Genomic DNA, 115,343 nt, shown 5'->3' on the forward strand with positions numbered 1-115,343 from the left:
TCGACGGCCTCATCCACGTCATCTGCCTGGCCCTGCTCGTGTTCACCCTGATCGAACGCGCCGTCCGCCAGGCGATCGCCCCCGCCGAGAAGCTGCCCGGCCTCTACGCCGGCCGCCCCGCCCGGCCCACCGGCCGACTCATCCTCGAAGCCCTCGCCCCCCTGCGCCTGGTCCCCACCGCCGCCGGCCAGCCCGCCTACATCCCCAGACCCGGACCACTCCAACAGCACCTGCTCGACCTCCTCGGCATCGACCCCACCTAACCCCCATGACCCGAAAACAAGATCACAGGGGCCGGTCGGCGCAGCAGAATCCGAAGTGCGAAACACGGGGCTAGCGGGCGTGCTGGGGGCCGGCGGCGCTGTCGACGCTGACCGGGGGCTGCTCGGCGAGGTCGCCGCCCCGGCCCAGCCCGCGCAGCAGCCGGTCGAGCACGATGCCGATCTCGATGCGGGCGGTGTCCGGGTCGGCCGCGCCCGCCGTGTAGATGCTCGCCTCCGACAGCAGGGCGGCGACCAGCCTGGTCAGCGGGCCCACCGGGAGCGGATCGATGCGCTCCTCGGCCATCGCCCGTTCCAGCCATTCGGACAGCAGCCGGTAGCCGTGCCGCTCGACGAGGGCGTCCCACGCTTGGTTGCCGAGGACGGCGGGACCGTCGATCAGCACGATGCGCTGGAAGTCACTGTCCGCGGTGGAGATGTCGAGCAGGGACTGGAACCCCTGGCGCAGTTGCGTCCAGGCATCGCTGGGCAGCTCCGCGTCGCGCGCGAGCTCGCCCGCGACGAGCTGCTCGGCCACCTCGGTGGCGACCTGTTCCATCACCGTGCGGAACAGTTCGGCCTTGTCGCGGAAGTGGTGGTACAGCGCGCCGCGGGTGACCTGGGCGTCGGCGACGATCTCCTCGGTCCCCGTGGCGGCGAAGCCCTGCTCGGCGAACCGGCGGCGGGCTGCCGAGATCAGGGCCTGACGGGTGTCAGCCGTCTGCTCGGTACGACGGCTTCTGGTCACCCCCTGATTATGGTGCAGTCGGCGCCTTCGGAGGTGGCTCTGCCGAGCCGGGATCGGGTGGGGCGGCCGGGGGCCGTTCGGTGGGGGTACACACAGGACGATGTGATGGCACCGTGGGATTAACCCCGCCCGTCGCGGGTGGTGCGGGGCGGGAGCGCCCGGATGGTCGACGGGTCGGGTCCGATTGCGTTCGCGCAGCGCCGGGTGCCCGTTCTCGATGGGGCATCGTCCCTGCTCAGCGGCCCCATCCCGCGGTGCGCCCGGAGGTCGGCACCGGCGGCGAGGCCACCGCGGCCGCGGCGGACCTATCGGGGACGGAAAGTTCTTAACACACAATTACCGCACTCGTCTGACGCCCGTACGACGCACGTGGCAGCATCACTCTCTGTGACTGTGCTGCAGTGGATAGCCCTCGCCTCATTGCTCGCCTGGTTGTATCTGGCCGTCGGTCATGGTTTCTTCTGGCGCACCGACCAGCGGCTCCCCGCGCGGCAGGCACCGCCATCGTGGCCCAGCGTAGCGATCATCATCCCGGCCCGGGACGAAGCCGACGTGTTGCCCGTAACGCTCCCGACCCTGCTCGCCCAGGACTATCCCGGGCCGGTTCGCCTGATCCTCGTCGACGACGGCTCCACCGACGGGACCACGGAGGTCGCCCGGGCCCTGGCCGAGGAGGCCGCCCGTAACGGGCACACGGGCGTCAGCGCCGCGGTCACCGCCTCCACAGAGCCCCCGCCCGGATGGACCGGCAAGCTGTGGGCCCTGCGCCGCGGCGTCGACTGCGCCGGCGACGCCGAGTTCCTGCTGCTCACCGACGCCGACATCGCGCACGACCCGGGTTCGCTGACCAGCCTGGTGGCCTCCGCGCGCACGCACGGGCTGGACATGGTCTCGCAGATGGCCGTGCTGCGAGCCGAGACCGCGTGGGAACGGGTCATCGTTCCGGCGTTCGTCTACTTCTTCGCGATGCTGTATCCGTTCCGCTGGTCGAATCGCCCGCGTTCGCGGGTGGCGGCGGCGGCGGGGGGTTGCTCGCTGGTCCGTCGGGAGGCCCTCCTGGCGGCCGGCGGGCTCGCCGAGGTCCGCGGGGCGGTCATCGACGACGTCGCGATCGCCCGGATCATCAAGCGCTCCGGTGGACGGACCTGGCTGGGGCTCGCCGAGCAGGTCCACAGCCGGCGCCCGTACCCGCGGCTGGCGGATCTGTGGAAGATGGTGTCCCGCAGCGCCTACGCCCAGCTCCGGCACTCGCCGCTGCTGCTGCTCGGCACCGTGCTCGGGATGTCCCTGGTCTTCGTCGTCCCGGTGGTCGCCACCGTCGCGGGCCTCGCGGCCGGCGACAGCACGACCGCGATCATCGGCGCCGTCGCCTGGGTGATCATGACTCTCTCCTACGTGCCGATGATCCGGTACTACCGCCAGCCGGTTCCCGCCGCCCTGCTACTCCCCGGCGTCGCTGTGCTCTACCTCGGGATGACGCTGGACTCGGCGCGGCTCAAGCGGGCCGGCCGCGGCGCCGCGTGGAAGGGGCGCACCTACGACGATCACGGGACGCCGTCCGCCGATCGGCTCTCCTCCGACGCGGCGACGCCAGCCACGGCGCCTTCCGTCCCGGCGCCCTCCGTCGCCGCGCAGTCCGTCGCCGCGCAGTCCACCGCGGTGCCGACCGCCACGGTGGCCCCGGCTGCCGCGCCGCCGGCCACGGCAGCCCCGGCCGAGGCGAGTCTGGCCGCCGCCGGTCCGGTGGCCGCCGTGGCATCCCCCGGCCCAGGGGCGACGATCCCGGCGGCTGCCGGTCCGGTCGAGCCGCCGCGTGACCCGTGGAACGACGGCTTCTCCCGTTCCAGCCCCAGGCCCGGGCGGACCGACGAGCCGCGCCGTGAGGACGCCGCACGCGCAGTGCCCGCACCCGGCGGGGCTCAGTCCCAAGCCCGGGCGGACGACCGCCCGCCCGGCGCCGGACGCTGACCCAGGCCCTGCGCCGGAGGCCAACGGCGGCTCATCCCGTGGGGTCGGCCAGTGCTGTCAGCCGGCGGCGCAGGGTGACGGCATCGTCGGCCAACGCCGACACCAGATAGCCCGGACCGGTCAGGGGCAGCCGGGCCACCCCCTCCGCGACGGCGGCGTCGGCTCCGGCTCCGGCTTCGGCCCATTCGGGCCCCACGACGAGCAAGGAGCCGACCGCGCGGGCACCGCCCAACTGGGCTGGACCCCGCAGCCCGGGCACCTGTGGCCCGAGCAGCAGCTCCTGACGCAGCAGAGGCACCCACCTGGACGACCCACCCGCCAGGTCGGTGCCCGAACCCTCGGCGCCGCCCGCCACGTCGACACGCAGCATGCTGAGGACGGACCCGCTGGGCTCGCCGAACCGTCCGAGCAGGATCTCCTCGCGCAGCCGCAGCCGAGCCGTCGCGGCCAACCGGACCTCCGTGACGATCCGATGGTCGGCACCGTCGGCAACCACGGTCGGTTCCGGACCGAGGTCGAGTTCGCCGCCGTCGGCCACCTCCGCGGTGACGGTCAGCCGGGATGGTCCGGGGCCGTGACCCGGCAGCGCGACGGTCGCGGCCACCGAGCGCAGGACCAGGCGCACCCCGCCCCCGACGGAGATGTCCAGCCGCAGGTCATCGCCCGCCAGCGGACCGGCGGCCCCGTTGACCAGATGGACCGTCATCGTCGGCAGCGGCTCCGCCCCGGGGCGCGCCCCGCCGCCCGTGCGCGCCCCGGTCCGAACGGGTGACACGCCGGTCAGGCGCAGGACGATCGGCACGTCCGAGCGCAGCTCGGCGAGTCGGGGAGCGCCCTGCGGTCCCCGCTCCACCCGCACCGCGGCATGCGCCCGGACAGCCGTACGGCCCGTCCGGGGCATGGCTGGCGACGCGGCGTCGGTGGTCGTGGGCATCGGGTGCACCTCCTCGCGGCCAGGGTGTCGGCCGGGCAACGGGCGTTCCGGCCGTGCGGGGCCGTGGGGCCGCGGGGCCGGGTCGGTGGGGCCGGGTCGGTGGGGCCGGGATTGTGGGGCCGGGATTGTGGGACGAGGCCGGGGTCGATGGAGCAAGCCGGTGAAGGCGGGGGAGCTGGGGCGGGGCCGGGGGAGGGAGTGCTCGCGGTCAGCCGGAGACGGCGCGCAGAGCGCCGGGGCGGCGACCGGTGAGTCGGTCGAGCGCGGCCGCGGTGGCCTCGTCGGCTGGCAGGAGGACGAGAAGACACTGTTCGTCGTCGGCCGGTAGATCGAGCCGTTCGAAGGCCAGCCGCAGTTCGCCGACGTCAGGGTGGACCAGGCGAGCGATTCCGTTCGCCGGCGGCAGGCCCGTCAGCCTCGTCACCCGCTCCGTGAACGCCGCCCCGGCGGTGCGGGTCAGCTCGTCGGCGAGGGCCGCAACGAAGGGATCCGCCCGGAACGGACCCTGTTTGAGTGCGGCCACCTGGGCGTCGGCCGCCTGGTCCCAGTCCGGCAGGGCGGCCCGGGCCCGGCTGTCGGTGAGGACAAAGCGGGCCAGGTTCGGTGGATGGCCGTCGAGTAGTCCGATCGGACCAGCGACCCGGACGTATCCCTCGGTGTGGGCCAGGATGTCGGTGAGCCGGTTGAGGAGCACGGCCGGACCCGGCTCGAGACCGTCCAGCAGCCGCTGCACGGTCGGCCGCACCGTCCGGCCGGGCGGTATCCCCCCCATGCAGGTAAAGCCCCCGTCAGCAGCCTTGACCAGGCGTTGCAGGTGGACCCGCTCGTTCGCGGTCAGCCGGAGGGCCTCGGCGAGGACGCCCAACACGGCCATGGACGGCCGGCGGTCGCGGCCCTGCTCCAACCGGGTCACGTACTCGACGCTCACCCCGGCGAGCGCGGCGACCTCCGATCGGCGCAGCCCACGGGCGCGGCGGCGGGGCCCACTGGGCAGCCCCACATCGGCGGGGGTGAGGGCCTCGCGACGGACCCGCAGGAACAGCCCCAGCTCGTTATCGCCCACCGGGGGACCGTAACAGTCCACGTAGCCCGGATCATGGCCCTGCGGCTACCACTCTCCGATCGCTCGGGCCCACTTCGCGGGTCGTAGCTGCGCGAGCGGCGGCCTTCCTACGAATAGGTGGNCACGCCCCGCCAACAAACTCCCGAACGATCAGCGGGTCAGAAGATCCCCGCGCGTGCGGGGACGACACTTGGCGAGCTGGGACTTGAGCAGCGAGGGACTGAAATCCATATCACTTGGCACGTGTCATCCTGCTCCGCCGAGCATGGTGATCCCCAAGGAACCGCGCCACGCCGCCCGATCCGGACTCGGCCCTGGCATGACTCGACCCATGATGATCATGATGTTTCGCGGAACTTGCGCCATGCTCAGGCGGTCTGAGAAGCCGCCGGCTTTAGCCGGCGGAGGAGTCACGACTACGAGGTGAACATCCGCAACGGCGCGAGCCGGTGCTGCTCGGCCAGCAGGTCCAGGCGCACGGCTGTGAGCGCCGGAAGCTCCCGTGGGGGCAGGGCGGCGGCCTCCTCGCCCGCACGGGCGATCGCCTCCACGTCGTCGGCGAGGCGGGCCAGCACCCCGGTGACGGCCAGGGGGTCCAGCCCGATCAGGCGGGTCGCGGCCGTCGCGGGCCCGGTGACCGTGGTGTGTGCCGCGGCGAGGGCTGCGTCCCCGGGCGTCAGCCCCGCGCCGGCGGCCACCATGCCCAGCGCGATCGGGTGATGCGGGGCGCGAGGGCCGGCCGGCACCGGCCAGGCGGCCCGGCCGGCTCGTAGCAGGGTGCGGCCCTGTGCCCGGCTGGCCGCGCGCTGCGCCGGGGCGGGCGTGCGGGCGTCGAGTTCGGCGTCGAGGTCGGCGACGCCGGTCCGGCCGGTCGCGATGGCGTGGCAGGTGGCGGCGGCGAAGGCAGCGGCGACCAGGCCGACGGTGTGCAGCCGGCCGAGCAGGAACGCCGCCAGGTCGGTGAGACTCGCCAGGCTGCCGTCGGTCACCGCGGCCTCGACCCCGCCCGAATGGGCATGGCCTCCGGTCGGCATGCGGCCATCCGCGAGAACCAGCAAGGTCGCCCGTCGCCCAGACCGCCCGATCGGACCATGCCCGTCCCCACCATCGGGGCCAGGTTGCACGGTGTGGCCAGGTTGCACAGTGTGGCCGGGTCGGTCGATGTGGCTGGGCTGGTCGGCGCCGAGGTGGGCGTCCGTCTCGTCACCTGATCTCACAGCGCCCCCTCCAGCGGGTTTCTTGCTCGTTGGTCGCCTTCGGCCAGATGGCACCCTCGGTCATTCGGGCGACAATCCGGTCACAACATCCGTCGTCCTGTGGAAGAGTTCGCGGCCGGTGGCCGCCGTCCGGCCTGGCCGGGCGGCACCGCGGCGCTCGGGCTGACCGGCCGTACGCCGCTCGGGCCCCGCCTGCCGGGCCATACGTGCCTCCGGTGGCGACGACCATCATGAAACCGGGACGAGGGACGACATGTCACGACGCGCGACAGGGGCCGAATCGCGAGTACGCCTGGCCGGGCTGCTGGTGGCGGCGGTGGCGCTGGCACCCGTGCTCACCTCCTGTGGCGACAACCGTCCGCCGAAACCCCGCTGCCAGGCGGGCTACCAGGCCGACTGGGACGGCGACGACCACGAGTGGGAATGCGAGCGCAAGGGCTCCCACTCGTCGCACAGCACCGGTCACCGCACCCGCACCCGCGCCCGACACTAGACGAGCAGGTCAGCAGGTCAGGAGGCCGGCCGGCAGTCTGAAGGCCCTGTCCCCATCGGCGGGTGGCCGGGGCGCGAGGTTCGCCGGACGCCGGATTGCTGCTGGTCAGCAACGGCGTCGAAACCCGTTCGCCGTAGCGTGATGAACCGACTGGTCCGGTCGGGGGCCACCCGGGCCGGCGGCGACGTCGAGGGTGGAGGAACGACCATGGGCAGCCCGACTTTCGTCCCGGCCCCGGCGGGCGTGACCCGCGGGGCGCCGTCCATGCCGGCGGTGGCCGAGGTCGGAGTGTTCGTCGTGGACACGACCCTGCCGGACCCGCTGGCCGCGCCGGCGCTGGCCGACCTCGACGACTTCTACCACCGTCACGGCTTCGTCGTGCTCCGCGGCCTGCACTCCACCGCGTTCCTCGACCGGGTCGAGCGGGAGTGCGGCGCGGCGCAGCAGGCGGTCCTCGCCGGGACGGTGTCCGAGCGCTATGGCTCCACGCAATACCTGGACGCCCGTTACCTGAATCGGACGGGCCTGGGCCGGGCGGATCTGGGTCGGGCGGATCTGGGTCGGGCGGGTCAGGCCGACGGCGTGACGGGCCCCTCCGGACGGGCCTCGAACGGAACGAAGCCTGCCGGCGCCGATACCGGGATCGAGGCCGATACCGGGATCGAGGCCGATGCCGAGGCGTACGTGAACTACGTCGAACACGTCGAGGAGCTCGCCCCGGCCGTGCGGGCGGCGGCGACCCATCCGCTCATGGTCGCCCTGCTGCGCCGCCTGCTCGGCGCGGACGTGTGGATGAGCCCCAGCGAGAACGCCGGCGTGGTCTTCCAGGACGCCCGGCCCGGCCGCGAGTCCGGCTACAGCCGGATCGGCTGGCACTCGGACTGGCAGGCGATGCCGAGTCTCGACGTCTGGCCCGGCTGCGCGTTCACCCTGCACGTGGACGCGACCAGCCCGGCCAACGGCTTCCTGCGGGTGGTGCCCGGATCCCACCGCTGGGCCACGCCGGCGCCCTACCGCAACATCAACAACGTCGCCGTGCCCGCGGACGCCCGCCCGAGCGGGGGACACACCGACGCCGAGCCGCCCTACGAGATGCCGCTCGGATTCGAGAAGATCCCGGGGGAGATCGCCGTCTACGCCGAGCGCGGCGATCTGCTGCTGCACGACGCCTACCTGTGGCACTCGGCGGCCCGCGCGACGGAGAACGCCACGACCCGCCGGCACGTGCGGGCCGGCTATTACAGCGGCGACCCGGCCTCCTATCGCGACCAGTTCATCAAGAACGCCGCTCGCTGACGCGCGCCCCGGCCGAGGCCGGGCGGATCGGGCCGCGACCGCGTGGCCCGCGTGATCCGCGCGGCCCGCGCGGTGACGCGGTCGGCTGCGGCGCCGTCAGAACAGGAAGTACCGCTGGGCCATCGGTAGCTCGCGCACCGGATCGGCCTCGACGGCGTCGCCGTCGATCGAGACCGTGAACGTGTCCGGGTCGACGCGGATGTCCGGCGTCGCGGTGTTCTCCGGCAGATCGGCCTTGCCGCGCCGGCGCACGTCCTCGACCGGGACCACGGGGGTGGCCAGGCCCAGCCGTTCGGGCAGCCCGTCGGAGATCGCCGCGGGCGCGACGAAGGTCAGCGACGAGGCGGCGGCCGGACCCCGCGCGGCCCCCCACATCGGGCGGGGCAGCACCGGCTGCGGGGTCGGGATGGAGGCGTTGGCGTCGCCCATGGCCGCCCAGGCGATGAACCCGCCCTTGAGGACCAGCGACGGCCGCACCCCGAAGAACGCGGGATCGTAGAGCACCAGGTCCGCGAGCTTGCCGGGCTCGACCGAGCCGATCTGCGCGTCCAGCCCGTGCGCCACCGCCGGGCAGATCGTGTACTTGGCGACGTACCGCCGGGCCCGCGCGTTGTCGGCCGGGCCGTCCCCCGGCAGGGCCCCGCGACGACGCTTCATCACGTGGGCCGTCTGCCAGGTGCGCAGCACGACCTCGCCGATCCGGCCCATCGCCTGCGAGTCCGAACCGATCATCGAGATGGCGCCGAGGTCGTGCAGGATGTCCTCTGCGGCGATCGTCGACGGCCGGATCCGNCTCTCGGCGAAGGCCAGATCCTCGGGCACACCGGGGTTGAGATGGTGGCAGACCATCAGCATGTCCAGGTGTTCGTCGAGGGTGTTGACGGTGTGCGGGCGGGTCGGGTTCGTCGACGACGGCAGCACGTTGGCGGCGGCGGCGACGGTGATGATGTCCGGGGCGTGGCCGCCGCCGGCGCCCTCGGTGTGGTAGGCGTGGATGGCCCGCCCGGCGATGGCGGCGAGGGTGTCCTCGACGAAGCCGGCCTCGTTGAGCGTGTCCGAGTGCAGCGCCACCTGGACTCCGGCGGCGTCGGCGACGCGCAGGCAGGCGTCGATCGCGGCGGGCGTCGTGCCCCAGTCCTCGTGCAGCTTGAACCCGGCCGCGCCGGCCCGGAGCTGTTCCCACATCGACGCGTCGCTGACCGTGTTTCCCTTGCCGAGCAGGACGACGTTCACCGGCCAGTCATCCATCGCCGAGAGCATCCGGCCGAGGTTCCACGAGCCCGGCGTCACGGTGGTCGCCTTCGTGCCCTCGGCCGGCCCGGTGCCGCCGCCGATGAGGGTCGTGATCCCGGCGCCGAGTGCCTCGGGGACCTGCTGCGGGCAGATCAGGTGCACGTGGCAGTCGACCGCGCCCGCGGTGAGGATCTTCCCGTTCCCGGCGATGATCTCGGTGCCGGGCCCGATGACCAGGTCGGGATGAACGCCGTCCATCGTGTCCGGGTTGCCGGCCTTGCCGAGCGCGACGATCCGCCCGTCGCGGATGCCGACGTCCGCCTTGATCACGCCCCAGTGGTCGAGCACGACGGCACCGGTGATGACGAGATCGGGGGCGCCCTCGGCGCGAGTTGCCCGCGACTGGCCCATGGACTCGCGGATGACCTTGCCGCCGCCGAAGACCGCCTCGTCGCCGCTGCCGCGGAGCGCCGGACCGCGGCTGCGGTCCTCGGTCACCTCGATGAGCAGGTCGGTGTCGGCGAGGCGGATGCGGTCGCCGACCGTCGGTCCGTACAACGAGGCGTAGCGGGAGCGGTCCAGCCGGCTCATGAGCCCTCTCCGAGGTAACCCGGCAGGTCGCCGACCGCCGCAGCCGGGCCCTCCCGGCCGTCGTGGCCCTCGCGCCCGTCGAGCGGGCCGGCCGACTCCGGACGCAGGCCGGGCACGATGCGGGCGCCGGCCAGCGGGACGAGGTCGACCTCGCGTTCCACCCCGGGCTCGAAGCGGACCGCGGTGCCGGCGGGCACCGCCAGCCGGTGCCCCCACGCGACGCCGCGGTCGAAGTCGAGCGCCGGGTTGGCCGCGGCGAAGTGGTAGTGCGACCCGACCTGCACCGGACGGTCGCCGGTGTTGCGGACCAGCACCGTCCGGACGGGCCGCCCCGGGTTGATCTCGACGGGGTCCTCGCCCGGCAGGACCTCACCGGGGATCACGCGATCGGCTGGTGCACGGTGACCAGCTTGGTGCCGTCCGGGAACGTCGCCTCGACCTGGACCTCGGCGAGCATCTCCGGCACCCCCTCCATGACGTCGTCCCGGGTGAGCACGCCGCGCCCGGCGGTCATCAGGTCAGCGACGCTGCGACCGTCGCGGGCGCCCTCCAGCAGGAACGAGGTGAGCAGGGCGGTTGCCTCGGGATGGTTCAGCCGCAGCCCGCGGGCGCGTCGTTCCCGGGCGAGTCCGGCCGCCACGTGGATGAGCAGCCGTTCCTGTTCATGGGGGCTCAGCAGCACGAACGCGAAGCCTAGCAGGCGCTGCCAATGATGCCGGCGTCGCCGCGGGCCGCCCGGATGGTCGGTGCACGGGTTCCGCGGCACTCCCGCCCGTTCGTCATTCGACCGCCGCCCGATGTCGGGCAGGTGAACGTTGAACCGCTTTCGGGGCATCCAGGTTTCGGTGACGTTTCGGTCGGCGGGAATCCCGGGGGCGGTGGTGGAGCCTGACCGGCCCGGCGGCGAGAATGGAGTTACTGGCAATTCACACAGGTGCGATGAGACGGATACGCCTCCTTCCTAGCGTCCGGGAGACCNCTCGGGCAGGTCGGATCGACCGGCCGATGGGGTGTGCCCGAGACGAGTGTGATGGGGGTTTGGTGACAACAGGTCTGGATCGGCGGGGTTTTCTCCGCCGGGGTGTGGGAGTGACCGCGGGAGCGACTCTGCTCACCGTCGGCGGGAGCGGCCTGCTCGCCGCCTGCGGCAGCGACGACAGCGGCGACTCGGGCTCGGGCGGTTCCGGCGCAGCCTCGTTCGGGACGCTCGGCGTCCGCCTGTCGTGGATCAAGAATGTGGAGTTTGCCGGGGAGTACCTCGCCGACCAGCGCGGCTACTACAAGGCGGCCGGTTTCTCCGGCGTCAACCTGATCGCGGGCGGCCCGTCGGCGACGCCGCAGGACACCGACGTCGCCACCGGTAAGGCCTTCATCGGAATCTCCTCGCCGGACATCACCGGGACCGCGATCGCCCAGGGCGCCCCCCTGAAGATCATCGGTGCGCAGTACCAGAAGAACCCGTTCGCCATCCTGTCCATGGCCAAGAGCCCCATCAGGACGCCGCAGGACCTGGTCGGCAAGAAGATCGGTGTGCAGGCGACCAACGAGTCTGTCTGGTCGGCGTTCCTGAAGGCGAACAAGCTCGACCCGTCGTCCATCACGAAGGTGCCGGTGGAGTTCGACCCGCTGCCGCTGACCACCGGAACGGTCGACGGCTGGTTCGCCTTCGTGACGAACGAGCCGAACCTGCTGCGGGTCAAGGGCTTCGACGTCACCACCTTCCTGCTCGCCGACCACAACTATCCGCTGGTTTCGGAGACCTTCATGGTCACCGACGAGTCGATCGCGAAGAACCGCGACAAGGTGAAGGCGGCGCTGACCGCCGAGATCCGCGGCTGGAAGGACGCCACCTCCGACGCCTCGCTCGGCGCCAAGCTCGCCGCCACCGTCTACGGCAAGGACCTCGGCCTGGACGAGAAGGAACAGGGCCTGGAAAGCGCCGACCAGAACAAGCTCATCCTCACCGAGGAGACGAAGAAGAACGGGCTGTTCACACTCACCGACACTCTGGTCGAGGAGAACATCGCCACCCTCAAGCTCGCCGGCGTCGACATCACCGCCGAAAAGCTGTTCGATCTGTCCATCATCCGAGAGCTGTACAAGGAGAAGCCGGAACTCGTATGAGTGCAGCCGCCACGCCCATGCCGGAGCCGACCTCGGGACCGTCGGCTCCCTCAGCTCCTGCCCCTGGTTCCGGCGTGAGTGTGGTGGGCCTGCGCAAGGAGTTCCGCCTCGGCCGCACGTCGATTCTGGCCCTCGACGACGTCAACCTCGCCACCGCGGAGGGCTCGTTCCTGACGCTCATCGGGCCGTCGGGCTGCGGGAAGTCGACGGTGCTGCGCATCCTCGCCGATCTCGACGCGCCCAGCGCCGGTGAGGTGCTGGTGCTCGGAGAGCATCCGGCGACCGCCCGTCGTGGCCACCACCTCGGCATCGCCTTCCAGGACTCGGCGCTGCTGCCGTGGCGCTCGGTCGAGGCCAACATCCGGCTGCCGCTGGAGGTCGCCGGCGTGAAGGCGAACCGGGCGGTGATCGCGGACCTGATTCGGCTGGTGGGGCTCACCGGCTTCGAGAAGGCCCGCCCGGCGCAGTTGTCCGGCGGGATGCGCCAGCGGGTCGCGATCGCGCGCGCCCTCGTCGTCGAGCCCCGCATCCTGCTGCTTGACGAACCGTTCGGCGCCCTCGACGACATGACCCGCCAGCGGCTGAACTTCGAGCTCCTGCGGATCTGGGGCGAACGGGCCACGACGACCCTGCTCGTCACCCACTCCATTCCCGAGGCGGTGATCCTCTCCGACACCGTCGCGGTGATGAGCGCCCGGCCGGGCCGCATCTCCTCGCTCGTCGACATTGACCTGCCCCGGCCGCGCACCCCGGAGATGCTGCGCTCGGCGCGGTTCCACGAGCTGCACGACGAGCTCTCGGCGCTGCTGTTCGCCGGCGGCGAGACGGCGGCGGACACGGTGGGGATACCGGCAGCCGACCCCGCCCGGAGCGGCGCATGACCACCCTGCAGGACGCCGCCTTCGGGGCCACCGGCGGCGGTCCGGGCGGGCCCGGGGGACCGGGAAGATCACCCGGACCGGGCGGGTCGGGCGGACCTGGCGGACCGGGCGGGTCGGGCGCGGGCCGTCGCCGCGACGGGGCCGGGCCGGGCGCCGATCGGCCGGCCTGGATCGGCGGCGCGGCCGGGATCGTCGGGCTGATCGCGCTGTGGTGGGTGCTCGCGGTCACCGTGCTCGACAACGGCGGGGTGGTGCCCACCCCGTGGGAGGTCGTGCGGGCGCTGTGGGATGACCACCGGCTCATGTGGACGTCGGCGAAGTCGACGGTCCAGATCGCGGCGAAGGGGTGGTTGATCGGCAACGGCCTGGCCATCGGCCTCGCCGTGGTGTTCTTCGGGGTGCCGGTGGTGGAGCGGGTGCTGCTGCAGATCGGCGTGGCGTCCTACTGCCTGCCGATCATTGCGATCGGCCCGATCCTGACCACCGTGTTCGACGGCAGCACCCCGCAGATCGCCCTGGCCGGCATCTCCGTGTTCTTCACGACGATGGTCGGCACCCTGCTCGGACTGCGGGCCGCGGACCCGGCGAGCCTCGACGTGGTGCGGGCCAGCGGTGGCGGCGCCTGGAAGCAGATGCGGTACATCCGGCTGCGGGCCGCCCTGCCGAGCACCTTCGCCGGGCTGCAGATCGCCGCGCCGGCGGCCGTCCTCGGCGCGATCATCGGTGAGTTCCTCGGCGCCGACCGGGGGCTCGGCGTGGCCATGGTCCACTCCCAGCAGGCCCTGGAGGTCCCGCGGACGTGGGCGCTGGCCGTGGTCGCCTCCGCGGTCGCCGGACTGGGCTACGCGCTGACCGCGCTCGTGGCCCGGCTGCTCACCCCATGGGCGCCGCGCGGTAACCCGGGAGGCGGGCAGTGACGGCCGGCTCCCCGGCGGCGACCGCCGCGGAACCGGCCACGGCCGGCTCCGCACCTCCGGTGGCGGCTGCGGGTCGCGGCACGCACGTGCTGCTCGCGGCGATCCTGCTGCGGGTCGGGCGCACCGTGCTGTCCGTCGTCGCGTCGGCCGCCGTGATCGTGGGTCTCTGGTACGCGTTCATCGCCGTGTTCGATCTCAACCCGCTGGTCGCCAAGGATCCGCAGGCGGTGTGGAAGTACCTGTTCACGGCCGACAAGGCCGCCGAGAGCCGCCGGGCGATCCTCGACGGGCTGTGGCACACCCTCGGCGACGCCGGGGTCGGGTACGCGGCGGGCACCGTGGCCGCGATCGTCGTCGCCGTGACCTTCGTGCTGTTCCGCTCGGTGGAACGGGCGCTGATGCCGGTGGCGATGATGCTGCGGTCGGTGCCGCTCGTGGCGATGATTCCGCTGCTCACCCTGATCTTCGGTCGGGGCCTGACCGCGGTCGGGGTCATCGCCGGGATCATCGTGTTCTTTCCGTCGCTGGTGAACCTGGTCTTCGGGCTGCGGTCCGGTCCGCCGGCCGCCGCCGACCTGGTCCTCGCCTATGGAGGCGGTCCCGCGACCGTGCTGCGCAAGGTCGCGCTGCCCAGCGCCCTACCGGCGCTGTTCGTCTCCGCGCGGATCGCCGTCCCGGGCGCGGTCATCGGTGCGCTGCTCGCCGAGTGGCTGGCGACCGGCGAAGGGCTCGGCTACTACATGCAGCGTGCACAGCAGACGTTCAACTACGGCGGGGTGTGGGCCTCGGTGGTAGTGATCACCGTGGCGAGCATCGCGCTGTACGCCGTCGTCGGCTTCGTCGAGGCGATCGTCCTGGCGCGGTACGGGCCGAACTCGGGTCGGAGCAGGTAGCGGTGATTGTGATGCCCGCAATGGTGTCGTCGATCGCACCCGCCGCCTCGTCCGGACGGGCCATCCTGGGGCGGTCGGTTCTCCGCCGTGCCCCTCGTCGCCCCCCGGCCTGCCCTCCCGCGGCGTATCTGGCAATTCCCCTGCGATATAACAAAAATCGGCGCGAATTACGCGATGTTCCCGGGCGGCCGCCTTCCCTGCCTGCCGTCTTCGGATGTAGATGCGCCGCCGGCGCCGGCCGGCGGACGAAGGGCTGCCTTTGAACGTCGAATGCACCAGCCTCGGACCCCGGCTGATGGCGGCGCCCGGCCGGGTGGTCCGGCCGACGCGGACGGTTTCCGCCGGTTCGGCCACATATCCGCGGGCGCCAGCCCGCACGGAGTCGCCCGTGGTGATCCCACGCCTGGACCGGCATGAACCCCCGCCGGATCCGGCCGGTCCGATCGGGCACCTCCCGGTGACCGGCGTGGGCCGGTTGTCCCCCTCGGCCGCCGAGCTGGCCCGCCTGCGCCGGGTCGCCGACGGCGAGGAGGAGGCCGACCTAGTCGTGCGCGGCGGCCTGGTCGTCGTCGTGCACGACGGCACGGTGGTCAACCGCGACATCCTCATCGTCGGGCGGTACATCGCCGCCGTGACCAGGCCCGGGGTGCTCAGCGGTCGGCGCTCCCTCGACGCCGCCGGTCGTTACGTCGTCCCCGCCTACGTCGACGCCGGGCTGCGGGTCGAGGAGACGCTGCTCAGCGCGGGCGAGCTGGCCCGTCTGCTCATCCCGCGCGGGACGGTGACGCTGCTGACCGACCCGGCGGCGCTGCTCGCGCTCGGCGGGGCCCAGGGCTCGGAGCTCGCCACCGGCTCCGCGACGCCACTGCGGGTACTGCTCCGTTCGGGCGGTGGCCTCGCTCCCGCCGCCGACCTGGCGCTCGCCGCGCCGGTCCCGCCCGTCGCACCGGCCTCCGGTCCCACGGTGATCCCGCCCACCTCACCGACCACCACCTCGGTCGTCGAGGTGAGCCCGGCGCCGCCGGGGGCCGGGGTGAGCGGCCTGTCCGCGCTGGGCGCGGGTCCGGTGGCGGACCCCGCCGGACTGCGCTGGGCGTTGGACTACCCCGGCCCGACCAGGACCAGGACGGTCACCGAACTCGCCACCCACGGCCATCTCGACCATGACGTGCGGCTCGCCGTCGGCCAGGGCATGGGCCCGATCGACGCCATCCGGCACGCCACCCTGCTCCCGGCCCGGTCGCACGGCCTGGACTCGGCGTTGGGCTCCATCGCCCCCGCCCGGCTGGCCGACCTGCAGGTGGTGACCACGCTCGCCGGCACCGCCCCCCCCGACGTGGTGGTGGCGGGCGGCCGGATCGCCGCCGAACACGGGCGCCCGCTGTTCGACAACCACGATGTGGCGCCGGCCTGGGCCGTCGGCCGGATCCGGCTGCCGGCGAACCTGCATGCCGGATCCTTCCTCGGCCCCGGCCTGAGCCGGGCGGGCAGGCAGGACGTCAGCGTCGCGGCGGTGAGCATCGACGTGCCCCGCGAGCCGGCCGCCCACCCGGTCGCGGGCGGTCCGGGACGCAGTCCCCTGGGCGGTGCGGGTCCCGAGCCGGCGACGGCGACGGCCCGCCGGCACGGCGTGCGCACGGTGCGGGTGCAGCCGACGGTGCACGACGGGTACGCGGTCGCCGATCCCACCCGCGACCTGCACAAGGTCGCGGTCTTCGAGCGGGACGGCGGCGGCGGCCCCATCGACGTCGGGCTGATCCGCGGCTGCGGGCTCAACCGCGGCGCGCTCGGGGTGTCGACGATGCACGCGCCCGGCCACGTGGTCGTGGTCGGAGCCCGCGACGACGACATGCTGACCGCCGCCCGGGCGGTCGAGGGCATGGGTGGCGGGTTCGTCGTCGTGGACCAGGGCTGGGTGCGGGCGGCCTGCCCGCTGCCGTTGCTGGGCCTGATGAGCGACGCCCCGTGGGAGGCGGTGCTCGGCGAGCTGGCCGCCGTCGACACCGCCGCGGCCGATCTCGGCTGCCGGCTGCCGTTTCCGCTGCGGACCCTGGCGACCCTCGGCCGGCTGCTCTACACCCGTCCCTGACGGCCCTGCCCCTTGATCGCCTGGTTACCGGCACCGATCCCGATCGATCCTCCCCCTGGATCGGCCGCCGGACGGGTGGGGCGCGTCAGCCCCCGTCGGCCGCCCGCGGCCGGTGGGGCAGGGCGGGCCCCCCACCGGGGATGGCCCATCCGGGCGATGCGGGCGATGCGGGCGGCGCGGGTGTTGCGGGTGTTGCCGGATGGTCGATGCCGGTCTGGGCTCGCACGTGCGCGGCGCACTCGCGCAGGTCGCGGTGCACCTGGTCGGTCAGGTGCCAGGTACGGCCCGCGCCGTCACCGCCCACCTGGACCAGGCCGGCGTGGAGCAGGCTGATGAGCTGGGCGCGTGCCTGCGACCGGTCCACGCCCAGCAGGGCGGCCGCCTGCGCGGTGCGCAGCCGGTGGGTCTGGCGCAGCGCGGTGACGAGCTGGAGGTCGGCCCGACCCAGCGGCCGGCCGAGCCGCTCGCGGGCCGCGACGTACCGGGCGAAGGCCAGGTCCGCAGGGGTGGCGGGCAGGGTGGCGACGATCGTCCGCTCGGTCGGATGCCCGAAGCGGGGAGCTGCCAGACCGTGGCGGAGCTGGTCGGCGACGGCCCGGCCGATCCCGTGCCCGGTGCGCTGGGCGATCCCGGCCCGCCGGAAGGCGTCGGCGAGCAGGGGGTTGCGCGGGCGGGGTGGCCCCGTGAGCGCGGTCCCCGGCGGCGGTCCGGCGGCCGGCGCCACGGGATTCGTGATCTCGATGCGGTCGTCGGCCCACCGCACGTGGACGGCGCCGGGAACGTCATAGTCCCGATGGGTCAGCGCGTTGGTAACCAGCTCCCGGAACGCCTCCTCCGAAAAGGCGGGAACGTGCACCCGGAGGAGCTCGAATCGGATCACCTGTTCGGTGTTGCGGGCGCGGAAGCGGGCGAGCAGCTCCTCGGCGAGCCGGAACAGCGGCCAGTGGAAGAAGTCGTTCACCACGGCCGTGTCGGCCCGCATGACCTGCATCGCCGCCTCGTGCCAGGGCAGGAACCAGCGGATCGCCTCCGGCCGGCCGAACAACAACAGAGCCTCGGGCAGCAGGACCGGCTCCGACCGGCCCCGCCCCGTGCCGCCCTNCCCCGTGCCGCCTGCCCCCGACTCCGCGTTCGGCTCTGACGCACCGTCCGGACGGGCTACACCGAGGGCGGCGGCCAGCTCACGGTCCGGCAGCCCGGCGAGACCGGTGTCGGCGCGCGACCCCGCGGCGCCCACCAGCCGACGGAACCGCTCGAACTCGCGAGGGTCGAGGTCCGTCCACCTCGCCTCGTCGACCGGCCGCCCCCAACCCCGCACCGTCATGAGTTCTGCGCCTCCCGGCCGAATCCGATCCCCATCGTAGGTCGCGGTGCAGGTCGTCGACCTGCGATGTCGCTCCCGCTGAGTGTCGGATATCCGCTGTTCCCACCGCGGTCGGGACACCCCCGAACGCTGGACCTACCCGCCTATCGGATCGTCGTTTGCCGGAACTCGGTGCGGCGGGCGGTGGTGCGCGGCCGGTCCCGGCCGTCGGACGGTTGCCCGGAGCCGCTCGTCGGCAGCCGGGTCGCCCGGTCGACGAGGGATGCCAGCACGCGGCGCAGCGCGACTCCCGCGGCGTCGGCCCGGATGCTCACCTCCTCGGCGGGGTCGGCATCATCGCCTCTCAGCGGGTCGCCCCGCGGCGGGTCGCCGATCAGGGGCAGGCCGTCGAGGTCGAACCGTTCCTGCAGCGCGAGGTCCTCGTCGAGCACCGCCTGCTCGAAGCGGGCGGCCTCGGCCATCCGCGCGGCGTCCCCGCCCAGGTCGTCGCGCAGCAGCCTGGTGTAGATCCGGGTGGATCCCTCGTCCTCCGGCTGAAGGCAGAACTGGATCGTGTTGATCATCCCGGCATCCGGGTAGTCCAGGCGCAGGCGCAGCATGAACGGCGGCCGGTACACGTAGGTCGACCAGCGGCGCTGCACGAGCGGATGCTCGCCGGTGGCGACCTTGGGGTCCTCCGGGTTGGCGACCCGCTGTTCCATCTGCACGACGAATCCGTCGTCGTCCTGCGTCACCCGGTAGGGCGCGACCACGGTGTCCTCGCCGGCGCCGATCGTGCCGGCGTGCACGAACGGGAAGTGCGCCGTGTCCAGGAAGTTGTCGGCGAGCAGGCCGGCGCAGGCGGAGGACCGCGACGGCTCGAGCCAGACCGAGTCGAAACCCGCCTCGTCCGCCTCGGGGACCTCGATCAGGTCGGCGAACGGTTCCTCCGGCGCGATCCAGATCAGGCCGTGCCGCTCCACCACGCCCCACGGTGGGGCGGCCCTGGCCCGTCTGGGGGCGGGCACCCCGGGGCCCAGGGCGGGAACCGCGGTGCACTCGCCGGAGACGACGAAACGCCAGCCGTGATAGCCGCAGACGAGCTCGTGCGCATCCACCCGGCCGGCCGACAGCGGTGCAAGCCGGTGCGGGCACCGATCGGCGAACGCCGCCAGGCCATCATCCAGACGGGCGAGGACCCACGGCTCGCCCAGCAGCCGCACCGCCACCGGTTCGTCGGCGACCTCACCGGACCGTGCCACCGGATGCCAACCGTGGCGCAATGCGGCGTTGGTGTTCGTCAGACGACGTGACATGCCCACCTCGCTCGGTCGCGTGCCGCCGGCGGCGATTGGCTCGCCGGCCCGGTGCGGTGTTCGGACCCCGCGATCTGGCCGGGCCCGTCCCCCGGGCGGACCATCCTCCCCAGGGGGCCATCCTCCCGGTCGGACCCTCATCCGGATGGAACTGCTCGCCCCGGCGCGCGCACCCGCATTCCGGTGGCGACGTGATCCCGGCGCCGGAACGGGGCGACTCCGTGTGGTGCATGGTCCCGGCGGGCCATGCCGTCGCGGTACTCATCGGTCCCGCTATGACACGCCAGGAATGACGGAGAACCGCGCGTTCTGGACACAGAGGGGACAAAGGTCCCATTTCCGGAGTGAAACGGCGCTGTCTTTCGACTTGACGTCGCGCATGTAACAATTGGTGACGGTCTACTGGGCGGTTGGTAATGGTTCGGGTCGGTCGGATGCGGCGACTGCCCCGGTGGTGCGGGGTGCAACGGCCTCGGCCCGATCGGGCGGCCTCACGGAGTGTCTGCGTGGTCGAACATCATCGTAACTTTCCGCCTCTAGGGTCGGTTGCCATGCACCGTTCGTCCGCCTGCCCCGCTGCCCCTCGGCTCGTCGGCCGGTCCCGCCGGTCGAACCCACCCGGATGTTCCGCCGCGGGTCCGATCGGGCGGGTGCGGTTCATGGCCCGGCGCACACGGTCCTGGCGGCCGTGCTCCCGCCAGCAGCGGTCCCGGTGGGCGTGGTCCCTGTGACGGCCGGCGGGACGACGTCCGCGATGTTCCGGCCCCGCACGGTCGGTGAGGCGGTGGAGATGCTCGCCGCCGCGCACGACTCCGGTGCCGCGGTGGCGCTGCTGGGCGGTGGCACCGATCTGGTTCCCGCGCTGCGGTCCGGGGAGCGTGCCGCGGAGGTGGTCGTCGCGCTGCGCCGGGTGCTCGAACTGCGGGTCCGCGGTGCCGGGGCGGACAGCCTGACCATCGGCGCGGGAGTGACCTACACGGACCTGGCGGGCTGGTCGCTCTCGCCCGGCCTGGCCCGGGCCGCCCGGGTGGTCGGCTCCGTCCAGATCCGCAACACCGGCACGGTCGGCGGTGCGCTGGGGTCGGCGCGACCCGCCGGCGACCTGCTGACCTTCCTGACCGCCGCCGACGCCGAGGTGCTCACCACCTCGCCCCGAGGATCGGACCGGCTGCCGTTGCCACGCTTCCTTGCCGAGGGGCTGGCCCCGGACGCACTCGTCACGGCGGTGCGGCTGGCCCGCCCGGGCGGTCCGCAGGTCTACCTCAAGATCGGTGAGCGGCAGGCCGCGTACCCCGCGGTCGTCTCGTGCGCGGTCCTGGTGGACCGGGTGCGCCACCGGCTGACGTGTGCGGTCGGGGGAGTGGGCCTGCTGCCGGCCCGGATGGAGGCGGCCGAGCGGTACGCCCGCGACGAGGTCGACTGGTCGACCGGGACGGTGTCCTCAGCGGCGGCCCGACGCTTCGGCGACCTGGTCGTCGAGGCGGCCACCCGGATCACTCCCGCGCTGCCCGCGGGCCCGCGGGGCTCCGCGGAGTACCGCTGGCACGCGGCGGGGGTGCTCGCCGGCCGGGCGTTCGCCCGCTGCCTCCACGTGACCGCGCCCCCGGCCAGCGGCCCTGTCGGGGACTTTGCCGCCGGCGGGCAGCCGTGACCGCGGTGCCCGCGGACGGCCTCGACGCCGGGGCGGAGGGTGCGGACAGGGCCGGCGGGGCGGCCGGGGCGGACGGCGGCGAGAGCTACCGGCTGAACGTCGACGGCTTCCTGCGCACGGTGAACGGCGCCTCGATCGGGGATTCGCTGCTCACCGTGTTGCGGGACACCCTTGGGGTGACGGCGGTGAAGGACGCATGCGAGCAGGGCCGGTGCGGGGCCTGCTCGGTGCTGCTGGACGGCCGGCTCGCGGCGTCCTGCACGGTGCTCGCCGCGGACGCCGACGGCACCCGGGTGGTCACCGTCGCCGGGTTGGGCGGTGCGGGGCTGGCCCGGGCGGTCCGGGCGATGTTCCTCGCCGAGGGGGCGGTGCAGTGTGGCTTCTGCACCCCGGGCTTCGTGGTCGCGGTGACGGATCTGCTCACCCGCCATCCGGACGCCGACGAGGAGGAGATCCGCGAGGCGCTGGCCGGCAACATCTGCCGGTGCACCGGCTATGGCCGCATCCTCGCCGCCGTGCGGGCGGTCCAGGCTGAGCGCGGCGCCCTCCGTTCGGGGGATGCTCACTCATCTGGGGAGACCCAGCGTCACGGGGAGACCCAGCGTCACTCGGACGGGGGTCCGGATGGGTGGTGAGGCCGTGAGCGGTGGGATCGGGCGGTCGGTGCGTCGCCCGGATGGACCAGACAAGGCGAGCGGAGTCTTCCGGTACGCCGGGGACCTGCGGGTGCCGGGGATGCTGCACGCGCGCACGCTGCGCTCGCCGCATCCACGGGCCCGCCTCGGGCGAATCGACGCCGCGGCGGCCCGCCGCCTGCCCGGGGTGGCCGCCGTGGTCACGGCCGCCGACGTGCCGGGCGTGGCCACCTACGGGCTGATCGTCGCCGACCAGCCGGTCTTCGCCGCCGCGGAGGTGCGCTACGCCGGGGAGCCGGTCGCCGCCGTGGCCGCGGTCGACGTCGCGACCGCCCGCCGCGCGCTCGCCGCGATCGAGGTGGACTACGAGCCGCTGCCTCCCTCGACCGACCCGGAGCGGGTGCTGGCCGCGGATGCGGAATCCCTGCACCCCGCCGGCAACCTGTTTCGCGAGATCGACATCCGGCACGGCGAGCCCGGGGTCGACGGTTCCGTCGTCGTCGAGGACCGTTACGTGGTCGGCATGCAGGACCAGGCGTTCCTGGCACCGGAGGCGGCCCTGGTCAGCCCGGCGGCCGACGGTGGAGTGGACCTGCTCGTCGCGACCCAGTGGCTGCACTCGGACCGCGAGCAGCTCGCCGCCTGCCTGGGCATCCCGGAGAACCTCGTCCGCCTCACCCTGGCGGGCGTGGGGGGTGCGTTCGGGGGGCGCGAGGACGTCACCCTCCAGATCCACGGCGCGCTGCTGGCCCGGGCGACGGGTGCGCCGGTGCGGATCGCCTACGACCGCGTCGAGTCCTTCCTCGGCCATCCGCACCGCCATCCCGCCCGGATGTGGTTCCGGCACACCGCGACCGCCGACGGCGAACTGGTCAGCGTCCAGGCCAACGTCGTCCTGGACGGCGGTGCCTACGCGTCGTCCTCCCCCGCGGTGCTCGCGAACGCGGTCACCCACGCCGCCGGCCCCTACCGGGTTCCCCACGCGCGGCTGCGCGGGGTGGCCGTGCGGACCAACAACCCGCCCTGCGGGGCCATGCGGGGTTTCGGCGTGCCGCAGGTGACCATCGGCCACGAGGCCCAGATGGACCGGTTGGCGGACGCGCTCGGCATGGACCCCGTCGAGCTGCGGATCCGCAACGCCGTCCGACCGGGGGATGTCCTGCCGACGGGGCAGGTACTCGGCGCCCCGCTGCCGGCGCGTGAGCTCATCCAGCTCGTCGCCGCCCGCCCGCTGCCCCCGCCGCCAACCGCGGACGTCACCGGCCTCGCCCTGCCCGGCGGGCTGCCCGCCGCGGCGGAGCCGGGCCGGGTGCGCCGCGGCGTCGGCTACGCCCTTGCCTACAAGAACCTCCTCTTCTCGGAAGGCATGGACGACTCCTCGGCCGCCCGCGTCCGGCTGGACCTGACCGACGACGGCACGCCGCGCGTCCGTGTGCACAGCGCCTGCGCCGAGGTCGGCCAGGGTTTCGTCACCATCGCCGGCCAGATCGCCCGCACCGAGCTCGGGGTCGAACAGGTCGTCCTCGCCCCCGCGGACACCGCGGTCGGCAGCGCCGGCTCCACCAGCGCCTCCCGCCAGACCTGGATGAGCGGCGGCGCCGTGCGCGGTGCCTGCGTCGCGGTCGCCGATCGGCTGCTTGCCCGGGTCGCGCGGGCCGCCGACCTGCCGGCCGAGGTCGTCGAGGCCCCCCGGCGCACCCTGCGGATCGCCGCCGGACACATCGTCGGCGCGGAGGCCGGGCTGCGCATCGGCATCGCCGACGCCCTGGCCGAAGGTCCGATCGAGGCCGACTACACGTTCCACCACCGGCGGACGACCGCGCTGGACGCCGAGGGTCAGGGCGATCCGCACGTGGCGTTCGCCGGCGCGGCCCACCGCGCGGTCGTCGACGTGGACATCGATCTCGGCCTGGTCCGGGTGGTGTCGATGGCGCTGGCCCAGGACTGCGGCACCGTGCTCAACCCCCTGTCCCTGCGCGGACAGGTCGAGGGGGGCACCGCCCAGGGGCTGGGTCTCGCGCTGATGGAGGAGCTGATCACCGTCGACGGGGTGGTGGTCAACCCTACCTTCCATGACTACCTGCTGCCGACCATCGCGGACGTCCCCGACCTGGACTTCGTCGCCGTCACCGAGCCGCAGCCCGACGCGCCCTACGGGGTCAAGGGCGTCGGCGAGGCGCCGACCTGCACCGCCACCCCCGCGATCGTCGCCGCCATCCGGGCGGCGGTCGGGCGGGACCTGCGGCGGGTCCCGGTGCGCCCGCAGGACCTCGTCGACCTCCCGACCCGCCCCGACCTCCCGACCGGCTCCGACGTTCCGGCTGGCGTCGACGTTCCGATCCGCGCCGGCGTCGACCCGGCTGGAGGTGCTTCGACGGCATGAGTGCGTACCTCCCGGACACGCCGGCACGCCTGCCGGAGCGGCCGCAGGTGCTGCGGTCCCGTCGGGTGGCCCTGCCCGACGGCGAGCGGCCGGCGGCGGTGCACCTCGCCGACGGTCGGATCACCGCGATCACCGAGCCCACCGAGGTGCCGGCGGACGCCCTGGTCACCGACCTCGGCGACCTGGCGTTGCTACCCGGTGTGGTCGACAGCCACGTGCACGTCAACGAGCCGGGTCGGACGGAGTGGGAGGGTTTCGCGACCGCGACCCGCGCCGCGGCGGCGGGCGGCGTCACCACGATCATCGACATGCCGTTGAACGCGATTCCGCCGACGACCTCCCTCACGGCGCTCGCGACCAAGCGGGCGGTGGCCGAAGGTCAGATCGCCGTCGACGTCGGGTTCTGGGGCGGCATCATCGGCGCCGACACCCGTAATCTCGCCGATCTGGCCGCCCTGCACGACGCCGGTGTCTTCGGTTTCAAGGCGTTCCTGGCTCCGTCGGGGGTCGAGGAGTTCCCGCACGTCTCGATGGAGGTGCTGGCCGCCGCCGCCCGGCACACCGCCCGGATGGGCGCCCTCACCGTTGTGCACGCAGAGTCGCCCGCCGTCCTCGCGGCAGCACCGCCGGTGGCCGGGCGGGCCTTCGCGAGCTGGCTGGCCTCCCGGCCCGCGGCGGCGGAGACGCAGGCGGTGGCGGGGCTGGCGGCGCTGTCCGCCGCGACGGGTGCGCGGCTGCACGTGCTGCACCTGTCCGCCGTCGAGGCGCTCGACGAGATTTTCGCCGCCCGTGAGGAGGGGCTGCCGCTGACCGCCGAGACCTGCCCGCACTACCTGACGTTCACCGCGGAGGAGGTCCCCGAAGGGGCCACGGTGTTCAAGTGCGCCCCGCCCATCCGTGGCAGGACGAACCTGGACCGGTTGTGGGACGCGATGCCGGCGGGGTTGCTTACCGGGATCGTCAGCGACCACTCGCCGTCGACTCCGGAGGTCAAGCACATCGACAGCGGCGACTTCGCGGCCGCCTGGGGCGGTATCGCGTCCGTGCAGATCGGGCTACCCGCGGTGTGGACCCAGGCCCGCGCCCGCGGGCACACCCTCGCCGACGTGGTCGGTTGGATGTGCGCGGGCCCCGCGGACCTCGCCGGGCTGCGCGGCAAGGGTCGGCTCGCCATCGGTGCGGACGCCGACCTCGTCGTCTTCGACCCGGAGGCGTCGTTCCTGGTTGAGCCGTCCATGCTGCGGCATCGCCACCCGCTCACCCCCTACGCTGGACGCAGCCTCGACGGAGTCGTCCGGGCAACCTATCTGCGGGGGGTGCGTGCGGACGGTGACCGCCCGCCGCGGGGACGCCTGCTGGCACGGTGAGGTGGCCACCTCCGCCGATCGGGCCGGAACCCCTCCCGCCGCCGTGGGCCGCGTCGCCGGCTGGCGCGGATGGGCCCCCACGTCCGGCCGTGCGACGCCGACTCGGACCAGCCGCAGGCGTCGACGGGACGTACCCTTTGCCTCCCGCAAACGTGCTGACCCAGCCTGCCCGCAGGGTTCGCCGCCACCGACGCCGGTGGCGACCCGGCGGCCGCCCGACCAGCCGCGCAGCGGCCGGTCGNCGCAGGTGACACCGCTCGACCCGAGAGAAGGATCCGATGAGTGACGAGCCCGACCTGACCAACCTCGTCGACCTGGCGGCAGCCCGTTCCGGCGGCACGGTCGTGGCCGTCAACGACGAGTTCTTCGCGTTCGCGGAGCGGATGTTGCTGCCCGAGCCGCCCATCGTGCGCCCTGGCGTGTTCACCGAACGGGGCCAGTGGACCGATGGCTGGGAGACCCGCCGCCGCCGCGACCTGCCGGGGGCCGACTGGGCCATCGTCCGTCTCGGTGCGCCCGGGATCGCCCACGCGATCACCGTCGACACCACCCACTTCACCGGCAACGCGCCGGAGGCCGTCGAGATCCACGGGGCGACGGTCGCCGGCTACCCGTCCGCCGCGGAGGTCGCCGACGACGCCGTCGACTGGGTGGAGCTGGTCCCGCACACGCCGATCGCCGCCGACGCGGTCAACGTGCTGCCCGTGGCGGAGGCAGGCCGGCTCCGCATCACCCATCTTCGGCTGACCATCCATCCGGACGGGGGAGTCGCCCGGCTGCGCGTGCATGGCACGGTCGTGCCAGATCCGCGCCTGCTCGACCGGGTCACCTCCGACCTTGCCGCCGCCTACCTGGGCGGGGTCGTGGTGGCCGCCAGCGACATGCACTACGGCGACCGGCACAATCTCAACGCCTCCGGCGACGCCCGGGCGATGGGGGAGGGCTGGGAGACCCGGCGGCGCCGCGGCACCGGGCACGACTGGGCGGCGGTTCGCCTGACGACACAGGGCCTGATCGTGCGGGCCGAGGTCGACACCCGCCACTTCCGCGGCAACGCCCCCCGGGCCGTCGAGCTGTGGGCGGCGGACCTCCCGGACCTGCTCGACCCCGATGACATCAGCGCCATCACCGAGTGGGTTCCACTGCTGCCGCGCACGCGGGTACAGCCCAACACCCGGCACCTGTTCGATCTGGAGGTGCCCATTCAGGCCACGCACGTCCGCGTCGACGCGATCCCCGACGGCGGCCTGGCCCGGCTGCGGCTGACCGGCGTGCCGACGGCCACTGGGCGCGAGGCGCTGGCCATGCGCTGGTTCGACGCACTCTCCCCGGACGCCGCCCGCGAGGAGCTGCTGGCCTGCTGCGAGTCCGAGGACTGGGCCGAGGCGGTGGTGGCCCGCCGTCCGTTCGGCGTCCTCGCCGCCCTGCTGCCCGCCGCCGAGCAGGAATGGTGGCGGTTGCCGGAGTCGGCGTGGTTCGAGGCGTTCACCGCGCATCCCCGGATCGGAGAGCGCCCGACCGGCATCCCCGCGCCGCCGACGACGGCGCGCGCGTCAGTGGTGTCCCTGGACGCCCCCCGGCGGGAGCAGGCGGCGATGGACGAGGCCTCCGAGGAGATCAAGGCGGCGTTCGCCACCGGTAACGCCGCCTACGAGGAGCGCTTCGGCTACATCTTCCTGGTCCGGGCGGCGGGACGCGGCGCCGAGGAGATGCTCGCCCTGCTCCAGGAACGGATGGCCCACGAGCCCGATGAGGAGCTGCGCATCGCCGCCGGCCAGCAGGCGGAGATCACCGCCCTGCGGATCCGGCACCTGATCACCGGCGCGTAGTCCGCTGGTAGCGACGAGGGACGCCGATCAGGGCCGGGGCGGGGGACGATCGGGACGGGGGCTGGTCGCAACGGGCCAGGGGACTGCACGGGAGGCGCGATGGGGCTGTCCACACACGTCCTGGACACGGCGCAGGGGCGGCCCGCCGCGGGGATGCCGGTTCGGCTCGAACGGGGCGCATCTCGCTCGAATAGCGCCCAGACCGGTACCGGCTGGACCGTGGTCACCGAGGCGGTCACCGATGCCGACGGGCGGATCGGCGGCCTGCCGCTGACCGCGCCCGGAGTCTGGCGGCTCGTCTTCGACACCAGCGGCCGCTCGGCGTTCTTCCCCGAGGTGAGCATCGTGTTCCACGTCGCGGACCCGGCGGATCACCACCACGTCCCGCTTCTGCTGGCGCCGTTCGGCTACTCGACCTATCGCGGAAGCTGACGCGGTGCGCCCCGCCCGCCCGTGGTGGCCCCGGGCCGCCTGGGTGGGGCCGCCGATCGTCAGGTCTCGGTGGCGGGCTGCGGGCAGGACGGGGAGGCCAGCGGCCATCCGCCGGCCGCCAGCCGGGCGCTGACCCGGGCGATGTCGCCCTCCAGCGGGGTGTCGTGGGTGACGTCGGCGATCGCCGTGCGGATCGCCAGGGCCGACGCGGAGTCACCACTTGCGGCCAGCGCGTCGACGACCGCGGCCACCTCGTCCCCGGTCAGCTTGCGTCGCAGCAGCGCGAACAACGGCAGATAGTCCCGCTCCGGGACACCGTCGGGATACCCGGCCCGCAGCCACTGGATGACCGATGCCAGCAGCGGAGGCAACGCCACGCCGCTCACCTTTCCTTCTCCATCGCGTCGATCTCCCTCACGTTCCTGGCGGCTCCCTCACGTTCCTGGCGGCTCCCTCACGTTCCTGGCGGCTCCCTCACGTTCCTGCGACGACGGAGTAGATACCCCAGCCGATCGCGGCCAGCACCAGGGCGAAGCACAGCGCTCCGGCGGCGATGCCCAGCGGGTTCGTCCCGATGATGCGGTCGTCGTCGGCCTCGCCAGCGGCGGGCGCGTCGCCGGCGCGACCCGGCAGGCTCACCGCGCGCAGCCCGACCGCGAACAGCGCGGGCAGCCCGGCCCCGGCGAGCAGGCCGATGACGACGATCTTCCACAGGGCGTCCAGGTCGATCCAGGAATCCATGCCCGCCTCTCCCTTCGTCACGTCCATCGGTCGTCACCCAGGATCCGTCCGACGGCCGAGCAGCCGTCCCGTCCGGGGCGCCGTACGCGCGCCTCAGGCCGCGGCCGGCTCCTTGGCGTTCGCGGGGGCCGTGGCGCCGTCCCACTCGTCGTTGACGTTGTGGTGGCTGACCGGCCTGCGGCGGGCTCGCAGGTACAGCAGAGCGGACCCGATCACCAGCAGCACGAAGACGATCACCACGCCGGGGGTGCCGCCGATGCCCTGGGCGATCCCGTAGCACCCGGCGCCGACGAGCCCGGCGGCCGGCAGGGTCAGCAGCCAGGCGGTCGCCATCCGGCCGGCGACGCTCCAGCGCACCTCGGCGCCCTTGCGGCCCAGGCCGGTGCCGAGAATCGAGCCCGTCGCCACGTGCGTCGTCGACAGCGAGTACCCGAAGTGGCTGGAGAGCAGGATCGTCGCGGCCGAGGACGACTCCGCGGCCATGCCCTGCGGGGAGTCGATCTCGACCAACCCCTTGCCGAGGGTCCGGATCACCCGCCAGCCACCGAGGTAGGTACCCAGACTGATCGCGATCGCGCAGCTCGTGATCACCCAGAACGGGGCCTCGGACCCGGCGTCCACCGTGCCGTTGGCGATGAGAGCCAGGGTGATGACGCCCATCGTCTTCTGCGCGTCGTTCGTGCCGTGCGCGAGCGAGACGAGCGACGCCGAACCGATCTGGCCGATCCGGAATCCGTGGCTGCGCGTCCGGTCCGGGACACCGCGGCTGAGCCGGTAGATCAGGTAAGTGCCCACGGTCGCGATGAGGGCGGCGATCAGCGGGGAGAGGGCGGCCGGAATGATTACCTTCGACACGACGCCGTGCCATTTGACGCCGTTCGTGCCGGCGGCGGCCATGGTCGCCCCGATGACCCCCCCGATGAGCGCGTGAGATGAACTGGAGGGAATTCCGAAGAACCAGGTCAGCAAATTCCAGGTAATGCCGCCCACCAGGCCGGCGAATACCACCGTCAGCGTCACGAGATGGGTGTTGACCAGGCCACTCGCGATCGTCGCGGCCACGCTGAGCGACAGGAAGGCGCCGACGAGATTCAGCACCCCGGACAGGGTGACGGCGGTCTTCGGGGGCAGTGCCCGTGTTGCGATCGAGGTTGCCATCGCGTTGGCGGTGTCATGGAACCCGTTTGTGAAGTCGAAGGCCAGCGCGGTCATGACCACCAGGACCAGGATGCCGTCGTTCACGGTGTCTGTTGTAGACCTGAACCGGGCTGATGTCGACTCGTCGGGAACATCCAGAACGGGATAGCGAATGATGTTCGTCGTAGTTCACCTAATATTAATGTGGAGTACGCCTGCCGTTTTGTTTATCGGGCGATTACGGGCTGCTGCTGCTGCTGGCTGCGTTGGGTTGTTGCCGTCCGCCCAGGCGGATGACCGTCGTCCGGTCGAGGCCCGCGGCGGCGAGGCGCGGGTCGTCCAGCAGGCCCGCGTCCAGCGCCCGCAGGATGTGCCCGGCCAGGGCCCGCCCGGTCGCCGGTTCGTCGGCGACCGCGCCGGACTGCCGGGCGGCGGCGTAGTCGGCCAGCCGGGAAAGCGCCCCGCCGAGCCCGGCCAGCAGGCAGCCGGCAACCGCCGCGTGCCGGCTCACCAACTGCCCGGGATGCAGGTCCCAGCCCTGGTAGAGGCCACGGTGCCAGGCGCGGCGGACCAGCTCGGCGTGCCGGTGCCAGGCGCGGCGCACATCGTCGCCGGAGGCACCCGGCCGCTCGTCGCCGTCGACGGGCAGCAGGTTCGACGAGCCGTCTGCGACGTCGAGGCCGGTGCCGGCCGCCGCGAGCTGCATCATCGTCGTGGCGAACTCCACCGCCGGATGGTCGCTGGCCTGGTGGGCGGCCGTGATCCCGAGCGCCGCCGAGTAGTCGTAGGTGCCGACGTGCAGCCCGACGAGGCGGCCGGGGCCCAGGCCGAGGCCGGTGCGCACCAGCTCGGGCAGGGCGAGCACCGCAGCCGGCGTCTCGACCTGCACCTCGAGGCCGACCGGGTCGAGCCCGAGCCGCCGCTCCAGCTCGCCGAGGACGTCGGCGAAGACCCGAAGCTGTCGCGGGTCGCTGACCTTGGGCAGGGTCAGCACGAGGCCGGGTGGCGGGGAGTCGTCGCCGACGAGCGCGGTGAGGAACAGGTCGAGGCTGCGCAGCCCGCGGTCGCGGACCAGCGGGTCGAGCGACTTGGGCCGCAGCCCGTAGCGGGCGGGTAGGACCCCGGCCGCGGATGCGGCGCGCAGCGCCGTGGCCGCGCGCACGGCGTCGGCGTCCTCGGCGTCGTCCGGCCGCAGGCCGTAGCCGTCCTCCAGGTCGACCCGCAGGTCCTGGATCGGCTCGGCGGCGAGCACGCGCCGGGTGTGAGCGTGGACGGCCGCGGCGACCTGCGGCCGCGGGTCGCCGCCGGTCGCCGCGGCGAGCGTCGCCGGGTCGGCGCCGTACGCCGCGAGCAGGGCGCGGGCGCGGGCGCCCCAGGCCGGCACGACGTCGGGAACCATCTGATCGGCCGGCAGGTAGCAGGTGTGGACGGGCTGGCGGGCGCGGGTGCCGCCCGGATGGCGGGCGGCGAGGTCCGCGTCGACGGGGTCGAGGGCGGCGGTCAGTCGGGCGACGACATCGGGCGGCAGCGTCGGCATGCCCCCCAGTCTCCGGGGGACGCGGGGGCGGCCGGGAATGAAGCCGCCGCCGGCGCTGGGCGCACCGATCGGGGGGGTCGATGCGCGGCGCCGGCGGCGGCGGTCTCGGTGGGGGACGTCCGGCTTCCCGCGCCCGAACCATCATCGCTCAGCTCGTCGGACCCGGGGGGCCAACACGGTAACCCGGTCCGAACTGCCCCATTGCGTTGTACCAAATGTCCCCTTGGGGGCGGCCAACCGGGGTCAGTGCGCCCCACCGCGGCCGGGCGGGTGTTCCTCTCGACGGCGCGCGCGGCTTCGTCGACCTCCTCGCCGCCCGCGACGTCGGCCTTGCCCGCCCCGCCGGCGCCGCCCCGACCTGACCGCTCCCTCCGGGCTGTTTTATGTGCCTAGTCTGGTGACATATATTCATGCCCTGGACAGTCGAGGATCTGGGCGGGAGGTCCGGCGGCGCCGTTCCGATCTGGTGCCGGTGGGGCCCGCCGGACCCGTGGGAGGGACGGACGTATGGCCGAAACGCAGACCACTCCGGTGACCGAGCTGCTCAACGAGCTGCTCGGCAGCTACTGGGCGGGCTACGCCCAGCACCGCACCCATCTCGTCCTGGTCGAGTCCTGGGGCCTGCACGGCCTGGCCGCGGGCATGGCTCAGCGGATCGCCGACGAGCCGGTCACCATCGCCGCGGTGCTCAACCGGCTGCTCGACCTCGGCGGCCGGCCGGACTTCGTGGTGGCCAAGCCGGCCATCGGGACGTCGCTGCGGGAGGTGCTGGAGAACGACCTGGCGGCCCAGCGCGGCGCCCGTCCCGGCCTGAACCAGGCTGCGGAGGTCGCCGCCGCCGAGCACGACGCGACCACCCGCATCCTGATCGAGACCGTCCTCGCCGACGAGGAGCGGCACCTGGCCTGGCTCGACACCGAGCTGTCGCTCTACCACCGGCTCGGCGAGCCGCTCTACACGGCGCAGCGCCTCGCCGTGGCCACCGCCGCCACTTCTCCGGCGCCGGCCTGAGTACTCCGGCGCCGGCCTGAGCACGTCCCCGCTTATCCGGAGGCTTCCGCGCCCGATCTTTCCCTCTGGACTGGATATGCAGTACCGGCGTCGTCGAAGGCGCGTTGGATGCCGGCGGCGAGCGTGCGGTGCCGGTCGAGCATCGCGGGCAGGTCGGGGTGCACCGGCCGGCCGTCCTCGACGACGAGCCGGCCGGCGACGACGGTGTGCCGGGCGGCGGTCGGCCCGCAGCGCAGCCAGGCGTCGATCGGGTCGGACAGCGCCCCGGCGAAGGCGACCCCGTCCAGGGGCCAGACGACCAGGTCGCCGACCGCCCCGACGGACAGCTCGCCGATTTCGCCGGCGCGGCCGAGGCAGCCCGCGCCGCCACGGGTGGCGATCTCCAGCGCGTCGCGGGCCGACATCGACGCGGAGCCGTGCCGCAGCCGGCCCAGCAGCATCGCCGTGCGGGCCTCCAGCCACAGCGACGCCGAGTCCGCCGACGACGAACCGTCGCAGCCGAGACCCACCGGGACACCGGCCGCCCGTAGCTCGGCGATCGGCGCGAGTCCGCCGCCGAGGATCATGTTGCTGCTCGGGCAGTGCGCCACCCCGGTGCCCCAGGCGCCCAGCCGGGCGACCTCCTCGGGATTCGGGCAGATGCAGTGCGCCACCCACGCCCGGTCCCCGGCCCAGCCGACCTCGGCGAACTGGTCGATGGGCCGGCGGCCGAACACCGCCAGGCAGTACTCGTCCTCCTCGGGATCCTCGGCGAGATGGGTGTGCAGGCGCACGTCGAGCTGCTCGGCGAGCTCGGCGGTGGCGCNCATGAGCGCCGGGCTGACCGAGAACGGCGAGCAGGGCGCGAGCGCCACGCGCACCATCGCGCCCCACGACGGGTCGTGGTGGCGGGCGACCAGCCGGGCCGACTCGGCGAGGATCTCGTCGTCATCCTGGACCACCGAGTCGGGCGGCAGGCCCCCGTCCTTCGCCGACAGCGACATCGACCCGCGGGTCGGGTGGAACCGCAGCCCCAGGGCCGTCGCCGCGGCGATCTCCGCCGAGATCAGGTCCCCGCCGCCGCGCGGATGCACGTAGAGATGGTCGGTGGTCGTGGTGCAGCCGCCGAGCGCCAGCTCCGTGAGCCCGACGTAGGCCGAGACGTGCACCGCCTCCTCGTCCAGCCGTGACCACAGCGGGTACAGCGTCGACAACCAGGTGAACAGGGTGCCGCCCAGGGCCGGAGCGAAGGCGCGGGTGAGGTTCTGGTAGATGTGATGGTGTGTGTTCACCAGGCCGGGCGTGACGAGTGCGCCGTCGGCCCGTAGGGTGCGCCGGGCCGGCGGCGGCGGGTCGGCCGGGCCGCCGATCGCGCTGACCAGTCCGTCGGTCACCGCGACCCACCCGCCGCGGATCTCCCGGCGGTCGGCGTCCACGGTCGCGACCAGCTCGGCGCCGACGACGAGCAGATCGGCGGAAACAGGAGCGGTGATGGGACGGGAGACGGCGGGACCCGGCGTGGCTGCCGGCGCCGAAGTGGCTGCCGGTGCCAGTGCGGGCGCGGAGTGCGGCTCGGTCATGGCCGCCGATTCTGCGTCCCGCTCATTACGCCCGGGTGACACCGGCCGCGTCCGGAGGTTCCGGCGTGCCCGCTGACCCGCCCGGATCCGCCGCGGCCCAGGTTCCGGCGCAGGTCTCGGCGCCGGTCGTGGCGATCGACGATCCTGCGGATCCGCGTGTCGACGACTACGTCGCGCTCACCGATGTCGCCCTGCGGCGGCGGCGGGAGCCGGCCGACGGGCTGTTCATCGCCGAGGGCGAGCGGGTCATCACCCGGGCGCTGCGGGCCGGCTACCGGCCCCGTTCGGTCCTGGTCTCCCCGGCCCGGCTGGGCGCGGTGCCGGCGGACCTGCCGGCGGAGGTCCCCGTCTACGTGGCCGGGGCCGACGTCCTCGCCGCCATCACCGGCTTCGAGGTGCACCGCGGCGCGCTCGCGTCGATGTGCCGGCGCCCACCGCTGGCCCCGGCGGACGTGCTCGCCGCCGCGAGGCGGGTCCTCGTCTGCGAGGACATCGTGAGCCACACCAACCTGGGGGCGATCTTCCGCTCGGCCGCCGGGCTCGGGATGGACGCGGTGCTGCTCAGCCCCCGCTGCGCCGATCCGCTCTACCGCCGCTCCGTGCGGGTCTCGATGGGCGAGGTGTTCGCCGTGCCCTACGCCCGGCTCGACCCGTGGCCGGGCGCGCTGGGCTTGCTCCGCGACGCCGGTTTCACCCTGCTGGCGCTGACCCCGGCCGCCGACGCCGCCGATCTCGGCGCGTTCGCCGCCCGGCTCGACGCCGGCGCTCCGATCGACTCCGCTCCGGTCAGGCCCACTCCGGCCGACTCGCCTCCGGCCGACGCCGCTCCGGTCGGGCTCGCTCCGGCTGACGGCAGGCCGGCCGTCCTCGGGTCGACAGCGGATCCGGCGGGCCCGGCCACTGGGGCACCGGCGCGCGTCGCGCTCCTGCTCGGCACCGAGGGGGCCGGCCTGTCCGAACCAACCCAGACGGCGGCGACCGCGCGGGTCCGCATCCCGATGGCGCACGGCGTCGACTCGCTCAACGTCGCCGCCACCGCCGCCATCGCCTGCTACCTGCTGGGCCGGCGCTGACCGCACCACTCGCCCGGTGCCGCGTTGCCTAGGACGCCAGCCACGTGCAGCCGGGCACCGGCAGATTGCGCAGCACCCAGAAGGCGATGACCAGCACGGGNATGATCGGCAGCAGCCGGGCCGGGACGCGGGGCAGCGGGCGCCGCCAGCCGGCGGCCCGCGCCACCGCCACCGCCCAGCCGAGGACCAGCATCGGCGCGGCGACGACGAAGAAGAGGTTGTAGTCGGCGGCTGCGCCTGGGTGCCCGTGCAGGAGCTGGTGCAGTCCGCGCAGTGTGCCGCACCCGGGGCAGTCCAGCGACGTCGCCCAGCGGAATGGGCAGGTGGGATAATGGCCGGGCTGCGCCGGGTCGACGAGGTAGACCCGCACGGCGGCGGCAGCCGCGATCGCCCCCACCGCACCGAACCCGCCGAGGCGGGCCCGTGGCGACCAGATCCGTGGGGACCAGACCCGTGGCGCCGCCGACGGACTGGCCGTCATGACCGGGGCGGGCGGCGGATGGTCCGGATGCGGGATCGCGGCCGTCACTCGATCAGCGTAGCCGGAGCGAGGATCGGTCCGCGCCGGCCGGCGGTCACACCGGCGCCCGACCCCGCGGTCGGCGCCCGGCCTCAGGGCGGTGCCCGACCGCCGCTGGTCGGGCCGGCGTCGCGGGCGGTCACTCCAGGTGCAGGGCGTTCTCCTCGGCCGCGGAATTCCTGGTCGCCGCGTACTCGTCCCGCTCGAAGGCCGAGTCCTCGAAGGCGGTGTCCTCGAAGGCGGTGGCATCCTCGCCGTTGACGTCAGCCCGCAGGATCCGGCCCGACTCCCGGCGCTCGGCCTCCAGATAGGGGTCGGTGTCCGGCTGCTCGGCCGCGAGCTGCTCCGCGAAGGACGAGCCCGCGCGTTCCTCCCGCGGCGTGTGCGGGTATCGGACACTCGCGCTCGGCCGGTCCGGAGCCTCCCAGCTGTCGTCGAGCGGGTCTCTGCCGGCGTCCGTCGAGCCGAGGTCGTCGCTGTCGAACGTCTCGGCGGGTTCCAGGGGCGAGTCCTCGCGGTTCCACGAGTCGGAATCCGAGGCTGGTTGCGTCACGTCGGCCTCCCCAACCGGTCCCCGGTGAGCGGCGGTCGTCCGGCGGCGTGCACCTGGACGGATCGTCGGCGGGACGGGTCCGGTCGCTGTCTACATCGGTGCGTCCCGGGCCGTTCCCGGCACGCCTTGATGATGCACCTTCCCTGGCCCGGCGGCGCTAAGCCCACATTGCGCCGTGCCTTGTCGGTCGGCGCGCGCCGCGGGCGACCGCACCGACCCGCAGCCGGCCGGGGTCCGTGCCGATTGACTCGATCGAGGTCGGGCCGGACCGTCGGCGGCCTCGGCTGGAAACCGTCGGGGTCAAGATCCTCTTTTCTCTGCGGTCGGCCGGACAATCGCGGGGAAGCGGCTTGGTTGTGCCCTGCGGACGGAGCAAGCGGTCGTCCGCGATGGCCTGCTCCTCTTCCTGCCGTTCGGAGGGATTTTCCGCGGGCTGGGTCCAAGGCCTCTTCTGGTGGTGCTGACCTGGACATTTTTCGCAGGAATCCGAAACTTTTCCGGCGCGGTTGAATGCCGACTCCAGCGTCTGTCGCGGTTCCCGGCGGCTTGTCCGGTCACCATGGTTTCGGCATGGATGCCCCGGCCTGGACAGCGACGCGGCCAGGAACATTGCCGCGGGACGCGTGCTGACTGCGCGGGGAGGCCCGGCACCAGTCGAGCCGGCGAATCGCGAACCTCAACACGACGCGCCCGCCTTCCGGTGGGTGCGGAGGAGTTGGGTCCCCGCCGTCAGGCGGGGGAGGACGTCCATCCATCCCTGCTCGACGGGCCGGACGGCCACGGCGGTCGGGCGGTCCGGCGGAGTGGATCCGGGTCCTGGTCACGCGGCGACTCTCCGGCGGAATACAGCGATCTGTAGTTGGCAAGTCATTGAGGGCGGCGTTCTCGTCCGTTGGGACGACGCCGGCTACACCGGTCTCCGCGGGCGCCGCGGCGTCGGTGGGCGACGGTGGTCCGGCACGGCCGGGGCCGGATCGCCGTGTCCCGTGCAGATCCGCCCGGGTGGGGATCTGCCGTGCGGGGCTGCGGGCGGGTACGACCGACAGCGCGGATGCAAACGGCAGCAGCATGGACACGATTACCGCGTGGGGCGACCCCGCTTGCCACCGGGAGGCAGTTAGCGTATAGCGTCCCGCTTTGTGGCTACTGTTGCTGAGCGGATACTCGACCAGCTCGCCAAGGTTCCCGAAGGATTGGACGACGGCAGGCTGGCGGCGGCGATCGGGGCGAACCGGGGCACGGTGAACCAGGTCTGCCGGCGACTCGCCCAGACCGGACAGGTGCGCCGCGCGCAGGGCTCCGGCGGCCTCATCCTCAATCGGCTGCCGCAGCCGGCCGCCGTGACCCCCGAGATCCCGGGCGGCTCCGTCCCCGCCGGCTCCGTCCCGGCGGTTCCGGCTGAGGCCGATCCGCCTGCCGTGAACCCCCCGGTCACCGTGGTGCCGGCCAGCGCCGTGGTGCCGGTCAGCTCGGTGGAACCGGTCAGCTCGGTGGTGCCGGTTTCGGAGCGGTCCACGGCCGAGACCGGCGCTGCGCCGGCGGCGGAGGTCGAGCTGCTCGGCGTCGCGGAGTCGGCCGTCGAGCCGGTGCCGGCGACCGAGCCGCTCGCCGAGGCCGCCCCGCTGCCGCCCGCGGAGATCCCGCCGACTGACGAGTCCGGGCCGGTCGTTGAGTCCGGGCCGGCCGCTGAGTCCGAGCCGGCCGCTGAGTCCGAGCCGGCCGTCGTGTCCGAGTCGGCGACTGAGTCCGAGCCGGCTGTCGAGCCCGAGCCGGCTGTCGAGTCTGAGCCGGTCGTTGTGTCCGAGCCGGTTGTCGAGCCGGTGGCGGTGGGGGAGCCGGCCCCGGTCGTGGAGGTGGCCGCCGAGCCGGTTGTGGTCGCCGAGCCGGTTCCTGCGGCGGTGGAGCCGGTTGCGGCTGGGGAGGTGGTTGCGGCTCGGGAGGTGGAGCCGGTCGCCGTGCCAGCGCAGCCGTCTGTACAGATTGCGCAGGAGGTGCCGGCCACCGCAGCCGCGACCGGGGCCGGGGCGCCCTCGGCCCCCAGCGCGGCAGAGGACCCGGTGGCCACGCTCGGGGAGGTCCTGGCCGCCCTTGACGAGGCGATGGCTCGGCTGGGGAGCACGATCCCGCCGGCGTCGGCGAAGGCCTCGAACGATGCCACGCCAGCGGTGGAGCTGGCGGGCGGTACGGTAGCCGAGCCCTCCGGGACGGAGGCGGTCCTCGCGGCGGCTCCGGCCACCAGCGGGGGCGGCGACCGGACGGGGACCGGCGTTCTCCCTTCCGCGGAACCGGCCACCGACAGCGTCGTCGTGGTGGCAGAGGGCGCGGGAACGGGTGACGGGGAGGGCGGTAAGGGCGTGGGCGGGGAGAGCTCCCCGGCCGCGGAGGAGGCACCGGTGGAGCGCGCGAGCGCGCCTGCGGTGCGTCGAAGCTGGTGGCGCCGCATGTTTGTGCGCAACGCTGGTTGATGTAACGGTACGTGGTCAGCGGCGGCTGGTTGGCTGTCGTCAGCCTGACGTATCGAGGGCGTCGATCCGGCCGTACCGTTCGAGCGTCACCGATCTACCAGGGGAGAGCATGTCCATGCGAGCGAAATCGCTCGTCGCCGCCGTCGTGCTGTCGTCGCTGGCGCTCGTCGCCTGCGGCAGCCGTGTGAACAACACCGAGCCGACCACGGCCGCCAGCACGCAGGCCGGCGCCTCGAACAACACCGCCTCCGACGTCGGGGTCACGCCCACCGAGATCAAGATCGGTACGATCGCCGGTCTGAGCAGCGGTTTCGGTCCGGACACGTTCTCCGCCTCGCTGTACGGGGCACGGGCCTACTTCAAGGCGCTCAACGCGGCGGGCGGCGTGAACGGCCGCAGCGTGAACCTCGTCGAGTGCGACGACAAGGGCAGCGGCGACGGAAACGTGAGCTGTGCGCACAAACTCGTCGACGACGAGAAGGTCTTCGCGCTCGCCGGGGTGACCGCCTTCAACTACGCGGGAGCGCAGTACATCAACTCGAAGGGCGTGCCCGACATCGGCGGCCAGCCCGTGGGCACCGAGTACGACCAGTACCCGCACCTGTACTCGATCTACGGCAGCTACTATCCGCGCAACGGCGACCGCCCCGGCTACAACGGCACGCTGTACGCGGGGACCGAGATCTACCGCTGGTTCAAGCAGAATCTGCACACCAACGTCGCCGGNGTCGTCTACTACAACGTGGCCCCGTCGCAGCGCTACGCCAAGTCGGTGGCCGACGGCCTGCGCAAGGAGGGCTACAACGTCGTCGAGGAGCAGATCAACCTCGGGGCGCCGAACTGGGACTCCGCTGTGCTCGACCTCAAGCGGCGCGGGGTGCAGATCGTCTTCGACGCGATGGACGACGGCGGCAACGCGCAGCTCTGCAACTCCATCGAGAGCCAGAAGATGGCGCTGCAGGCCAAGGTGACCACGCCGCAGGGCTGGGCGAACAACATCGGCCAGGTCTACAGCGCGTCGCCGAACTGCCGGAACACGATCTACTCGACCAGCGGCTCGGCCAACTACCAGGACACCTCGATCCCCGCGGTGGCGCAGTTCCAGAAGGATCTCCAGGCGGCGGCGCCCGACCGGGTGGCCAAGGAGAACCTGTGGACGCTGGAGGGCTACGCCTCCGCCCAGTGGCTGACCGACGCGATCCGCTCCTGCGGCGCCAACGTGACCCGCACGTGCGTCGAGGCGTTCATGAACAGCGGCAAGGACTATGACGGCCACGGGCTGCTCATCTCGGCCGGCCGCAACTTCAAGAAGGCGCCGGAACCGCCCGCCCAGGATCAGAACTGCCTGAACGTCGCCCGCTGGAAGGATTCGGCGAACGGCGGCAAGGGCGGTTGGGAGACCCAGGTCAAGGACATGAACACCAACTGCTTCACCGTTCCAAACCTGCCCTACCCGGCGGGCTGACGACCGGCGGCCCTGCCTGTCGACAGGTGGTGGCCGCCGAACCGACTCGGGCCCCGGCCGGGATCCCCGCACCCGCGGGCGGTCCCGGCCGGGGCCCGACTCGTGGCAGCGGTGGATCGGGGGCGGAGCGGCCTCAGGGGGGAGTGGTTCAGGCGGAGGCGCCGGCGGGCGTGCCGCCGGCGAACTCGGCGGGGGTGCCGACGAAGGACCGTTCCCCCCGGTGCAGGACGTAGACCAGGTCGGCCATGGCCAGTGCCTGCTCGGTGTACTGGTCGGCGAGCAGGACCGTGGTGCCGGAGGCGGCCACGGTCGCCAGCCAGCCGAACAGGTCCGCGGCGACCTTCGGGGACAGGCCAAGCGACAGCTCGTCGACCATGAGCACCGAGGGGCGGGCGAGCAGGGCCCTGGCGAGCGCCAGCATCCGGCGCTCGCCGCCGGACATCGAACCGGCCCGCTGGGTGAGCCGCTCGCGCAGCCGGGGGAACGACTCCAGCGCCGGGGTGATGTCGGGATGCCCGCTCGCCTCGGCGATGATCTGGAGGTTGTCCCGGACCGACAGAGTGGCGAACACGGCTCGCTCGTCCGGCACCAGCATCAGGCCGCGGCGCGCCCGGTCGACGGTGGACAGCCGGGTGATGTCCTCGCCGCGCCAGGTCAGGGTGCCCGCCCGCAGCGGGATCAGCCCGGACAACACCCGCAGCGTGGTGGACTTGCCCGCGCCGTTCGCCCCCAGCAGCGCGGTCACCTTCCCGGCGGGGATGGCAAGGTCGAGGCCGTGCAGGACCTCGACCGTGCCGTAGCCGGCGCGGGCCCCCGTCAGTTCGAGCTCGGCGGTCGCCGTCGTCATCGTGCCTCCCCGGACTGCCCTGCCACGGCGAGGGGTGCCTGCGCCAGGTACACCGACCGCACGGTCGGGTCGTTGCGGACCGTCTCCGGGTCACCGGACGCGACGACCCGGCCGCCGACCATCGCGTACACCTGGTCGACGACGGAGAAGACGAGGTCGACGTCGTGGTCGACGATGACGATGCCGACCCCGCCGGCGGCGGTCCGCCGCAGCAACTGCGACAGCTTGGCGGTCTCCTCGCTGTCCAGGCCGCTGGCGGGCTCGTCGAGCAGCAGGATGTCCGGACGCGCGCACAACGCCCGCGCGAACTCGACCAGCCGCAGCGCCCCGGTGGGCAGCGTGCCGGCGATCGTGTCACGCACGTCGGACAGGCCGAGGGAGTCCAGGACCTCCTCGACGATCTGGGTCACCGGCCCCTTCGGCGCGAGCCCCAGCCGTTCGAGCCCGCGCTCGATGCTGTGGCTCACCCGGCCCCGGCCCTGCGCGGACAGGCCCAACAGGCCGCCGGCGTAGTCCCGGCGCCGGTTCTCCGCGCCGACGAGCAGGTTGTCCGCGACGGTGAGGGTGGGGAACAGCGAGGGGACCTGGAAGGTCTGCACCAGGCCGCGCCGCGACCGGATGTCCGGCCGCATCCGGGTGATGTCGGTGCTGCCGAGCACGACCTTGCCCTCGTCGGGCTGCTCGACGCCGGTGAGCAGGCTGAACAGCGTCGACTTGCCGGCGCCGTTCGGCCCGATGAGGCCGGTGATCATGCCCGGTGGGGCGACGAGGTCGACGTGGTCGACCGCGGTGAGGCCGCCGTAGCGGCGCACCAGGCCCACGGCCTGGAGTACGTGCCGGCTCATGCCCGGCCTCCCTCGGCTGGGTGGGTGGCGGCCCCGGCCCCGGCGCCGGCGCCGGCGCGGGACGGCTGCGGCCCCGCCGGGCGCGGGGCGCCGCCCGCCCCCGCGGCCCGCTGCTGGCGGCCCACCGCGGTCTGGGCGGCGGCGTACTGCTGGACCATCGCCACCAGGCTGGCGCCGAACGGCGTGAGCCGGGGGGCGTCCGCGGGCAGTCCGAGCTGGTTACCGGACAGCGGCCAGCGGGCGTAGTGCCCGGCGCGGGCCGCCCCCAGGGTCGAGCCGATCCCGGGGATGCCGGTGCTGCCGGTGATGCCGGTGGTGGCCGGCAGGTGGCCCACCGCGGAGATGCGCACCGGCACCGGCCGCGGGGCCCGCTGGTTAGGGTCGACGAAGCTGTCGGCGAGGTACTGGGCAAGCAGCCGGAGCAGCCCGCGCACGGCCGAGGCGAGCCCGCCGGGCATCCACCCCAGGGCGAGCGCCAGGATGCCGATGGCCAGCGTCGACGATCCGGCCGGAGCCAGTACGTCGATCGTGACCATGAACGCGGCGGCCACGATCGCGCCGGCCGCGCTGTCCGCGCCGAACACGACGACCGCCGTGAACCACAGCAGGCTCTGCAGCGGGGCGAAGTCGTCGGCGGAGAACGAGTAGCTGCTGTGCACCAGCAGCGTCCCGCCGAGCCCGGCGACGACGGAGGAGACGGTGAAGGCCAGCAGCTTGAGGTTGCGCACGTCGACGCCGACCGCGGCCGCGCCCTCGGAGTGGTCGCGCAGGGCGAGCAGGGCCCGGCCGAGCCGGCCGTGGTGCAGGTTGCGCACCACGAGCAGGCCGAAGCCCAGGCAGAGCAGCTCGAAGACGTAGAAGGCCTTCTCGGACAGCTCCCAGCCGAACAGCGACAGCGGGTCGAGGTACAGCCCGGTGGCGAAGGTGGGCTGCTCGAAGACGAACCGGCTCACGACGGCGCCGACGGCGAAGGTCGTCAGGGCCAGGGTCAGCCCGCGGCGCCGGATCGCCGGGTAGCCGGTGATCAGGCCGATGGGGGCGACGAACAGCGCGCCGACGAACATCGACGCGATCCCGGGGATCGCCGGCAGGCCGAACAGGTCGCCGTTGGCGAGCTTGAGCGACAGCAGCGCGCCGAGACCCGCGAAGCCGGCCGCCCCGAGGGAGAGCTGCCCGCTGTAGCCGGTGACGATCACCATCGACAGGAAGATCAGGGCCAGCGCCGGCACCATGAATGCCGAGCGCAGGTCGGAGGGCGCGAAGGTGAGCGGCGCGAGCAGCAGCGCCCCGCCGCCCAGCTTGCCGAGGTAGTCCCGCCGGAGACGGACCCCGCTGACCCGCCCGGACGGCGGCGCGCCGCGGCTGGAGAAGCTCGCCGTCGCTCCCGAGTCGCCCGAGCCCAGCTCCCGCAGCTTCGGGACGGCCAGCAGCAGGACCAGCAGGGCGACGATGAACAGGTTCGACTGGAGCACGGTGAGGATCTGGCCGGCGTCGCCGTGGAGGGTGAACTGCTTGAGCTCGCTCTGCAGGATGGCGATGCCCAGCGCGGTGAGGACCGCCACCGGCATGCTCGACAGCCGCGCGGCCACGACCACCGCGAAGGTCTCCAGGACCAGCAGCGTCAGGCCGTAGGGGGTGAGCTGGAAGCGGGGCGCCAGCAGGATGCCGGTCAGGCCCGCCATCGTGGTGCCGGCGGCCCAACCCGCGGCCGCCACCTTGTCGGCGGGCACCCCGGACAGCTCGGCGAGCTGCCGGTCGTCGACGACGGCCCGGATCTGGCGGCCGAAGGCGGTGCGGGCGGCGATGATCCCGATGACCGCGGCGAACACCACGACCATGATCAGCTCGGCCAGTGCGTCGACGCCGAGCCGGGAATCGCCGAACACCCGGACCGACGAGTTCGGAAAGATGCTGGGCGCGTCGCTGCGTGATCCCAGTCCCCAGATGCCCGCGGTGATGCCGAGGCTCAGCACCAGCACGCCGAGGCTGGCGACGAGGGCCTCGGCGGCCGACGCCCGGCGGCGGGCCAGCGGCCGGAACACCAGCCGTTCGAGCAGCAGCCCGATGCCGGGGGACACCACGGCGAGGGCGATCACGGCGGCCAGCCAGATCGGCAGGTCCCACTCGACGACCATCTCGCGGAAGATGTAGGCCACCAGGGTGGCGATCCCGCCCTGGGCGAGGTTGAGTACGCCGTTGGTGCGATAGGTGACCAGCAGGCCGATGCCGGACAGGGCGGCGATCGCGCCCAGCGAGATGCCGGCCAGCGCCAGGTCGATGCTGGTCATCGGCCACCCCCTCGGCGTGCGCCGGCGCCGGCCGGGTCAAGTGTGATCACGGGAACGTCAGCCTTCCGGGGCGCCGTCGCAATGCGGGGAGACGCCGGCGGGTCAGGCGCGCGGGCCGGGGGCGCTGACGCCCGCCGGGCGAGTCGATCCGCCCGGCGCGGTGTCACCGGCCGCGTTGTAGTAGGAGTTCTGCGGTGGGGCGGCGGGCTGCTGCTGGTAGGTCGCCTGGGCCGGGGCGGTGGATAGCTCGCCGCCGGCCTGCTCACCCACGGTGGCGGCCGCGATGATCAGTGAGTGCAGGTCGTCGACCTGGCCGACGGTGCGGGCCTGCGCGGCCTGGGCCGCTTCGAAGCGGTCGGCCACCAGCAACGCGCTGCCGATCAGGACGAGCGCCAACCCGCCGAAACCGCCGGACACCACGTACGGTAGTTGCAGTGCGACGTCCGTCTGCTTGGAGACGCCCAGGTAGCAGCCGAGAAGCAGGACGCCGCCGGCTGCCGCCACCACCCATCCACGCAGCGCACGGACCACGTCGACCACCAGGCGCGCGGTGGGCCGGGGGTTACCGGTCCCAGCGGTCTGCTCGTCCACTTTCGTCTCCCCCATGGAGCGTCTCGTCGTCGGTCGTTCGGGCGGAGTCCCGCGTGGCGCCCGTCCCGGTAGATGATCCGGGCCACGACAGACGTCAGATTAGTGCGCGGAGCTGACCAGGTGCTCTGTCGGGTGGCCCACGGATGTTCCCGGCGAGCTCCGGCGGCACGGGAGGCTTCGTCGCATTCGGTATATGAGGATAGGCCAACGTCCGCCAAGGTCGGTCAAGTATGTCCGTTCACGGACAGTCTGGGCCTTATGTCGGCGGCCGTCGACCCTAGGACGATCGGTTCGCCTCCGCCCGGCGGGCCCGAGGCCGCGGACCGACACCGGCGGGCGCTGTTGCGGCGCAGGCCGCCGCCCGGATCTGGCGGCGCGCTGTCCATCCGGGCGCCGCTGCGGGTGGGCGCGGCCCGACGCGACCAGGCCGGAGCGCCGCGGTCCGGGCCGGACCGACGGCCTTCCCCGCACCTGCCGGCCGTCCCCTGGGATTCGGGCCGGTCGGCGGACCCGTCCGCCGACCGGCCCGCACGTCCTCGGACGGTGATGATGTGTTGGGTTTCTCGTGCCGGAAAATTGCCCTTTCGGGCCATCGGCGATGTTTCTGGGCCCGCATTGCGGAATCGGTGACTTCCGGTTGCCGCCCGTGGGATGGGGCTCGCCGGGCGGACCCGCGGCGCCGCGGATCAGTCCGACCGGCGGGGCTGCGCGGGGATGACGGTCGGAGCGTCGAGGACGTTGCAGAGCACGGGGGCGCCGAGCGTCGCGACGATCGCGCCGTGCTCTGCGGCGGACCCGCCGGTCGTGGCGTGCTCCCGGTTGATCGCGTCGGGCCCGGCGCCGCCGGGCCGCGGGGCGTGGGCGGCCTCGGCCGGCGTTTCGGCTGCGGTGGGCGGCGCGGCGAGCAGGTCCGCGCAGCGGTCCACCCAGACGCGCCGACGCTGTCCGAGCTGCCGATCCTCGACCTCCAACGGCCCGGGGACGCCACCCATCGCGGCCTGGAGATGGGCCCACTCGTGCGCCGCCGACCAGCTCGTGAAGGAGCCCAGGTACTCGCCGTCGTAGTCGTAGACGTGACAGGGCCGCAGGCCCAGGTGTCGGTCCGCCACCATCACAGCCAGCCCTTCGGGGTCGGGAAAGCCTGTCAGGATCCATCGTCCCGCGGGTCGGAACTCCCTGCCGACGGAACGGACCGGGTCGGTCCGACCAGTTCGGGAACCCGATCGTCCGGGATGTGACCCCGGGCCGGCTGCGCCGGAGGCGCTGGTCTCGAGCCCAGAGATCCTACTTCGCTACAGGTTACGGGGTGTGCACGGTGGGCGGTAGCCCGGGGGATGTCCCGGATGGGACGCCGCCGGGGAGGCCGGGCTGCACCGGGGACGTGCGGTGACGGCGGGGCCGGGCACGTGCGGTGACGGCGGGGCCGTCGGGGTGACGTCAGGTGATGATCGGGACGTTGCGCTGGCGCGGCGGCACGCCGGTCCCGCCGGACGCCCGGCCGAACCGCCAGGCGTCCGAGACGATCTGGTCGATGCTCGACCGGGGCGAGCCCCAGCCCAGCTCGGTGCGGATCCGCCGGCTGTCCCCGATGAGCGCCTTGGGTTCGGGGACGGGCGGGCAGTGGATGCGCCGCACCGGGCGCCCGCTGGCCCGGCCGACGGCCGTCAGCACGTCGATGATGCTCACTCCGACGCCGCTGCCCACGTTGAACACCGAGCAGCGTCCCGGCGTGGCCGCCATCAGCGCCGCGTGGTAGGCAGCCGCCATGTCCCCGACGTGGACGTACTCCCGCAGTGCCTGCCCGTCCCCGTTGACGCGGAAGACGTCGCGGCGCCCGCTCGCCACCGCGATCGCCGCCGGGATGATCCGGCTGTCGTCCCGGTCGTAGTGCCCCTCGACGGCGCCCGCGACGTTGAACGAGCGCAGGATGACCGCGCCGATCAGGCCGGTGCCGGCCTGGTGGCTCAGCAGGCGCTCGGCGGCGAGCTTGGACGCGCCGTAGGGGTTCGACGGGTCCGGCGGGCGGCTCTCCGGGACGCCGGTGAGATCGACGTCGCCGTAGACGGCGCAGCTCGAGCCGAACACGAACGCGGGCGCGACCCCGGTCCGCTCCGTGCCGATCTCCAGCGCCGTGAGCAGGTTGACGGTGCCCGTGAGGTTGGCCTGGAAGTAGCGCAGGGGAGCCATCCGCGACTCCCGGACCCGGGTCAGGGCCGCGAGATGGCACACCCCGTCGAAGCCCCGGTTCACCCCCGCGGCGGCGAGCTGCCGCGGGTCGAGCAGGTCCGCGGCCACCACCTCGACGCCGGGGGCGAAGACCGGCGCCGAGGAGTGGTCGCGCACCATCGCGGTCACCGCATGGCCGTCGGCCGCGAGAGCGTCCGTGACCACTCCGCCGATGAATCCGGACGCACCGGTGACCAGAACGCGCATGTCCCGGATCAGGACGCCGTCCGGGCGCGTACGCCGGGCAGCAGCGTCTCGCGGTGGCGCCAGGCGAGCTCGAGGCACGCCGCCGCGGACGGAGCGATGGGTTCGGTGTCGACGAGGCGGCGCAGCGCGGTGTGGGTGAACGGGATGCCCTCGGTCACCGCCCGGTTGGGGCCGGCCGTGACGACGGAGCCCTCGGCGTTGCTCTGGACCATCCCGCCGAACAGCTTGTCGAAGGCGTCCGCATCGATGACCACGACGGTGAGTATCTCGCCGAACAAGGTCAACGCGTCGAGGCCGATGCCGAAGTACGACACCCGCACCGAGCCCGCCCGCCGCGCCTGCTCGAAGGAGCGGAACGGCTCGTCGGTGTCGTAGTCGATCGGGCTGGACGAGCTGCCGTCGTGCTCGGGGTTGCCGAGCAGCTCCTCGCTGAGCTCCCGCATGATGTTGCGCCACAGGTCGAAGTCGGCCTCGTGGTGGAACGCGGTGATCCCCGACGGCTGGAACACCCCGGCGGGGATCACGTGGTAGACCCCGCCGGCGGTCGCCACCGAGCCCGCGCTGCGCCGGTGCAGGAAGAAACTCGCCTGACCGCCCCGATCGTGCCGGATCGTCAGGGTATTGATCGACGGCAGCGCCACCCGGCGGCCGAAGTCGAACGGGTTGCCGATGCGCGCCCGGAACGGCAGCGCCGGCCAGGACAGACCGGTGCCGGCCATCGCGGCGGCCGCCTCGTGCGCCACCGTCTCGCACACGTCGACGGCGTCGAAGTAGGTCGTGTGGCCGAAGTTCAGCGTCGGCCGGTTGTCCGCCGTCACCGGCGCCGTGCCGTCGCCGCCGATGTCCAGCAGCCGGAAGCTCAGCCGGTTCTCGAACAGCGTCGGCCGGTCGAGGTCGCGCATCGCCCGGGTGTAGCGCTGGTACCGGGTCTGCGCGCTGCCGCCACCGAGCAGCGGGCGGCTGCCGGCCGTCTCCGGCTCGTCCCCGCGGATCAGCGGCGGATCGACCTTGTCCTGCCAGTGCAGGGCGACCTCGTCGATGTCCACCGGCCGGTCCCAGACCCAGCCCGGGCGGGCCAGCAGTCCGCTGCCGAGCCGGTCGGTCTCCGGGTAGAGCCGCACCGCGGCCCGGGCCAGGCTGATCCGGTGGTGGTTGAGGTGGTCCCGAGTCAGCCGCCAGGCGCGCTGGCTGGCGGCGACCTGTTCGGCCGCGGGACTGCGTGGGCCGCTGTCCCGTCGGCGGTCCGCCATCGCGCCGGGCGCCAGGCCCACGTCCTCCGGGGACAGCGCGAGGTTGCGGGCGATGTGGCGCAGCGTAGAGATGTCGTGGATGGCCCGGCGGCCGCTTTCCACCTTGGAGACGTACGACTGGTCGAAGCCAAGCCGATCGGCGAGTTGCTGCTGCGTCAGGCCGTGTGCCTGCCGGTAAGCCCTCAGGAGCTGGCCGACGCCGACGCTGGCTGGAGTGGCCCGCGGCGGCGTCCAGAGCCAGGTGTGACCAGTCACCCGCTGTCCTCTCGTCCGACAATCGTGTTACGCGAAGTGAGCATAACGAGTCGGGCATCAGGGAGCGCAGTGACATAAATCGACCACCCCATACGGAGGTGGCCCGGTGGCGTCCTGCAACATCTTCGCTGCCTTGCGTTATGCGGTGCTGTTCCCGCCATCCCGGCGTTCATTGGTTGGGCAACCCGTCGGACAGATCGAGGACGACCACGATAATGATCGCGACGAGTATCCAGCGGAAGAAGCCGATGCGGCTCCACACGTCGCGGGCGATGCTCCGGCCGGCTCGACCGCCGAGTACGAGCAGAGCGAGCAACGCGCCGCCGACCACGACGATGAAGATGCCGGCATTACTCTGGTCCACGCTCAAGACGATCGCATGACGGCGTCGGACGACTACGGAGGTCCTGTCCAATTGCCGCCGATCGGCCGCGAACCGCGCCACCCGGGGCACACACCCGGCCGGCGCGAGGTCGGTCGCGGGCGTGGTCACGTCGAGGTACTCCGGGTCGCTGGCGGCGTGGGGCGGCAAGGTGTGAGGGACATCATGCAGGATTGCGCCTGCCCCACCGCCGGACCAACACACCTCCCGGCACGGCGAACCCATCCCCTTCCGCCGCCCGCGGGATGTCGTCAGGCGCGCATCTGGACGAGCTCGTCCCTAGCCTGTTCCGGATGTCCACGGCACTTATGACCGATCACTATGAGTTGACCATGCTGCGGGCGGCGCTCCGCTCCGGGGCGGCCAACCGCCGCGTGGTCTTCGAGGTCTTCACCCGTTCGCTGCCGCCCGGCCGCCGCTTCGGTGTATTCGCCGGTACCGGTCGGCTGCTCGACGCCCTGGCGGACTTCCGCTTCGCCCCGCCCGAGCTCGCCGCGTTGCGCGCCGCCGGCGTCGTCGACGACGACACCGCTGCCTGGCTGGCCGACTACCGCTTCCGCGGCGACATCCGCGCCTTCGCCGAAGGTGAGCCGTTCTTCCCCGGCGCGCCGGTTCTCGCCGTCGAGGGGACGTTCGCCGAGTCGGTGCTGCTGGAGACGCTCGTGCTGTCGATCCTCAACCACGACAGCGCGATCGCCGCGGCCGCTGCTCGGATGGTCGCCGCGGCAGGCTCGCGGCCCTGCCTGGAGATGGGCTCGCGGCGCACCCACGAGGCGGCGGCCGTCGCGGCCGCGCGGGCTGCCTACCTGGCGGGCTTCGCGGCCAGCTCCAACCTGGAGGCGGCGCGGACCTACGCCGTGCCCAGCGTGGGGACCAGCGCGCACGCGTTCACCCTCGTCCATCCCACCGAGGCCGAGGCGTTCGCCGCCCAGGTGGCCGCCCTGGGCCGCGACACGACGCTGCTCGTCGACACCTACGACGTCCCCGCGGGCATCGCCGCGGCGGTGGCCGCCGCCGGGCCGGAGCTCGGCGCCATCCGGATCGACAGCGGCGACCTGGGTGGGCTGGCCACGGCCGCCCGGGCGCAACTCGACGCGCTCGGCGCGCCCAGCACCCGGATTATCGCCACCGGGGACCTGAACGAGCACGCCATCGCCCGGCTGGGCGAGGCGCCCGTCGACGGCTACGGCATCGGGACGAGCCTGGTCACCGGCTCCGGGGCGCCGACCGCCGGGTTCGTCTACAAGCTCGTCGAGGTCGACGGCGTCGCCGTCGCCAAGAAGTCGGTGGGCAAGACCAGTCGCGGGGGACGCAAGCGGGTCGTGCGCCGCCACGACCCCAGCGGCCGCGCCGTCGCCGACGTCGTCCTCCCCGCCGCCGCTCCCGCCACCGCCGCTCCCGCCACCACAGCCGCCAGCAGCGCGGCTCCCGCCGCCACGGACTCTCTCGCCGCGACGGCCGCTCCCGCCGTCACGGCCTCCTCCGCTTCCGCGGCCACTGCGGCCCCTTCCGCCGCGGGGCCCACCGCCATCGCTCCTACCGCCACCGGTCCCACCGCTGCGGCCGCGGCGCCGACCGCCGATACCCCCTCCGCCGGCTCGACCTTCGTCGCCGCGCCGGTGGCGGCGGCGGACTCCGGGTTCCGGCCCGGCGAGTCCCGGGACCGTGAGCTGCTCCAGTCGATCGTCGTGCGGGGCGAGCTCGTCGACACCGACCTGGTCGGGCCCGCCGGCACCCGACGGGCCCGCGAGCACCACGGCCGGGCGTTGACCGCGCTGCCCCCGACGGCACGGGACGTGCGCTTCGGTCAGCCATGCCTGCCCGTCGTGCACACCACCCACGCCTGATCGCGGTGGCGCAGGCCTGACCCGGCAGGCCCAATCGGGCCCGACCACCGGTCACGTTCGGGCGGCCCGGCCGCACCGCCACGGCCCCGCGGACCCGCTCCAGGGAGGGGGCCGTGTGCGGTGGGATGGGCATGGCCAGACTGGAGGGGTGCCGCCCGCCTCGCCGCCGAATCAGGTCCGCGGTCCGCGTGACGGCGACGACGGGCGGCGTCATGGTGACCCCGTCACGCCGCCGGTCGTCGCCGTCAGCGTGGACCTGGTTCTGCTGACCCTGCGCGGCGGTCGGCTCTGCGTCCTTCTGATCCGCCGGGAGCCGCCGTTCGACGTGGCCTGGGCCCTGCCCGGCGGCTTCGTCGACGGCGACGAGGACCTCGACACCTCGGCGTCGCGCCAGTTGTGGGCCGAGACCGGGGTGACCACGACCGGCCATCTCGAACAGTTGCGTACCTACGGTGGCCCGCACCGCGACCCGCGGGCGCCCGGGGTCAGCGTCGCCTACCTGGCCCTGCTGCCGAACCTGCCGCAGCCGGCGCCCGGCGGGGACGGCCCCCGTGCGCGGTGGTGGCCGGTGGCGGACCTGGACTCCCCGGATGGCCCCGCGCTGGCCTTCGACCATCCACGGATCGTCGCCGACGGGGTCGAGCGGGCTCGCGCGAAGCTGGAGTACACCCCGCTGGCCGCAGCCTTCTGCGAGGACCAGTTCACCCTCGCGGACCTGCGTCGCGTCTACGAGGCCGCCTGGGACGTTGCGCTGGATCCGCCGAACTTCCGGCGCAAGGTGCTGTCCACGCCCGGGTTCGTCGTCCCGGTGGGCCGGCGCACCTCCCCGCGCGGCGGCGGCCGGCCCGCCGAGCTGTACCGGCGCGGCTCGGCCACCGCACTGCATCCGCCGCTGCTACGCCGCTCCGTCTGACCGCCGTCGCCTCGCTGCCTCGTCGCCTCGTCGCCTCGCTGCCTCGTCACGTGCCGTGAGCGGGACGTGCGCCGTTGCATCTCACCGTGCCCGGCGACGGGTCAGGGCGCGGGAATGGCGTAACAATAGGCCTCGTGTCTGTCACCGCCGTGTCGCCCGTCGACGTCGAGGAAGCCGACGAGACCCTCGACGACGATCGGCCGTGGGTCACGATCGTCTGGAACGATCCGATCAATCTCATGTCGTACGTGACCTACGTCTTTCAGAAGTTGTTCGGCTACACCAAGTCGAAGGCCACCGAGCTGATGCTCGACGTCCACCACAAGGGGCGGGCCTCGGTCGCCACCGGTACCCGGGAGGAGATGGAGGCCGACGCGGAGCGCCTGCATGCATACGGACTGTGGGCGACGATCGCCCAGGACTGACCAGCCTGGACGGGCGACCCCGGGCACCCGGCGCCGGTGGGGGATCCGATCGGGTGTCAGGGGGTCGCCTCGGCCCTGGCCGCCATGGTCCCTCTCCCGACCGCGCGTTCGCTGTGCCGTGGCCGTCTGCCGTGCGCGGAGGCGGCCGATCGGTCTCGCGTGGGCCCGACTTTTCCCAACCATCGGGCTCCGTCGGGGCAACGGGGCCACAAAGAGCTAGCTGGATCGGGGTCGGGTCGGGCGAGGCTGAGCGCCGGCGGCAGGCGGCGCCGCGCGCGCCGGCCGCCCGGGGCGGCGGGTGATTCTGGCCGGGTAGGACGGAATGCCGGGGGCCGGTGGGCCCGGCCGTGGGCGATGGTCCGACAATGTGCTCGGCGGGTCGAGAAGATGCGGGCGGGATTCGTCCGGATCGGTCCCGGAGGAGTCCCGCGGCAGTGATTCCGAAAAGCCCGCTGAATCCGTATTCCCCGTTTCTCGGCGGATCGATACGTTCCGCGGCTCGGTTCTGCCGGACTCCGGGGATGAATCCGGGCTGTGCGTATCGGTCATCAAGGAAAATTCGACTCCATCGTCCGGAATATTCGGGTAATTAGGACGCGACCTCCTCCGGCAGGCGTCGCGCGGCCACCGCATGACTCCGCTCGGTGCCGGGTTCAGTAGCGTCCGTATCGCAAAATTGGCCAGATTCCGGGTGGGACGAGCGAGCTACCCCTTCCCGGGGATCACCCCCGAAAACGCCTCCGGAGGCCCGCGGGCCACCCGCACCCCGGTCGCGCAACGGCCGTCGGCGCCCGGTCAGCGCCGCCTTCGAGGTCCTGGGCCCGACGCCCCGATGCGGCACGCAGGGCCACCCCGCCGGCTCGACTAGGCTGGCGATGGTCAACCGCCGGACGCCCGCCGTGGCCCGCCGCGCGCCCGCCTGGCTTTCCAGGCGATGGCGCCGCGGGACCCGTCGCGCGGACGGTCGAGCCCCGGCGGCCCCGGCGGCGTCGGCGGTGACCAACGAGAGATCCGCGGGCGGGCGCCGCGGACGAGCGGTGATGGAGGGCACGACGTCGTGGCTGCTGACGGTTTCCGTCGCACCCGGTCCGGGATCGAGCTGCGGCTGCCGCAATGGGAGTCGGCGCTGTTGTCCCAACTCGTCAGCCAGATCGAGACGCTGCTCGAACCGCCGCCCGTCGAGGACCCGCTGGAGGCGATGGTCGGGCTGCGCGACACCGCCCCGCCCCCGCCCGAGGACCCGGCGATCGCCCGGCTGCTTCCCGACCCGTACCCGGACGACCCGATGGCCTCCGGGGACTTCCGTCGCCGCCGCACCGACGACCTGCTCGCCCGCAAGCGCGACGCCGCCCGCCGGGTGCTGGCCGCCATGCCCGCTCCCGGGTCCGTGCTCGTTCTCGATGAGGACGCCGCCCAGGACTGGCTGACCACCCTGAACGACCTGCGGCTGTTCCTGGGCACCCGCCTCGCCCTGACCGACGACGACTCCTCCGACGAGTTGGAGCGGATGGATCCCGAGGATCCGCGCTACCCGCTGGTGGCGACCTACGTCTTTCTGACCGGGCTGCTCGACGAGCTGACCCGGGCGCTGGACTAGGCCCGGACAAGGCCCGGACCAGGCCGCCCGGGGCGATCCGGGTCGTGGCCGGGACGTCTCGTCGCCAGGACCTGCCCAGACCACCCCTTCCGCGTCGTACGGTGGGCCAGTGCTGCGCATCGACCGTGCCTGTTACGAGGCGATCGTCGCCCATGCTCGCCGTGATCACCCCGACGAGGCGTGCGGGGTCGTCGCCGGCCCGGTGGGTTCGGATCGGCCGGAGCGGTTCATCCCCATGGAGAACGCCGAGCGTTCGCCGACCTTCTACCGTTTCGATTCGAAGGAACAGCTACGGATCTGGCGGGAGATGGACGACCGTGACGAGGAACCCGTCGTCATCTACCACTCGCACACCGCGACCGAGGCGTTCCCGTCCCGCACGGACATCTCCCTGGCCGGGGAGCCCGACGCACACTACGTGCTGGCGTCCACTCGGGAGCCCGACCACACCGAGTTCCGGTCCTTCCGGATCACGGACGGCGTGGTCACCGAGGAGCCGGTGGAAATCGTCTGAGGGCCTGGGACGTTGCAGTGGNGGGGCCGGCGCGCGACGGGGCAGCAAGGGGGGTGACGGCGTGGCCGGTTTCATCGGTGCGCGAGCAGGGCGGCCCGGGGCGGCATCGTCCCTGCCTGCGTCACGGTCCCTGCCTGCGCCATCGTCCCTGCCTGCGCCAGCCGAATCGGGGACAGCCGTGCCGTCGTCGGGGCATCCTGGGCCTGCGAGTGGCGAAGGCCCCGCCTCGGCGCATCCCGGCCAGCAGTCCTGACACCCCGCAGACCCCCGCCCGCACAACACCCCGCCCATCCGGGCGGCGCCTCGGTCGAGCCCGACCGCTGGCACCCGCGAAAGGAGCACCATGGCAGTCCAGGTCCGTGTGCCGACGATCCTGCGCAGCTACACGGGAGGTTCGAAGCTGGTCGAGGGCACGGGCGACACCGTCGCCGCGCTCTTCCTCGATCTCGACTCCCGGCACTCCGGGCTACGCGGCCGCCTGGTGACCGGTGACGACGGGACCGAGCTGCACCGGTTCGTCAACATCTACGTCAACGACGAGGACGTGCGGTTCCTCGGCGGGCTCGACGCCAAGCTCAACGACGGCGACGAGGTCACCATCCTGCCCGCGGTCGCCGGTGGCTCCGTCGACAGCTCGCCCGGCGCCTGCGCCGGTCAGCACTAAGCCGAGCGGCAGGTCCGACTCATGCGATTCGACTCCCTGGCCGACTCGGTCGGCCGGACCCCGCTGGTCGGGCTTCCGCGACTGTCCCCGTCGCCGGAGGTCCGGCTGTGGGCGAAGCTGGAGCAGGACAATCCGACCGGTTCGATCAAGGACCGGGCGGCGCTGTGGATGATCGCCGACGGCGAGAAGCGCGGCCTGCTCACCCCCGGCGCGACCGTCCTGGAACCGACCTCCGGCAACACCGGTATCTCGCTGGCCATGGTCTGCCGCCAGCGGGGTTACCGGCTCGTCTGCGTCATGCCGGAGAACACCTCGGTGGAGCGCCGCCAGCTCCTGCAGATGTGGGGCGCCGAGATCCGGTACTCGCCCGCCGCCGGCGGCTCCAACGAGGCAGTCGCCGTCGCGAAGCGGCTCGCCGCCGAGAACCCCGACTGGGTCATGCTCTACCAGTACGGCAACCCGGCGAACGCCCAGGCGCACTACGAGACGACCGGCCCGGAGATCCTCGAGGACCTGCCCGCCATCACCCATTTCGTCGCCGGCCTCGGGACGACCGGCACCCTGATGGGCACCGGCCGCTACCTCAAGGAGCGGGTGCCCGACATCACGATCGTCGCCGCCGAGCCCCGCTACGGGGAGCTGGTGTACGGCCTGCGCAACATCGACGAGGGCTTCGTGCCCGAGCTGTACGACCCGTCGGTGCTTACCTCGCGCTACTCCGTCGGTCCACGCGAGGCTCTGCGCCGTACCCGCNAGCTCGTCCAGGAGGAGGGCATCTTCGCCGGGATCTCCACCGGAGCCATCCTGCACGCCGCGCTGGCCCAGGCCGAGCGGGCGGTCCGGGAAGGTCGACGGGCCGACATCGCCCTCATCGTCTGCGACGGCGGCTGGAAGTACCTGTCCACCGGCGCCTACGCCGGCACCCTCGAGGAGGCCGAGGCGGCGCTGGAAGGTCAACTATGGGCGTAGCCCCGTAGATCGCCTTCGGCGATCTACGGGGACCCCTCGCCCAGGGCGCCGTTCGGAATTTTCGTCAGATCGCCTTCGGCGATCTTCCTGGGGGAGCCGGTGGGGGCCTTCGGCGATCTACGGGGACCCCTCGCCCAGGGCGCCGGGAATCCGCCCGCTCAGGAGGCCAGGACTTCGCCGAGGAGGGTGGCCAGGTCGCGGAAGGCCAGACCGCGGTGGCTGATCGCGTCCTTCTCGGCCGCGGTCAGCTCGGCGTTGGTTCGGGTCTGGCCGTCGGCGAGGAACAGCGGGTCGTAGCCGAAGCCGCCCTGGCCGCGGGGCTCGGTCAGCAGGATCCCCCGCAGCTCCCCGTGCGTCACCCGCTCCACGCCGGCGGGGGTGACCAGGGCCGCCGCGCAGACGAAGGCCGCGCCGCGTCGCGCGGGCGGCACGTCGTCGAGCTGGGCCAGTAGCAGGGCGTTGTTCGCCTCGTCGCGTTCGATGCGGGTGCCGTCCCGCCGTCCGGACCAGCGGGCCGAGCGCACGCCGGGCATGCCGGACAGCTCGTCGACCGCGAGCCCGGAATCGTCGGCGACGGCGGGCAGCCCGGTCTGCTCGGCCGCCGCCCGCGCCTTGATCAGGGCGTTTTCGGCGAAGGTGGTCCCGGTCTCGGCCACCTCGTCGCCGTCGGGGAGAGCCACCAGCTCCACCGCCAGACCGCTGGCCGCCAGGATGCGGCGTAGCTCGGTCAGCTTCGCCTCGTTGCGGCTGGCGAGCACCACCCGCACCGGCTTCGACGAGCCGGCCGGCGCCCCCGCCGCGGCGACGTCCGTGCCGATGGTCGATCCGGTAGTCGGCTTCGCGGTCACCGTGCCCCCTCCGGTCGGGCGGGACCCGCCGGTGCTGGACCGCGCAGCGCCTCGGCCTGGATCTCCGTGAGCTGGGCGCAGCCGAACACGGCGAGGTCGAGCAGGCTGTCGAGCATCGCCCGGTCGAACGGGGCGCCTTCGGCGGTGCCCTGCACCTCGACGAATCCGTCCGCTCCGGTGCACACCACGTTCATGTCGGTGTCGGCGGTGGAGTCCTCGGTGTAGGCGAGGTCGAGCATCGGCTCGCCCCGCACGACCCCGACGCTCACCGCGGCCACGCTCGTCGTGATCGCCGCAGGCCGGCCGAGCCAGCGGGCGGCGTCGACCAGCGCGACGTAGGCGCCGGTGATCGCGGCGGTGCGGGTGCCGCCATCGGCGAGCAGCACGTCGCAGTCGATGGCGATGGTGTTCTCGCCAAGGGCGGCCAGGTCGATGCAGGCCCGCAGGCTGCGCCCGATCAACCGGGAGATTTCGTGAGTGCGCCCCCCGATCCGGCCACGCACCGACTCGCGGTCGTTGCGGGTGTTGGTGGCCCGCGGCAGCATCGAGTACTCGGCTGTCACCCAGCCCAGGCCGCTGCCCTTGCGCCAGCGCGGGACGCCGGTGGTCACCGAGGCGGCGCACAGCACCCTGGTCCTGCCGGCACTGATCAGCGCCGACCCCTCGGCGTGCTCCTGCCAGCCCCGCATGATCGTCACCTGCCGGAGTTCGTCCGGTTTCCTGCCATCGACTCGTGTNACGCCCGCGACACTATCGGCCCGCCCCGGACCGGCCACCCGGCCCCGTCTGACTGGACCCGGCCTGGCCTGGTCCGATCGGGCGACGCGGTCCGATCGGCGACGCGGTCCGATCGGCGACGCGGTCCGATCGGCGACGCGGGTCAGATCTCGAAGGTGGCCCCGGGCGTGGCGATGGTCAGGTTCCCGTCGAACGCCCCGACCGCCTCCTCCTCCGAACGGGCGGCGTTTCCCCAGGGGACGAGATGGGTCAGCACCAGCCGCCCCACGCCGGCCTTCTGCGCGTGCTCGCCAGCCTCCCGGCCGGTCAGGTGCAGGTCGGGCGGATTGTCCTCGTCGTCGAGGAACGACGCCTCGCACAGGAACAGGTCGCTGTCGCGGGCGAGCCGGACGAGCCGGTCACAGGCGCCGGTGTCGCCCGAGTAGGTGAGCACCCGATCCTCCGCCGTGACCCGGACGCCGTACGCCTCGACCGGGTGCGCCACCCGGGTGAGGTCGATCCGGAACGGCCCGACGTGCAGGCAGCCGGCGCCGATGGTGCGGAAGTCGTAGATGTCGGCGAGGCTGTCTTCCGGCCACTTCTCGAATGCCCCGCACAGCCGTTCCTGGGTGTTGATCGGGCCGTAGACGGGGAGCTTGGGCGGCATGCCCTCNGGGTGGTAGCGCCGCGCGTAGGAGTTCGCCACCAGGTCCAGGCAGTGATCGCCGTGCAGGTGACTGAGCAGGACCGCGTCGATGTCGCGCAGGTCGCAGTGCCGCTGCAGTTCACCCATCGACCCGTTGCCCGCGTCGAGGACGAGCCGGAACCCGTCCGACTCCACCAGGTACGACGAGCAGGCGGAGGCCGGCCCCGGGTACGTGCCGGAACAGCCGAGAATGGTCAGTTTCACCGTGGCACCACCGGGCTCTGCTGGGAGGAATCCTGATCCGCCGCGGGTCGGGCGGTCCAGACGGCTGCGGTCGAGGTCCTGGTGGCGGGCGGCGCGGACGGAGCCGGGAGGGACGGCTCCCCGGAGGCCACGGCCGAGACCTGGACGAGTTCGGGCCCGAGGAACCTGCGCCCCACGCGGGTGAACAGCGCGGGGTCACCCGTGGTCAGGAAGCGGTGGCTGGGTGGTGGTAGGTCGGGGTCGCGGAACAGCCCGTCCCGCGCGAGCACCCGGTAGGTGTCCTTCGCTGTCTCCTCGGCACTGCTCACCAGCGTCACGCCCTCTCCCATCACGAGGCCGATCACCCCGGTCAGCAGCGGGTAATGGGTGCATCCGAGTATCACCGTGTCGACGTCGGCTTCCTGCAACGGTGCGAGATATGCCTCGGTCAGTCCGAGTAGCTGCCGCCCCGAGGTGATACCCCGCTCGACGAAGTCCACGAACGCGGGGCAGGCGACGCCGGTCAGGTCGACGCCCGCGGCGGCGGTGAACGCGTCGTCGTAGGCGCGGCTGCCGATCGTGGCCACCGTGCCGATGACGCCGACCCGACCGCTGCGGGTGGCCGCCACCGCGCGCCTGGTCGCCGGCATGATCACTTCAACGACCGGGACGCTGTAGCGTTCCCGCGCGTCGCGCAGGCACGCCGCGCTGGCCGTGTTACAGGCGATCACGAGCAGCTTCACCCCCTCGTCGACCAGACGATCAAGACACTCGAGGGCGTAGCGGCGTACCTCGGCGATGGGGCGTGGTCCGTAGGGTGCCCGTCCGGTGTCGCCGAGATAGACCAACGGCTCATGCGGAAGCTGGTCCAGAATGGCGCGCGCCACTGTGAGACCGCCTACTCCGCTGTCGAACACCCCGACCGGCGCGCCGCTCATGAGCGATCAGACTAAGCCGGAAACCCGATGCTCACCCTGTGGCTGTCATCACGAAACCTTTGTCCAATACGGGACAGCATGCGCAAGTCGCACATCGTGCCGATCTGTCCGGCGCTTCGGGTTGCCTCGCCGTGTGTCATACGTCGTTGCTACCCATGCTCCGGTCCCGGTGTGCCGGGGCCGGACGATGTGTGGCGGGGTCGACATCCCCCGGCGGCCCCCTGGCCCCAGGGGAATGCGCAATGTCCGGCCGATCGGGTCGGGATCGATCCGGTGCGGCCCGCTCGTCCTCCCGCGACGAAAGGTACCCGCCTGGCAGCGGCATACGGGTACAGGGACCTCAAACGGGGTGTACGCTAGAACTGCCTGTAATCGATCAGTGACTAATAGCTATCGACCAGGTAGGTTGAGGACGCGGCTGAGGCGTCCGGGTCGTTCCCATCCGTCCCCGAACCGCGATGTCCCAGTCGCATCCTCGAGCTCGGCGGCGTCCGGTCGGGGCATCCATGGCGATGCCCCGACCGGCACCGTCGGGCCAGTGCCCGTGTCGCGCGGGCATCGGCGCCGTAGCGCCCCCGCCCGGCCGTGCGGTGGGGTCGCTGGCTGGCCCGCGGCGTCGCGCCGGTTGGGCGTGATCCGTCCGCGTTTCAGGCCGTGAGCCGTTCTCTGATGTCCCCCTGTGCCCCTACGATGACGAGATGCCGTGATTGCCGCCGCTGTGGGCCGGGCAGGTCATCGAACGCCAGCGGGGGATGCCGGGGCGTCACCGCGTGCCGGCGACACGGGTGGGTGCCGTCAGCTCACCGTTGCGTCGCGGCCGCCGACCCGAGGACGGACGGAGCAAGCGGGATGATCACCGTCAAACCGCCCTACCGGCTTGTCGGGTTGGCGTCGATCGAGGTCGTAGCCCCGTCGAGGGCGATAGGAACATGCCTATGGCACGGTTCCTCGCTGCGGTCGCCGCGGGCGTCGCCCTCCTGGTGGGAGGGCTGGTCACCCTGGCGCTCGTGCTCCCACCCGCGTACAGCTACCTGGTCCCGCTTGTCATCATCCTCGTCGTCGTGGGGGTCAACATCACTGCCTGGCTCGTGATCCCGCAGGTTGTCGGCTCGGCGTTCGCCTCGGCGTCCGGGGCCGCCGAGGGGTCGGTGCCCGCGCGCTCCGACTCCGCCGGCGGCTCGTCGTTCGGTTTCGCCCACGTCGGGTTCGACTGGCCGAGCGGTGACCTCACCGCCGAACCCAGCGCCGACGAATGGTCGTCGTGCTGGGACTACGCCGGTCGCGACGGTGCCGACGACGATCGCTGGTCCGTGCCCGGCGGCGCCGACAGCGTCTCCTGGAGCAGGTCGGGCGGCGCCGACGGCGGGTCGAGCTGGTCGGAGGGGTCCGCCGGCGGGTCGAGCGGGTCGAGCGGGTCGGGGAGCATGTCGTCGGGCTCGTCGGACGGACCGGGCGGCACAGCGACGGCCTGCTAGGAGCGACCCCGCCCAGGCCGGCGGGCACCCGACTCACAGCAGCACGGCGACCAGCGCGGCCAGCCACAGCGATGCCGCGTGCAGAGACTGGTCGGCCAGGTACATGCCGTTCATCCCGTTGTCGGCGAGCTCGGCGAAGTCGCCGCCACCCGTCCTGGTCAGCAGCCAGTGCACGGCGACCCGGCGGTCCCACAGCGCGTGGGTGAACACCGAGATCACCAACCCGGCGACGGCCCCGAACGCGGACAGCCGCAGGTCGAGCCCGACCGCCGTCACCGTCACCATCACCACGACGACCACGTGATACGCGGCCAGGTGGCGTCCCAGCGCCGCCCAGCCGGCCGGGCCCGGCGTCGTCTTCAACCGGGCCTGGGCGTCGGTCTGGCCCAGTACATGATCGGCGAGCTGATGTGCCGCGAACAGGGTCACCAGCAGGACCGCGAAAGTGACGGCCCTGGTCATGAGGCCGGGGCGGGACGTCGGGACGGAGCTGCGCTCATCGTCAATCCTGCTCTGCGCCCAACGCCCGGGCGGGCCGGGCGGGCCGCGGACGGCTCGGGGCCGCCCACCGGTGGCTGGCGTCGGCGGGCGGCACGCACCGGGCGGCGCGCCCGCCGGCGGCCACCGGCGAAGTCGGCCGGGACGGCGGGTGCGAGCGCGCACCCGGCCTTCGTCGGGCCGACCGGGTGGACTCGTCGCCGTTCAGCCTGCGACCCGGCGAGCTGCGACACCGCATCCTGAGACGGCTTTCGCCGGGCCCCGCACAATCACCGGCTGCCCCGGCTGCCCGAGGCGCCCAGCCGCCCGCCGCCGCGTTAGGCGAGCCCGGCGCGGCGGCGGGCGGTCTCGGCGACCGCTGCCCAGTCCTGCTCCCCCTGGCCGTGCGCGAGCGCCTCGATGAACGCGTCGCGCAGCACGCCGCCGAAGGGCAGGGGGACGTTGCGCTCCTGGCCGGCGGACAGCGCGAGGCCGACGTCCTTGAACCCGAGCGGTAGCCGGAAGTTGACCGGCTCGTAGCTTCTCTTCCCGATCATGCTGCCGTAGCCGGCGAAGACCGGGCCGGGGAACAGGTTGTCGGTCAGTACCTCGATGAACAGAGCCGGGTCCAGGCCGCCAGCCTCGATCACGGTCGTCGCCTCAGCCATCGCCTCGATGGAGCAGGCGACCAGATAGTTGCCGAGGATCTTCACCAGGTTGGCGTGCGCCGGCACCTCGCCGACCGTCCAGGTGCGCCGGCCGAGGACGTCGAACAGCGGCTGCACCTCGGCGATCGCCGCCGGCTCACCGGCGGTGACGATGGTGAGGTTGCCCGCCGCCGCGGCCTCCGTCCGGCCGAACACCGGCGCGGCGAGGTAGCGCAGGCCCCGCTCGGCGTACTCACGCGCGGCCCGTTCCGCCAGGGCGGTGCTGATCGTTGCCATGTTCACGTGCAGGGCACCGGCGGGCGCCGCTGCCAGCGCCGCGGGGTCGAGCAGGCGTTCCGTCACGGCCCGGTCGTCGGCCAGCATGCTCAGCACGGTCCCGGTCGCGAACGCCTCCTCGATGCTCGCGGAGACGGCGCCGGCTGCGGCCAGCTCGGCGACGGGCCCGGGGGAGCGGTTCCAGACCAGCACGGTGTAGCCCGCGGCGACCAGGTTGCGGGCCATCGCCGTGCCCATCCCGCCCAGACCGATGAATCCGATCCTCATCCGGCACACTCCTGACTGCGGCACGTCGACGCCCCTGTCGGTGACATACCGCAGTCTGGCCCGTCACCGGTGTGCAGGACCGGCCGGGGTTGCCGGGCTGTCAGGCGTCGGTCGCGACGGGAACCCCGGTGCCGGCGGTGAAGGTGATGAACTCGATGCGCGGCGGACCGGTGAGCAGCGCCTGGCGGCCGGCGACGAAGTGGTGCACGTGCGGCTGGTTCTCGTGCTCCTCGAAGGCGTCGCGGTCCCGGTAGAGCTCGTAGAACAGGCGGGCGTTCGGGTCGCCGGCGACGCGGTGCGTCGTGTAGATCAGCGTGCCGGGCTCCCGTTCCGCGATGAGGGGCACCGTCTGCGCCACGAGGGCGTCGAACGCGTCCGCAGTGTCCGGGCGAACCTCGAAGCGCACCGTCAAACCGAACATGGCTCCACCTCCGCGACGCAGTTGTCGGCAGCGAGGTCCTCACCATCACCGCTTCGTAGGTGACGGTGTGTGACTCGCTAGAGATCACTGTAGTGCCTATCGCGAGACTCGGGTCACTTCGCCGCGGCCCGACCTCGACAGCCCTGTGTCGTCACCGCAAGGGGCCGTCCGGACCTTGACGCACCGAGGAGACCTCGGTCGGTCCTGGTCGGAGTGCGGGAATGGCGGGAATGGCGGCGAGGGCGGCGGTCACGAGGTGGCGCATGAGCGCCGGGTCCCCGCCGCGGTAGCGGCGCAGGAACTCCTCGGGTTCGATCAGCACCCGGCCGGCGGACTCGTGGGTGGACTCCCAGGGGGCGAGCTCGGTGACCCGGGCGGTGCGGATCACCATGTAGGTCCGGTCGTCGGCGCCGAAGTAGTCGGACTCGATCACTTCGACCGGATGCAGGACGCCGAGCCGGGCCCGGACCTCCTCCCAGGCCTCCCGCCGCACGGTCTCGTCGATCGACGACTCGCCGCGCTGGACGTGCCCGCCGGGTATGTCCAGCCCGCGGGTCAGCTCGGCGACGACCAGCCGGCCGTCGTCGGTGACCGCCACCACCGACGCGCTCGTCACCTGCTCGAACGGCGGGTCCGGCGATGGCCCGAGGCACGTCAGCGTCGTCGTGCCGCCCCGCGGGCGCCGCACGGGCCGTCGGTCCTCTCCCGCTGTGGTCAAGGCAGGCTCCTCCCCGTGGCGTGGCTCCCGGGTCCTGTCTACCGCGAGGCGCGGGGCGCCGTTGTCGGTTCGGCCCGTCGTCCTGATAGGTTGGATTACCCAACTGGCACCTTCTGGTGGCTGCCCGGGAGATCCGGGCGGCGGGGCCGGGTTGGGCTGGCGGAACGTGCGGTCGAGGGGATGGTCACCATGACCGGTGCCGGGCGGGACTGTTCGATCGCGAACGCGCTCGGGGTCGTCGGTGAGCGGTGGAGCCTGCTCGCGCTGCGCGAGGTGCTGCTCGGTGAGCGCCGTTTCGACCAGATCGCCCGTAACACGGGGGCGAGTCGGGACATCCTCGCGGCGCGGCTGCGCACCCTCGTCGAGCGCGGGGTGCTGGCCAAGGTGCAGTACCAGGAACGCCCGCCGCGCTACGAGTACGTCCCTACCGAGGCCGGCCGCGCGCTGCGGCCGATCCTGCTCGGGCTGATGGAGTGGGGCGACCGCTACGTCACCGACGGCCCGGGGCCGACCAGGTGGGAGCACGACTGCGGCGCCGAGCTGCATCCCGAGATGGTGTGCGGGCACTGCCACGCGCCGGTGCTGCCGGGGACGACCACCCTGGTCCGGCTCGGCCAGGTGCGCTGACCGCTGACGGCGGGCATCACCTCGTGGTCGGGGATCGCGGACATCGTTGCGCGCCGCCCGCGGGGCGCCGTCCCGGCCGGTCGCGCGCATCCGAGGAGATGCGGGGGATCGGCATGGTTCACGTCCAGCCGCTGTCCGTCGCCGCCGCGGGGCCGAGCCTCGTCGCGGAGGCCGCCGCCCTGCGTGCCCGCGGGCCGGTCGCCGAGGTGACCCTGCCCGGCGGCATTCCCGCGTACGCCGTCAACCAGCACGCGCTGCTGCGCGCGCTGCTGCTCGATCCGCGGGTCAGCAAGGACCCCCGCCGCCACTGGGCCCAGTGGGACGAGGCGTGCCGCCGGCCCGAATGGGGCTGGGTCCTGCAGTGGGTGGGCGTGGTGAACATGCTCAGCACCTACGGCGTCGATCATGCCCGGCTGCGCCGGCTGGTCGCGCCGAGTTTCAGCGCCCGGCGCACCGAGCTGCTGCGCCCCGCCGTAGCGGCGGTCACCGAGCGGCTGCTCGACGACCTGGCCGCCGAGACCGCCGGGTCGGTCGTCGACCTGGTGGGCGCCTTCGCGCAGCCGCTGCCGCTGGCGGTGATCGGCGGACTGTTCGGCATCCCGGATCGGATGCGCCCGGACTTCGCCCACGTCGTCGAGCAGATCATGAACACGACGGTGAGCTCGGAGCAGGCCGCCGCGAATCTCGCCCGCACCCGGTCGGTCCTGGCGACCCTCGTCGAGGGGAAGCTGCGCGACCCCGGTGACGACCTGACCACCGAACTCATCGGGGTGCGGGACGCGGTCACCGGCGACCGACTGGCGTATCGGGAGCTGCTCGATACCCTGCTCCTGCTCATCAGCGCAGGTCACGAGACCACCCGGCACCTGCTCGGCAATGCCGTGCACGCGCTGCTGACCCACGATCGCCAGCTCCGCCGGCTGCGCGCCGGGGAGATCACCTGGGATCAGATCGTCGAGGAGACGCTGCGCTGGGCGCCCAGCATCGCCAACATCCCGCTGCGCTTCGCCGTGGCGGACATCGACACCGGCGCGGTGACCATCCCCGCGGGGGCGGCGATCGTCGCGGGCATCCTCGCCGCCGGCCACGACCCCGGTCACCACGGCCCCGGNGCCGACCGGTTCGAGCCCGGCCGGGACGCGGCCGACCATCTTGCGTTCGGGATCGGCGTCCACCGGTGCCTGGGCGCCCCGCTGGCACGGCTGGAGGCCGGGTACGCCCTGCCCGCCCTGTTCGCCCGCTTCCCCGGCCTCGCCCTCGCCGCACCGGCAGGTGACCTGCCGCAGGCCCCCTCCTTCATCGTCCACGGCTGGCAGGCCCTGCCCGTCCGGCTCTCGCCGCCCGCCCGGTCTGCTCCGGGCGCGCGCCTGCGCGGCGCGTGACAAGGGCGTTTCCGTCTGTTGGTCGTAGTGCGGAGGGTCGCCGGACGGCCGCGGTTCATCAGCTGTCCATCGATGGGCCCTAACGTCCGTTGTCGGCCGTGTCGACGGTCGGCACCTGGGGAAACGGCGGGAGATTCCGATGCGGGAATCAGGGGGGAGTGTCGTGGCGTCGAGACGACTTCGTGGATGGGCGGTCGCGGGTCTGGCACTGACGGTGCCGCTCGGCCTCGTCGCGGGGCAGGGGATCGCGTCGGCCGCGCCGGCGAGCGCCGGGTCGACCGTGCCGACGGTGGTGGCGACGGGGACGCTGCCGGACACCGGACTGGCCGAGTTCTCCAACGGGCTGATCCCCGGCTCGGTGGACACCGACCGCGGCGTCAACCTCGGCGGCATCGGCAGTGATCTGTACCCGGCCGGTCGGCCGAACGAGTTCTGGACCGTCACCGACCGCGGTCCGAACGGCCAGATCAAGGTGGCCGGCAAGAACCGGCGAACCTTCCCGGTCCCCGGTTTCGACCCGGCCATCCTCAAGGTCCGTGTCGACGGATCGGCCCTCAAGGTCCTGGAATCCCTGCCGATCACCACCGCGCACGGAGCACCCGTCACCGGTCTGTCGAACATCGACGGTTACGACGAGACCCCGTACACCTGGGACGCCCAGACGAAGCTCCCGTTCAACCCGAACGGGCTGGACACGGAGGGCCTCGTCCGCACGCGCGGCGGCGAGTTCTGGCTGGTGGATGAGTACAGCCCGTCCCTGCTGCGGATCAGCGCCCGCGGAAAGGTGCTGGCCCGGCACGTCCCCGCCGGCCTGAAGCTGACCGGGACGGACTACCCCGTCATCCCGTCGNTGCCCGCGATCCTCACCAACCGTAAGATCAACCGCGGTTTCGAGGGCATCGCGCTGGCGCCCGACGGCCGGACGCTCTACCTGGCCGTGCAGAGCCCGCTGCTGGTGCCGGACAAGGACACCGGCGAGGCGTCCCGCAGCACCCGGATCTTCCGCTTCGACACCGCCACCAACAAGGTGACCGGTGAGTTCGTCTACCGCCTTGAGGACGTCAGGACCTTCGACCCGAGCGCCGACGGTGACCCCGCCGAGATGAAGATCTCCTCGCTCGCGGCGGTCGACGAGCACACCCTGCTCGTCGACGAGCGCACCGACCCCGTCGCCCGCCTCTACACCGTCGACCTGCGCAAGGCCACGAACATCCTTGGCACCGCGTGGGACAGCGCCGCGACCTCGCCGTCGCTGGAGTCCCTCGCCGACCCGGCCACGGCCGGCGTCACAGTCCTGCCCAAGCGCCTCGCCGTCGATCTCGAGGCCGTCCCCGGCCTGCCCGACAAGATCGAGGGCGTCGCCGTCCTCGGCCCCCGCACCATCGCCGTCGCCAACGACAACGACTTCGGCCTCGGCACCTTCGACGCCAATGGCCAGCTCGTCGACTCCGGCGTCAAGAGCAAGATTCTCCTCCTCCGCCTGAACCGTCCCCTGTCCTGACCCTGTCGCCTCGGTCGTCCTGCGTCGAGGCAATGAGGCGCCGCCCGCACGTAAGGCGCCGCCCGCAAGCAAGGTGCCGCCAGGTCCGCACTTCGCGGACCTGGCGGTTACCGCATGGTGCGCAACTACGGGCAGCCGAAGATCTCGTGTGTGCCTACGCGGCGCCAGATGATGTGTGGCGCACCCCGCTGGTTGGACCTGCCATAGGAAAAGGTCGCCCGACCATCATCCGCCCACGTCATTTCATAGACGCCAGAAGAGCCTTGGACGCCCTTCACGCGTAGGCTGTTCTGGAAGCCGCGGCCCGCGATGAGATTCGAGGCGAAAAGGTCTCGGGCGCGAAGGAATCGCTCTTGCTGAGCAGGCGTAAGGCGGTGCCAGTCGTCCCAGAATCGCTCTGTTAGCTCAAAGGTGGGCACGCCCGGCAGCGTAGCCGGGCGATAGACCGTCAGGCGGTGCGGGGTCGGGGTTCGCCATCGTCGGCAATCAACCCGCGGGCGAAATCGCCGGATTCGGTGACATCGTGAAAAACGGTAGTTCTTCCCGCTGTGGTGTCCTCATCGGCCTTCCGCGAAGGCGTCGCTGCAGGGCGGAACGCCGCAGTGGTTGCGGGCGTGCCCGTTCGGTCGGTGGCTGCCCACCATTTCCGCCCAGCACAGTCGGCAAACTTGTCTGATGTGGCCCATATGTGCGTGCTCAACGCGTGTCTGCTCCGCCCGAACCGCCCGGTGTCCTGGCCGCGCGCCCCCGGCCGGCGGCGGGCAGGCCAACCGGATAGCGGCAACTCGCCGGGTCCGTATCGCCGGCCCCCTCGAATGGGGAGCGTGGGACCGGCTCATCGAGGAACTCGACCATACGGTGCTCCCGTGCCCGGTCCGTCGTCTCGAATTCGTGTGCTACGACATCCAGGACGTCATACCGGTGGCCCATCACCCGCATTATCAGCTCACCCTCGATACCGGCACTGACATTGCCCNCCACGTCTCGACCGATCCGTCGACCGAGTCGAGCCACTGGTTTCTGCTCGACCCGGCGACCGGCCGCGACCTCGGCCGGCCCCTGTACGGACCGTCGCCGGCGGACCTGCTGACAGCGGTCCCGCGGGCGTCACGACTACGGCACCGTCGATCCGTACGCCACCGACGACCTCGCCGTTCGGACGCGCCGTCGGCCGTCAACGCCGCAATCAGGACCATCGCAGTCTCGCCCTGAGTCGATGTCGGCTGGCGCGTGCACCTCGAGACGCCGGGTCGGGTGTCGGGTTGTGGTCTCTGGTGATTGGTCTTGACGCTGCGCAGGAGTGGGATGCTGGTTGGGTGACCGGCGGGGGNGCGGGCGAGGNGAGTCAGCGGTTCTTCGTCTCGTATACGGGGGNGGATGTTCGGTGGGCGGAGNGGGTGGCGTGGACGTTGGAGGCTGCCGGTCATGAGGCGCTGATCCAGGCGTGGGACTTCGGCCCGGGATCGCATTTCGTCGGTGAGATGCAGCGGGCGTTGAGCGATGACCGGCGGACGGTGGCGGTGTTGTCGGCGGCCTATCTGGAGTCGGCGTTCGCGACCGAGGAGTGGCAGGCGGCGTGGGCTGCTGACCCCGTCGGTACGGAGCAGCGGCTGCTGGTCGTGCGGGCGGAGGACTGCGACCGGCCCGGTCTGCTGCGCCAGGTGGTGTCGGTGGACCTGTTCGGAGTGTCGCGGGAGGAGGCCCGGATCCGGCTGCTGGAGATGGTCCGGCTCGGGCGGCGCAAGCCGACGGTGGAACCTGATTTCCCCGCCGGCCTGCCGGCCCAGGGCAGTCCGGCCGGTCCCGCCCGTTCCGCCGCTCCCGCCCGTTCCGATGGTCCCGCCCGTTCCGCCGGTTCCGCTGGTGGGTCGGCGGAGGCGGCGCCGACGTTCCCGGCGGAGCTGCCGGAGGTGTGGAATGTGCCGCCGCGGTTGGGCCGGTTCGTCGGCCGGGAACAGCAGCTTGCTGCGGTGGCGAAGGAGTTGGCGGCGCGGGGTTCGGCGGCGGTGTGCGCGGTGCACGGCTCGGGTGGCGTGGGCAAGAGCGCGTTGGCGGTGGAGTTCGCCTACCGGCAGATGGGTTCGTTCGATGTGGTGTGGTGGGTGAGTGCGCAGGACCCGGAGCTGATCGCCGGCCAGGTGGCCGCGCTGGGGGTGGAGCTGGGGCTGGCCGACGGGGCGCAGTGGCCGGCGGTGGCCGGGGAGCTGCGTCGTCGGCGGCTTCGATGGCTGCTCGTTCTCGACAACGTCGAGGACCTGGATGGCGCAGGTGTGGATGGCGCGGGTGTGGCGGTGGTGGGGCCGTTGCGGCCGGCTGATCCGTGGGGGCGGCTGCTGGTCACGTCCCGGTTGGTCGGGGTCGCCGGCGGTGGGGTGGAGGTCGGGGAGTTCAGCCCGGACGAGGCGGTGAGTCTGCTGACCGGGCGGGTCGGGTCGCTGGACGCGGCGGTGGCGGGGCGGATCGCGGAGCTGCTGGGCTACCTGCCGCTGGCGCTGGAACAGGCGGCCGGCTACCTGCGTCAGACCGGAATGCCCGCCGGGGAATATGCAAATCTGCTGGCCCGTCGGCTCGGGGACATGGTGGGCCGGGGGCGGGTGGCGGACCGGCCCGGGGTGACGGTGGCGAACCTGTGGGAGCTGTCGACCAGCCGCCTACGGGCGGAACGGCCGGAAGCCGCCGTGCTTCTGGAGCTGTGCGCGGTCTGCGGACCCGATCCGGTTCCGTTGGACCTGTTCACCAGCGCTGTGGACGCGCTGCCGGACGGGCCGGTGCGCCAGGCGGCCGGGGATCCGGTGCAGTGGGCGGACACGGTCGGGGCACTGGTCGGCTACAGCCTGGCCCGCCGCGACGGGCCGGCGCTGACGGTGCACCGGCTGGTCGCCGCCGCGACCCAGGCGGCGATGGCCGTGCCGGAGCGGACGGCGACCACCGCCGTGGTGGTACGGCTGCTCGCCGCAACCCTGCCCGCCGACGTGCGAGATCCGGCGGGCTGGCCGCGGTGGCGGGAGCTGCTGCCCCATGTCCGGACGGTGCTCGACGGTGACGACAGCCGCTGGGACGACCCTACGGCCCGCGAGGTCTCGTGGCTGTGTGACCGCACCGGCCTGTACCTGGAGCATCACGGCCGTCCGGACGTCGCCCTCGACTACCTCCACCGCGGCCTGACCCTCGATGCCACCGGGCTCGGCCCCGATCATCCGGACACCCTGGTCTCGCGGAACAACCTCGCCTACGCCTATAAGGCGGTGGGGCGGGTGGAGCAGGCGATCGCCCTGTACGAGCGGACCCTGGCCGACGCGGAGCGGGTCCTGGACCAGGGGCATCCCTTCATCGCGACGTTCCAGGCCAATCTCGAAGGTGCCCGAGCTGCCGCGGAACGGCGTCGGCGCGCGTAGGGCCCCCGGTTCTCCCGGGCGGCGGCGCGGACTTCGTCGCCCCGCCATCTTCCTCGTCGCGGGCCTCATCCTCGGCGCGTAGCGCTCCTGGGAACGGGGTGCGGGAGGGGGGACTTGAACCCCCACGCCCTAGGGCGGCAGGACCTAAACCTGCTGCGTCTGCCATTCCGCCACTCCCGCGTGGCTTCCAGGGTAGCGAGGCCCGGCACCACGGTGGCATGGCGGTTCTCCGAAGCGTCGATCGGCGGTCACCGTGGGCTGCGACGCCGGTCCAGATGCGTCTCGTCGGGATTCGGGAGGTTTGGGGAGAGGGGAGCCGGACACATACCGGGCCGTCAACAGGGTTCGCGTCGTCGGCCACCTTCGTTCGTCCGACGGTCGCCTTGCCGACAGGCGCGGCGGCTTCGCTGTCGCCAGCCCGACCCGCACGGGCGGCCGCCCGGCGGCAGGCTGGTGCGTGCGCCGGTCCGCGCGAGGACGACTGGGAGACGACAACAGATGACCACGACGGAGGCCCCGGGCACCGCCGCGTCCACCGACACCGCCGTTCCCGCTACCACCGGTTCGTCCGGCACCGGTTCGTCCGGCACCGGCCCCACAGATACTCCGCCCACATCCATGGCCGATGTGGTCGTCGACGTCGCTGGTGACGGGTCCGGCTCGGACGATGTGCCGGCCGCTACCGCTGGTACCTCGGTCGCCGAGGGGGAGAGCGGCTCGGGCGGTGTGCGCGCGGGTGCCGCCGACCGGGGCGACGAAGTTCGAGCCGCCCGCCGGCATCTCGCCGCTGCCGACGCTCCTCCTGGTGGGCATCCGACGGCGGGGGATGCGGCGGCGGCCGACGGGGCCGCGCGGACCGTGTCCCGACTGGGGCGGTCCGGGCCCCGGCACGCCGCCCAGCGTGCCCTGCTCGAACGCAACCGGGCGCTGACGCTGATCCACTCCGGGCAGGCGACGACCGCGACCGTCGACACGGTGTGTGACACCGGCGTGCGGGTGAACGGGCGGGCCGTCGCCGAGGTGCACCTGCTCGTCGATCGGCCGGGGGGTGCGCCGTATTCGGTGGTGCGCAGCGCGGTGCTGCCCGACGCGGACATGGATCTCAGCCGCGCGGCGATCGCCTCGTCCGGCCGGCCGCGGCGCATCCCGGTGCTGGTCGACCCGCGCCGGCCGCAGAACGTGCTACTGCGCTGGGACCTGCGGCCGGCGAGCTAGTCTGGTCGGCCGGTGAGCTGGTCCGGGCGGCCGGGTGCGGCGCGGGCGGTCAGGCGGCGGCGAGGTTGAGGTCGCGCAGGAGCTTGGCGACGTGGCCGGTCGCGCGGACGTTGTACTGGGCCACCTCGACCTTTCCGTCGGCGCCGATGACGAACGTCGAGCGGATCACGCCGACGGTCTTCTTGCCGTACATCGTCTTCTCGCCGAACGCGCCGTAGGCGGCCAGGACGCTGCGTTCCGGGTCGGACAGCAGCGGGAACGTCAGCGACTCGTTGTCGCGGAACTTCACCAGCTTCGCCGGCTTGTCGGGGGAGATCCCGAGGACGTCGATGCCGGCGTCGTTGAGCTGGGCGAGGCTGTCCCGGAAGTCGCACGCCTGCTTCGTGCAGCCCGGCGTCGACGCGGCCGGGTAGAAGTAGACGACGACGCGACGGCCCCGGAACGACGACAGCGACACCTCGTTGCCGTCGGCGTCGGGCAGCGTGAACTCGGGAGCGGGGTCGCCGGGGGCGAGACGGGCGGCGCTGGCGGTCTCAGTCATGGCCCGAAAAGTAGTCGTGGCCTGCGCGGAACGGCAAACCACCCCCGTCCGCCGTGGCCGGGGGGTGGGCCACGCAGCCGCGGCCGGCCGTCTCGTCCGAGGGGAGGAGACGGCCGGGGCGGCGCGGGCTGGTCGGTTGTCTGGTCGGTTGCCCTGGCCGGACGCCCTGGTGGGGGCGTCGGGGTCAGCTCGCGGCGGTGACGGCGGCGCGGAAGCCGTCGGGGGTGAGCTGGGTGCCGGAGAGCTGCTTGCCGCCGACGAGGACGGTCGGCGTCGCCGTGACGCCGGCCTTCGACGCGTCGCCGTCGACCTTGGCGACGTAGCCGTCGTAGGTGCCCTTGTCGACGGCGTCCTTGTAGGCCTGCGAGGTCAGGCCGGCCTTGGCGCCGAGCGTGAGCAGCGTGTCCTTGGTGAACCCGCCGGTGTGCTCCTTCGGCTGGTTGGCGTAGAGGACGTCGTGAAGCTGGCGGAACTTGCCCTCGTTCGCCGCAGCGGCCGCCGCGTTCGCCGCCCGCTTCGACTCGGGACCGAGGAACGACATCACGTGATAATCGATCTTGATCTTGCCCTGGTCGAGCAGGGTGCGGATCGTCGGGCCGGTCTGCGTCTCCAGCGCCTCGCAGGCGGGGCACTGGAAGTCCTCGTACATGTCCACCGTCACGGGGGCGGACGCCTGGCCGACGATGATGCCGTTGTGGCTCCCGGTGGCCGCGGCCGGCAGCACGACCGGCTTCGACTCCTCCCGCGAGTTCTGCACGACGAAGCCGATCACGCCGGCGACGATGAGCGCCACGACGACCACCCCAGCGACGATCAGGTTGCGGCGCCGCCGCTCCTGGGCCGCCGCCGCGGCGCGGGCGGCGGCGGCCTTCGCCCGCCGGTCCTCGGCGCTCGCCTTGCCCCGCCGGGCCGGGCCCGTCCCGCCGCCGGCCCCTGCCGCGGAGTTCGACCCTGCCGCGGAGTTCGCCCCGGTGCCGCCACGGACGCCGCCGCCAGGGCCGGAGCCGCCGCGGGGGGCGGAGCCGCCGCCGGAACCGGAGCCGGGACGGGCCGCGGGTTTGGTCGAGGTCGGGGTGTTGCGGCCGTTCCCGCCTTTGCCGCGGGTCTTAGAATTCGAGGCCATCTGTGTCACTCCTGGAACGGTCGTTGACCGGCTTGTCGAGGATGCGGTCCACGGCGAGATAACCACCGGGCCGCCAGGCGAGCAGCGCGGCCGCGGCGAGCAGCAGGCTGTCGCGGACCAGCTCGGAGGTGTAGTGCGTGGGGGCGTCGGCCGTCAGGTCGCCACCGGAGGAGAAGCAGCCGCAGTCGATGCGCAGGCCGCGGGCCGCCGCCGAGACGATGGCCGTGATGTAGGCGGCGAACATCAGCGCCGACAGCAGCGCGGTCACCCGCACCGCGAGTCCCACGATGAGCAGCACGCCGAGGGCGATCTCCAGGAACGGCACGCCATAGGCCACCGGCTGCACCAGCGCCTCGGGCAGGATGCGGAATGCCCGCACCGAGCGCAGCATGCCGTCCGGATCGTTGACCTTCAGCAGGCCGGCGACGAGCCAGACGACGCCGAGGGCCAGGCGCAGGACGGTGGAGATGCCCCGGCTCGCCGGCTGCGTCGGCGTGGTGAGGCGGTAGGCGATCGTGTTCATTACCGGGCTTCTGGTCCGGACCGCTCGGCGGTCAGCTTGGGCAGGTCGTCGATGTAGGCCTGGACGCCCGTGCCCGCCAGGTACAGCGCGCGGATCCGGTCGTCCCGGGAGAACGCGATCACCTGGGAGCCGTGGGTGACCAGAACGGAACCGTCGGCCTGAACCTCGGGCTTCTCCAGGGGGACGCCCAGGGCCTCGGCCTCGGTGCGGATCCGGTCGAACGTGCCACGGACCCCGATGAAGGTCGCGTCGAACTGCCTAAGCCAACGACTGAGAACCGGCCCGGTATCCCGATCAGGATCGGACGTCACGAAAACGACCGCGATCTGCTGCCGTACGTCCGGTTTGACCTCGGTGAGTGCGGAGGAGATGTCCGCCATCGTCGTCGGGCAGACATCGGGGCAGTGCGTGTAGCCGAAGAACAGCAGGGTGATTTTTCCCTTTGTCCGTTCTCGCAGGTCGAAGGGGCGCCCTTCGGTGTCGGTCAGGTTCAGGGCGGGTTTGGCCAGCCGCTGCGCCGGGACGGTGCCGTGCAACCCGTCGTTGTCGCCGTCGCCCGCGTCGACGATGGTCACCCCGTTGTTCGTTCCGGAACCGGCGCAGGCGGTGACCAGCAACAGCGACGAGACGGCCAACGCCGACCCGAGAACGCCGATCAGCCGCCTCGACCGGCGCCGACCGGCCGGCGGCGACGGCTGAGCGGCAAAGGACGACTGGACAGCCGGGGACGGCTGGACGGCCGGGGAGGATTGGGTTTGCGAGGGCGGCCCGGCCGGGGGGGACGGCGGAGCAGGCGGAACCGCGTGGCGGGAGGGGGACCGCCCGAGGCGGATGGAGACCTCGCGACGGGGACGGATCAGGGACATGACACTCCAGGAGCGGGCGCCGCAGGCGCGCGGGATCGCCACCGGCCGGCGGCGAGCGTGATCAAAGGTGATCGCCGCGGACGCGGTGGATGACGGGCTGACGGGACGGAACGGGGACGTGCGGCGATGGCACAGGCGACGGCGCGGTGCCCTGCCCGGCCCGCGGCGCAGCGGGGCTAGACCGCTGCGACCCGCCACGGCGCATCCCGGAACGATCTGCTGGCGAGCGGCGTCGGCGGGCCGCGCCGGGCGACGGCGTGACGCAGCAACGCCAGGCGCGGCCGTCCCACCGACCGGGCTCGCCGGGGCCGCACGAGCCGCGGGGCCGGCATCGGGGCCGGCGGGGCCGCCGGTAGGGCGGGCAGCCGGCGAGCCAGCAGCCGACCGGCGGCGGCCAGCACCTCCGCGCCGCGGCGGGCCCACCAGAACATCAACGCCGCTGCCAAGGTGTGGGTCAGCAGCATCGCCAGCGCGACGGCGGCGGCCGAGGCGGACCCGGAGCCGAGAGCGGCCAGGCCACCGAGGTGCTGATGCCCCGCGGCGGGCGCGTGGCCCGATCCGGCCCCGGCGGAGACCCGGCGGGCGGCCGCCAGCAGCGCCGGATCGACGTGCGTCAGCCCGGGGTGAAGCGCCGGGCCGACCACCGCCCCCGTGGTGTGCGCCGCCGACGCGGCCCCGGCCTGGCTGTCGTGGCAGAGGAGCAGGCCGAACAGGGGATCGCCCCGCGCAGTCCGCGGCGCGGCCCCGCAGCCGGCGGCGGCGAGCGCCGCGTGCAGGAGGCCCTGGACGGCGAGCAGACCGCCGAACGACCGTGGCCCGCCGATCCGTCGGCGCGGGTCATGCTGGCGCGGGTCATGCTGGCGACGGGCCCCGGGGGCGGCCTGGCAGGCGGCCACGGCCGATCGGATGATTTCGGCCGCGGCGGCGAGCAGGACGGCGGCCAACACGACGAGGAGCAGCCGGCCGGGCGGCGGTGCCTGGCCGGCCAGCGGTAGGTGGGCGAGGAGCGCCCAGGCCACCGCCGGCACCGCGAACGCGGCTCCCGCGAGTGTGCCGCGGGGGATCGCGTCGGTGAGCACCCCGCCGCGCCGCGGGTGCGGGGGATCGCGTGGGTGCAGGGGGTCAGGACTGGTCGGCCCGGGGCGATGCCCTCCCGGTTCAGACCGTTGCCGACCGCCGCGCACAGCCATCAGCGTAATGTCCGGCGACTCACGATCCCCGGTCAGTCTGGGCCGGCGTCGGCGAGCCGGTCGACGGCCTGGGCTGATCCGCGGAGGTGGGCCGGGGATGGCGGGCGGGGCAGGCGCCGAAGTGGGGGCAAGCCGGCACGCGTGGATAAACGTGAGAGACCTCCTGGCGACCACTCGACGTTTCGCCTCGCCGGGGGGTGATCGGTCTGGCACGATCGGAACAGGCCGGCCGCACCCGAGGGGGTCGCATCCGGCAGGGCGGCACCCGACAGGGCCGCACCTGACGGAGTCACACCCGACAGGGCCGCGCCTGGCGGGGACGTCCGCGGTGCGGCGGCGAGTGATCGGCGCGCACCGTGACCGCCGCCATCCGCACCGGACGAGAGGGCAACATTCGTGCCGCAGGACCCGGCCGTCATCCAGCGGCAGATCGAGGAGACCCGCGCCGAACTGGCCGAGACGATCGACTCGATCGCCGAGATCGTCAGCCCACGCCGGATCGCCGAACGCACTCAGGAGCAGCTTCGGATCAAGGCTGCCGAGCTGCGGCAGCGCTACGGTCCCGCGCTCGGGCTCGGCCCGGGGCCGGGTGCACCGCAGCTACCGGCGGGATCCGGCGCCGCGGCCGGCGGGGTGCTGGTCCCCGGCGGCGGCCAGGTCGGCGGGCCCGGGGCGAACCGGCTGTCCCAGGGCGGCGTCACCCTCGTGCGGGTCGTGCGGTGGGATCGGGTGGCACTGGTCGGCGGGGGCCTGCTGCTGTTCGCCGGCGGGGTCCGGCGCCGTCGGCACCGGTCGTCCCGCCGCGGATGACCGCACAGGTTCCGCCGGGCCGAGTGGTGCTGCTGCGCCACGGGGAGACCGAGTGGAGCCGGCTCGGTCGGCACACCGGCCGCACGGATGTCGAGCTCACCGCCGAGGGGGAACGCCAGGCCGCCGGGCAGGCCGCCCGGCTGTCGACGTGGTCCTTCAGGCTCGTCGCGACCAGCCCGCGGGCTCGGGCTCGCCGCACCGCCGACCTCGCCGGCCTGGTCGCCACCCCCGAGACCGAGCGGGAGAGCTGGGACGACCTGGTCGAATGGGACTACGGCGGCTACGAGGGGATCACCACGGCGACGATCCGCGAGACAGTGCCCGGCTGGACGGTGTGGACCGCGCCGGTGCCCGGCGGCGAGACCGTCGAACAGGTCGGCGCGCGTGCCGACGCGGTGCTGGGCCGGCTGCGCCCCTGGCTGAGGCGCGGCGACGTCGCGCTCGTCGGGCACGGGCACATGCTGCGGGTGCTCGTCGCCCGCTGGCTCGGCCTGCCGCCCCGGGCCGGGGCGTACCTCGTGCTGGCCGCGGGCGGGCTGTCGGTGCTCGGCCACGAGCACGAGGCGCCGGTGGTCGAGGCCCTCAACCTGCCCGCCTGACCTGACCTGATCCACGTCGCGACGCCCGGCGCCCCGGGCCGGCGCGTTACAGGTTCCCGCTGCGCCGCAGGCCGGCCAGGGCGACGATTCCGGGCAGGACCGGCAACCAGAAGCTGATCACCCGGTAGACGAGGACGGCGGCGAGCATGGTCGCCGCGTCGCCGCCGGCGGCCGCCAACCCGAAGGCCAGCGCGGGTTCGAGCGCGCCTACCCCGCCGGCCGTCGGCGCCGCGCCGGCCACCATGGAGCCGACGAGGTAGACGGTGGCCACCGCCATCACCGAGATGCTGGCCCCGAACGCCCAGACCGTGCAGGCCAGCGCCAGGATCTGGAACAGGCGGGTGCCGGCCTGGGACAGCAACAGGACCGTGGTGCGTCCGGGGGAGTGCGCGAGGACCGACACGTGGGCGCGGAACGCCCGGACGGCGGGCCGCGCCATCACCCGCACCCGCGGGTGGGCGACGGTCCCGGTCACGAGCGCGCAGACGACCACGCAGCCGAGCAGGACCGGCCCCGCGCCGATCCCGTCGAGGGTGGACCGGACGGGGCTGACCACCGCCTCGCCGATCCCCGAACCGCTGAGTGTCCCGGCCACGATGACGATGCCGGCCAGGTGGGTGATCGCGCCGGCACCCTTGATCGACGCGATGGCGGCGAGCGCCGCGGGCCGGGTCATCCCGCGCTTCTCCAGGAACCGCAGATGGACCGCGATGGCGCCGAGGCCGGCGGGGACGATCCGGTTCGTCGCCGCGGCCGCCACCTGGACGCCCGTCACCGTGCGCAGCTCCACCCGCAGGCCGCTGGCCGCCCGCATGGACAGGCCGTTGGCGACGTAGAACAGCGCCGTGCAGCAGGCGCACGCGGCGAGCCAGTGCCACCGCGGGGCGGGCACCCCGGACAGCCGGGAGACGGCGTCCCCGCGGAAGCGCACCGCCAGCACGACCAGCAGTGCCGCGACGACGATCCCGCAGACCAGGGGCCGGCGCCGGGACCGTGCCAAGCCGACCGCGAGGGGCTCGTGAAAGACGTGACGGTCGGGGTCGGTGACACCGGCCGGGTGCTCCACCAGCACGGCCCCGGCACCCTCGGGCCTGGCCGGGCGGCGGCGCTGGTGGGGCAGCGTCTCGGGCTGGTCGGTCGGTACGGTGGCGCTCTCCGCGCCGAGCAGGACCGGGATCTCTATGACAACCCCCGTAGGGCCGGAGCAGTGGTCACGGTCGTGACGATGGAGACGCAGGTCACGGTACGCGAGTTGCCTGAACAACACCTGAAGCATCCGCATTGTCGGCCTGACTAACTCCGGTCGTCGGCGCATGGAGCGGACAAATCATCCAATGGTGCCGGTGATGGCCACATGGGCGGTGCCCCGCGGGGCCACGTGCGAGACATGTCAGAGATATGTGGCAGAAAAGCCGCTTTTACACTTCTTTGGGTGATTGGTGCCGGGTGGCGTTCGGGACTCCGTCAGGAGCCGCAGGCCGCCTCCAGCGATTCCTCCTGGCGGGGCGGATCCGGCTGGCGGGGGAGATCGAACCAGACCTGCTTGCCCGGCCCCTGCTCGTCCAGGATGTCGACGACACCCCACTGCAGCGCCAGCGCGGCGACCAGGTGCATGCCCCGTCCGGACTCGTCGTCCTCCCCCGCGGGCTTCAGCGCCGGATGCTGCGCGGTCCCGTCGTCGACGGCGATGCGGATCCGGTCGGCCTGCAGCTCGACGGTCAGGCACAGCGCCTCCCGGTCGCCGACGAACCGCACGGCGTTGGTCACGACCTCGCTGACGAGTAGCTGCGCGACCTCGACGGTCTCGGGGCGGCTCCAGGCGACGAGCAGTTCGGCGACCAGACGGCGGGCCCGGCCGGCGGCGCGGGGATCGGCGGGCAGGTCGAAGCGTGCGGTCAGTGCTTCGGCCACGCCTCACCTTCCGTGAAATCGGGCGGGACAACTCCGTCGTCCGTTGCCGTCCTCGCGCCAGGCGAGCTGCCCGGCGACGCGTACGTGCCACACCGCTCGCCACCTCAAACCTGCACCGTCCGTGGCCCTCGGTCGCCTTGACGACCACGTGCCGCATCTGGATACCGCGCGGCGTGGCCATCCGGGGCAACGACGCGCCGCGGGACACGGCTCGGCATGCGGCGCAGCGGGGTCTGCCGGGGGCTCAGATGACGTCGATGCCGTCCAGCACGGATTCGCGGCGTGCCAACCAGGCCTGGGTCACCTCGTCTACCTGGGCCTGGTCGATGCGCGCGGCCGCCGCCGACAGCTCGGCCTCCCGAGCCGACGCGGTCCCGGACCGATCCGGCTGGCCACCCGGCCGGCGAGGCGGCTCGGCCCGCCCGGGGCGCCCCGGGCGGGGATCCGGCCCGCGGCCCGGCGGGTTCGGCGTGCCGGAACCGCCCGCCCCGAGCGGACGGCCGCGGCCGGGACTCCCCGGGCGTTCCGCACCCGCCACCACGCCTGCCGGGCTTCCGGCGGGCGCCGCGTAGGGCGATCGGCCGTTCGGTGGGGGCGCGCCGGTGGGGGGTCCTGCCCGGTCCGGCGCAGGTGTCTGCCCTCGGCCCCGCCGCTCCCGCGGGTCCGGGCCCGCCCAGCCGGGGCCGTCCTGCCCGGGACGACCGGGCAGATCGCCGTCCGTGTGCCAGCCCGCGGGCCGACGCTCGGGCGGGGCGTCGCCGCGGTGCGGCGGGCCACCGCCGAGCGTGACGGACCGTTCGTGGTCGGCGCCTGGCGGCAGGGGCTGGCGGAGGCCGGCTGGGCCGTCGCCTCCGACGCGGCCCGGGGGGAGCCGCGATCCCTCGTGGTTCGGACCAGCTCCCGGATTGGCCCGCATGCGCGGCCCCTCAGCTCGGCCGGGGGCGCCCGGTCCGTCCGGGCGTCCGGGCTCGCCCGGGCCGTCCACCGGCCCGCGGGCCGCCGGGCCGGCGGCGCGAGCCTGCTGCGCGTGCTGGGGTGGCGACCAGGTGCCGTTCGCCCGCGCCGACGCCATCTCGACCGGGCCGGAGATCGGCGGTGCGGGCCGGGACGCCGGCACGGACACCCGATCGGGATATCCGGGCGGCGCGCTGTGATCGACCGGCAAGGGCTGACTCGGGAAGGCGTCCGGCGGCCCGTCCGGCCGCTGGCCGCCCGCCAACCGGGGCTGAGCGCCGGTCGGGCGCGCCGGCACATCGGCCGCTCGGCCCGGTCGGCCGGCGGCAGGCGCGGGGGGCGCCAGGCCCGGCAGCGCCGAGCCGTACTCGTCCGGTCGCTCCCGGCCGGCTTCCCCGGCGACTGGGAACGCGCCCGTGGCCCGCGGCTGCGCCGAGGACGGCCTGCTCGCCGCCGTGGGCGCCGGTGCGAAACCGGGTGCCCCGGGCTGGCGCGGCGTCCCCGGGGAGGGCGGCGTGGTGCCGGGCAGGTTCGGCGCGCCGGCCGACGGATGGGCTGCAGTGCTGTTGGGGTGGGGCGCAGTGCCGTTGGGGTGGGGCGCGTAGTGGCGTCCCGAGGACCCGTCGTTGCGGCCGACTTCCGCGGTCGGTCGTCGGCCCGCATCGTTGATCCCGGGCAGCCTGGGGGTCGCGCCGCTCGGGCGGGGCATGCCGGGCGGTGCCGGGATCCGCGGCGCGGGCCCCGTCGGCCGGGCCGGGGTCGGCTGCCCGGCCGCGACCGCCGGCGGGTAGTCGGCATAGCCGTCACGGGTGCGGTCCGGGGACCGGTCGACGTCGCCGGGCATGGTTCCGCCGTACGCCGCGACCGCCGGCAGCGTGCCGCCAGGCCGACCTGGCACCGAGGGCGGCGGCGTGGGCGTGGGCGGGCCGGGGCGGGCGGGCGGCGGCGGGCCGGCGGGTCGGGTGCCCGGCAGGGCCGGCTGGCGCGATTGCGCCGCGACGTCCATCGGGGGACGGCCCGGACCCGGCTGCGGGACGTGACCGCGGTCCCGCCCTGCGTCCGGGTGGGTTGCGATGCCGCGATCGTCGCGGTCCCGGCCGGCGTGCGGGCGACCCTCCTGGGGCCGACCGCCCGCACTGTGATCGTCGAAGCGCCGGTCGTCGAAGCCTCGGTCCTCGGGCCGCCGGTCGTCGAAGCCTCGGTCCTCGGGCCGCCGGTCGTCGAAGCCTCGGTCCTCGGATCGCGGATCGTCGAAGCTTCGGTCGTGCAGGCTCTGGTCGTCGACGCTCTGGGGGGCGAACCGCCGGTCGTCCGGCCGCTGGCCGTCGAACCTCGGCTCGTCGAACCGCGGCCCACTGGACCTCGGGTCACCGAACCGTGGCTCACCGAAGCGCTGGTCTTCGGCTCCGCGGTCGGAGCGGTCGTCCCGGCTGTGCTCCCGGTCGTCGTAGCCGGCAGGCGGCGGGGGAGGCGGTCGGCCGGTGTCGGGTGCGGCGGCGTGGGCGGCCGCGAGGGCGCCGCTCTCGGCCCCGGGCTCGTCGTAGCCCGACTCGGCCTCGCCGTTGTGGGCGCCGTCTCCGGCGTCCTGCGAGATACCGGTGATGGCGATGATCGAGGCGCAGGGCCAGAGCCGGTCGCAGCTCAGGCAGAGATCAAATTCGTTCGGTTGGTGCAGATCAATGAGCGTGATCAGGGAATGGATGTGCTCAATGATCTTCGGGCCGACCAGAACGGGCCCACGCGCGATGACGTCGAGCTCGGAGCGCAAACGCCCGTGATATTGCTCGACGTCGGCAAGGCGCGGATCGTCCATCACAGGCAGCATGCACCATAGCGGGCGAGAGGGTGCGAACGGCGTAGAACCATGGAGGGTGCCGTCACGGCTGACTCACGGTCCGCGTCCGATGGGCGGCACGGGGCGACGCTGACGGTCTTCTCCTCCTCACCTGCCGTGAGCATGGTGGCGGGCCGCCTGGCGGACGGGTGCGCGGTCACCTCCCGGCCGGGGCCCGGGAATCGCGGCGGCGCGACGGGGCTAATCGCTGATCAGGAACGGTCCGGCCGGACCTCGTCGGTGCGCCGAACCTGGCGCATCAGGCCCTCCTGAAGGCGGGCGAATTCCTCGATGTAGGGACTTTCGACCTGCCCGGGGGCACCTCCGGGCTCCTTGCCCGGTCCGGATCGATCAAATGGCTCGAATCCCGCGAACTGACCGCCACCGTTCGGTGACATCCGGTCGGGCTGGCCGTCGAAGGCGGGGTAATGGCCACCGGGCGCGGGCCCACCTCGGTCGGTCGGCGCGTCGTAACCGGGACCGTACGGCGGCAGGTTGCCCCCGCCCGCCGCGCCGGCGCGATCCTGGCCGTTGTCGAACGCGGGGTAATGCGTGCCGTTCTGGCCGGCGTTCCGCTCGGCGGAACCTCCGTCGTAAGCGAATCCCGAGCCGTTGGGGGTGGCGCTACCGGGGGCGATCGAGAGCGGGGCACCGCGCAGACCATCACCGGACGCGTCCGGCTGCTCCGAGGCCAGAAAGCTCTCGGTCGCCGGGTAGATGCGGGCGGAGAGGCTGACCGACATCGGGTCGCTGCCGTAGGTGATGACGTCGACCTGATCCTCCGCACTGATCCCACCGTTGCGGGCCAGATCGACGAAGCGGAACAGATCGGCCCAGCGCAGACCATCGAGATCGACACTGATGCGCAATGCCATGGTGGTGCCCCATCCCTGAGGTTCGTTACGTGCCGACGGTTACCTGGGCGCCAACGGACGATCGAGAGGTGCCACGGCACGCCGCCCGTCAGCGCCAGCCCGGGCAGCGATGGGCGGCAGCTTATACCCCGTTGGGGGACCATTCCCCATCCGGGGAGGTTTCGGAGGGCTCTGCGCCGATAGTGCGCGATGCCGGCAACGCCGATTGCGTGCATCAACTCGTTACCCCAGGTCAATCGGTCGCACGATGTCGATCCGGGTCGGCGTGCCGGGACCACGGACGCCGGGACCACGGACGCCGGGACCAGGGCGGCGCGGAAGGCGGAGGGGCGCCGGCGGTCAGTCCGAGATGGACGGTGTCCCCATCCGCCGGGCGCGCGCACGGTGCGCCCGTCCGCACGTAAAGACCGCCGGGGGTGCCGCGCGCCCGGCGCGGGCGGGTAGTGTCCGCCCTGTGAGCGTTGTGTCCGGCGGTGTCAACGGGGTCGGTGGCGTGGCCGGGGCGGGCACCCAGGCGGGGGTCATGCAGGCCGGGGCGTTGCCGATCAGGCTTCTCCACGACCGGGTGCTCGTCGAGCCCCGGGAGGACGCCGTGGACCGGCGGTCGAAGGCCGGCATCGTCATCCCGCCGACCGCGCACATGGGCAAGCGGTTGTCGTGGGCCGACGTGGTCGCGGTCGGTACCGCGGTGCGGACCATCCAGGTCGGTGACCGGGTGCTGTTCGACCCCGAGGACCGCGCCGAGGTCGAGCTGCACTCGACCACCTACGTTCTGCTGCGGGAGCGGGACCTGCACGCCGTCGCGGCCGAGCGGCTCGACGACGGGCTCGCCGGTCTCTACCTCTGAGGCCTCGCCCCGGGGCGGGGCAACCCCGCCTGGTGTGCGTGCGCCATCCACCGACCACCCGGCGCTGCCCCCGGGCCCGAATGGTGTACGGTGCCGCATCGATCGGGATGGAGGCGATCCGCCCGGGTCGTGACGTCCGGTCGTGAATGTGGTGGGAGCGACACCGCGCCGACGGCCCCCTGTCTGGCCTGACGCGGTTGCGCCCCGTATCCTTCGCTCGGCTTTGGAGATCCGCGTTCCGGCCGGGACCCTTGGATGTGGCGGAGGCACCGGGAAATGCGGACATAAGGCACTGCATCCCCCATCCTCGGGGTTATTGCGTACCGTAGCCAGCCGATGTCCCGGGGTGCCGTGTTGAATGGCTCCCCGTGTTCGGCGGGAACCACTACCCGCGGGTTGGCATAACCCCTGGGGAACGACGGCAGGGAAAGGAAGGAGACGCATGGCTCGTGACTTCGACGCTCGGCGAAGCACGGATGTCGAGGAGGACGAGCTCCAGGAGCAGAGCCTGGAGACGCTCAAGGCGCAGCGNGCGGGCGCTGCGGCGGACCTCGGGGACGACATGGACGCCCTCGAGGCCGAACTGGACCTGCCCGACGCCGAGGTCCGCGACGAGGAACTGTCGCTGCGGGTGCTTCCTCGGCAGGCGGACGAGTTCACCTGCACCCAGTGCTTTCTGGTGCAGCACCGCAGCCAGTTGGCGGATCCACGCCGCATCGTCTGCTCGGACTGCGCGGCCTGACAGGTCCGGGGGATCGGCGGTCGGCACGGCGGGCGTCATGACCGACCCGACGCCCCCCGGTCGGCCCGCCGCCGCCCTCGTCCGGGCCGCCAGCACCAGCACTACCAGCACCAGCCAGGACCACCAGCACCAGCCAGGACCACCAGCACCAAGCCAGGACCACCAGCACCGCCAGCACCGGGGGAGGGCCGCGACGGGGATGACCCCGGCGGGGCGCGAACCCACGCCGGGCGGCGTGCCGCGACCGCGTTCGTGACCGTGGCCGCCGTCCTGGGGCGCTGTTCGCCACCACCTGTTATTCATTGGACCGCTATCCGGGGGGATGGCGGGCATCCGCACGCCACCGCCGGCTCCGCGTTGCGGACATCGGGAGTCGTCCGGTGCGAGTCGCGGGGCTGACCGGCGCGGCTGCGCGGGACACCTGAACGTGGGCCCCCGACCTGGTGCCCCCGTCCCCGATCCGCCCGTCGCTGGCGGCGTTGCGGATGTCGGTTCGGGGACGGCCGCGTACGGCGAGTCGTCCGGGCCCGTCCGGCCTGCCCCGTCGCCCAGCCGGTGGCGGCGGCGGCGCCGGGGAACGACAGGTTGCTCATACGGCCGAGTAGCTGTACCACTACCGAGAGCAACTTGCCGTGGGGGTGGTGTGGAATGCTCGATGAACAGTCACTGGTGCCCGGTGCTGTCCCGTCCCATCCCGTTGCGCCCGCCCATCGGGCCCCCCTCGGCTCGGCCGAGGCCGCCCCAGGTCCGGATCCCGTGTCCGGTCCGGACGGCCGTGCGGCGCCCCGGCCGGTCGCGGCCGCCGGCCTGCCCCTGGTACGCGGCCACTTCGTCGTGCCGATGCCCCCGTCCGACTGCCTCGACCGGCCCCGACTGCGCCAGGTACTCGACGAGGCCGTGACGCGCCCGCTCACCGTGGTCCGGGCCCCGGCCGGGTGGGGCAAGACCACGCTGCTCGCCGGTTGGGTCGCAGCCCGGCCCGCGCAGCCACCGTTCGTCTGGATCCGGATCGATCCGGCGGCGACGCCGACGGTTCCCGGCGGTCCGACCGTGCCGTTGTGGCCGCAACTTCTGCACGGTCTCGGCCGCGCCGGCCTCATCCCGGCCGGTGCCGATCTCGCCCCTCCCGGCGCCGCCACGGCGCACCACCCGCCCGACCGCGGCTACCGGCAGCTTGCCAATCTTCTCGCCGACCTACCGGCGCCGTTCGTGCTCGTCCTGGACGACGTCCACCTCCTGCACGGGCGCAGTGACCTCGACGGGCTGGAACTCCTGGTCAACGAGGTCGGCGAGCGTGTCCGGACGATCCTGGTGGGTCGGACGACGCCGGTGGCGCTGCACCGGTTGCGCGCCGCCGGGCGGGTCACCGAGATCGGTGCGGGCGCGCTGGCGTTCACCCGGTCCGAGGCCGTCGATCTTCTGCGGGCACAAGGGGTGTCGGCGACGGCGGGACTGGTCGGCGGACTGCTGCACGCCACCGAGGGATGGCCGGCCGGCCTGCGCCTGGCGGCGGGTGCCCTGGGCCGTGGGGCGGCGGCCCGCCTCGGCGGTGCGCTCGACGCGGAGCGGGCCGGTGGCCGGACCGGAGGGTCTTCGCCGTGGGCATCGTCGGCGTCCGTACCGCAGTGGGCGCCGGTCGGGGGACGGGTGAGGGCCGCGGATCCGGATCCGCCGTCGGCCTCGCTGGCCGCAACACCGGAGATCGTCGAGTTCCTGCGCGCGGAGCTGCTCGCCCGCCAGCCCCCGGCGGTCCACCGTTTCCTGCTGCGCACCAGCGTGCTGGAGTCGATGACCGGCCCGCTGGCCGACGCCGTGGTGGGAGAGGCGGACCTGGCCCCGGCGGCGCAGGTGCTCGCGGAGATCGCGCAACGGTACGGGTTCGTGGTCGCGCACCACGACGGGCTCCGGTTCCGGTACCACCGGCTGTTCGCCGCGCTGCTGCGCTCCGACCTGGCGCGAGACCGCACCGAGGACGTCGACGAGCTGCATCTGCGGGCGGCGCTGTGGTTCGCCGCGCACCGCCGGCCGGCTGAGGCGGTGCGGCACGCGGCGTGGGCCGGCGACTGGTGGTATGCGTCCTGCCTGCTTGTCGACGGCGCCGGGATGGTGGACGCGCTGTCCGGCGCAGCGCTCCGGCTCGAACCAACCCTCGCGGCGATGCCGGCGTCGTGGGTGTCGTGGGCGCCCGAATGCGCGTTGGTCGCCGCGGACGGGCATCTTCGCCACGGCCGGGTGGCGAAGGCGACCCGGTGCCTGGAGATGGCCCGCGTGGCGATCGCGGCGGCGGCGATCTCCCGGCGCCCTGCGCTGTCCACCCAGGCTGATCTCGTCGAGCTGCGCCGGGCCGAGTTGGTCGGGGCGGGCGAGGAGATGCTCGGGGTGGCCCGTCGCCTGCTGCGCGCCGGCCCGGACGTTGGCACCAGCCAGCGGCGGCGCTCTGGCCGGCGGGTGAGCGCGCCGCCCCGCAGCGACGGACCGCTCCGCAGCGACGGACCGCTCCGCAGCGACGGACCGCTCCGCAGCGACGGACCGGCCGCCGGGCCCGCCGATCGACCCGCCGATCGACCCGCCGAGCAGGATGGCCTGCCATCATCCGCTCGCGTCGAACCGACCCTGATTGGTGGCGCGGGTGGCTGGCCGGACCGGCCGGGCGCGGCATGGCCACCCGGCTCACCCGGCCGGGACGACGATCGTCTCGGCGAGATCGTCACGGCGCTCGCCTGGTGCGGGCGGGGGCGGGCAGAGCTGTGGCTCGGCCGCGCCGAGCCCGCGGTGGACGCGTTGATCGAGGGGGTCGAGGCGGCCCGGCTGGCGGGGGCCCGGCTGGTCGAGATGTCCGCGGCCGGCGCGTTGGCGCTCGCCTACGCGCTACGGGGCCGGCTTCGGCTGGCCGAGTCGGCGGCCGCGGTGGTGTTCGCTGCGGTCGGCGAGCTGAGCGCTCGCCCCGGCGAGGCGACCCTTCCCAGCACCACGGTGGGGAAGGATGGTGCGACGATCAGTGCCGTCTCCGCGCTTGTCGGCTGGGTTGACGCGACGGAAGGCGATGCTACCGTCGCCAATCCGCCGGGGATGGCCGGTGCCGTCGAGGCGCATCTCGCGATGGCGATGGTGGCCATCGCCCGGGCCGACGAGGAACGGGTGGTGGGTCACCTCCAGGCCGCCCGGTCCGGGCTGGGGCCTGGGCATCCGCCGCATCTGCTCGATCTCGTCGTTGTGCTGGACGCACGGTCGCGGTGCCGGCGGGGTCGTCCGGACGACGTTCGCACTGCCCGCCGCCTGCTCAGCGGGCGGGGCCGTCCGGCCGGTCCGCCGCTGTGTCTGTCGCTGTGGCAGGCCGTCGAGGTCGACCTGCTGCTTGCGGTCGGCAACGCCCAGGCCGCGCGGCAGGCACTGGGGCGCCCCGTCGACGGCCGTCGCCCGGACCACGTCCTGGCGCTGGCCGCGGCACGGGCTGATCTTGGCTGCGCGGATCTGGACGCGGCCGAGAACGCGGTCGCCGGTCTGCTGCGCGCCGACGGCGGCGGGGGCGGTCCGGTCGTCGCCGCGTGCGCGCTCGCGGCCGTCGCGGCGGCCCGCCGTGATGATCATGCTCGGGCGACCGGGCTGCTCGCCCGGGCCCTGGTCCTCGCCGAGGACGAGGGGTTGGCCGCTCCGTTTCTCGATCTTGGCGATGAGCTGCTGGCGCTGCTCGACGCGCATCCGGGGCTGGCCGCCGCCCATCCCGAGTTCGTCGACAGCCTGCGTGCAGCCGCAGCCGCAGCCGCAGCCGCAGCCGCGCCAACGGCGAGTGCCGGGACGTGGCGAGCGGGGCCCGGAGACCGATCGGGCGGCGGAGTCACTGCGGCGGGCGGGGTCGGCCCGGCGGGCGGGGTCGGCCTCGTGGGCGGGGCCAGCCTCGTGGGCGGAGTCGGCCTGGCCAGCGGAGGTGGGGCGGCCGGCGCAGCGACCACGCTCGGCGGAGGTGAGCCGGCCGGCGGGGTGGGTGCGGCCGGCGGGCCGGCTGCAGACGGCGCCGGAGTGGTCGCGGGGGCCGAGCTCTTGCCGAGACCTGGTGTCGACCAGCGCCGGGTTGCGCTGGAGACCGGGACGCGAGGCTCGGGCGTGCTGGTGCCCGCTCCGGCCCGGTCGGTCCCGCCTGCCCGGCCCACAGCCGCGGGCGGCCGGCTGCCGTGGCCGGCGCCCGGCGGCACGCCGTCCGGGCGGGCCGGCGCCGGCCACGGTGGTGGCGGCGGTTTCCGGCACAGCGGGGAGTACGCCTCGCCGCCCGGGCGAGGGATTCCCGCCGCCGGCTCGCCCAAGGCGCCCACGGCCGGCGGCCCGCCGGCGGTAGGCCTGGACTCATCCCACATCCGGGGCGGTGGGAGCGGCAGCGCGGGCGCCCCGGTCGACTGGCGCCGCCGCCCGCCGCCGCCCGGGGCCTCGCGGCCGGGCGTCCCGGGCGGGCCGGGCGGATCGGGCGGATCGGGATCCGCGGCCAACCCGGCTCGGCACAGCCGGAGACCCGGCGGCGCGTACCCGGGTCCGCACCCGGGCGCGGGGGGCGACGCGTTCGGTGGCGTCCCGCGGGCCGGGGCGGCGGACCGGTGGTTTCGGGAGCCGGACCGGCGTCGGCCCGGCGGGGGTCCGGCGGCCGGCGACCGCCTCAGCGATCGGGAGCTCGCGGTTCTCAGCTACCTGCCGACGATGCTGACGACCGCCGAGATCGCGGCCGAGCTCTACGTTTCGGTGAACACCGTGAAGACGCACCTGAAGAGCATTTATCGCAAGCTCGACGTGCCGCGGCGCCGGGACGCGGTGCACCGCGCCCGCGAACTCCACCTGCTCTGAGACGGTCCGAGGCGCTGAGGCGCTGAGGCGGTCTGAGGCACTGAGACGGACTGAGGCGTTGAGACGGCCTGAGGCGGTGAGGCGGCCGGATTCCCGGACGGCGAACTGCGAGAATCCGCCGCCGCCGGCGGCGGCGGGCCAGGAGGTCCGGTCGCCTCAGATTCCGGCTTCGTCACGGGGCTCGGCCGGCTCGGCCTCGTCCCGGTCGCCGAAGACGTGTTGTTCCAGCGTGAGGTACGGCCGCTGCGTAAGGTCCGGATACGGCTCCCGGAACTCGAGCGCGTCCGCGTCTGCGTCCGCGCCGGGGAAGGGGGCGGCGACGCCGGGCACGTCCGGAACGGTCAGGGAATCGGCGGATGCGGGCCGCGCGGTCCCACCCCGTCGGCCGTCGGTCAGCGGGATCGTCCGACGTAGCGGCCAATCGCTCGCCTGACCCCGGCCGTCGGCGTCTGCGGACCAGCCGCGGAGGTCGGCGCCGCGTTCGCGAGCCGCGGCCCGCGTCGGCAGTGGCACGACGGCCCGGAGCACGCAGATGACCGAGGTGACGATCCCCGCGACCATCAGAATCAGACCCAGAACCGGGAGATCTACCCCGACCACTCGCCACGTCAGGGCGTATCGCAGCGTGGCACCCGCCACAACCAGGAAGACCGACAGACCCAGGGTCATCAGTTGTTCACCTCGTTCGTCCCGCGGGCGGGGCGGCGGCGGACCGGGATGGTCGCCCGCCGCCCGGCTTCGGTGGGAGGGCATCGGTGGCGCGAGACCGTACCGGGTCTGCGCGAATCCGGCGGGATGCGTCGTGGGCGTTGGACCTCGCGGGGGACCGGCGGAGGTGCCCCTACCGAAACGGTGGGCCGCCTATATCAATACCCTCGGTGACGATGGCCCATGCCGGTGAGGCACCTAGTGGGTAGGTGGTCACCCATTGTGGAGGGTGGCGGGTGGCGGGAACGTTTCGCGTCCGTCGCGCCGTCCGGCCCCGCCGCCGGGCTGGATCCCGGCCTGCGCGGGCGAGCGGGGGCCCGCAGGGCCCGCATACCGCTGGCGAGGTGGCCCGTTTAGGGGATGGTTCCGGGAGGGAAAAATCACGCGAAGTGGACACTTCACGCGCGAGGGTGGCGGGCCCGGAAATATATGGCCGGGTTGGGGGCACGATTCTCCCACCGAAGCGGTGGGTTTGGCCCGACTGCGAATGAGGGGCGCGGGCAACTGGTGGCGTAGCGAGGGAGGTGGGCCCTACGCTTGCCGAACATGTCCATCTTCACCGGAAATTCACCCGGTGGCATCGCCACAACCGGACTACCGCCCGGTTTGATTCTGAGTCTGACCCCCGGAGGCACGCGTGACCGACCGAGTTCCCCGCTCGACCGATGCTATCGGCGAGGACGCGCCCCATCGGCCGCGAATCGGCGTGACCGTGGACACATCGACCGAGATAGGCATGGCGGGTCACATCGCCAGGCGAGCCTCGGCGAGCTCACCCGCTCCGCCGACCACCCCACATCGTGCGGCACCGGCGCCGGCGCGGCACCCCGCACCGACCACGAGCACGGGAAGTGCCACTGCTCGGCAATTGTCTCATCCCCGCTCCGGGCCCCCGATGACCGGGTCCCCCATGGGACGCGGTGAGGTCCCGGGCGCGCCCGCCGCCCGGACCGCCCCGGGTGCGCCGATGCGCCCGGGCGTGGCCGCCGCCCGCGCCGGCGCCCCGATGCCGCGGGACCTCGCACTCGGCGCGGCCGAGCTGCGCGGCATCCTGCGCGTCGTGGAGGACTGCGAGCGGGCCTCCTCGCTGGCTTCCTTCCGTGAACTGGCCCTCGACGGCATGGCCCGCCACCTGGGCTATCGCCATTCGGCCTTCTTCCTGGGCTCCTCGATCGAGACGGCGTTCCAGGACGCCCGGCCCACCGGCCGGGGCCTCGCCCTGCGCCTCGCCGGCCCGTACATGGAGCGCTACCGGGAGCTGGAGGCGCTGAGCAACCCGGAAAGCCTGCGTTCGGTCCGCGAGCGTGGCCTTGCCACCCTCGACGACCTGGGCGTTCCGGAGCGTCCCGAGGTGCGAATGCGCCTCGAGCGCTTCCTGCGCGCCCACGGCATCCACGCCAAGCTGCTCGTGCGCCTGTTCGGTCCGTCGAACGTGGGCGCGCTCATCTCCCTGCTGGACTCGCGGCCGGGCGCGTTCGGCCCGCGGGACCGGGCGGTCGGCGCCGTCCTCGGCCGCCATCTCGGCAACCTGCTGCGCTTCTACATCCGGACCGATCCCGGTCCGTCCGTCGCGGGACGGCTGTCCGCCCGCGAACGGGACGTGGTGCGACTCGTCGCCGAGGGCCGGTCCAACCGGCAGGTCGCCGAGGCGCTGTGCATCAGCATCGACACGGTCAAGCATCACCTCACCCACGCTCTCGTGGCGACGGGATGCTCGAACCGCACGCAGCTCGCCATCGCCTGGCAACGCGAGACCAGCGCGTTCGCGCCGCCCAGCCCGCCCCGGCCCTGACTCGCCGGTCAAGGAACTGACCCGACCGTCGGAGAACCCCGGCCGCGTCCAGACGCGACGGGTCACGGTTCGAGGTCGCGCGTCTGCGGCCCGCTGCCGCCCCGGCACCCTGCCCCTGCCCTTGCCGCCGCTCCCACCCCGGACCCCGGATGCCGGTCCTCGGCCGCGGCGGCGGTCCTCATGCTGGCCGGTCGTCTACCGGCCGGCAACACGCCGGGCCTGCCCGGCAGCCTGACCAGGCCGGACATGCCCGGCGAGGAGACCGGCCCGTGCCGCGACGGCGCGGGCGCCAGGTGCCCATCGACCCATGGGGCCCGCAGGCCGGTCGGCCCGCCCGCAGGGCGGAAGGCCGGCGCACCGACGCGACGCGCCACGGCGCGCCTCGACAACTGACTTCCGACGAACCGCGGGTGGCGCGGGCCGAGACCGGCCGCGCCACCCGCGGTCGTGTCATGTCCGGGGCTCGCACGACCCGAGCAGCCCCGATGTCCCGGTCCTCGCGCAGCGCCGCCCCCGGCGGCCGCCGATGGCTGTCCCCTGCCGGGCGTGCTGGCCGTCGCTACCCTGTGGGCCGCCCAGGCCTGGCGTCGGCGGGCCCGGGCCCGCCGGTTGCCGCCGTCGTCGTGCGCCACCCCGTCACGGTCGATTCCTGACGGTCGGATGGCCGAGCAGCGGTTCGGGCAATCACCTACCGGTGGTTCGCCGCCGCGCCGCGTCCACGTGAGCGCCTCGGGTGCCGTCCACCCTGCCCCGATGGCAGCGGCCACCGAAGGAAGGCCAGGGCGGGCCGTGTCAGCGGGCCGTGCCGACGGGTCCCGCTGGTCCCCGTCTTGTCCTGATTATCGTAGATCATCATATTTATGGCTTCTGCGTCAGATGCGCGTCATGCCCCATCTGTGGGATGCTGACCCTTGCCCGTCGTAGCAGGCTGGTCCGGTTGGGTGGCACGGTGATGAACGTCGTCATCTTTCCGCTCGGCCCCGCTTGCGGCTGATGGCACGCTGTGACTAGGTTGACCCGTGTCCTTGCTAGCCGGGTGGGGCCCGAAGGGGCCACCCGACCGCCGGTGACTGACCCGGCCGGCGGTTACCACGATCGATTTCCGGATGCCCTACACCCGTGGTTCGATACCTTCCGCGGCGCCACTCTCGCTTCCGTTTTCTTCTGGCCTTGCGCGTGCTGGTCCGTGTCCGAGGAATGTAGCCTCGACTGTTCATCGCCCCTTTAGCCGACCGAAGTCGAATGGAAACCGCCGGGTTCGGCGGTCCGGGATACCGCCTGCGTGCTACCAATTCGTGACCTCCGCCGATCGTCACCGGGATTGATGAGGTCGCCCGGTGCACATCCGCGCGGGCTCTGCGTAATCCCGAGCCGCGACATCACCGGCGATGTCCGGCGGCGGGGGAACCGCTGGGCCGAAGGGGCTCCGACCAGGTCACGGCGATCACAGCCGCTCTCCAAGGCGCGTGTGATCGTGACTTTGGCCTGCCACCGTGCAGTGCTCCGGACCGAGCCGACTAGTATTCCGCGCACGTTGACGGTACCGGGTCGGCTAAGGAAGTCGGTCGCTCCGGGCGCCGGGCGCACCAGTTCCGCGAGAGTTGTTGGGGGTCCGTTCGCTTTCCGCGTAGTCAGTGCAGATGCAGCTTCCCCGGGACGTCTGTCGCCCAGCGGCACCGGCCAGGAGGTCACCGATGATGTCGACGATCCCGTCGTCCGGAACGTGTCCATCACGTTGGTTTGGTGGGTGCGCCTCTTGTCCTGGATATGGCCTTGTGGTGACCCGGGGGCGGACCACGCGCTGGAGGCGCGGGACCGGTCGGACGATCGGACGGCCTCGGCGGGCCCAGTGACCCGGACTAGTTCGTCCCCCTCATCACCCTGCCCCCGGCCGCGACCTGCCAGGAGGACCTGCCGATGACCACCGCACCCCGCGTGTCACCCGAGGCCTCCCCGGCCGGTTCCGACGCGCCCGACCCGCTCGACGCACGCGAGCTGGTTGTCGTGATCACACCGTTCGCCCAGCCCGCCGCCGCCCTCGTCGCAGCCGTGACGCGGGCCGGCGGTCTCGGCGTCCTCGACCTGGGGCGCTCGGCGCGGGCGGCGCGCGACGCCCTGCGGGACGCGGCGCGCTGGACGCCGGGACGCTTCGGGGTACGGGTCGCCGCCGGCTGCCCGGTCGACCCGGACGAGCTGCCTGCCGCGGTGGATCTCGTGGTGCTCGCCCCCCGACCGGGCGGTGCCTCGGCCGGCGAGCTCGTCGCGGCGGGCGGCCCGGGGACCGACCGGCGCTGGGAGCCGGGGGAGCTGATCCGGCGGGGCCGGCGGGTCTGGGCGGAGGTGACCTCGGTTGCGCAGGCCCGTGGCGCGGTCGCGGCCGGCGCGGTCGGGCTCGTCGCGCGGGGCAACGAGTCCGGTGGCGTCGTCGGCGACCTGACCACGTTCACCCTGCTGCAGCACCTGCTCGCCGCCGGGCTGCGGGACGACGCGGGCGGCGCGGTGCCCGTCTTCGCTGCCGGGGGGATCGGCCCCGCCACGGCCGCGGCGGCGGTGGCGGGCGGCGCGGCGGGGGTCGTGCTCGACTCCCAGCTCGCCCTGGTCCGGGAGGTGGAGCTGCCCGAGCAGGTGGCCGCCGCCGTGCGGGCCATGGACGGCAGCGAGACCATCCTGCACGCCGGCCACCGGCTCTACATCCGGCCAGATCTGCCCATCGCCGCCCTCGCCGGGCGGATCGAGCGGCCCGCGGCCGACCTGCGCGACACCGGCGGGGAACTCGCCTCGGACGGCGCGGTCACCGCCCCCGCGGGCGGCGGCCGAGGCGGGTCCGGCGGGGACGACGGCGCGGCCGACGGTGCCGCGGCCGCCGCCGCGGTAGCGGCCCGGCTCGGCGCCCGCGACCTGGTCGACCAGTTCCTCCCGATCGGCCAGGACGGCGCCTTCGCCGCCACGCTCGCCGACCGGCACGGCAGCGCCGCCGGGGTGGTGCGGGCGGTGCGCGAGGGTATCCGGGACGGCATCGCGGCCGCCGCCCGCACCCGGCCGTTGGCCGTCGGCGCGCCGTTCGCGGCCGCACGGGGGCTGCGGCATCCCGTCGCGCAGGGACCGATGACCCGGGTCAGCGACCGGGCTGCGTTCGCCCGCGCGGTCGCCGACGAGGGCGGACTGCCGTTCCTCGCTCTGGCGCTGATGAACGGCGAGGACTGCCGCGCGCTGCTGACGGAAACCGCCGACCTGCTCCAGGACGCGCCGTGGGGCGTGGGCCTGCTCGGTTTCGCCCCGGCGGCCCTGCGCAACGAGCAGCTCGCCGCCGTGCGCGACGTTCGTCCGCCGTGCGCGATCGTGGCCGGCGGCCGGCCGGCGCAGGCGGCGCCGCTGGAGGCGGCCGGCATCGACACGTTCCTGCATGTGCCGTCCCCGGGCCTGCTGCACCGGTTCCTGGCCGACGGGGCGCGCAAGTTCGTCTTCGAGGGGCGGGAGTGCGGCGGGCACGTCGGGCCGCGGGCGAGCTTCCCGCTGTGGGAGGCGCAGATCGCGGGGCTGCTCGCGTTCGGCGAGAGCGACCAGGTCGGCCCGGACTTCTTCGCCGGCCTGCACCTGCTGTTCGCCGGTGGGGTGCACGACGCCCGCTCGGCGGCCATGGTCGCCGCCGCGGCGGGCCCACTCGCCGAACGGGGCGCCGGCATCGGCGTGCTGATGGGCACGGCCTACCTCTTCACCGATGAGGCCGTCGCCTCCGGCGCGATCCTGCCCGGCTTCCAGCAGGCCGCCCTCGACTGCGAGCGCACGGTGCTGCTGGAGACGTCCCCGGGGCACGCCACCCGATGCGTCGAGTCCGCCTACGTTCACACCTTCCTCGACCGTCGCCGCGAGCTGCTCGCCGCCGCCACGCCCCGCCAGCAGATGTGGGAGGAGCTGGAGGCGCTCAACCTCGGCCGGCTGCGGGTGGCCAGCAAGGGGCTGCGCCGCGACGGTGCCGAGGTCGTCCAGGTCGATCCGGCGGCCCAGGTCCGGGACGGCATGTTCATGATCGGACAGGTGGCGGCGCTGCGCTCGGACCGCACGAGCATCGCCGCCCTGCACGACGAGGTGACCACGCGGGCCACCGCCGGTCTCGCCGACCGGGCCGCCGAACTCGGCGTGCCGGCCGGGCAGGAGCCCGCGCTCGGGTCGGCCGACGATACGCGACGCCCGGCGGGCGGCGAAGGGAACGAGGCGGACATGGCCGGCGCGGGTGCAGGTACGGGTACGGGTTCCGGCGGCGAGCGGGGCCGGGCGACCGGCGTCGATCGCCCGGCGGTGGCGACGGTGACGGCGGCTGCGGCGGCCTCCCGTCCCGCCGGTCAGCCGCTCGACATCGCGATCGTCGGGATGTCCGCGATCTTCCCCGACGCCCCCGACCTCGCCACGTTCTGGGCGAACGTCGTCGCCGGCAACGACGCGATCCGCGAGGTGCCCATCGACCGCTGGGACCCCGAGGTGTATTACTCGGCCGACGCGGTGGTGAAGGACGCCGGACGCCGCACCCCGTCGAAGTGGGGCGGTTTCCTGCCGCGGATCCCGTTCGACGCGCTGGCCTACGGCATCCCGCCGNGGTCCCTGCGCAGCATCGAGACCAGCCAGCTCCTCGCCCTCGAGGTCGCCACCCGCGCGCTGCGCAGCGCCGGTTATGACACGGGGCAGAAGGACACGGGGCAGAAGGCGGCCGGCGAGGGTCGGCCGTTCGACCGCTCCCGCGCCTCGGTCGTCTTCGGCACCGAGGCCGGCACCGACCTGTCCGGCGCCTACGGGCTGCGCTCACTGTGGCCGGGCCTGCTCGGGCAGTTGCCCGCCGAGCTCGAGGAGTTCCTGCCGGAACTGGACGAGGACTCCTTCCCCGGCATGCTGGCGAACGTCATCGCCGGGCGGGTGGCCAACCGGCTCGACCTCGGCGGGGTGAACTTCACCGTCGACGCGGCGTGCGCCTCGTCGCTGGCCGCGCTCGACGCCGGCTGCAAGGAGCTGCTCGCCGGCAGCTCCGACCTGGTGCTCTGCGGCGGGGTGGACACCCACGCCGGCGCCCACGACTTCCTGCTGTTCTCCTCGGTGCACGCGCTGTCGCCGCAGGGACGCTGCCGCAGCTTCGACTCCGGCGCCGACGGCACCAGCCTGGGTGAGGGGGTCGCCGTCGTCGTGCTCAAGCGGCTCGCCGACGCCGAGCGCGACGGCGACCGCATCCACGCGGTCATCCGGGCCGTCGCCGGCTCCTCCGACGGCCGCGCGCTCGGGCTGACCGCGCCCCGCAAGGCCGGCCAGGTGCTCTCCCTGGAACGGGCCTACGCGCGGGCCGGCATCTCCCCGAGCGACGTCGGCCTGCTGGAGGCGCACGCCACCGGCACGGTCGTCGGCGACCGCACCGAGCTCGCCACCCTCACCGAGGTGTTCACCGACCACGGCGCGACCCCCGGCCAGTGCGCGGTCGGTTCGGTGAAGTCGCAGATCGGGCACACCAAGTGCGCCGCCGGCCTGGCCGGGCTGATCAAGGTGGCGAAGGCGGTCGAGACCGGCGTGCGCCCGCCGACCCTGCACATCGACACCCCCAACGCCTACTGGGACGGCGAGACCAGCCCGTTCTACTTCGACGAGGCCGCCAAGCCCTGGGCGGCACCCGCCGGCCAGCGCCACGCCGGGGTCTCGGCGTTCGGCTTCGGTGGCACCAACTTCCACGTCGTGCTGTCCGCCTACGACGGCGGGCCGGAACCCGCCCACGGCCTGGACCACTGGCCCGCGGAGCTGTTCGCCGTGCGCGGCGCCGACCGGGCGGCTGCCAGCCGGGCGCTGGACCGCCTCGCCGCCCTGGTCACGACGAACGACGACGCCGGGCGGCCGTTCCGCCTGCGGGACCTGGCCCGCACCACCTGCGCGGCCGGTGGCGGCCCGGTGCAGGTCGCGTTCGTCGCCGACGATCTCGACGGGCTGCCCGCCGCCATCGAGGCGGCGCGGACGTTCACGGCGGACCCGCGCGCCGGGGTGTTCGTCCGCGACGACGCCGAGCCGGGCGCGACCGCCTTCCTGTTCCCCGGCCAGGGCAGCCAGCGGCCGGGCATGCTCGCCGATCTGTTCGTCGCCTTCCCCCGGCTGCGTGCCGTGCTCGACCTGGCCCCCCAGTGGGCCGAGACGATGTTCCCGCCGGCCGCGTTCACCCGGGAACAGAAGGCCGAGCAGGTGGTGGCGATCACCGACACGCGGGCGGCCCAGCCGACGCTCGGCCTCGCCGGCCTCGCCGTGCACGACCTGCTCACCGGGTTCGGCGTCCGCCCGGACCACGTCGGCGGCCACTCCTACGGCGAACTGGTCGCCCTGTGCGCCGCCGGCGCGCTCGACCGGGCCGACCTCGTCGGCCTGAGCGAGGCACGGGCCGCCGCGATCCTCGCCGCGGCGGGGGATGACCCGGGCACGATGGCCGCCGTCCAGGCGCCCGTCGAGCGCGTGCGCGAGGCGCTGGCCGAACTCGGTGCCACCGCCGGCGACGTCGGCGCTCACGTCGTAGTCGCCAACCACAACGCCCCGCGGCAAAGCGTGATCTCCGGGCCGACCGCCGCCGTGGGCGAGGCCGTGGCCGCCCTCGGCCGGGCCGGCCTGGCCGCCCGGCCGATCCCGGTGGCCTGCGCGTTCCACAGCCCGGTCGTGGCCGCGGCCGCCGGCGCGCTCGCCGACCGCCTCGACGCGCTCGACGTCGCGGCCCCGGCACTGCCGGTGTGGTCCAACACCACCGCCCAGCCGTATCCGGCGGCACCGGAGCAGGTGCGGGCGACGCTCGCCGGCCAGGTGGCGGCGCCGGTGCGGTTCGTCGAGCAGATCGAGGCGATGTACGCGGCCGGCGTGCGGACCTTCGTCGAGGCCGGCCCCGGTCGGGTGCTCTCGCAGCTCGTCGGCAAGATCCTCGCCGGCCGGCCGCATCGGGTCGTGGCCACCGACGTCGCGGGGGAGCCGGGGCTGCGCCGGTTGCTGCTCGCGCTCGCCGAGCTCGCCGCGGCCGGCGTCGGTGTCGACTCGGCGCCCCTGTTCACCGGGCGTGACGCCCGGGTGGTGAGCGACGCGGACGTGCCGCGCCGGCCCGGCTGGCTGATCGACGGGGCCTACGTGCGCACCGCCGACGGCCGTTTCCTGCCGGGCGCCCTGCGGTCGCCGACCCGACTGGCCCTCGCCGCCGGTCCGGGCGCGGCCGCCGAGGCCGCACCGGCCGCGGACGCCGCGGCGGCGGCGCCAGCGGGACCCCGCTTCACGGTGCCACCCGTCTCTCGCGCGCAGGCACCATCCGCGTCCCTCGCGGCGGCATCTCCAACCGCGGCGGTACAGACCGCGGCGGTACAGACCGCGGCGGCGGCCGGTGGGGAGCTTCCCGAGATCGCGGGCGTGCGGGGATTCGTCCCGCAGGACCCGGCGCCACCGCTCGTTCCCGCTGACCCGATCGACGATCCGGCGGTCCTCGCCGCCGCACTGCCCGAGCTTGGAGGTGGCGGCCCGGTGGACGCCGTGGTGTTGGAGTTCCTGCGGACCACCCGCGAGCTGGTCGCGGCACAGCGCGACGTGGTGCTGGGCTACCTGGGCTACGACCCGACCGGACTCGGCCGCCCGGCGTCGCGTGACGGCATCGACGGCGTCGACCGCGTCGCGGCCACCCCCGCGGTCCCCCGCCAGGCCCAGCCGGAGCAGGCGCGAAGCGCCGGCGTACCGGTGACGCCCGCGGTGCCCCGGTCCGCCCCCGTGGCGGACGTGGCGGACGTGGCGGGCGCGGCCCTGCCGCCGGTCGGCGCCCCCGCGGCTGCTGGCGGCTCCGCGGCGCCGGTGGTCCGGTCCACGGTGGTGGAGCGGTCGGCGGTGTCGGATGTGGTGGTGGGGGTGATCGGGGAGCAGACGGGTTATCCGGTGGAGATGTTGGAGCCGGATCTGGATCTTGAGGCTGATCTGTCGATTGATTCGATCAAGCGGACGGAGATCCTGGGGGAGTTGGCGCAGCGGTTGGGGCTGGTGGAGGCGGGTTCGGGGGAGTTGGACGAGGAGGTCGTCGAGGAGCTGGCGGCGATCAAGACCGTCCGCGGCATCGTCGACTGGATCGTCGGTTCGACCGCCGGCGGGACCGAGCCCAGCGCTTCCACCGCCGCGGCGGCGCTGACCGGCGGGTCGCCCGTAGCCGTCGGGTCGCCCGCAGCCGTCGGGTCTTCCCCAGCCGTCGGGTCTTCCCCGGACCTCGGGTCCGCTGTGGTCGGCGATCCGGTCGGGGCGATTCCGCTGCGGCGCTTCGTCGTCGAGCCGGAGATCCTGCCCGCGCCGGCCGGCGCGGCGCCGACCGACCTCGCCGGCTCCCGCTTCCTGCTGGTGGAGGGCGGTCTCGGGGTCGGCCTGGCGCTCGCCACCCGGCTGGAGCAGGCGGGCGCCGAGGCGCGGATCCTCGCCGCCGACGACGCCGGCCTCGTCGACCAGATCCGGGCCGGGGCCGGCGCCGACGGTCTCGTCTGGATCGCCTCCGCCGACCCGGGCGCGGACGAGCACGCGATCCTGCCCGGTGCGTTCCCAGCCCTGCGGGCCGCGGCCCTGGGCGGCAGCCGGCGGGTGCTCATCGCCACCGGCAACGGCGGGCGGTTCGGCCGTGCCACCGCCACCGCCACCGGCGCGACGGCCGACCCGAGCGCGGTCGACGCCCTGGAGCACGCCCGACGCGCCGACGCCGGGGAGTTCGTCGTCCGCCCGACCCCGGGCGCGGGGCTCGCCGGCCTCGTCCGCACGATCGCCCGGGAGGTGCCCGGCCTGGCGCTGCGCCTCGTCGACGTCGAGCCGAAGGACGAGCCCCGCCGGATCGCGGACAGCCTGCTCGCCGAGCTGCTCACCCCGGGTGGGCCGCTGGTCGTCGGCTACCGGGAGGGGGCGCGAGCCACCCTGCGGGTACGGCCCGCGGGTGCCGGGGGGGCCGGCAGCCTGCCGGCCGGGCTGGGCCCGTCCTCGGTCGTGCTGCTCACCGGCGGCGCCCGGGGCATCACCGCGGCGGTCGCCGTCGAGCTCGCCCGGCGCAGCGGCTGCACCGTCGAGCTGATCGGGCGCACCCTGCCGCCCGCGGGGCCCGAGGATCCCGCCACCGCGGGCGCGGCCGACGCCCCGGCGCTGCGCCGCGCGCTGATCGAGACCGGCGTCCGCCGCCCGGCCGAGATCGAGGCTCGGGTCTCCCGACTGCTCGCCGAGCGGGAGGTGCGGGCGACGCTGGCGACCCTGCGCGGGCTGGCGTCCTCGGTGCGTTACCACGCGGTGGACGTGCGCGACGGCGCGGCCGTCGCCGCGGTGGTGGCCGACGTCTACGCCCGCCACGGTCGCCTCGACGGGCTCGTGCACGGCGCGGGCGTCCTCGCCGACCGGCTGTTGCGCGACAAGACGCCCGAGTCGTTCGACCGGGTCTACCGAACGAAGGTCGACGGCGCCCGGGCCCTGCTCGCCGCGGTCCGCGACGACGTCGGCTTCGTCGCCCTGTTCGGCAGCGTCGCGGGGGTGTTCGGCAACCGGGGTCAGGCCGACTACGCCGCCGCGAACGACGCCCTCGACACGCTCGCGGGTGCGGCGGCGGGGCGCTTCGCCGGCCGGATCGTCAGCGTCGACTGGGGCCCCTGGGCGTCGCCGGCCGCCGCGGGCGGCGGGATGGTCTCCGCAGAGCTCGCCCGCGAGTACGCCCGCCGCGGCATCGGCCTGATCGACCCGGCCGACGGCGTCGCCGCGCTGCTGAGCGAGCTGGCGGGCCCGCCCGACGGTCCGGCGCAGGTCGTCTACATGTGCGCCGAGGCGGAGGCGTTCGATGCGTGACCCCGGGGGCGGGTCCGGGGCGCCGCCGATCGCCGTGGTGGGGATGTCCGCGCTGTTCCCGGGCGCCGGCGACCTCGACACGTTCTGGCGCAACATCGTTGGCGGGGTCGACGCGATCCGGGCGCTCCCGCGGGATCGCTTCGACGTCGACGACTACTTCCCGCCCGAGCGGCCGCTCGCCGCGCCGGGCACGCGGCGGGGCGCGGGTACCGACGCGGCTCCGGCCGGTGCGGCGGACGGCTTCTACTGCCGGCGCGGCGGTTTCGTCGACGAGTTCGCGACGTTCGACCCGACGGCGTTCGGCATCGTCCCCAACGCCGTCGACTGGGCCGAGCCGGACCAGCTGCTGGCGCTGCGGCTTGCCGCCGAGGCGATCACGGACGCCGGTGGGCCCAACGGGCTCGGCGACGCCGAGCGGGTGGGCGTCGTCCTCGGCCGCGGCGGCTACGTGGGGTCCGGGGTGGCCCGGCTCGAGCAGCGGGTACGCACCTCCCGCCAGCTCGTCACCACCCTGCGCGAGGTCCTGCCGGACCTGCCCGCCGACGCGGTCGAACGCGTCCGCGAGGCGTTCGTCGCGCAGCTCGGTCCGGCCCGCCCGGAGGCGTCGATCGGCCTGGTGCCCAACCTCGCCGCGTCCCGCATCGCGAACCGGCTCGACCTGCGCGGTCCCGCCTACACGGTGGACGCGGCCTGCGCGTCGTCGCTCATCGCCGTCGAGATGGCGATGCGTGATCTCGGCTCCGGCCGCACCGACACGATGATCGTCGGCGGTGCCCACCTCGTCCACGAACCGTCGTTCTGGAGCGTGTTCTCCCTGCTGCGGGCGCTGTCGCCGAGCGAGGCGATCCGCCCGTTCGACCGGCGGGCGGACGGCATCCTCATCGGCGAGGGCGTCGGCATGCTGGTGCTGCGCCGGCTCGCCGACGCCCGCCGCGACGGCGACCGGATCTACGCGGTGCTGCGCGGGGCCGGCACGTCGAGCGACGGCCGCTCCGCCTCCCTGATGGCCCCCGCCGCCGACGGGCAGACCCTCGCCGTGCGGCGCGCCTGGGCGGACGCCGGGCTCGACCCGACGGCACCCGGCGCGATCGGCCTGGTCGAGGCGCACGGCACGGCCACCCCGACCGGCGACGCCGTGGAGCTCGCGACCCTGGGCCGGATCTTCGGCACGGCGGCCGCAGCCGGTACGGGCGGCGCGGGACGCGCGGACATCGGCATCGGCTCGGTCAAGTCCATGATCGGCCATGCGATGCCGGCGGCGGGCGCGGCCGGGCTGATCAAGACCGCGCTCGCCCTGCACCACCGGGTGCTGCCGCCGACGCTGCACTGCGACGAGCCGCACGCCGCCTTCGCCGGCAGCCGGTTCGCGCCAGTGCGGGCGGCGACCGACTGGGACACCCCGGCGGGCGGCGGTCCCCGGCGCGCCGGCGTCAACGCCTTCGGTTTCGGCGGCATCAACGCCCATCTCGTCGTCGAGGAGGCACCGCCGACCGCCCCGGTGACCCTAGCCCACACCTTCCCCGCCCCCCCGCCGGCTGACCCTGCGCGGGTGGCCGATCCGGACGCGGAGGCGGTCCTGTTGCTCGCCGGGAGCAGCCCGGCGGAGCTGCTCGCCCAGCTCGACGTCGACGACGCGGAGCTGCTCGACCGGGACGACGCGGCGAGCCCGCCGGCCGGCGGCCCCTGGCGGCTCGCCCTGGTCGCGCCGACCCCGCGCCGGCTCGCCCTGGCCCGGACGGTCGTGGGGCGGGGCAACCCGTGGCGGGGCCGCAACGACCTGTGGTTCACCCCGGCCGGCCTGCTCGACCCCGCCCGGCCCGACGGGACGCCCGCCGGGCGGACGGCGTTCCTGTTCTGCGGCCTGGAGGACAAGTTCTCCCCGCGCATCGACGACGTCTGCGCGCACTTCGGGCTCGTCCGCCCGGCCCTCGACGACACCGGGCTGCTCGGCCGGCACGGCGTCGCGAGCGTCGAGGTGGGGCGGATCCTCGACGAGGCGCTGCGACGCCTCGGGATCGTCCCGGACCTCGTCGGCGGGCACAGCATCGGCGAGTGGAACGCGATGATCAGCGGTGGGCTCATCACCGGCGAGTCCACCGACGCCTTCATCGCCGGCTTCGACCCGGCCGCACTGGAGGTGCCCGGGGTCGTCTTCGGGGCACTGGGCTGCGGCGCCGGGCGGGCCGCCGAGGTCATCGCCGATCTCGGCGACGTCGTCGTCTCCCACGACAACTGCCCGCACCAGTCGATCATCTGCGGGCGCGAGGAGAGCGTGCGCACCGCGCTCGAGCGGCTGCGCCGCGACGGCGTGCTCGGGCAGGTCCTGCCGTTCCGTTCCGGCTTCCACTCCCCGTTCCTGGAGCCCTACCTGGACCGGCTGCGGACCAACCTCGCCGACGTCACCCTCGCCGAGGCGACGATCCCGATCTGGTCGGCGACGACGGTCGCGCCCTACCCGCGCGACCACGACGCCGTCCGGGCGCTCGCCCTGCGTCACCTCGTCGAGCCTGTGCGGTTCCGGGAGCTCGTCCGCCGGCTGCACGACACCGGCGTGCGCGCCTTCGTCCAGGTCGGCGTGGGCAGCGTCGCCGGGTTCGTCGACAACACGCTGCCCGGTCACGATCACGTCGCGCTGGTCACGAACTCCCCGAAGCGTTCCGGGCTGGACCAGTTGCGCCGCGTGGCCGCCGCGCTGTGGGTGGAGGGCGCGGCCCCGCGGCTCGATCTGCTGCCCTGCCGGACCCGCCCCGAGCGGCCCGCCACCCCGGTGACGGTGCCGGCCAGCGAGCCGACCCCGTCCCCCGCGCAGGCCCTGACCCCGACGCCCTCCGCCGGGAGGGCCATCGAGCTGCCGCGGCGCCGGGGCACCCCTGTCCGGCTGAACCTCGGCACGCCGCTGGTGCGCCTCGGACCCGCGGCCGCCGATCTTCTGGGCTCGGCCCTCCCTGTCCTGGATCTCCCTGTCCCGGCCCTCCCTGGCTCGGATCTCCCTGTCCCGGCCCTCCCCGGCCCGGCCCTCCTGGGACCGGATCACCTGGATCCGGCTCTCCCGGCTGTGGGCGCCGCCGGCAGCCATCCGGTTCTCGACGAGCTGCGTGCGGCGCTGGCCGACGCCGGTGCGGTGATGTCCACGGTCGTCGACCGGTGGGCACTCGGCCCCACCGCCCCGCGGGGCGCGCCACCACGACGGCGCGGCGGCCCCGCGGCCGGCGGGATGGGCACCGTGCCCGCGTCCGGTGGGTCCGGTGGCGTGCCGGCGCCCCGCGGAGCGGGCGCCACCGCCTCCTGGGGTCCCGGCGCGTCCGAGCCTGCCAGCCACGCCGAGCCTGCCAGCCACGCCGAACCCGCCAGCCGCGACGCGGCCGCCTCCGGCGGCGGCCTGGCACTCGGGCCGCGGACCGTCCGTCGCCGGTTGTCGCTGGAGTCGATGCCGCACATCATCGACCACTGCTTCTACCGCCAGCCGCCGGGTTGGCGCGACCTGTCCGACCTGTTCCCGGTCGTGCCGATGACCGAGGTGCTCGAACTCATGATCGCGCAGGCCGCGGCGCTGATGCCGGGGCGGGTGCCGATCGGCATCCGGGACGTCCGGGCGCTGCGTTGGCTCGCGATCGAGCCCGCCGTGGAGGTGTCGGTCATCCTCACCCCGGCGGGGCCGGACGCGGTCCGGGTGACCATGGAGGGCTACGCCCGCGGCACGGTCGTGTTCGCCGACGGCTACCCGCCGTCCCCGCGGACGACGGCAGCCACCGCGGACCTGCCGGCGGGCCCGACCGGGCCGATCCTGCCCGGCGAGCAGCCATCCCGCCACCAGGGCAGCGATCTCTACGGCGGTCACTTCCTCTTCCACGGCCCCGGATACCAGGGCATCCACCGCATCGAGGCGATCGCCGCGGCCGGCATCCGCGGGCGGCTGCGGGTGCCGGCCGCGTCCGGCGCGCTGCTGGACAACGCCGGGCAGCTCTTCGGCTACTGGGCGATGGAGAACCTGCCCGCGGACTCGCTGCTGCTGCCGCAGTCCCTGTCCGACCTGCGCTTCTACGGTCCGGCGCCGGTGGCGGGCGACCTGGTCGACTGTGTCGTGCGGATCCGGCAGGTCGCGGAACGGACGGTGACCGCCGACCTCGAGCTGCGCCGGCTCGACGGGTCGCTCTGGGCGGTCGTGTCGGCCTGGACCGATCGGCGTTTCGCCAACGACGACGTGCTCTGGGCGATGGTCCGCGCCCCGGAGCTGCACACCGTGGCCCAGCCCTCGGGCGAGGGCTGGGTGGTCGCGCTCGACCGCTGGTCCGATTCGGCCTCGCGCGAGCTGATCGTGCGCCACTACGCCGACTCCGCCGACCGGGCCCGGCTCGCGGGCCTCAACCCGCGGGCGGCGCGCGGCTGGCTGCTGGGGCGCATCGCCGTCCAGGACGCCGTCCGGCGCTGGCTGTGGGCGCGCGGTGCGGGGCCCGTCTGGGGGATCGAGGTCCGGATCGAGCACGACGGGCTGGGCGCCCCGCTGGTCGGCGCCCTGCCGGCGCGGCCGGGCATCCCGGCCGGCGACCCCCCGCGGGTGTCCCTCGCGCACAAGCCGGAGCTGGCGGTGGCGCTGGTGTCCGCGGACGGGCCGGTCGGCATCGACATCGAGCAGATCGTCGTTCGGGCGCCCGGCGTCGAGCTGGCGGCGCTCGCCCCGGTCGAACGCGACCTGCTCGACCGGGTCGCTGGCGACGATCCGGGACGCCGGGCGCTGTGGTTCACCCGGCTGTGGGCGGCGAAGGAGGCGGCGGCGAAGGCCGAGGGCACCGGGCTCGCGGGCCGACCGCGCCAGTTCGTCGTCGACGGCCCGCACCGGCCCGGACGGGCCTGGGCCGCGGCCGACTGGGCCGGGCACGCTCCGCCCGAACTGGTCCGGGTCACCGTCTACGGGGATGGTCCGGACGGGCCGCTCCCGCGGGGCTCCCGGTGGGTGGCATTGCGTACGGTGGACGCCTCCGGCCGGATCCGGCCGGAAGGCGGCGCACCCGGGGCCCCCGAGCCGGACTCGGGCGGCGCCGACGGCCGGGCCGTGGCGAGGGACGTGCGTTCCGCCACCGTCATCGGTCAGGTTGCTGCGCGTGACGGCGCCCCCGCCCGGCGGGCCGGCGCCGCGACCTATGTGGTCGCCTGGACCTCCCCCGAGGTCGAGGCAAACGGCCTTCCCAGCGAGTAAGGAGTAGCGATCATGTCTGTTCAGGAGACGGCGGGACCGGGCGGCGCGGGCCGGGCGGAGACCGAGACGCGGGTGCTCGGCGAGGTCACCGAGGACCTGCGCGAGGTCATCGGCGAGGAATACGTGATCGACATGGACATCACCATGGAGACCACGTTCAGCCAGGACCTGGAGCTGGAGAGCATCGAGTTCGTGGCGCTCGCCGACCGGCTGCGGGAGCGCTACGGCGAGGCCGTCGACTTCGTCGGTTTCCTCGCCAGGATGGACGTCGACCAGGTGATCAACATGCGGGTCGGTGAGGTCGTCCAGTTCATCGTCGACAGCCTGCCGGCGCCCGCGACCGCCGGGTCGGCCTGACGGCCGCTCGGCGCATCCGGTCTCGACCGGCGATCCGCATCCGACCGGCGATCCGCATCCGATCCGGCATCCGCATCCGACCCGGCATCCATATCGACAAGGAGGCAAGGCCCGTGGCAGAGGTCATCGCGAACGGCGTCCGCCTGCATGTGCAGCGGCTCGAACCCCGCGGGGGCGCGTCCGCGGACTCGCCGATCGTCGTCATGGTGCACGGCATGGTGATGGACAACATCTCCAGCTTCTACTTCTCGCTGGGTACCTGCCTGGCCGACGCCGGCTGCGACGTCATCTGCTACGACCTGCGCGGCCACGGCCGCAGCGAGCGCACCCGCGGCGGCTACCGCCTCGCCGACTCGATGGCCGACCTCGCCGGGCTGCTCGACGCCCTCGGGGTGGACCGCCCGGTGCACGTCGTCGGCAACAGCTACGGTGCGACGCTGGCCCTGGCGTTCGGGTTGGAGTTCACCGCTCGGGTCGCGAGCCTGACGCTCATCGAGCCGCCGTTCCTCATCGAGGGCCTGGGCGAGGAGATGGCCCGCTCGCTGAGCCAGATCCTCGTCGCGATGACCGACGACGAGGTCGAGGAGTGGCTGGACAACGGCGCCGGCCGGGCGATCACCAAGGCCACCCGGGCCGCCCAGCGGCTGCTGTCCGACACGACGATCGCCACCGACATGCTGGCGACGCCGGCGTTCTCCGCCGAGGCGCTCGCCGCGCTGCCGATTCCGGTGCTCGCCGTCTACGGGGAGAACTCCGACATCATCGGGCAGGCCGCCGGGCTCGCCGCCCTCGTCCCCGAGTGCACCCTGATCGTGCTGGAGCACCACACCCACATGGTGCTGCGCGAGGCCACCGGCTACCTGCGCGACCTGCTGCGCTGGTGGCTGTTCGACCGGCGCACGCCACCCCCGCCCTACGTGCGCCCGACCGAGCGACGCTTCGTCACCCCCGAGTGGGTGACGCAGATGGTGCCGCCGCCCGACCTGAACACCGGGCGCCGCCCGGCGGTGGGCTGAGGAGCCGGCCGTGAGCCGCGTCCTGTTTGTCGTGCCGCCGCTGACCGGGCACGTGAACCCGGCCGTGGGGATCGCCGGGGAGCTCGCCGACCGCGGTCACAATGTGGCCGTCGCCGGCCACGCGGGGGTGATCGGCGGGCTGGTCCCGCCGGGGCTGCCGCTGCTGGCGCTGCCGGAGACACTCAGCGAGGCCGATCGCGCCGACATCGTCGCCCGCTCCCGGGCGCTGCGCGGCCCGGCGTCGCTGAAGTTCCTGTGGGAGGACTTCCTGCTGCCGCTGGCCGCAGCGATGGAGCCGGCGGTGGACGCGGTCGTCGACGAGTTCCGCCCGGATGTAATGGTCATCGACCAGCAGGCGGTCGGTGCGGCTCTGGTCGCCCGTCGCCGGCGGCTGCACTGGGCCACTCTCGCCACGACGTCGGCCGAGTTCGACGACCCGTACGGGGTGCTGGCCGGGCTCGGGCAGTGGGTCGCCGACCTGCTGCGGGACTTCCAACTCGCCCGCGGCGTGTCCGCCGACGAGGCCGCCGCCGGCGACCTGCGGTTCTCCGATGAGCTCACCCTCGTCACGTCCGTGCGGGAGCTGCTGCGCAACCCCGACGTGCCCCGCCATGTCGCCTTCGTCGGCAGCGCGGTCGGCCGGCGGGCGCAGACCGCCTCCTTCCCCTGGGAGTGGCTCGACCCGGACCGCGAGGCGGTGCTCGTCTCCCTCGGCACGGTGACCCGGGAGGCCGGCGGGCGGTTCCTGCGGGCCGCCGCGGAGGGCCTGCTGGGCCTGGCGGGACGGGTGCAGGCCGTCATCGTCGCCCCGCCCGGCCTCGTCGACGACCTGGCCGACGCCGCCCCCGACGACCTGCTCGTCGCCCCGTTCGTGCCGCAGGTCGAGCTGATGCCGAAGCTGTCCGCGGTGGTCTGCCACGCCGGCAACAACACGGTCTGCGAGGCGCTGTCCCGCGGTGTCCCGCTGGTCGTCGCCCCGGTCCGCGACGATCAACCGATCATCGGCGAGCAGGTCGTGCGCAGCGGCGCGGGTTTACGGATCAAGTTCGGCCGAGCCGGACCGGCGGCCGTGCGCGCCGCGGTGACGTCCCTGCTCGACGATCCCGGCCACCGCCAGGCCGCCGGGCGGCTGCGCGACGCCTTCGCCGCGGCGGGAGGGGTTGCGGCCGCCGCGGACCGGCTTGAGAAACTCGCCGCATGACGTTTCGCCGGCGCGGTCGCGCCGCGGTCGGGCCGGTACGGGGCTGACCGCCGTGCTCGACTGGCTGCCGGTCCTGGTCTGCGTCGGCCTGCTCATCAACGGGGTGCGGCTGCGCGGCCGGCTGCGCCGCCTGGAGACCCTGCCCGCCTCCGGCCGGCCGGTGGATCCGTCGCACGAGTTCCTCGTCGCCGACGGGGTGCGGCTGACCGACAGCGGGCGGCGCGCGGCCAGCTACCACGCCAGCCGGGACAAGCTCGACGTCCTCGATCTCGTGCCCGCGGACCTGACCGTCGAACGCGCCCTCGACCTCGCCCGCATGGTCGACACCCGCACCTACCGCACCGACCGGTGCGTGCCCGGCCGCGGCGCCTTCCAGGCGCTGCTGGTTCGCTCGGAGATCCTCGACCGGGCCGGTATCACCCGCCGCGACGGCTTCGACCCGGTGGAGCTCGTCGACATCACCGAGCGGCTGAAGACCTTCGCGTCCGGATCGACCGACCTCGCCGTGCTGCCGGGGCTGCGTGCCGACCGGGAGGACGCGGCGATGCGCGTGCGGGTCCAGCAGCGCGCGTACCGATTCACCCGGCGCAACCAGCTTTTCCCGTTCGTGCCGCAGCTCGCCACCGCCATCGGCGTGCACGTCAACCGGCCGTGGGGACTCGCGGCCACGGCGTTGTTCTGGTTCCAGCCGTTCTTCGTCTGCGCCGGCCGGGTGCCGCTGTCCCCCCGCGACCTGATCCGCTCCCCGATCGTGCGCATCCTCAGCGGGCTGCTGTTCGTCATCGACTCGGTGCGCGCCGGTCGCGCGCAGGCCGCGCGGGCCGCCGAGGCCAAGGCCGCCGGGCTGCCCGCCGACCCGGTCAAGCACGCGAAGAAGCAGCGGACGGCGGCCAGCCGGGCCTCCTACGGCCGTGACGTCCGCGCCGGCCTGGCCCGGTTTCTGCGCCGCGCCCGCGCGGACTGTCCGTGGTGCGGTTCGGCGGAGCTGGCCACCCGGCTCGACTCGCCCGACATGTTCCTGCGTAAACCCGGCCGGTTCCGTCTCGACGGCTGCCGGCGCTGCGGGCACGTGTTCCTCAACCCGGCGCTGAGCCCCGCCGGCCGCGAGTTCTACGACCGGGACCGTTACGACGGCCTGCGCGCCGGGATCGCCGAGCAGGCGTTGGCGGTGATCGCCCGCGACCGCCGTGGACAGGCCGCCGCCGTGCGTCCGTTCACGGTCCCGCGCGCGTGGCTGGACGTCGGCTCCCGCTACGGCCACTTCCCGAACGCGGCCCGCGAGGTGTGGCCGGCGACGGTGTTCGACGGGGTCGACACGTTCGCTGGGCTGGACGAGGGCCTGCGGCGCGGCTGGCTCGACCATGCCCACCACGGCCGGCTGCCCGATGTCGTCGAGGCGGTCGCCGGTCGCTACGACGTCATCAGCATGTTCGGCTATCTGGAACGCGCCGACGACCCGTCCGCGGAGCTCGACGCCGTCGCCAAGGCGTTACCACCCGGCGGCCACGTGCTGTGCGAGCTGGCGAACGCCGAATGCCACCAGGCGCGCTGGCTCGGCCGGTTCTGGTCCGGCTGGGCGGTGCCGGAGCGGGCGCATCTCATCCCCGTCGACAACCTGCTAGCGGCGCTGGAGGACCGGGGGCTGCGGCCCGTCCTGGTGCGGTTCGCCGCCAGCCGCGGCCTCGGCGATCTCACCGCCGCCCTGCTGCTCGTCGTCACCGCCATCGCGCCGCGCCCCATGCCCTGGCTGCGCCAGGCTGCCGGCCCCGCCCACCTGGTGGCCTGGGGCGCCATGATGGCGGTGGTCAGCCCCCTGCTGATCACGGCCCGGCTCCTCGACCGGCTCGCCCGGCGCTACGTCCACGGCGCCGGCTTCGCGGGCACCTACCTGGTGATCGCCCGCAAGGAGGTCTGAGCCTCCCGAGCGGTTCCGTGGAGTGGCGATCAGCGCTGCGTCATACGTGGACTCCCAGCTCTCGGAACGGTGATCACACGAGTTCTGGCCGACGGCCTTTTCGAGGGCGTCGTCGGCGCACCTCAGCCACGGTCCAGTCCGCCACCGGCCCCAGCGGACGAACCATCACCATCGTCCGCATCTGACGCCGCGAGACACGGGTAGTAGATCTGTCAGATCGGCCAGGTCTCGCGGCGCCAGGCGGCGTCCCAGAACATCCACTCGTAGCGCGCCGTCACCGCGAAGTGTTCGGCGGCTCGCGACAGCTCCGGCGCCGATGCGTCCGCGCCCACCCGGTCGGTGAGGGCGACGACCCGGTCGGCCACCGCCTGGAATGCCGGGTCGCCGTAGGCGGCGATCCACCGGGCATACACCGGGTCGGGGGAGGAGTCGGCGAGCAGCCACGCGCCGACCCGGGCGTAGATCCAGTAGCACGGCAGCACCGCGGCGAGCCCCTCCAGGAAGGAGCCGCCGTAGACGGTCGCGAGCAGGTAACTGGTGTAGGCGCGGGTCGTCGGCGCGACCGTCGCCACCCCGCCCGCTGCCACCCCGCCCGTGGGAGTGGGGCCGGTGGGCGTGGGGCCGCCGAGAGCGTCGAGGAGGTCGGCGTGCATGGCCTGCTCGGCGGCGACCGCGTCGGCGGCGTCACTCGCGAGCGCCCGCACGTCGTCCTCGGTGGGCGCCTTCGCCGCGCACACGGCCAGGGCCCGCGCGTAGTCCCGCAGGTAGTGCGCGTCCTGGACGACGAAATGGCCGAACGCGGCCCGCGGCAGGCTGCCATCGGTGAGCCCGGTGAGGAACGGATGGCGCAGGATCGCCTCGTACACGTGCTCGGTGGAGGCCCACAGCCGCGCGCTGAAGGACTGCGNCGCGGCGGCCGGGATGGCATCGGGCGTCATCGTGCTCACTGGTCTCGGAACGTGGATGGTCGGGCAGCGGCATCCGCGATGGTCATGGCTTGGGTAGGTAGGCGTTGGTGACGACGTCCGCCGTCGGGACGGTCGCCTTGATCAGGTCTTCGGCGCGCATCCAGGCGATGAACGACGTCCAGGCACCCGTGTCCATCCGGCCGAAACCGGCCGGGTTGCGCAGCAGCGGGGCCGTCGCCTCGACCATCTTCGGCAGCAGCTTGGGGTCGTAGCCGTCGGCGACGCCGGTGAGCGTCGTCGTGGCCTTCGCCGGGTCGTCGAGCGCCCGCGCGTTGCCGGCCGCCGTGGCGCGCAGGAAGTCGCGGACGAGCGCGGCATAGGCGGGGTCCTTGGCGAGCCGGCTGCGCCGGGCGACGATGACCAGTTCGTCGTACTGCGGCACCCCGGCCTCGGTCACCGGAATCACCTTCGGCGCGAGGCCGCGGTCGGCGAGGGTGACGCCCTCGACGTTGCGGTAGGCGCCGAGGGTGGCGGTCACCTTCTTGGAGATCATGGCGGGCAGCAGGTCGGCGCCGACGTCGACGCGGTGAATCGAAGTGCCGTCGAAGTGGTTGGCCTTCGCGATCGCGTCGAGGAAGGCCTCGTCGGTGCGCAGCCCCGAGGTGCCGACCGTGGCCCCGGCGAGGTCGGCGGGCTTCGTGATGCCGGCGGAGCCCACGGCCATGATCGAGTTCAGGGCGGTGGGGATGAGGGCGCCGACGGCGACGACGTCGAGCTTCTCGACCCCGGCGATGACCACCTCGGGTTCGTAGGAGATGCCCAGGTCGACGGTGCCGGTGCTGACGAGCTTGAGCGGGTCGGACGGGTCCGACGGCGAACGCAGGGTGACGTTCAGCCCGGCGGCGGCGTAGTCGCCGCCGTCCTGCGCCGAGTAGAGCGCGAGATGGTCCGGGTTGGGCTCCCAGTCGAGCAGCACCGTGGCGGCCCGGCGCTCGGCGCCGGACGAGCCGCCGGAGCCGCAGGCGGTGACGGCCGCGAGCGTGACGGCGGCGAGGGCGGCCGCCGTGATGGTCAGCCGGCGGGAGCGCGGCGCGATCATTGGTTGGTCCCTTCTCGGGTGGGATTGCGGTGCCAGGGGACGAGCAGCCGTTCGGCGCAGCTCACGAGTACGAACAGGACCACGGACATCGCGGTGAGCAGCACGATCGCGGCGAACACCAGCGCGGACTGGAGCTGGGGGACGCCCTGGCGCATCACGTGGCCGAGTCCGTCGGAGGCGCCCGAGTACTCGCCGAACACCGCNCCGGTCGCGGCGTAGGCGGCGGCCAGCCGCAGGCCGGTGAACACCGAGGGCAGCGCCGCCGGGAACTCCACCCGGGTGAAGATGGCGACCCGTCGACCGTGCAGCGTCCGCATCATCCGGACGAGCTCCGGATCGACCGAGGCGAGGCCGTCGAGGGTGCCGACCACCACCGGGAAGAAGCAGATGAGCGCCACCAGGATGAGCTTCGGGGTGATGCTGTAGCCGAAGATGATCGCCAGGATCGGGGCGAGGACGACGACCGGGACCGTCTGGGAGCCGATGAGCAGCGGGTACAGCGCTCGGCGGGCCGCGGCGGAGAAGTGCAGCGCGCAGCCGAGCGCGAGTCCGCCGGCGACCGAGATGGCGAAGCCGAGGACGATCTCCGTGCCGGTGACCCAGGTGGCGCTGCGCAGGGTGCTGTCCCACCGGTCGGCCAGCGTCGTCGCCACCTGGTCCGGTGCCGGCAGGATGTACTCCTCGACGTGCAGCACTCGGGTGACGAACTCCCAGGCGCCGAGCAGCGCGATGCCGACGAGGACGCTCGGCCACAACCGCGTCGCGGTCAACGGGCGCTCTCCAGGTGGGCGAGGACGGTGTCGCGCAGCGCGACGAAGTCGGGGTCGGCGAGCCGCGCCCGCCGCGCCGCGGCGCCGGTGCCGGCGTAGGGCGGCACGTCGACGGACGCGACGATCCGGCCGGGGCGGGCCGACATCACCACCACCCGGTCGCACAGCAGCAGCGCCTCCTCGACGTCATGGGTGACGAGCACGACGGTGCGGGGCTCGTCGGCGAGCATCGCGCGCAGCCAGTCCTGCAGGTCCGCCCGAGTGATCGAGTCGAGGGCGCCGAACGGCTCGTCGAGCAGCAGGACCGGCTTGTCCGCGGCCACCGTGCGCAGGAACGAGACCCGCTGGCGCATCCCGCCGGAGAGCTGCGCCGGCCGGTGGTCGGCGAACTCGGCGAGGCCGAACCGGTCGAGCAGCGGCCGGACGCGCCGCGACGCCTCCCGGCGGGTCAGGCCCTGGTTCTCCAGCGGGATGCGGGCGTTGGCGAGCACGCCGCGCCAGGGCAGCAACAGGTCGCGCTGGGGCATCCAGGCGCAGCGGGCCAGCCGCCCCGGCGCGTCTGCGGCGCCGAGGACGTCGATGGTGCCGGCGTCCGGGTCGGTCAGCCCGCAGATCATCGACAGCAGGGTCGACTTGCCGCACCCGCTCGGGCCGACGACGCCCAGGCGGCTGTCCGGGGGGACGGACAGGTCCGCGCCGGCGACCGCGGTGATGTCGCCGAACCGCTTCGCGACCCCACGGAGCTCCAGACCCGTTCCGGCCGACCGGCGGGGATCGGCGGGCGGCAGGGCCGTCGGCCGGCTCGATCGGCGTGCGAACACGACTTCTCCTCCTCCCTGAGCTACTGCCGTCTCCCTGAGCTACTGCGGTCCTACGGCGGCTACGAGCATGTGGACGACGGACGCGCGATGGTGCGCGACCGGCCGGCGTGGGCCGTCGTCGGGGGACGAACGCCGGGTCATGAGCGCCGGACGAGGTCCCGCCGGGTGGCGACCGGTCCGGCGGCGACTGGTTCGGCGGCGACTGGTTCGGCGGCGACTGGTTCGGCGGCCGGCCGCATGAGACCCCGGCCGGGTGCTTGCCCGGCCGAGTGGGACTGGCCGATCGGCCGCGGGACCGCGGCGGCCGGCCGCGCGGGACGCTAGCGCGCCGTCCCGCCGCCCGGGTCCGTCGCACCTGGTGGCGGTGCCGGCGGGCGGTAGGGCGCCGCCGGACGGCCCGGTGCCGGCGGGCACAGCAGCGCCCGCGAGCGGCCGATGGAGCCGATGGGAGCCGGACGCGCCACGGCCATCACTCCCTACGCCGGAATTACCCGGACAGGTTCAGGCGGTCGGCGGCACCGGGCTTCTGCCCAGCCGCCCTCTCAGCCTCCTCGGGTGGAAGCTCCCGCAACGTTCGCTCAAAGTTACGGCAAGATCAGGCCGCCGCCAACCCCTCCGGCCACCTGCGGTGGCCTCCTCGTCAGGAGGCCAGGGCCCGCTGGGGGTGATCCGTCGGCGGCACCCAGCCCCGTTCGCGCAGGGCCTCGGCGACGATGTCGGCGGCGTCGTCCGGCGCGGTCCGCAGCAGGTGCGCCGGCAACCGGACCAGGATGTCCTGAC

The 115,343-nt window shown here is 73.8% G+C and carries 85 protein-coding genes, 1 tRNA gene, 16 pseudogenes and 1 riboswitch (1 of these 103 running past the window's edge); of the genes and pseudogenes, 50 read left to right on the top strand and 52 right to left on the bottom strand.

Features of this window, described 5'->3' with window-relative positions:
- Positions 1–263, top strand: a pseudogene (locus UK82_RS07745) (transposase); the annotation flags it as partial.
- A gap of 70 nt (positions 264–333) precedes the next feature.
- On the opposite strand, the gene UK82_RS07750 reads toward UK82_RS07745, so the two are convergent.
- A complete protein-coding gene (locus UK82_RS07750; RefSeq protein WP_044884412.1) occupies positions 334–1,008 on the bottom strand; it encodes a TetR/AcrR family transcriptional regulator in 675 nt (224 codons plus the stop codon).
- Positions 1,009–1,395: 387 nt separating this feature from the next.
- Here UK82_RS07750 and UK82_RS07755 point away from each other — a divergent pair, with 387 nt between their 5' ends.
- A complete protein-coding gene (locus UK82_RS07755; protein ID WP_236705633.1) occupies positions 1,396–2,976 on the top strand; it encodes a glycosyltransferase in 1,581 nt (526 codons plus the stop codon).
- A gap of 31 nt (positions 2,977–3,007) precedes the next feature.
- On the opposite strand, the gene UK82_RS07760 is transcribed toward UK82_RS07755, so the two are convergent.
- The 3 genes from UK82_RS07760 to UK82_RS07770 form a co-directional block, all read right to left on the bottom strand.
- Positions 3,008–3,910 carry an urease accessory protein UreD gene (locus UK82_RS07760; RefSeq protein WP_044884410.1) on the bottom strand — a complete coding sequence of 301 codons (903 nt, stop codon included), beginning with the start codon at positions 3,908–3,910 and terminating at the stop codon, positions 3,008–3,010.
- 208 nt (positions 3,911–4,118) lie between these two features.
- Positions 4,119–4,973, bottom strand: a complete 855-nt coding sequence (locus tag UK82_RS07765; protein WP_044884409.1) for a helix-turn-helix domain-containing protein — start codon at positions 4,971–4,973, stop codon at positions 4,119–4,121.
- Between the two features lie 416 nt (positions 4,974–5,389).
- Positions 5,390–6,007, bottom strand: a complete 618-nt coding sequence (locus UK82_RS07770; protein ID WP_044884408.1) for an urease accessory protein UreF — start codon at positions 6,005–6,007, stop codon at positions 5,390–5,392.
- A 436-nt stretch (positions 6,008–6,443) separates the two neighbouring features.
- Between UK82_RS07770 and UK82_RS07775 the strand changes: the two genes are divergently transcribed.
- The gene (locus UK82_RS07775; protein WP_044884407.1) at positions 6,444–6,683 is read left to right on the top strand and encodes a hypothetical protein; all 240 of its coding nucleotides are present in this window, start codon (positions 6,444–6,446) and stop codon (positions 6,681–6,683) included.
- Between the two features lie 207 nt (positions 6,684–6,890).
- Positions 6,891–7,979 (top strand): phytanoyl-CoA dioxygenase family protein, encoded by a 1,089-nt coding sequence (locus tag UK82_RS07780; RefSeq protein ID WP_236705634.1) that lies wholly within the window; start codon positions 6,891–6,893, stop codon positions 7,977–7,979.
- A 96-nt stretch (positions 7,980–8,075) separates the two neighbouring features.
- Here the strand turns inward: UK82_RS07780 and UK82_RS36455 are convergent.
- The 4 genes and pseudogenes from UK82_RS36455 to UK82_RS07795 form a co-directional block, all read right to left on the bottom strand.
- A partial coding sequence (locus UK82_RS36455) for an amidohydrolase family protein (RefSeq protein WP_236705635.1) occupies positions 8,076–8,771 on the bottom strand: 696 nt, incomplete at its 5' end.
- Position 8,772: 1 nt separating this feature from the next.
- Positions 8,773–9,803, bottom strand: a pseudogene (locus UK82_RS36460) (urease subunit alpha); the annotation flags it as partial.
- Positions 9,800–10,186, bottom strand: coding sequence for an urease subunit beta (locus UK82_RS07790; RefSeq protein ID WP_055406773.1), 387 nt, complete (start codon positions 10,184–10,186; stop codon positions 9,800–9,802). The pseudogene UK82_RS36460 and the gene UK82_RS07790, both read right to left, overlap by 4 nt.
- On the bottom strand, positions 10,183–10,485 hold the full coding sequence (locus UK82_RS07795) for an urease subunit gamma (protein ID WP_011602639.1): 303 nt from the start codon (positions 10,483–10,485) through the stop codon (positions 10,183–10,185). Before UK82_RS07795 ends, UK82_RS07790 begins: the two co-directional genes overlap by 4 nt.
- A gap of 323 nt (positions 10,486–10,808) precedes the next feature.
- Between UK82_RS07795 and UK82_RS07800 the strand changes: the two genes are divergently transcribed.
- The 5 genes from UK82_RS07800 to UK82_RS07820 all read left to right on the top strand — a co-directional run bounded on the left by UK82_RS07800 (position 10,809) and on the right by UK82_RS07820 (position 16,707).
- On the top strand, positions 10,809–11,927 hold the full coding sequence (locus tag UK82_RS07800; RefSeq protein WP_055406774.1) for an ABC transporter substrate-binding protein: 1,119 nt from the start codon (positions 10,809–10,811) through the stop codon (positions 11,925–11,927).
- Positions 11,924–12,808: an ABC transporter ATP-binding protein gene (locus tag UK82_RS07805; RefSeq protein WP_044884403.1), complete on the top strand. Its 885-nt coding sequence runs from the start codon at positions 11,924–11,926 to the stop codon at positions 12,806–12,808. The genes UK82_RS07800 and UK82_RS07805 overlap by 4 nt, the downstream gene beginning before the upstream one ends.
- Positions 12,805–13,725 carry an ABC transporter permease gene (locus UK82_RS07810; protein WP_055406775.1) on the top strand — a complete coding sequence of 307 codons (921 nt, stop codon included), beginning with the start codon at positions 12,805–12,807 and terminating at the stop codon, positions 13,723–13,725. Before UK82_RS07805 ends, UK82_RS07810 begins: the two co-directional genes overlap by 4 nt.
- Entirely contained in the window at positions 13,722–14,618 is an 897-nt protein-coding gene (locus UK82_RS07815; protein WP_396230483.1) for an ABC transporter permease, read from the top strand. The genes UK82_RS07810 and UK82_RS07815 overlap by 4 nt, the downstream gene beginning before the upstream one ends.
- 388 nt (positions 14,619–15,006) lie before the next feature.
- Positions 15,007–16,707, top strand: coding sequence for an adenine deaminase C-terminal domain-containing protein (locus UK82_RS07820; RefSeq protein WP_236705637.1), 1,701 nt, complete (start codon positions 15,007–15,009; stop codon positions 16,705–16,707).
- A gap of 85 nt (positions 16,708–16,792) precedes the next feature.
- Here the strand turns inward: UK82_RS07820 and UK82_RS07825 are convergent, their stop codons facing one another.
- Both UK82_RS07825 and UK82_RS07830 read right to left on the bottom strand, forming a co-directional pair.
- Positions 16,793–17,698, bottom strand: coding sequence for an ATP-binding protein (locus UK82_RS07825; RefSeq protein WP_313949797.1), 906 nt, complete (start codon positions 17,696–17,698; stop codon positions 16,793–16,795).
- Between the two features lie 476 nt (positions 17,699–18,174).
- Positions 18,175–19,326, bottom strand: coding sequence for an aromatic ring-hydroxylating dioxygenase subunit alpha (locus UK82_RS07830; RefSeq protein ID WP_055406777.1), 1,152 nt, complete (start codon positions 19,324–19,326; stop codon positions 18,175–18,177).
- A gap of 754 nt (positions 19,327–20,080) precedes the next feature.
- On the opposite strand from UK82_RS07830, the gene UK82_RS07835 reads away from it, so the two are divergent.
- The 6 genes from UK82_RS07835 (at position 20,081) to uraH (ending at position 27,623) form a co-directional block, all read left to right on the top strand.
- The gene (locus tag UK82_RS07835) at positions 20,081–20,977 is read left to right on the top strand and encodes a xanthine dehydrogenase family protein subunit M (RefSeq protein ID WP_044884438.1); all 897 of its coding nucleotides are present in this window, start codon (positions 20,081–20,083) and stop codon (positions 20,975–20,977) included.
- Positions 20,974–21,612, top strand: a complete 639-nt coding sequence (locus UK82_RS07840; protein ID WP_236705638.1) for a (2Fe-2S)-binding protein — start codon at positions 20,974–20,976, stop codon at positions 21,610–21,612. The genes UK82_RS07835 and UK82_RS07840 overlap by 4 nt, the downstream gene beginning before the upstream one ends.
- Positions 21,602–23,995 carry a xanthine dehydrogenase subunit D gene (gene pucD / locus UK82_RS07845; protein WP_055406778.1) on the top strand — a complete coding sequence of 798 codons (2,394 nt, stop codon included), beginning with the start codon at positions 21,602–21,604 and terminating at the stop codon, positions 23,993–23,995. The genes UK82_RS07840 and pucD overlap by 11 nt, the downstream gene beginning before the upstream one ends.
- Positions 23,992–25,362, top strand: a complete 1,371-nt coding sequence (gene allB, locus UK82_RS07850; RefSeq protein ID WP_055406779.1) for an allantoinase AllB — start codon at positions 23,992–23,994, stop codon at positions 25,360–25,362. The genes pucD and allB overlap by 4 nt, the downstream gene beginning before the upstream one ends.
- Before the next feature lie 278 nt (positions 25,363–25,640).
- Positions 25,641–27,191, top strand: a complete 1,551-nt coding sequence (locus tag UK82_RS07855; RefSeq protein ID WP_044884396.1) for an allantoicase — start codon at positions 25,641–25,643, stop codon at positions 27,189–27,191.
- 99 nt (positions 27,192–27,290) lie between these two features.
- On the top strand, positions 27,291–27,623 hold the full coding sequence (gene uraH / locus UK82_RS07860) for a hydroxyisourate hydrolase (protein WP_044884395.1): 333 nt from the start codon (positions 27,291–27,293) through the stop codon (positions 27,621–27,623).
- Between the two features lie 59 nt (positions 27,624–27,682).
- On the opposite strand, the gene UK82_RS07865 is transcribed toward uraH, so the two are convergent.
- The 4 genes from UK82_RS07865 to UK82_RS07880 form a co-directional block, all read right to left on the bottom strand.
- Positions 27,683–28,000, bottom strand: a complete 318-nt coding sequence (locus UK82_RS07865) for a DUF3349 domain-containing protein (RefSeq protein ID WP_044884394.1) — start codon at positions 27,998–28,000, stop codon at positions 27,683–27,685.
- A 97-nt stretch (positions 28,001–28,097) separates the two neighbouring features.
- Positions 28,098–28,391 carry a hypothetical protein gene (locus UK82_RS07870; protein WP_095211969.1) on the bottom strand — a complete coding sequence of 98 codons (294 nt, stop codon included), beginning with the start codon at positions 28,389–28,391 and terminating at the stop codon, positions 28,098–28,100.
- 66 nt (positions 28,392–28,457) lie between these two features.
- Entirely contained in the window at positions 28,458–29,576 is a 1,119-nt protein-coding gene (locus UK82_RS07875) for an inorganic phosphate transporter (protein WP_044884436.1), read from the bottom strand.
- Between the two features lie 163 nt (positions 29,577–29,739).
- The gene (locus UK82_RS07880; protein WP_044884392.1) at positions 29,740–31,038 is read right to left on the bottom strand and encodes a DUF6986 family protein; all 1,299 of its coding nucleotides are present in this window, start codon (positions 31,036–31,038) and stop codon (positions 29,740–29,742) included.
- Between the two features lie 507 nt (positions 31,039–31,545).
- On the opposite strand from UK82_RS07880, the gene UK82_RS07885 reads away from it, so the two are divergent.
- Positions 31,546–32,049 carry a bacterioferritin gene (locus tag UK82_RS07885; protein WP_044884391.1) on the top strand — a complete coding sequence of 168 codons (504 nt, stop codon included), beginning with the start codon at positions 31,546–31,548 and terminating at the stop codon, positions 32,047–32,049.
- 32 nt (positions 32,050–32,081) lie between these two features.
- Here the strand turns inward: UK82_RS07885 and UK82_RS36465 are convergent.
- Positions 32,082–32,854 (bottom strand): amidohydrolase family protein (locus UK82_RS36465; protein ID WP_236705639.1); only part of this gene is annotated, 773 nt, incomplete at its 5' end.
- Between the two features lies 1 nt (position 32,855).
- Positions 32,856–33,608, bottom strand: a pseudogene (locus UK82_RS36470) (amidohydrolase family protein); the annotation flags it as partial.
- A gap of 65 nt (positions 33,609–33,673) precedes the next feature.
- On the opposite strand from UK82_RS36470, the gene UK82_RS07895 reads away from it, so the two are divergent.
- Positions 33,674–34,681: an RNA methyltransferase gene (locus UK82_RS07895; protein WP_044884390.1), complete on the top strand. Its 1,008-nt coding sequence runs from the start codon at positions 33,674–33,676 to the stop codon at positions 34,679–34,681.
- A gap of 101 nt (positions 34,682–34,782) precedes the next feature.
- Here UK82_RS07895 and UK82_RS41980 read toward each other — a convergent pair.
- Positions 34,783–35,450, bottom strand: a pseudogene (locus tag UK82_RS41980) (DUF2752 domain-containing protein); the annotation flags it as partial.
- A complete protein-coding gene (locus UK82_RS07905) occupies positions 35,341–35,754 on the bottom strand; it encodes a hypothetical protein (RefSeq protein ID WP_044884389.1) in 414 nt (137 codons plus the stop codon). The pseudogene UK82_RS41980 and the gene UK82_RS07905, both read right to left, overlap by 110 nt.
- A 1,139-nt stretch (positions 35,755–36,893) precedes the next feature.
- On the opposite strand from UK82_RS07905, the gene UK82_RS33560 reads away from it, so the two are divergent.
- The 3 genes and pseudogenes from UK82_RS33560 to UK82_RS36480 form a co-directional block, all read left to right on the top strand.
- On the top strand, positions 36,894–38,219 hold the full coding sequence (locus UK82_RS33560) for a hypothetical protein (protein ID WP_055406780.1): 1,326 nt from the start codon (positions 36,894–36,896) through the stop codon (positions 38,217–38,219).
- A gap of 115 nt (positions 38,220–38,334) precedes the next feature.
- Positions 38,335–38,945 (top strand): ABC transporter substrate-binding protein (locus UK82_RS36475; protein ID WP_236705640.1); only part of this gene is annotated, 611 nt, incomplete at its 3' end.
- Position 38,946: 1 nt separating this feature from the next.
- A pseudogene (locus UK82_RS36480) lies at positions 38,947–39,684 on the top strand (ABC transporter substrate-binding protein); the annotation flags it as partial.
- A gap of 148 nt (positions 39,685–39,832) precedes the next feature.
- Here the strand turns inward: UK82_RS36480 and UK82_RS07920 are convergent.
- From UK82_RS07920 to UK82_RS36485, 8 genes are all read right to left on the bottom strand, one after another.
- Positions 39,833–40,531 (bottom strand): ABC transporter ATP-binding protein, encoded by a 699-nt coding sequence (locus tag UK82_RS07920; protein ID WP_044884387.1) that lies wholly within the window; start codon positions 40,529–40,531, stop codon positions 39,833–39,835.
- Entirely contained in the window at positions 40,528–41,376 is an 849-nt protein-coding gene (locus UK82_RS07925; protein WP_055406781.1) for an ABC transporter ATP-binding protein, read from the bottom strand. The genes UK82_RS07920 and UK82_RS07925 overlap by 4 nt, the downstream gene beginning before the upstream one ends.
- Positions 41,373–43,664, bottom strand: coding sequence for an ABC transporter permease (locus UK82_RS07930; protein WP_044884385.1), 2,292 nt, complete (start codon positions 43,662–43,664; stop codon positions 41,373–41,375). Before UK82_RS07930 ends, UK82_RS07925 begins: the two co-directional genes overlap by 4 nt.
- A gap of 102 nt (positions 43,665–43,766) precedes the next feature.
- Positions 43,767–44,255: a hypothetical protein gene (locus UK82_RS07935; RefSeq protein ID WP_044884384.1), complete on the bottom strand. Its 489-nt coding sequence runs from the start codon at positions 44,253–44,255 to the stop codon at positions 43,767–43,769.
- A 686-nt stretch (positions 44,256–44,941) separates the two neighbouring features.
- Positions 44,942–45,367, bottom strand: coding sequence for a hypothetical protein (locus UK82_RS07940; protein ID WP_055406846.1), 426 nt, complete (start codon positions 45,365–45,367; stop codon positions 44,942–44,944).
- Between the two features lie 325 nt (positions 45,368–45,692).
- Positions 45,693–46,688 carry an NAD-dependent epimerase/dehydratase family protein gene (locus UK82_RS07945; RefSeq protein ID WP_044884382.1) on the bottom strand — a complete coding sequence of 332 codons (996 nt, stop codon included), beginning with the start codon at positions 46,686–46,688 and terminating at the stop codon, positions 45,693–45,695.
- An 8-nt stretch (positions 46,689–46,696) separates the two neighbouring features.
- Entirely contained in the window at positions 46,697–48,193 is a 1,497-nt protein-coding gene (locus tag UK82_RS07950; RefSeq protein ID WP_044884381.1) for a helix-turn-helix domain-containing protein, read from the bottom strand.
- 169 nt (positions 48,194–48,362) lie between these two features.
- Positions 48,363–48,686: a hypothetical protein gene (locus UK82_RS36485; protein WP_236705641.1), complete on the bottom strand. Its 324-nt coding sequence runs from the start codon at positions 48,684–48,686 to the stop codon at positions 48,363–48,365.
- A 182-nt stretch (positions 48,687–48,868) separates the two neighbouring features.
- Between UK82_RS36485 and UK82_RS07960 the strand changes: the two genes are divergently transcribed.
- The 8 genes and pseudogenes from UK82_RS07960 to cysM form a co-directional block, all read left to right on the top strand.
- On the top strand, positions 48,869–50,422 hold the full coding sequence (locus tag UK82_RS07960; RefSeq protein WP_236705642.1) for a nicotinate phosphoribosyltransferase: 1,554 nt from the start codon (positions 48,869–48,871) through the stop codon (positions 50,420–50,422).
- Between the two features lie 148 nt (positions 50,423–50,570).
- The gene (locus UK82_RS07965; protein WP_396230485.1) at positions 50,571–51,335 is read left to right on the top strand and encodes an NUDIX hydrolase; all 765 of its coding nucleotides are present in this window, start codon (positions 50,571–50,573) and stop codon (positions 51,333–51,335) included.
- 134 nt (positions 51,336–51,469) lie between these two features.
- Entirely contained in the window at positions 51,470–51,760 is a 291-nt protein-coding gene (gene clpS / locus UK82_RS07970) for an ATP-dependent Clp protease adapter ClpS (RefSeq protein WP_041938928.1), read from the top strand.
- Positions 51,761–52,817: 1,057 nt separating this feature from the next.
- Entirely contained in the window at positions 52,818–53,357 is a 540-nt protein-coding gene (locus UK82_RS07975) for a DUF2017 domain-containing protein (RefSeq protein WP_044884379.1), read from the top strand.
- 109 nt (positions 53,358–53,466) lie between these two features.
- Positions 53,467–53,871, top strand: coding sequence for a Mov34/MPN/PAD-1 family protein (locus tag UK82_RS07980; protein ID WP_044884378.1), 405 nt, complete (start codon positions 53,467–53,469; stop codon positions 53,869–53,871).
- 343 nt (positions 53,872–54,214) lie between these two features.
- Positions 54,215–54,535, top strand: a complete 321-nt coding sequence (locus UK82_RS07985; RefSeq protein WP_044884377.1) for a MoaD/ThiS family protein — start codon at positions 54,215–54,217, stop codon at positions 54,533–54,535.
- Positions 54,536–54,556: 21 nt separating this feature from the next.
- On the top strand, positions 54,557–55,288 hold a 732-nt coding region (locus UK82_RS07990; RefSeq protein WP_236705643.1), incomplete at its 3' end, for a PLP-dependent cysteine synthase family protein.
- 1 nt (position 55,289) lies between these two features.
- Positions 55,290–55,504 (top strand): annotated as a pseudogene (cysM, locus tag UK82_RS36490) (cysteine synthase B); the annotation flags it as partial.
- Positions 55,505–55,662: 158 nt separating this feature from the next.
- On the opposite strand, the gene rdgB reads toward cysM, so the two are convergent.
- The 5 genes and pseudogenes from rdgB to murI form a co-directional block, all read right to left on the bottom strand.
- Positions 55,663–56,271 (bottom strand): RdgB/HAM1 family non-canonical purine NTP pyrophosphatase, encoded by a 609-nt coding sequence (rdgB, locus tag UK82_RS07995; RefSeq protein ID WP_044884430.1) that lies wholly within the window; start codon positions 56,269–56,271, stop codon positions 55,663–55,665.
- A gap of 77 nt (positions 56,272–56,348) precedes the next feature.
- The coding region (gene rph, locus UK82_RS08000) for a ribonuclease PH (protein ID WP_236705644.1) at positions 56,349–57,089 on the bottom strand (741 nt) is incomplete at its 5' end.
- Positions 57,090–57,232: 143 nt separating this feature from the next.
- The coding region (locus UK82_RS08005) for an MBL fold metallo-hydrolase (RefSeq protein ID WP_236705645.1) at positions 57,233–57,742 on the bottom strand (510 nt) is incomplete at its 5' end.
- 1 nt (position 57,743) lies between these two features.
- Positions 57,744–57,979, bottom strand: a pseudogene (locus tag UK82_RS36495) (MBL fold metallo-hydrolase); the annotation flags it as partial.
- Positions 57,976–58,896, bottom strand: coding sequence for a glutamate racemase (murI, locus tag UK82_RS08010; RefSeq protein ID WP_044884373.1), 921 nt, complete (start codon positions 58,894–58,896; stop codon positions 57,976–57,978). The pseudogene UK82_RS36495 and the gene murI, both read right to left, overlap by 4 nt.
- 935 nt (positions 58,897–59,831) lie before the next feature.
- Between murI and UK82_RS08015 the strand changes: the two genes are divergently transcribed.
- On the top strand, positions 59,832–60,371 hold the full coding sequence (locus UK82_RS08015; protein WP_044884372.1) for a hypothetical protein: 540 nt from the start codon (positions 59,832–59,834) through the stop codon (positions 60,369–60,371).
- A 33-nt stretch (positions 60,372–60,404) separates the two neighbouring features.
- Here UK82_RS08015 and UK82_RS08020 read toward each other — a convergent pair whose 3' ends face one another.
- The 4 genes from UK82_RS08020 to UK82_RS08035 all read right to left on the bottom strand — a co-directional run bounded on the left by UK82_RS08020 (position 60,405) and on the right by UK82_RS08035 (position 63,198).
- A complete protein-coding gene (locus UK82_RS08020) occupies positions 60,405–60,833 on the bottom strand; it encodes a DUF3307 domain-containing protein (protein ID WP_044884371.1) in 429 nt (142 codons plus the stop codon).
- Between the two features lie 353 nt (positions 60,834–61,186).
- The gene (locus UK82_RS08025; RefSeq protein WP_055406784.1) at positions 61,187–62,059 is read right to left on the bottom strand and encodes an NAD(P)-dependent oxidoreductase; all 873 of its coding nucleotides are present in this window, start codon (positions 62,057–62,059) and stop codon (positions 61,187–61,189) included.
- 100 nt (positions 62,060–62,159) lie between these two features.
- Complete coding sequence (locus UK82_RS08030) at positions 62,160–62,480, bottom strand: putative quinol monooxygenase (protein WP_044884369.1); 321 nt, start codon at positions 62,478–62,480, stop codon at positions 62,160–62,162.
- 151 nt (positions 62,481–62,631) lie between these two features.
- Positions 62,632–63,198, bottom strand: coding sequence for an NUDIX hydrolase (locus tag UK82_RS08035; protein WP_236705646.1), 567 nt, complete (start codon positions 63,196–63,198; stop codon positions 62,632–62,634).
- 180 nt (positions 63,199–63,378) lie between these two features.
- Between UK82_RS08035 and UK82_RS08040 the strand changes: the two genes are divergently transcribed.
- The 6 genes and pseudogenes from UK82_RS08040 to UK82_RS36520 form a co-directional block, all read left to right on the top strand.
- Positions 63,379–63,825 carry a helix-turn-helix domain-containing protein gene (locus UK82_RS08040; RefSeq protein WP_199865348.1) on the top strand — a complete coding sequence of 149 codons (447 nt, stop codon included), beginning with the start codon at positions 63,379–63,381 and terminating at the stop codon, positions 63,823–63,825.
- A gap of 644 nt (positions 63,826–64,469) precedes the next feature.
- A pseudogene (locus UK82_RS36500) lies at positions 64,470–64,936 on the top strand (cytochrome P450); the annotation flags it as partial.
- A 1-nt stretch (position 64,937) separates the two neighbouring features.
- A pseudogene (locus tag UK82_RS36505) lies at positions 64,938–65,207 on the top strand (cytochrome P450); the annotation flags it as partial.
- Between the two features lie 139 nt (positions 65,208–65,346).
- Positions 65,347–66,057, top strand: a 711-nt coding sequence (locus tag UK82_RS36510; RefSeq protein ID WP_396230486.1) for an esterase-like activity of phytase family protein, incomplete at its 3' end; no start/stop codon positions are given.
- A 1-nt stretch (position 66,058) separates the two neighbouring features.
- Positions 66,059–66,708 (top strand): annotated as a pseudogene (locus UK82_RS36515) (esterase-like activity of phytase family protein); the annotation flags it as partial.
- Positions 66,709–68,103: 1,395 nt separating this feature from the next.
- A pseudogene (locus tag UK82_RS36520) lies at positions 68,104–70,103 on the top strand (TIR domain-containing protein); the annotation flags it as partial.
- A 99-nt stretch (positions 70,104–70,202) separates the two neighbouring features.
- Here UK82_RS36520 and UK82_RS08065 read toward each other — a convergent pair.
- Positions 70,203–70,283, bottom strand: a tRNA-Leu gene (locus UK82_RS08065).
- Positions 70,284–70,601: 318 nt separating this feature from the next.
- Between UK82_RS08065 and UK82_RS36525 the strand changes: the two genes are divergently transcribed.
- Entirely contained in the window at positions 70,602–71,318 is a 717-nt protein-coding gene (locus tag UK82_RS36525) for a hypothetical protein (RefSeq protein WP_236705648.1), read from the top strand.
- Between the two features lie 49 nt (positions 71,319–71,367).
- On the opposite strand, the gene bcp is transcribed toward UK82_RS36525, so the two are convergent.
- From bcp to UK82_RS08095, 5 genes are all read right to left on the bottom strand, one after another.
- Positions 71,368–71,859, bottom strand: a complete 492-nt coding sequence (gene bcp / locus UK82_RS08075) for a thioredoxin-dependent thiol peroxidase (RefSeq protein ID WP_044884366.1) — start codon at positions 71,857–71,859, stop codon at positions 71,368–71,370.
- 184 nt (positions 71,860–72,043) lie between these two features.
- A complete protein-coding gene (locus UK82_RS08080) occupies positions 72,044–72,982 on the bottom strand; it encodes a thioredoxin domain-containing protein (protein WP_044884365.1) in 939 nt (312 codons plus the stop codon).
- Positions 72,966–73,505 (bottom strand): DoxX family protein, encoded by a 540-nt coding sequence (locus UK82_RS08085; RefSeq protein WP_044884364.1) that lies wholly within the window; start codon positions 73,503–73,505, stop codon positions 72,966–72,968. Before UK82_RS08085 ends, UK82_RS08080 begins: the two co-directional genes overlap by 17 nt.
- On the bottom strand, positions 73,505–74,080 hold the full coding sequence (locus UK82_RS08090; RefSeq protein WP_044884363.1) for an SCO family protein: 576 nt from the start codon (positions 74,078–74,080) through the stop codon (positions 73,505–73,507). Before UK82_RS08090 ends, UK82_RS08085 begins: the two co-directional genes overlap by 1 nt.
- 467 nt (positions 74,081–74,547) lie before the next feature.
- Positions 74,548–75,450 carry a hypothetical protein gene (locus UK82_RS08095; RefSeq protein ID WP_236705649.1) on the bottom strand — a complete coding sequence of 301 codons (903 nt, stop codon included), beginning with the start codon at positions 75,448–75,450 and terminating at the stop codon, positions 74,548–74,550.
- Positions 75,451–75,957: 507 nt separating this feature from the next.
- Between UK82_RS08095 and UK82_RS08100 the strand changes: the two genes are divergently transcribed.
- Both UK82_RS08100 and UK82_RS08105 read left to right on the top strand, forming a co-directional pair.
- Positions 75,958–76,371 carry a DUF3618 domain-containing protein gene (locus tag UK82_RS08100; protein ID WP_055406788.1) on the top strand — a complete coding sequence of 138 codons (414 nt, stop codon included), beginning with the start codon at positions 75,958–75,960 and terminating at the stop codon, positions 76,369–76,371.
- Positions 76,368–76,970, top strand: a complete 603-nt coding sequence (locus UK82_RS08105) for a histidine phosphatase family protein (protein WP_044884361.1) — start codon at positions 76,368–76,370, stop codon at positions 76,968–76,970. Before UK82_RS08100 ends, UK82_RS08105 begins: the two co-directional genes overlap by 4 nt.
- 46 nt (positions 76,971–77,016) lie before the next feature.
- Here UK82_RS08105 and UK82_RS08110 read toward each other — a convergent pair whose 3' ends face one another.
- From UK82_RS08110 to UK82_RS08125, 4 genes are all read right to left on the bottom strand, one after another.
- A complete protein-coding gene (locus UK82_RS08110; protein ID WP_313949795.1) occupies positions 77,017–78,246 on the bottom strand; it encodes a lysylphosphatidylglycerol synthase transmembrane domain-containing protein in 1,230 nt (409 codons plus the stop codon).
- A gap of 188 nt (positions 78,247–78,434) precedes the next feature.
- Positions 78,435–78,881, bottom strand: a complete 447-nt coding sequence (locus UK82_RS08115; RefSeq protein WP_044884359.1) for an ATP-binding protein — start codon at positions 78,879–78,881, stop codon at positions 78,435–78,437.
- A gap of 244 nt (positions 78,882–79,125) precedes the next feature.
- Positions 79,126–81,648 carry a hypothetical protein gene (locus tag UK82_RS08120; RefSeq protein ID WP_044884358.1) on the bottom strand — a complete coding sequence of 841 codons (2,523 nt, stop codon included), beginning with the start codon at positions 81,646–81,648 and terminating at the stop codon, positions 79,126–79,128.
- 233 nt (positions 81,649–81,881) lie between these two features.
- Positions 81,882–82,544, bottom strand: a complete 663-nt coding sequence (locus tag UK82_RS08125; RefSeq protein ID WP_044884357.1) for a hypothetical protein — start codon at positions 82,542–82,544, stop codon at positions 81,882–81,884.
- A 454-nt stretch (positions 82,545–82,998) separates the two neighbouring features.
- On the opposite strand from UK82_RS08125, the gene UK82_RS08130 reads away from it, so the two are divergent.
- The 4 genes and pseudogenes from UK82_RS08130 to UK82_RS33565 all read left to right on the top strand — a co-directional run bounded on the left by UK82_RS08130 (position 82,999) and on the right by UK82_RS33565 (position 88,960).
- Positions 82,999–83,391 carry a co-chaperone GroES gene (locus UK82_RS08130; RefSeq protein ID WP_044884356.1) on the top strand — a complete coding sequence of 131 codons (393 nt, stop codon included), beginning with the start codon at positions 82,999–83,001 and terminating at the stop codon, positions 83,389–83,391.
- Between the two features lie 442 nt (positions 83,392–83,833).
- Positions 83,834–83,922: pseudogene (locus UK82_RS36530) on the top strand (dUTPase); the annotation flags it as partial.
- A 1-nt stretch (position 83,923) separates the two neighbouring features.
- A pseudogene (locus tag UK82_RS08135) lies at positions 83,924–84,133 on the top strand (DUF4193 family protein); the annotation flags it as partial.
- A 756-nt stretch (positions 84,134–84,889) separates the two neighbouring features.
- Entirely contained in the window at positions 84,890–88,960 is a 4,071-nt protein-coding gene (locus UK82_RS33565) for a LuxR family transcriptional regulator (RefSeq protein ID WP_055406790.1), read from the top strand.
- A gap of 156 nt (positions 88,961–89,116) precedes the next feature.
- On the opposite strand, the gene UK82_RS08145 is transcribed toward UK82_RS33565, so the two are convergent.
- Positions 89,117–89,629: a hypothetical protein gene (locus UK82_RS08145; protein ID WP_044884355.1), complete on the bottom strand. Its 513-nt coding sequence runs from the start codon at positions 89,627–89,629 to the stop codon at positions 89,117–89,119.
- 949 nt (positions 89,630–90,578) lie between these two features.
- Between UK82_RS08145 and UK82_RS08150 the strand changes: the two genes are divergently transcribed.
- The 8 genes and pseudogenes from UK82_RS08150 to UK82_RS08180 all read left to right on the top strand — a co-directional run bounded on the left by UK82_RS08150 (position 90,579) and on the right by UK82_RS08180 (position 110,965).
- On the top strand, positions 90,579–91,460 hold the full coding sequence (locus tag UK82_RS08150; protein ID WP_044884354.1) for a LuxR C-terminal-related transcriptional regulator: 882 nt from the start codon (positions 90,579–90,581) through the stop codon (positions 91,458–91,460).
- 1,917 nt (positions 91,461–93,377) lie between these two features.
- The coding region (locus tag UK82_RS36535) for a beta-ketoacyl synthase N-terminal-like domain-containing protein (protein WP_236705650.1) at positions 93,378–96,050 on the top strand (2,673 nt) is incomplete at its 3' end.
- 1 nt (position 96,051) lies between these two features.
- A pseudogene (locus UK82_RS36540) lies at positions 96,052–101,282 on the top strand (SDR family NAD(P)-dependent oxidoreductase); the annotation flags it as partial.
- Positions 101,275–106,476: a type I polyketide synthase gene (locus UK82_RS08160; protein WP_055406792.1), complete on the top strand. Its 5,202-nt coding sequence runs from the start codon at positions 101,275–101,277 to the stop codon at positions 106,474–106,476. The pseudogene UK82_RS36540 and the gene UK82_RS08160, both read left to right, overlap by 8 nt.
- 12 nt (positions 106,477–106,488) lie before the next feature.
- Positions 106,489–106,833, top strand: a complete 345-nt coding sequence (locus UK82_RS08165) for a phosphopantetheine-binding protein (RefSeq protein WP_044884351.1) — start codon at positions 106,489–106,491, stop codon at positions 106,831–106,833.
- A gap of 113 nt (positions 106,834–106,946) precedes the next feature.
- Complete coding sequence (locus tag UK82_RS08170; RefSeq protein WP_044884350.1) at positions 106,947–107,849, top strand: alpha/beta fold hydrolase; 903 nt, start codon at positions 106,947–106,949, stop codon at positions 107,847–107,849.
- A 10-nt stretch (positions 107,850–107,859) separates the two neighbouring features.
- A complete protein-coding gene (locus tag UK82_RS08175; RefSeq protein ID WP_044884349.1) occupies positions 107,860–109,050 on the top strand; it encodes a glycosyltransferase in 1,191 nt (396 codons plus the stop codon).
- Between the two features lie 52 nt (positions 109,051–109,102).
- The gene (locus UK82_RS08180) at positions 109,103–110,965 is read left to right on the top strand and encodes a class I SAM-dependent methyltransferase (RefSeq protein WP_044884348.1); all 1,863 of its coding nucleotides are present in this window, start codon (positions 109,103–109,105) and stop codon (positions 110,963–110,965) included.
- A 212-nt stretch (positions 110,966–111,177) separates the two neighbouring features.
- Here UK82_RS08180 and tenA read toward each other — a convergent pair.
- From tenA to UK82_RS08205, 6 genes and pseudogenes are all read right to left on the bottom strand, one after another.
- Positions 111,178–111,872 (bottom strand): thiaminase II (gene tenA, locus UK82_RS08185; protein WP_396230487.1); only part of this gene is annotated, 695 nt, incomplete at its 5' end.
- An 83-nt stretch (positions 111,873–111,955) separates the two neighbouring features.
- Positions 111,956–112,972: an ABC transporter substrate-binding protein gene (locus UK82_RS08190; RefSeq protein WP_044884347.1), complete on the bottom strand. Its 1,017-nt coding sequence runs from the start codon at positions 112,970–112,972 to the stop codon at positions 111,956–111,958.
- Positions 112,969–113,175, bottom strand: a pseudogene (locus UK82_RS36550) (ABC transporter permease); the annotation flags it as partial. The gene UK82_RS08190 and the pseudogene UK82_RS36550, both read right to left, overlap by 4 nt.
- A gap of 1 nt (position 113,176) precedes the next feature.
- A pseudogene (locus UK82_RS36555) lies at positions 113,177–113,667 on the bottom strand (ABC transporter permease); the annotation flags it as partial.
- Positions 113,668–113,738: 71 nt separating this feature from the next.
- On the bottom strand, positions 113,739–114,563 hold the full coding sequence (locus tag UK82_RS08200; protein WP_055406793.1) for an ABC transporter ATP-binding protein: 825 nt from the start codon (positions 114,561–114,563) through the stop codon (positions 113,739–113,741).
- Between the two features lie 454 nt (positions 114,564–115,017).
- Positions 115,018–115,142: riboswitch (TPP riboswitch) on the bottom strand.
- A gap of 61 nt (positions 115,143–115,203) precedes the next feature.
- Positions 115,204–115,343, bottom strand: partial view of a type IV toxin-antitoxin system AbiEi family antitoxin domain-containing protein gene (locus UK82_RS08205; protein WP_044884346.1) — the 3' end only. 790 nt of this gene lie beyond the right edge of the window; only the last 140 of its 930 coding nucleotides appear in the window; its start codon lies off the right edge, out of view — the gene reads right to left on this strand; it ends in the stop codon at positions 115,204–115,206.

Source organism: Frankia sp. ACN1ag (assembly GCF_001414035.1).
Lineage (GTDB): Bacteria > Actinomycetota > Actinomycetes > Frankiales > Frankiaceae > Frankia > Frankia torreyi.

Bases quoted from the DNA above. Each gene is read 5' to 3' on its own strand.
- UK82_RS08110 (WP_313949795.1), bottom strand. From the start codon at position 78,246: ATGCTTCAGGTGTTGTTCAGGCAACTCGCGTACCGTGACCTGCGTCTC.
- UK82_RS08120 (WP_044884358.1), bottom strand. From the start codon at position 81,648: ATGGACGATCCGCGCCTTGCCGACGTCGAGCAATATCACGGGCGTTTG.
- UK82_RS07780 (WP_236705634.1), top strand. From the start codon at position 6,891: ATGGGCAGCCCGACTTTCGTCCCGGCCCCGGCGGGCGTGACCCGCGGG.
- UK82_RS07925 (WP_055406781.1), bottom strand. From the start codon at position 41,376: ATGAGCCGGCACGTACTCCAGGCCGTGGGCCTGGTGCGCCGCTACGGC.
- allB (WP_055406779.1), top strand. From the start codon at position 23,992: ATGAGTGCGTACCTCCCGGACACGCCGGCACGCCTGCCGGAGCGGCCG.
- UK82_RS08015 (WP_044884372.1), top strand. From the start codon at position 59,832: ATGGCACGGTTCCTCGCTGCGGTCGCCGCGGGCGTCGCCCTCCTGGTG.
- UK82_RS07855 (WP_044884396.1), top strand. From the start codon at position 25,641: ATGAGTGACGAGCCCGACCTGACCAACCTCGTCGACCTGGCGGCAGCC.
- uraH (WP_044884395.1), top strand. From the start codon at position 27,291: ATGGGGCTGTCCACACACGTCCTGGACACGGCGCAGGGGCGGCCCGCC.
- UK82_RS07880 (WP_044884392.1), bottom strand. From the start codon at position 31,038: ATGCCGACGCTGCCGCCCGATGTCGTCGCCCGACTGACCGCCGCCCTC.
- UK82_RS08040 (WP_199865348.1), top strand. From the start codon at position 63,379: ATGGTCACCATGACCGGTGCCGGGCGGGACTGTTCGATCGCGAACGCG.
- UK82_RS07985 (WP_044884377.1), top strand. From the start codon at position 54,215: ATGGCAGTCCAGGTCCGTGTGCCGACGATCCTGCGCAGCTACACGGGA.
- UK82_RS08085 (WP_044884364.1), bottom strand. From the start codon at position 73,505: ATGAACACGATCGCCTACCGCCTCACCACGCCGACGCAGCCGGCGAGC.
- UK82_RS07930 (WP_044884385.1), bottom strand. From the start codon at position 43,664: ATGACCAGCATCGACCTGGCGCTGGCCGGCATCTCGCTGGGCGCGATC.
- UK82_RS08190 (WP_044884347.1), bottom strand. From the start codon at position 112,972: ATGATCGCGCCGCGCTCCCGCCGGCTGACCATCACGGCGGCCGCCCTC.
- UK82_RS07800 (WP_055406774.1), top strand. From the start codon at position 10,809: ATGGGGTGTGCCCGAGACGAGTGTGATGGGGGTTTGGTGACAACAGGT.
- UK82_RS08145 (WP_044884355.1), bottom strand. From the start codon at position 89,629: ATGACCCTGGGTCTGTCGGTCTTCCTGGTTGTGGCGGGTGCCACGCTG.
- UK82_RS07825 (WP_313949797.1), bottom strand. From the start codon at position 17,698: ATGCAGGTCATGCGGGCCGACACGGCCGTGGTGAACGACTTCTTCCAC.
- murI (WP_044884373.1), bottom strand. From the start codon at position 58,896: ATGAGCGGCGCGCCGGTCGGGGTGTTCGACAGCGGAGTAGGCGGTCTC.
- UK82_RS08160 (WP_055406792.1), top strand. From the start codon at position 101,275: ATGCGTGACCCCGGGGGCGGGTCCGGGGCGCCGCCGATCGCCGTGGTG.
- UK82_RS07835 (WP_044884438.1), top strand. From the start codon at position 20,081: ATGTTCCGGCCCCGCACGGTCGGTGAGGCGGTGGAGATGCTCGCCGCC.
- UK82_RS36525 (WP_236705648.1), top strand. From the start codon at position 70,602: ATGACCACGACGGAGGCCCCGGGCACCGCCGCGTCCACCGACACCGCC.
- UK82_RS07885 (WP_044884391.1), top strand. From the start codon at position 31,546: ATGGCCGAAACGCAGACCACTCCGGTGACCGAGCTGCTCAACGAGCTG.
- UK82_RS07920 (WP_044884387.1), bottom strand. From the start codon at position 40,531: ATGACGACGGCGACCGCCGAGCTCGAACTGACGGGGGCCCGCGCCGGC.
- UK82_RS08165 (WP_044884351.1), top strand. From the start codon at position 106,489: ATGTCTGTTCAGGAGACGGCGGGACCGGGCGGCGCGGGCCGGGCGGAG.
- UK82_RS07875 (WP_044884436.1), bottom strand. From the start codon at position 29,576: ATGACCGCGCTGGCCTTCGACTTCACAAACGGGTTCCATGACACCGCC.
- UK82_RS07760 (WP_044884410.1), bottom strand. From the start codon at position 3,910: ATGCCCACGACCACCGACGCCGCGTCGCCAGCCATGCCCCGGACGGGC.
- UK82_RS07945 (WP_044884382.1), bottom strand. From the start codon at position 46,688: ATGCGCGTTCTGGTCACCGGTGCGTCCGGATTCATCGGCGGAGTGGTC.
- UK82_RS08125 (WP_044884357.1), bottom strand. From the start codon at position 82,544: ATGGCATTGCGCATCAGTGTCGATCTCGATGGTCTGCGCTGGGCCGAT.
- UK82_RS08030 (WP_044884369.1), bottom strand. From the start codon at position 62,480: ATGTTCGGTTTGACGGTGCGCTTCGAGGTTCGCCCGGACACTGCGGAC.
- pucD (WP_055406778.1), top strand. From the start codon at position 21,602: ATGGGTGGTGAGGCCGTGAGCGGTGGGATCGGGCGGTCGGTGCGTCGC.
- UK82_RS08025 (WP_055406784.1), bottom strand. From the start codon at position 62,059: ATGAGGATCGGATTCATCGGTCTGGGCGGGATGGGCACGGCGATGGCC.
- UK82_RS07940 (WP_055406846.1), bottom strand. From the start codon at position 45,367: ATGGTGGCGGACCGACACCTGGGCCTGCGGCCCTGTCACGTCTACGAC.
- UK82_RS07830 (WP_055406777.1), bottom strand. From the start codon at position 19,326: ATGTCACGTCGTCTGACGAACACCAACGCCGCATTGCGCCACGGTTGG.
- UK82_RS08105 (WP_044884361.1), top strand. From the start codon at position 76,368: ATGACCGCACAGGTTCCGCCGGGCCGAGTGGTGCTGCTGCGCCACGGG.
- UK82_RS07810 (WP_055406775.1), top strand. From the start codon at position 12,805: ATGACCACCCTGCAGGACGCCGCCTTCGGGGCCACCGGCGGCGGTCCG.
- bcp (WP_044884366.1), bottom strand. From the start codon at position 71,859: ATGACTGAGACCGCCAGCGCCGCCCGTCTCGCCCCCGGCGACCCCGCT.
- UK82_RS07870 (WP_095211969.1), bottom strand. From the start codon at position 28,391: ATGGACGTGACGAAGGGAGAGGCGGGCATGGATTCCTGGATCGACCTG.
- UK82_RS07805 (WP_044884403.1), top strand. From the start codon at position 11,924: ATGAGTGCAGCCGCCACGCCCATGCCGGAGCCGACCTCGGGACCGTCG.
- UK82_RS08150 (WP_044884354.1), top strand. From the start codon at position 90,579: ATGGGACGCGGTGAGGTCCCGGGCGCGCCCGCCGCCCGGACCGCCCCG.
- UK82_RS08020 (WP_044884371.1), bottom strand. From the start codon at position 60,833: ATGACCAGGGCCGTCACTTTCGCGGTCCTGCTGGTGACCCTGTTCGCG.
- UK82_RS07775 (WP_044884407.1), top strand. From the start codon at position 6,444: ATGTCACGACGCGCGACAGGGGCCGAATCGCGAGTACGCCTGGCCGGG.
- UK82_RS08080 (WP_044884365.1), bottom strand. From the start codon at position 72,982: ATGGCCTCGAATTCTAAGACCCGCGGCAAAGGCGGGAACGGCCGCAAC.
- UK82_RS07960 (WP_236705642.1), top strand. From the start codon at position 48,869: ATGTCCACGGCACTTATGACCGATCACTATGAGTTGACCATGCTGCGG.
- UK82_RS07770 (WP_044884408.1), bottom strand. From the start codon at position 6,007: ATGCCGACCGGAGGCCATGCCCATTCGGGCGGGGTCGAGGCCGCGGTG.